Origin of the sequence: Fastidiosipila sp. (assembly GCA_012511175.1) — a bacterium.
GTDB lineage: Bacteria > Bacillota > Clostridia > Saccharofermentanales > DTU023 > UBA4923.
Map to the genome: position 1 here is coordinate 1 of JAAZGO010000004.1, position 114,927 is coordinate 114,927.

Here is a 114,927-nt window from a genome sequence, read left to right on the forward strand (position 1 = left end):
GAAGCATCGCCCATGAAGGTGACCGTGATGTCCTCTTCATCCAGCTCAACATCGGCGACTCCGCTCGCCGTGATGGCGGCCGCTTCCGCTGCCAGCTTGGCCAAAAAGTCCGCCTTGGCCTTGTCAGATAAGACTCCAACATACACAGGATCTCCCTGTTCGTCCTGAAGTCTAATATTATTATCAATGAAAACATCGTAATCAGGTAATGTGATATGCAGCTCTCCATACGGAAGACCCGATCCAACTTCACCACTTACTAAAAGCTCTCCATCTTCGTTAGTCGTTCCAACCCAATATCTCTCGGTATCGTCTCCAACCATTCCTGTTGTTAGTACAAGTTTGCTGCTAGCCCATGGCCATCCAGACGCTCCTGTCCAAATTGGCATGCCTACCCTTACTTCTTGATTGGGCCTGAGTCCACTGATTGTAAAGCTTAGTGTGTCTCCAGCAGCATAATAATTTTCATCAAGGGCACTAACAGTAATCTGTGGAATTTCAACTGTGACGGTTACAACAGTTTCGTTTCCAAATGAGTCTTTAAATGTTGCTTGTAACTTGTTTCCATCTTGTAATGTTGCTAATGCCAAAGCCTCTGGGTCACTTCCGTCTAACGCTTCGAATGGTGTCATGTCTAGCTCAAATACACCTGAAACGGAATCGTATTTTAGAGTTCCCCAATCAACTTTAGGCTGTCCGTTATAGTCCAGGCGATAAACTGTTACATCTGTTTCATCTAAATTATCGTCTGTGACTTCAATAGAAAGTCTATGAAGTATGTCACGTTGCCAAAATACTAATGTTGCTTCGTCATTTACAATATTCTCCTCAACCGTGACTAAGGAGCCATAGTTATCTCCACCGATATATGGATTGTATTGATAGTGTAATTTGGAAGCTACCGGAGGCGTGGTGTCTGCCTTGACCTCGATATCCTCCTCAAGCTCCGTGATCACTGCACCGGTATCAAGATCCTCAAGCCACACGCGGACCGTGTAGTCGCCTGCCTCGCTGAAGGTCAGGTTGAAGGTATTTGCCATCTCACCTGTGGGAATCTCCGCCGGCAGGGGGAAGCCGCTCAAGGGGCCCCAGTAACCGTCGTTGTCCTCGTCAATCACCTGTGTGATCTCATGGCCTAAGGAGTCCTTGCCAACAAAGGTCAGCGAACCAGGACCCTCAAGCGAAATCCTGTTCAGCGCACGGGCATAGCCCTGCGTACCCACCAGCACGTTCTCGGTCGCAAGGTCAAAATCAAAGCCCACCATCGCAAGGATGTCTTCATCCGGCAACTCATAGACATACTGGTAGGTCGAAACAATTAATTTAAACTCAACGGTCACTTCTACATCAGCAGCTAAATCTGCGACTGTGTAAGTGGTGCCGGCATCCCCAACTACAACCCCATCTTTCTTCCACTCTTTGACCTGGTAGCCTGGATCTGGCGTTGCTGTGAAGATAACATCCAAGCCTCCATCAACTTTATCCCCACTAGTAACGTTCTCCCAGCCAAACGGGTTTTGTATCGCAGCTTCTAATTCACCATTTCCACCCACTACGCTGAAGGTTACAGTGTATTTAGGTGCTGCTGCATCAAACTCAATCTCCAGTGTTGCTACAGCAGAGTTTGTATGTCCAGACTTAACTGCGATCGCTTTAAGCACCACAGTTCCACCGTTTGCAGGTTCATCCAAGGCAGATGAATCAACGATTATTTCATTGTCATATTTTTCGGAATCCGCTGTCGGTGTTGTTCCATCCAAGGTGTAATAAATCTCGGCACCAGTTGTTGCTGTCTCCAGTTTGACAGTAACACCTTCATTATTGGGAAGTGAATAATCCGGATTATAAGGATTTCCTGCAACCGTTGCAGTTATTGTAATAGCCTCCACTATCGGTTTCGGGACGTAGGGCGGTACCACAACCTGGGTTGCAGGGCTTGCTGCGTAACCCGGTTTGGCTTTGTAGCGAACCTCATAGGTCCCTGAAGCCAAGCCTGTGATCACAGTTCCCGTAACAGCATTCCATGGGCTGGCTGACTTCAGTTTGTACTCCATGGTGGTGTTAACACCGGTAATCTTTCCGTCGTTATTGGCTCCGGTGGTCGGCGCCACACCTGTCAAGCCTGTTGGGGCAACTTGAGTTTCAAGCCGGTAGCCATCCGCGTCCAGCCAATAACCATACTGCACAATACGGTCATCGTTGATCACTTCAACATATTTATTAGCAATCCGGCCGGCATCTGCAGTCCAGCTGTTAAGCCAAGCATAAGTTGGCTTGGCTTTTCGCCGGAGGGCCATGTACTTGTCGGCCAGCTTACGGTAGTCAACATGCTGACGGGAGATTGAACTGACATAGGAGATAATGACCTCGTCAACTTTTTTACCCGATGAGGCCGCCGACCGAAGCAAGCCCATGTAATATTTGGCTAGGCGCGCTTCATGCCTGTCCGGATTAGATCTGTAGGCAAAATAGGAATTTTTCAAGGCCTCATAGAGAATTACATTCAATTTTTCGCCATCTTTTACGACGTATGCGTAGGGCGTCGCTGTTTCAGCATCCTGGGCACGCACCAGTTGAGCAGGCATTCCCCCCCAAACAATCCCAAAGGCAAGAATGGCCACCAGTATCCTGACTCCCCACCATTTGCACCTCATCTCAATCTCCTTTCACCGTGAAACCCTATCATCAGTTACAGTCATCGTTATAAGCTGATTTTAATTCTTAGTAACCGACACCTTTGCTCTGTGCTGGCTGTCTGACAGCGGTGGACTTTCGTCTACCACCTCGTAGTAGTACTCGTTGCTGTATTGATCAAATGTCATCTGTTTCCCGGCATAATTGACGGTATAATCGCCTGCCGACTTAGGAGCGGGAGAAATCTTGACAAAAACAAAGGTTGTCCCCAAAGAAAGCCCTGGTTCCGTGTAAACGCTGTAACTGAAGAGAGTCGTCGGCGTCGCAGTCGTTGCTGCCGTAGTTGTTGTCGTGGTCGTCTTGGCCGTTGTCTGCTTGGTCGTAGTCGTCGCGGTCGTCGTGGGCGCCTCAGTGGTTGTCGGCTCCTCGGTTGTCGTCGGTTCTGCAGTCGTCGGCTCCTCAGTGGTTGTGGTTGTCGTCGTCGTCGTCGGAGGTTCCGTCGGAGCCTCGGTTACCTGAGTTGTCTCGGTCGGTTCCGGTTCTTCTTCACGCTTGCAGCACTTAGGAAGGCAAAGAATTAAAAGAAGCACCAGGATCAGTGCCAGAACAGCGGATACAGCCGCCAGGATATTTCTTTGTTTCTCGGCCTTGGTCAGAACCTTTTTCTTGTCGTCTCCGTTGCTCATCTTGTCTCCTCCAGCTTTCTATTTGGATTAATTATCTTGGCAATGTACAAAAAGGCATGAAAAAGGCGACGCCCCTCAACTTGGGTGTCGACTTCTACTCCCCTAAAACCAAACTTCTGTAACTCTTCGGCCTTGTTCGGTTTAAATCACCCAACACTTCTTCTGCATACATACTCACGCAAACATTATCACCAATTTGGGTAATGGCTGTCAACCGATGACCGGAAAATATTCAAAAAATGGCCTCTTGGATGGATGACAAGGCTTTCCGTTTTTGTTCATTCCCCAATGCGCGGGCCAATTTCGTGCGGGGAGCCCGTGCAACAGTAATCTTTCTTGAAATTGCGACTCTCCTTTCATATCACGGGCAGCTGTGTCCTCAAATTCATCATTTGAATTAATTTTGCATACTGGCCATTCTCTTTTGAAAAAAAGATTAGAGATTGCCTGTAATCCATGGAAAGGCAAGAAGCCGGATGCAGGAATTATTTTTTTCAGGAATTGAAAGATGCGGGGATCCTTGCTTTTCTCCCCTTATGGAGATCCTCTGGTGCGCTAGGAGGGATTCGAACCCCCGGCCCCTTCCTTAGGAGGGAAGTGCTCTATCCTGCTGAGCTACTAGCGCATGACGACCTTTGACAGTATACCAAAAGCGGCCCCGTTTTGGCGGGGCCGCTGGTCAGACAATCAGTCCGTGATCAGGCTGGGATTTTACTCTTCGCCTTCTTCCTTGAACTCATAGTCCTTGCCGGGAAGAATGGCATTCAGGAGGATGCCCAGGATGGCCGCGATGGCCAGGCCTGACAGGTTGATCGAAGTCGCGCCCACCGGGAAGGTCAGGCCGCCGACCACGTCGAAGCCAAGGCCGGACACCAGGATGACGGCTGCCACAATCAGGTTGCGGGTGCTGGTCAGGTCGACCCGGTTCTCAACCATGTTGCGGACACCGATGGCGGTGATCATACCATAGAGGATGAAGGACACGCCGTTGATGACCACGCCCGGAATGGTTCCGATGGCGCTGCCGACGATGGGCAGGAAGCTGGCAACAATCGCCATGACCGCCGCCACCTGCATCACCCGGGGGTCATAGACGCGGGTCAGGACCAGGACGCCGGTATTCTCACCGTAAGTGGTGTTGGCGGGTCCGCCGACGATGGAGGCCAGGCTGGTCGCCACACCATCACCGACCAGGGTTCTGTGCAGACCCGGCTTGGAGATGAAGTTTCTGCCGACCGTAGCCGAAATGGCGACGATATCGCCCACATGCTCCATCATGGTAGCCAGGGCGATGGGCACAATCGTGATGATGGCACTCACATCGAATTTCATGATCTGGGCCGCCGTGACCGGGACGCCGACGATGCCGACACCCTTGAGCGCGGAGAAGTTAACCACGCCGAAGAGTATGGAGACAACATAGCCCGTAATGACCCCCATCAGGATGGGGATGATCTTCAGCATGCCCCTGCCCCAGAGGTTGCAGACAATGATGGTCACCATTGAAACCAGGGCGATCAGCCAGTTGACGCCTGCCGGGAGTACCCCTTTCGCCGTCTCAATCGGGGCCATGATGCCGCCGATGGCGACCGGGGACAGAACCAAACCGATCAGCATGATGACCGGGCCTGTGACAACCGGCGGGAAGAAGCGCATGACGCGTTTGGGACCGACCAGCTTGATGATGCCGGCAACGATGATGTAAACGAAACCGGCGACAAAGACACCGCCGCACGCATAAGGCAGCTTGGCCGGGTCATTTTGCCCCACATGCAGGTAACCTGCGATGAAGGCAAAGGAAGAGCCGAGGAAGGCAGGAACCTTTCCTCCCGTGACCAGGTGGAAAAACAGGGTTCCGGCACCGGCTGTCAGCAGGGCTGTCGAAACAGGGAGCCCGGTGATAATGGGAACCAGGATGGTAGCGCCGAACATCGCAAACAAATGCTGCACGCCCAGGACCAGAGTTTTGGGAACCCCCAGCTCTCTTACGTCATAGACGGGCTCAATGCCCAGCTTTGATTTCTCTTTTGCCATTCGTTCATCTCCTCTCATAATAAGATTTCCTTTTTGATGCGTTCCGGACGTTTCCCCCAAAAAACTTGAAACACCTGCCGCATACGGGTTCTTATTATTTTACACAAAGCCTACCACAGGGACCCCATGAATGCATTAGCAATCTTTACAGGATCCGTGGTTCACTGCCACTGATTATAGCCTAAAAGTGTCTTTTAGCAAGAGAATTTTCACAATGCTTTGTTTACCGGACACAATTGCGCCCGCTTTCCCTGCTGTTTATCAGAGAAAAGCGCCGGCTCTCAAAAGCAGGATAAAGAAGTGCAAGGTGACAAGCGAAACCAGGGAGGTCACCGCCACTGCCTGGGAGGCCAGTTCCCCATCCCCGCCCATGTTGTAGGCCATGGCTGGCAGGGGGCTGGCGACCGGGCCGCCGAAGGCGACCAGGAAGGAAAGAAGCAGGATCTCCCGAAAACCCATCCAGATGGCCAGGGGAACAAAAAGGGCCGGGACGATCAGGGTTCGCATGGCAGTTGCCGCAAGGATGGCTTTCCGGTTGCTTCTCAAGCCCTCAAAGGTCAGGGCAGCCCCCGCGGCCATGAGGGCCAGGGGCGCGGCAGATGATGCAATCTGGCTGACCGGCAGGTAAACCATGGCAGGCAGCTTCAGGCCCGTCAGCTTGAAAAAAAGAGCCGCCAGAACAGCCAGGATGATGGGGTTGGTGATCAGCTTTTTCAGGATGGGCCGGATGCCCGTCCTATGATTCAGCATGAATTCGAAAATCAGAACGGACAGGATATTGTAAAGGGGCACCATGACCGCGATCAGGATGCTGGTCACCCCGATCCTTTCAGCCCCGAAGAGGAGGGTGCCGTAAATCAGGCCGTGCAGATTGAAATTGGAACGGTAGGCACACTGGGCCACCACCGCCGCCCGGGATCTTTGCCTGACCCATCGGAGGGCGAAAAGGACACCGCCTGCCGCCTGAACCAGGACGCAGACAATGGCAAAAAGGATGGCCTTGAGGTTGAAGGCTTCCGCCAGGTCGGTGTCATAGGTGCTGACAAAAAGAGCGGTAGCGATGAAGACAACAAAAACCAGGCGGTTGAGGGACCGGCCCATGGATTCCGGGATGATTTTGGATTTCCTGAGCAGGGCGCCCAAAGCGATAAAAAAATAAAGCGGGAAAAGGGATTCAAAGGTTTCGAGGAATACAGCCATCGGGTCTTCTTTTTTGAAAACCCCCCGCGCCGGCAAGAGCGCAGGGGGCGTCAACAAAGGAGAAAGAATGCCGCCTTGCGGCGGGATCCGTCCGTTTAGTCGACTTCTTCAAAGGCGACGCAGCGGCAGAAAGCTGACTCGCCGTACTGGAACTTCCAGGGGAAGGTCCCCAGGATCAAGCGCTTGTTGAGCACCTTGTCAATCTCGCCGCCGATGCACTCCACGTGAATGATCTCGTCGGGCTGGGGGAAGAGCTGAATGTGCATGCCCTGGTAAACATCGGGCCAGGGGTAGATCTCATTCAGACCCTTGCCGTAGCGCTTCCTCATGTAGGCATCGCAGGCCGCCGCTTCCTGGGGCTCCCAGTCGCGGATCTTGGTGTTCATGGGATGGTCGGCCGAGCCGCAGTCAACGGCGATGTACTTGATCTCCATCTCCTTCAGCCAGGGGATGAAATCCAGCGAGGGGCCCGGATGGCGGAGCATGTAGCGGCGCTCATCGGCCTCGGGCTGGTCAAAGCCGTACTTGTGGTAGCCGGTGCTGATGAAGATGATGTCTCCCTTTTTGACCTCCACGCGATCCATGATGTCCTGCGGGGTGTAGATGGACCAGTCCTCGGTGATATCCGACAGGTCAACCACCACGCCGGGTCCCACCAGCTTGTCCATCTCCAGCGAGGCGATGTCACGGCCGGCCGTGTCAAAATGCAAAGGGCCGTCCAGATGAGTGCCCACGTGGTTGGATGTGGTGATCAGCATGCCGTTGGCTCCGTTGGGGGCCAGGCGCTTGAAGAATTTGACCTGCAGGGGCTCATAGGTGGGCCAGGGCGGGGTCAGATGGCTTGTGTTAATCGAAAGGTCGTAGACTTTCACTTTATCCCAGTTCTTAATCATGATGTTCCTCCCATTTTCTTGACTGGTTCTGTCCGTAAATTATTATAGCGCTTTCAGTCCAGCAGGCCCTCATCATCGAGAAGCCCGACATAGGCCTCAAAAGCGTCTTCAAAACATTTCATGGGCGGGTGGACCACACCGGCCCCTACCTGGCCGATACCGGCCTCCTTGTGGGCGATCCCCGTATTGATGACCGGCAGGATCTGGGTCTCGATGACCAGGCGGATATCGATGCCCGTCGGCGCGCCCCGGAAATTCATGGGCGGCAGCTTGTAGCTCTCACTTTCCTCCAGGGTAATCTCATACATCTGGGTGGTGTAGTTGACCGCGTCCTGGGGGGTGCCGCCGACAAACTGGACGATGGCCGGGGCCGTCGCCATGGAAAAACCGCCGATGCCCATGGTCTCGGTGATGCAGGAGTCCCCGATGTCGGGATTGGCGTCCTCCATGCTGTAGCCGGGGAAGTAAAGGCCGTCGATAATCTCGGCCGGGGCCGTAAACCAGCGGTCGCCCAGGGCCGCCACCCGGATGCCGAAATCCGTGCCGTTGCGGGCCATGGTGTAGACCACCGAGGAATGTTTGACTTTTCCAACCGGGTCCATGGTGGCCTTGGAGGCGGGCATGGACAGGTTCAAGGCAAAGTGGTCATTGGAGTTGAGGAAGTCAAAGACTTTGGCCTGATCTTCAGGAGTGGCCCGGGTCTTGACAATGCTGGAGGCCATCTCCCGGATAAAGAGCGAGGTGGTGGCCTTGTTGCGGTTGTGGACCTCATCGCCCATCTGGACCGACTGGGCCATCAGGTTTTTCAGGTCGATGGGGCCATGGATCTCAAGCGCCTCTTTCAGGATGGGATAAAGAGTCTTTTCCATCCACCTCAGGTGCTCAATCACCTGGGGGCCGTAGGCGCCGAAGCGCAGGACCTGGCCCAGGCCCTCATTTTGGGTGCAGTAGGCAAAATTGCCCTCGGTCTTGTTCTCGATGATAAAGACCGGCATGGAGGCCGTCACCACGCCGGCCATGGGACCGACGGCATTGTGGTGGTGGCAGGGATCAAACTCAATCCGGCCGGACGCGGCCAGCTTCTCTGCCTCCTCCGGCGTTTGAGCCAGCCCCTCATAAATCAGGCCGCCGATGACAGCGCCCCGCAGGGGCCCCGACATCCGGTCCCAGGTGATGGGCGGGCCCGCGTGCAGGATCAGGTGCTTGTGCATGCCGGGGACCACCTCACCCGCGATGCCCATGCCCACCAGGGTCGGACGGGCCCCCTGGATCATCTCCAGTGCCTTCTTGTTGGCTTCTTCAATAAAGTCCATGATCTCTCCTTCTTTCTATTTCCTGTAATCCTTACTTGCTGCTTTTAAGGCGGCCCAGCAGCGATGCCATTTTCTGGTCACCGCCCGCCGCCGGTTTCCACTGGACCTGGATGGCAGGCACTCCCTGCCGGGTCAAGTCATCATAAAAGGACTCAAGGCCCAGGTTGATCACCTTCAGCTCCTGCTTGAACAAATCGTTGACAGACATCTTCCTGCTCCTTTCATCAGATGCCGGCGGCCTTCATGATCCGGTCGGCCAGGCGGACCGCCTGGGCGTTGGACGGCATGACCAGGACGCCTGCCTCCTCCAGGACCTTCTTGGATTTTTCCAGATCCTGCGGGTCCTGGTCCGTTCCCGTGATGGAGGCCACCACGGCCAGATCCCTGCCTGACGCCTGAAGCTTCCGTCGTGCCTTCTCAATTGACTCCGCCACGGCGCTGGCCGGATCCTCGTGGGAACCGTAGCCCAGGACCACGTCAACCAGGACCAGGGCCGTTGATTGATCCAGCCAGGCATCGAAAAACTCCGTCCGTGTCATGGGATCGATCATGGGATGGGGCCGGCCCCGGGTAAACTGGTCTTCACCCAGATCCAGGCAGATGTGGCCCGCCCGGCCCTCGAGTTTATCCCAGGCCCGGTCGGGGGTCAGGGGAATGTTGGAATAGATGAGGTGCTCCGCCCCCAAGTACTTGATGGCCTCATCGGCCAGGGTGCCCCCCGTGTAAAAGGCCCGCAGGTATTTTTGATCCGGCTTGAGGCGGGCAAGGGCCTCCCTGACCAGGCGGTCAATTTCCTCAGGGGGCAGATCAAAGCCGTCAAAATCGACGGGCTCCTCTTCTCGGAGAACCGCCACGGCTTTTCTGGCGGCATCCTCCAGACTCAGGCAGGGAATGGCTCCGGCTTTTTTGACCGATTCGGCCTGGCCGCCGATAAAGTCAATGACCACCGGTTTTTCCGCCCCGGCAAGCAAGCCGTAGATCTTCTTTTCAACCGAGGGGGCGGGCGGCTTGGAGACCAGGACGATGACCTCCGTCTCCGGGTCGGCCAGAAGGGCCTGGATCCCCTGGATCATCATGAGGCCGCCGATCTCTTCCTTCAGGTCGCGGCCGCCGGTGCCGATGACCTGGGAGAGCCCCTCCCCCAGCTGGTGGATGCGGACCGTGATCTCCTGGGTCCCGGTCCCGGACGCGCCGACCAGGCCGATCCTGCCCCGCCGGACCGCGTTGGCAAAGCAAAGCGGCACCCCGTTGATGATGGCGGTTCCGCAGTCAGGCCCCATCATGAGCAGACCCTTTTCCACGGCCAGTTTTTTGAGGCGGAGCTCGTCCTCCAGGGCCACATTGTCGGAAAAGAGCATGACATGCAGCCCCTTGCGGAGCGCATTTTCCGCCTCATCCGCCGCATACTGGCCCGGGATGGAAATCTGGGCCAGCCTGGCATCCGGCATCAACTTGAGTGCGGAACGCAGGGTGGGCGGCTGGTACTGACCGGCGTGGGCCTCTTTTTTGCTGTTGAGCTGCGCTTCAAAGGAAGCCAGCAGGTCATCCATGCTGACCTTGGATTCATCAAATTTGGCCGCGATAAACAAATCGTTGGGGGTTACTTTTTCCAGCTCCGGCAAAAACATGTCCAGCATTTTCACCAGATCCAGGTTCAGGTCGGTCCCCATGCCGGCAAGAACCTCCTCCACCCCCTCCAGCTTCTTCATCTCGCGCGAGATCAGCATGAGGGTGACGGAATCGTAATAGGCATTTTCCCTTATGATTGTCTTGATCATTGCTATTCTCCTTAGCCTGTCATCTTCTCCGTGAAGTCACCAGCCTGCCCCGGAAATTCCTGATTAAAAACCGGCCTGTGTACGGCCGCCAGCGGCTTGGGCAGCAGGATCTGGCCGCAATAAAGGCCGTATAAAAAGTCGGCGCCCGATGATGCCCCAAAATCCAAAAGCCGGTCAATAACCGGCCCCATCGCCGCCAGATCGCCTGCGCCCGCCGCCCGAAGCGCCTCCAGGTAAAGGAGGCCCGCATGCCCCCGCACAGCGTGGCGGATCATGTGGTAACTGATCAAGTTGGTCCGCTCCAGGGCCATCTTTTCTATCTGCCCGAAGAAACAGGCAGTCCGGTGTTCTTCGGGACCGCGGCCGGGAAGGTAGTAAAAACTCAGCAATATCCCCGTCATGAAGTCGTCACAGGAGGGGGTCAGGCCGGGGCCAAAACCGATCAGGGCCCGGGCCAGCCCGGCCGCCCGGTCCAGATCGTCTTCCTGGCAGGCCTGAAGAAAGCGGCCTAAATCCTTGAGGATAAAGGCGCTGTACATGTTGAGCGGGGCAGGCGGCAGTTTTTTCTCTTTGCCCGGCAGGACTGTCACAAGGGAGGCGATCCCCCCCTTGTCCGCGGCCGCAAGTTTGTCCCGGATCAGGGCCAGAACCTGATCCTGCCTGCCCGCCGAAAGCGGGCCCGGCAGCCTTGTGTGGCGCGCCACGGCGCCACGGGTGTCGATGACCCCCTGATTATCGGGCAGGGAAAAGACGCCTTCCGAAAAGCTGACCCGGCTCCCGCCCGGCAGCAGCAGATTGTGAAGCTTGGGAACCACGGCCCCCATGGGCGTCAGATCGCGGCCCTCCCCGACCAGGGTTACCAGGACCCGGTCGGACGTGAGGAGATTGACCGCCTTTTTGAAGGCCGAATGGACCTGGAAGACAATGTCTTGCCGGCGTGACAGGAAATCCCTTAATTCAAGGGCCATCTCCTCTGCGCGAAAGCTCTGCCCCGTCCCGGTCACTGGATCAGCTCCTTGATCTTGAGTGCCAGCTGGAAATTGAAGGCTGTTTCCGGATCCCGCAGGTCAACGCCATAGACATCGCGGATCCGGTTGATCCGGTAGATGACCGTATTGTAATGGGTGAAGAGCTGTTCGGAAACCCGTTTGAGGTTGCCGCCCGATTCAAAATAGGCGCGGATGGTCTCGATCAGGTCGCCGCGCTGGCTGGCATCGTGTTCCTCCAAAGCCGCCAGGACCTCCTCCGCGTATGCCAGGGCATCTTCGCGAAGAAGCGGGTGGCCCAGCACCCGCAGCAGACCCAGGTCGTCAAAGTAAAGGACTGAGCTTTCCCGGCCGCCCCTGCTCTGCAGGATGCGGACGGTCTGCTCAGCCTGCTGGAAGCTGGCAGGCAGCGACCGGTAGGAAGCCACACAGGAACCCACGCCGATGGAAGTATGCTGGGCGATCTCCTTCTCTTCAGCACAGGCCAAGAGAATGTCGACAAACTGCTCGCTCAGGGCCTGGCGGCCCTCAATGGGGCAGTCCTGGTCAAACTGAAGCAGGAAGACGGCCCGGTCACTCTTGCGGGTCGACAGAAAGTAGCCGCTGTAATCCCGCTTGATGCGGTTAGTCAGATTGAGCATGGTGGTATTGAGGTTTTTCACGGTATGGGAATCATCGGGGCCTGTCTGGAAACGGCCTTCATGGTTGAGCGCCATCATGATGATCTGGCTCGGCAGGTCGGGGTGGAAGAGATAAAAATCCGCGCTGTCGATGGCCTTGGCCTGTTCATGGGGATCTTCACTCAAAAGCTGCTCCAGGAAGGTGGTCTGGTGAACATTTTCCCGCTCCACCAGGGTGGTCCGGTTGAGGATGTCAAGGGCAATCAGGGAGGAGGTCGACTCAATCACAAAAAGATCCTGGGGCCGCAGGCTGCCGTCCACATCCCAGATAAAAATGCTGCCGTAGTGGGTGCTGTCAAAATAGATGGGGACGGTAAAGCGCCGCAGGCCCTTGCCGCCCGCCGTGACCTCCAGGCCCTTGTCTTTTTCCGCCCGATTCTCGCGCCGAAGGAAAGCGGCCGAGGTCAGGGCCCGGTAATCCTCTTCGATCCGGCGCTCCTTGACCGGATCCGGACAGTAATAGTAGACCTCATGAAAGATGTCGTCGCTGATGACCACCGGGGCCCCGGTGGCCAGGTAAATCTGCTCCGCGATGGCCTGCATGCCCTCATGGCGGAGCATGATCTCCCTCACCGTATGATTGAAATCGTTGATCCGGGACAGGAGGCGGGTCTGCTCCCCGATGATGTGATTGAAGATCTCCTTGATCAATTCGCCATAGGGTACGTGCTGAGGCACTTTGATAACAGGGAAATCGATCTGGTCGGCCAGGCGGAGGACAGCTTCCGGCACTTCGCTGATGTAGCGCTGGGTCTTGATGCCCAGCCCGCACACCCCCTTGGCCTTGAGTTCCGGAATCAGGCTCTCCAGGGCCGTAATGTCGTGACTGAAGGTGAAGGCCGTCGTCAGCAGGAATTCCCCGGGCCGCACCCAATCGATGATGTCGGGAACCTCCATGACATTGACCGAGACAATGCTGTTGCTGAGCCCCTTGTGGCCCGCCAGCACCTCCGCTCCCTGAAGCAAATCCACCTGGAGGATGTCCCGGAGCTGAATGGTAAGCTGTTTTTGATCCATCTTGCGCTTTCCTTCCTCTACTATTTTACACAAATCCCACTGGACTGCGCTTAGCGTCAATTGACAATATTCGCCGGATTTTTCGGATTGTACCTGTCATTTGCATACACACATCTTCCGGTTCCGACGGAACTTCTTTGCATGATTGACACAAAAACCCCTGACCGGGCCGGCAATTGTCCGGCTCCTTTGCAAGCGGCGGGGAAGCTTGGGTAAACTGACTGACCCTCCCCTTTGGTTCTTGTTGTGTCTTGCCAAATTCAACCGGCTGCTTCTTATTATATTGTAAGCAGTCACAAAGTGTTTCTGATTCAATCATGGTAAAATTAAGTTAATCTGCACAATGGGTCCAGGCGTTCTGTCTGGACCGTGGTATTAGATGCGAAAGCCATTCGCTTAATAAAAGGAGGTTATCCGTGCTAAGTCAATTTGATTATGTCAAACCGCTTGTGCTGGACCAAGCCCTGGATGCACTGTCACGCGAGGGGGACACCTACATCCTGGCGGGCGGGACGGATCTTTTGATCAGCCTGCGTCACAACCTGATTGACGCCAAACACATCGTTGACATCAAGGCCATCCCCGAACTGGACGTCTTCCATTTCGAAGAGGGAAAGGGACTGGAGATCGGCGCCAATGTGGTCGTCAACCGGCTGATCGATTCGGACCTGATCAAAACCAGGTACAAGGCGCTCCATGACGCAGCGTCTGTCCTGGCGTCCTACCAGCTTCGGAACCGCGCCACCCTGGTAGGCAATCTCTGCAACGCGTCGCCCGGGGCTGATCTGCCGCCCCCGCTCCTGATCTATGACGCCCGGGTCAAGATTGCCAGCAGCGAGGGGGAGCGGACGGTGGACCTGAAGGATTTCTTCACCGGGGTCAAAAAAACACAGCTGGCCAAAAATGAGCTGGTGGTTTCGGTCCTCCTGCCGGATCCCGGCCAAAATGACAAGAGCTGTTACCACCGTCAGACGCGGCTCAAGGGCCACGATCTGTCCACGGTCGGGGTCGCCTGCCGCATCGACGGCCAGGGAAAGGCTGCCATCGGCATCAATGCCGTCGCTGTCACCCCTCTCCGCCTGACCGCTTTGGAAAATGAGCTGAACGCCAGGGGGCTGAATGAGGAATCGATCCTTTGGGCATCGGAGGAAATCAAGAATCACATCAAGCCCATTTCCGACGTGCGGTCATCCAGGGAGTACCGGCTGCATATGGCCGGCGTCCTCTTCAGACGCTGCATGAATCAACTGATGGATAAGGAGGCATAGAGCATGACCACGCATGACGATAAAGATATTTGCGCCATGGAAACCGCCCATGTTGAATCACAGAAAAGACGTGTTATCCTGAGCTGCCGCGTCAACGGGCAGGCTGTGGTGGAAGAAATCGACCCCACCATGCTGCTGCTCCACTTCCTGCGCGACAAATTGAAGCTGTTCGGCGCCAAGGAAGCCTGCGGCGAAGGCGAATGCGGAGCCTGTACGGTCATTTTGAACGGCCAGGCGGTCGCTTCCTGCCTGGTTCTGGCTGTGGAAGCCCAGGGCGGCGAAGTCCTGACTGTTGAAGGCCTGGCCAGAGACGGCGAACTCAGCATTCTCCAACAGGAATTCGTCTTTGAAGACGCGCTCCAGTGCGGCTTTTGCACACCAGGCATGCTGATGTCAGCCCGGGCCCTGCTTGACCGCAGCCCCGACCCCACCGATGAAGAGATCATGGAGGGAATGGGGGGCAACCTCTGCCGCTGCACCGGCTACCAGCAGATTTTCAACGCAGTCAAACGCGCTGCAAAACGCGAGAGGGAGGAGTTGAAAAGGTCATGACTCATTCTGAATTAGAACATTGCACCTATCAGGCACACGGCGACTACAAGTCTTCCTACAAGCATGTCGGCCAGCCTTATGTCCGCAAGGATGCCGTTGAGAAGGTGACAGGCCAGGCGCGCTACGCCTTTGACCTGGAATTGCCCGGCATGCTCCACGCCAAGACCTTGCATTCACCCCACGCCCGGGCCCGGATCGTCTCCATCGACACCAGCCGGGCCAAGGCCCTGGTCGGCGTCAAGGCGGTCATCACCGGCGAAGACTCCGATATCACGGTAGGCCTCTACATGCAGGACAAACTGGCCATCGCCACCGGCGAGACCCGCTATCAGGGCGAGGTGGTTGCGGCTGTCACGGCGACTACGGAAGCCATCGCGGAAAAGGCCATCTCCCTGATCGAAGTCGAATACGAGGTCCTGGAACCGGTCCGCAACCTGGACGACGCCCTGGAGGCCAAAACCCTGGTCCACGAGGACATCGCCGAAATCAAGCACGTGGAAGGCGTTTTCTTCCCCCAGCCCGACTCCAATATCGCCAGCTTGAACAAGAGCCGCAAAGGCGACCTGGACAAGGGCATGGCGGAGGCTGATCTGGTGGTCGAGAACGAATTCACCCTGCCTGCGGTGGCCCATGTCCCGCTCGAAACCCACGTCTCCATTGTCCAGGCTGATCCCTACTCCAACCGGATCCGCATCTGGTCCTCGGCCCAGTCGCCCTTCGCGCTCCGCCAGCTGATGGCCCACAGTTTCGGTGTCAAGGAATCGGACATTGAAGTCCACATCCCCTTCGTCGGCGGCGCCTTTGGCGGCAAGGCCGGCATCCACCTGGAACCTCTGGTCACCCTGCTCTCCAGAGCCAGCGGCGGGGCCCCCGTCAAGCTGCGCATGACCCGGGAACAGGAATTCAACTATCTGCCGACCCGGGCCGGCATGCGGGGCCGGATCAAGACAGGCGTCAAAAAGGATGGCACCATGGTGGCTTCCGATATCGTCTATGACTGGGACAGCGGCGCTTACGCCGACTACGGCGTCAACGTGGGCAAGACGGCCGTTTACGGCGGCCTGGGCCCCTATGACGTGGACAATGTCTCCATCGTCTCCAAGACCATCTACACCAATAAAGTCTTCAGCACCGCTTACCGCGGCTTCGGACACCTGGAAACCCTGTGGACCGTTGAGCGCCAGATGGACATCCTGTCCCAGAAACTGGGCATTGATCCCTATGAATTCCGCATGAAAAACATCCTGCGGCCGGGTTCCACCACGGTTACCGGCGAACGGGTGACCCGCAGCACCGGCTGCCCGGCCGACTGCCTGTCGGCTGTGGTCAAGGAAATCGGCTGGACAGGCCGCAAGAGCGAGGAAGAGCGGGCCCGCGAGTGGAAGACCGGCAAGGTCCGCGGCAAGGGCTTCGCCATGATCCAGAAGGCGCCCGCCATGCCGCCCAACACGGCCACCGCCGTGGTCATGCAGATGGCCGGCGACGGGCATGTCAAGATCATGATCGGCGCCATCGACTACGGCCAGGGCGCCCTGACCTCCATTGCCCAGATCGCGGCCCAGGAGCTGGATCTGCCCATGGACATGATCGAGGTCATCAAGGAAACCAATACCGAGACCAACCCCTACGACTGGAACACGGTGGCTTCCAAGTACACCTTCATGGGCGGCAATGCCACTATCCAGGCCAGCCGCAGGATGCTGGACCAGATGAAGGACATCGCCGGCCAGGCCCTGCGCTGCTCGCCTGAGGTCCTGACCCACGGGGACGGCTACATCTACAACAAGCACCGGCCTGAGCGGCGGATTGCCTACAAGGACATGGCCCTGGGCTATGCCTACCCCGACGGCAATGGCATCGGCGGTCCCCTGATCGCCCACGGCATCTGCATGGCGGACGGGCTGACCAACCTGGATCCCGAAACCGGGCAGGGCCTGCCGGCCCTTGCCTGGACCTTCGGCGCCCATGCCGTCGACATCGAAGTCGACGTGGAGTCGGGCGACATCACGGTCCTGAAAGTGGCCTCCGCCTTCGACCTGGGCCAGGTCATCAACGAACGCATGGTCTACGGCCAGGTCATGGGCGGCGTCATGCAAGGCATCGGCTCGGCCATTTTGGAAGGCTACAAGTTCAGCGATGACAATGTACTCCTGAACCCTTCCTTCACCGACAACAAGATCCCCACCTTCAAGGATATGCCGGTCGAAGTGGTTCCCATCTACATCGAGAACCCGCAGCTCAACGGCCCCTACGGCGCCAGAGGTGTTGCGGAGCACACCATGATTTCCATCCCGTCGGCCATCGGCAACGCCCTTTACGACGCCCTGGGAATCAATTTCTACCACCTGCCCCTGACGCCTGAAAACGTTGCTTTGGGCATCGCCAGCGGCAAAAAAGACGTCAAGTAACGAGATCGTCCGGCCGGACGGGCCGGACAGGACACAGGAAATCCGCTCCCTGACCGGGGGCGGATTTTTTATGTCTCCAGCAAGGGGCGGATCCGGCCAGCCATCAGGAGGGCCAGGCCGGCCTTGATCAGATCACCTGGCAGGAAGACCAGCATGCCTGTCTTCAAGAGCCAGACCGGGTCAATCGAATTCATGCCGCCGGCGACATGAAGGATGACCGCCAGGTAGGGCAGGCCGATGAGATAAAGGAGCAGGGAAGCCGCCGTCACATGGATGAGGCCGGCCGCAGTCCCCGGCCCCCGCCGCTTCGTCAGCCAGGCAAGCAGGGCCGCTGACGGGATAAAGGCCAGGACGAAACCAAAGGATGGCGCCAGGAAAAGGCCGGTGCCGCCCAGGAGCAGCTTGAGGATGAGGTGCAGGCACATGGCGTAAAAGGCCTGGGCCGGAGTCAGCAAAAGACCAGCCAGCAGGACTGCCAGGGTCTGCAGGGTCACAGGGAGCGGGCCCGCCGGGAGGCGGATCAGGCCGGCGGCAAAGGTGACAACGGCCATGAGGGAAATCCGCGTGAGGGCGCGGCTGGTCATAGGAGAATGGAAACCTCCCCCGTCGCCAGTGACCGTACCTGACCCCCTTCCCGGTAAAGCAGGGCGCCTTCATCGGAGATGGCGTGGGGAATAATGATTTGGCCCGTATCCAGCCTGACCTTGTGGCCCAGAATGAAGCAGCGGTCCCGGTAAAAATCCAGCCAGGAACGGTCGGGCAGCTGCTGGATCAATTGGCCCTGCTCGTTGGCAATCAGGGCGATCAGGCGGTTCCTGTCCACCCTGGCCCCCGCTTGCAGGAGCGGGCCCGCCGTCCGGCTGAGACGGCCGGGATAGCCGCCCTCCGGTTCCGTCAGGTTGAGGCCGATCCCCGTCACAAGTGAGGTGGTAAGCCCCGACTCAAGGCCGGTGACGGCCTCCGTCAGGATGCCGCCTATCTTCTTTCCCTGCCAGTAAAGATCGTTGACCCACTTGATCCCCGCTTGGACCTCCAGCTCACGCTCCAGAACCCGGGCAACCGCGACGGCTGCCATGGTGGTGACGAGGACCGGGGGTTCCTCCCGTTCCCAGGCCATGGCCATCGAAAAATAAAGGCCTGATCCGGGCGGAGAAAAAAAAGACCGGCCCCTTCTGCCGCGGCCCGCCGTCTGTGAATTGGCGGCAAGGATCAGCTTTCCCCTCCCGGTCAGCATGCCCTTGGCCAGGGTGTTGGTGGAAGTCAATGCTTCCCGGACACGGATGTCCGCCCCCTCCCACCAGCCCGAGAGCCGGCTCCCGATGGCCGGCGCTGAAAGCCGGTCCGTTTCGCCAAGCAGGGTATAGCCCTGGTTTGGCACCCCCTGGATGTCAAAGCCCTGATCCCTCAGTGATTGGACGGCTTTCCAGACGGCAGCCCGGGTCAGGCCCAGCCGGGAGGCCATCCGGCCGCCCGAAACCGGCCCCGCTCCTTCCCGCAGCATTTTCAATATCCCGGCCGCTGTGCGCACCTTGTCTCCTCCTTGTGGTTCCCGGCCATTATGGTAGGCCCGGTCCGGATTGTCAACCAGTTTGATTTGATGTTTACATTCCTGTCCGCCCTTTATAGTATCCTTTAAAAAACAGGGACAGGGAGGGCGGGCCCCATGACCTTTCACCAGCTCAATCTCTTCCGGCATGTGGTCGACTTCGGCAGCATCACCCGGGCCAGCAGCCATCTGGGCATCCCCCAACCTGCCGTAACCCGGGCCGTGCGCTCACTGGAGCAGGAACTGGGAGTATCCTTGCTGGACCGCACCGGCCGGGGCATCCGGGTCAATGAAAACGGCCGCCTTCTCTACGACTACGCCAGGCAGGTACTCCGGCTCACGGCCAGTCTGGAAACAGCCATGACCGAACGAAAGGTGCGGGAGGAAACCACTGTTTCCATTCTGGTGGAGGCAGCCTCCCACCTCTTCCCCTCCATCTGCACTGCCTTCGCCCAAAAGTTCAGCGACGCCAAATTCCGGGCCCTCCACCAGGACGCGCCGGATGAGGCGGACCTGCCTGACTATCCCCTGCGCCTCTACTCTTCCAGGGAAGGGCCGGACAGGACCGGCAGCCTGGTTCTGGCCGAGGAGGAGATCCTGCTGGCTGTCCAGCCGGATGGCCCTTTTGGCCAGCGGGACCGGATCGCCCTGGCTGAGGTCAGTGGCATGGGCTTTGTCAGCCTCTTCAAGACCCGCGGCCTGCGCCGGATCACGGACTATTACTGCCAGCTGGCCGGTTTTGAGCCCCAGGTCATTTTTGAAACAGACAATACCTCAACGGTCATGCGCTACGTCAGTTCAGGCCACGGCATTGCCTTCATCCCCGCCCTGACCTGGCCCAGAGAGAGGGAGGACGGCACCAGGGTCCACCTGCTCTCCATCACCGAGCCCCTTTGCAGGCGCTTCATCAAGCTGGCCGTGGCGGACGGCCGGCTCAATCCTTACGAAAAACATTTCAGGGATTTCCTGGTTGACTACTTCCTTGAGCAAGCCTCCAGAGACGGGCAGGACGAGGGCGGACGCCTCAGCCCCGACACGCGCTCGAAAGCGTAGGCCATCCCGATCAGGGCCGGCTCACTGTAAGGGGGCCCCGCCATCTCCATGCCAACCGGCACGCCCAGGGGGGCGGAGGGGTCGGGAGCAAACCCCGCGGGCACCGCGATCGAGGGGAAACCCGTCGCTGAGCACAGGACTCCATTGCGCTGTTTCTGGCTCCCGCCCGTCTTGCAGACCAGCTGCTGCTGGTGAGGATAGATGAGGGCATCCAGCTCATGGCCGGCCATGATCTTCATGATCTGTGTCCCAAGGGCCAGCTGGCGGAGCCTTTTCTCGTTGTAGCGGGGCGTTCCGGGCGCAAGTTCCATGGCTGTCTTCAGGTTGTCCCCGATCCCCGGATGAAACTTGCCGCTGTCCATGATCTCCCGGACCGAACTGACGGGCGGCTGCGGCCGGGCATGGGCCAGGAAGGCGTCCAGGTGGCTGCGCAAGTCATCCAGGTGGACACTGACCTCCCGGATCATCCAGTCGGAATCCAGCCGATCTTCAATGTCGATCAGGGTGGCGCCGCCCGCTTCAAGCAGGCCCATGGCTTCCTCCATGACCCGGTTGACCGGTTGGTTGATTTTTTCCCTGCCAAAAAAACTTGTGAGGACGCCCAGCCGTTTTCCCCTCAGGCCCTCTTCATTCAGAAAAGACAGGTAGCTTTCCGGGATCCGGCCCCGGCTCCAGGCCGTGGCCTCATCATCCGGGTCGTAGCCCGCCATGACCTCCAGGGTGCGGACGCAATCCTCCACCGTCCGGCAAAGGGGCCCGGCGGTATCCTGGGTCAGGCTGTACGGGACGATGCCCGACCGGCTGACCAGGCCGACGGTGGGCCGGATGCCCACCAGATTACAGGCCGAGGCGGGGCTGCGGATGGAGTTGATGGTATCGGTTCCGATACCGATGATGCCGAAATTGCAGGCAATGGCCGCGCCGGTTCCCCCGGATGAGCCGCCCGGCGTCCGGGTCAGGTCATAGGGGTTGAGGGTCTGGCCCAGCATGGAGCTGAGGGTTTCCCCCCAGATGGCGAATTCATGGAGGTTGGTCTTGGCCAGGATCAGGGCGCCGGCCGACCGCAGCCGCTTGGTGATGAAGGCATCCTCTTGCGGGATCCAGCCTTCCAGCGACCTGGAGCCGGCCGTGGTCGGCATGTCCCGGGTGTTGACGTTGTCCTTGAGCAGGACCGGGATGCCATGAAGGGGCCCCTTGAAGCCCCCGGTCTCATCATGGAGGCGGTCCAGCTCCCGGGCCTCTTCCAGGGCCCGGGGATTGACCAGAATAATGGAGTTGATGGCAGGCCCCTGCCGGTCATAGGCCGCAATCCGGTCCAGGAAGGCCTCTGCCAGTTTTTCAGCCGTCAGCCTCTTGTCCCGGAAGGCCTGGTGGACCTCCCTGATTGTCAATTCCAAAAAATCAAAGTCCGGCATGACAAGCCTCCTTTAGCCAAAGAAGCTGAGCAAAAGGCCGGCTGCCACAGCTGAGCCGATGACCCCCGCCACATTGGGGCCCATGGCATGCATGAGCAGGAAATTGGAAGGATTGTATTTCTGTCCCTCCTTTTGGACCACCCGGGCCGCCATGGGAACCGCTGAGACTCCGGCCGCCCCGATCAGAGGATTGATTTTGCCCCGGGACAGGACGTACATGAGCTTGCCCAAAAGCACCCCGCCCGCCGTTCCGAAGGCAAAGGCGGCCAGGCCCAGGCCGATGATTTTCAGGGTGCCCGGCGTCAGGAAGACCTCAGCTGACGCCGTGGCCCCCACGGATACCCCCAGCAGGATGGAGACGATGTACATGAGCGAATCCTTGATGGCGTTGACCAGGAGGGGCACCTTGCCCGACTCTTTCAGCAGGTTGCCGAACATGAGCATGCCGATCAGGGCGCCTGCCGATGGCAAAAGGACGATGGTGAAAATGGTGACCACCACCGGGAAGAGGATCTTTTCCTGCTGCGAGACCTCCCGCAGCTGCTCCATTTTGACCTCCCGCTCCTTTTGTGTGGTCAGAAGCTTCATGATGGGGGGCTGGATAATGGGCACCAGGGCCATGTAGGAATAGGCGGCAATGGCGATGGGGCCCAGAAGCTCCGGCGCCAGCCTGCTGGTCAAAAAGAGGGCCGTCGGCCCGTCAGCGCCTCCAACAATACCGATGGAGGCGGCCTGTTTGGCAGAAAAATCCAGAGCCAGGGCCCCCAAAAAGGTGGCGAAAATGCCAAGCTGGGCGGCCGCGCCCAGCAGAAGGCTCTTGGGGTTGGCGATCAGGGGGCCGAAATCCGTCCCGGCTCCGATGCAAAGAAAGATCAGGGGCGGGTAAATCCCCAGGGCCGTCCCCTGGTAAAGATAGTAAAGCAGGCCGCCCGGCTGGGTCCCCAGGGGACCGTCCATCATGCCGGTCAGGGGCAGATTGACCAGCAGCATGCCGAAGGCGATGGGAATCAAAAGGTAGGGCTCATAGCCTTTTTTGACCGCCAGGTAGATAAAAAGGCAGGCGATGCCGATCATGATCAGCTTGCCGGGCACCGGGACGCCGAAGAGTTCCGTGTCAAGGCGGAAGAGTTCGGTCACCCCGCTGTGCTCGAGGAAGTCCAGGAGGATTTTCAGCATGTCAGGACTCCTGGCTGAAAGAAATGAGCGGGTCGCCCGCGGCGACCACATCGCCCTTGCTGACATGGATCCTGTCAATGACGGCATCCCCGGGCGCCAGGATTTCGTTTTCCATTTTCATGGCTTCGATGATCAGCAGGGTCTGGCCGGCCTTGACCTCCTGGCCCGCCTTGACGGCAAGTTCCAGCACGGTGCCCTGGAGGGGGGCCTTGAGGTCCTGGCCATCAGCCCGGGCCGCGGGCGCTGCCGGGGCCGCCGGGGGTGCCGGGACTGCGGGCCGCGGGTTTTTGGAAGTCAGAGGCTCCGGGGCCTCTTCGCCGATCTCCTCGACCTCGACCAGGTAGGCCTGGCCGTCAACGACAACACGGAATTTCTTGACTGACATGGATGGAGTTCCTTTCTATTGGGGGCGCCTTAAGCCGTCCTGCAATCCCGCTGTTTCCCAGCCGGACAACCCGCCTGCCGGGCGCCTGATTTTTCGGATGACCAGGCGGCTGCCCTCCGCCGCGTAAGCGGAAAGGGCTCCCGTAATCAGGGCAAGGGTCCTGGCGTCCAGTTGGGAACCGGTGTTCTCCGCCTCCGGGCTGCCCGACCTTTCGGGCTCTTTTTCTTTTTTCCTGGTAACAAAAGCCGTGGCATCGATCAGGTAGGAGATGATCAGGAGGACGGCAAAGACGATCAGCATGCTGAAAAGTGAAACGAGGAGGCCGTTGGCAAAAGAGAGATGATTGAAGTCCATGGCTGCGCTCCTCAAAGGGGGATGTTGCCGTGTTTTTTCGGGATGGCTTGGCTGCGCTTGCCTGCCAGGGCCGAAAAAGAAGAAATCAGACGCTGCCGCGTCTCCTCCGGCAGGATGACATCATCCAGATAGCCGCGGGCCGCGGCCAGGTAGGGATTCATCATGGCCCCGGTGTATTCCTCAATCTTTTCCCGGCGTTTGGCGTCGGGATCCTCCGCCTGGCGGATTTCCCGCGAAAAGATGATGTTGGCAGCGCCCTCGGCCCCCATGACGGCGATCTCGGCCTGGGGCCAGGCCAGCACCAGGTCGGCCCCCAGGTGCCTGGAACACATGCCGATGTAAGCGCCGCCGTAGGCCTTGCGCACGATCAGGGTCACCTTGGGAACCGTGGCCTCGCTGTAGGCGTAAAGCAGCTTGGCCCCGTGGCGGATGATGCCGCCGTATTCCTGCTGGGTACCGGGCAGAAAGCCCGGCACGTCGACCAGGGTCAGCAGCGGAATATTGAAGGCATCACAGGTCCGGACGAAGCGGGAGGCCTTGTCGGAGGCATCAATATCCAGGCAGCCTGCCATAACGCGCGGCTGGCTGGCGATGACCCCGATGCTCTGCCCGTCCAGGCGCAGGAAGCCGGTAATAATGTTGCGGGCATAGTCGGCCTGGACTTCAAAGAAATCGCCCTGGTCCGCGACCGCCGTGATCAGTTCTTTCATCTCGTAGGCCAGGCGGGGATCCTCCGGGACCAGGTGCCTGAGCGACTCCACCAGCCGGTTGGGATCCTGGTCACAGTCAAAGACCTGCGGTTTTTCGGCATTGTTCTGCGGCAGGAAACTTAAGAGCCTGCGGATCTGCAGGAGGCATTCCTCCTCATCCGCCGCCCGGAAATGGGCGACGCCGCTGATGCTGTTGTGTGTCAGGGCACCTCCCAGTGCCTGGGCCGATACCTCTTCACCTGTCACCGCCTTGATCACCTGGGGGCCTGTGATGAACATCTCGCTGGTCCCCTCGACCATGAAGACAAAATCGGTCAGGGCGGGCGAGTAAACGGCCCCGCCGGCACAGGGCCCCATGATGACGGAAAGCTGGGGGATGACCCCCGACGCCCGGGTGTTGTTGAAAAAGATCCGGCCGTAGCCTGCCAGGGAATCGACCCCTTCCTGGATGCGGGCACCCCCCGAGTCGTTGATGGCGATCATGGGCGCCCCGATCTTCATGGCCAGTTCCTGGGTGCGGACAATCTTGTCGGCATGCATCTCACCCAGCGACCCGCCCATAACGGTGAAGTCCTGGGCAGCCACACAGACCAGGCGGCCGTCAATGGTCCCGTAGCCGGTCAGCACCCCGTCGCCGGGGGCTTCCTTTTCATCCATGCCGAACTGGCTGGCCCGGTGCTTGACCAGGAGGCCCGTCTCAACAAAACTCTTGTCATCCAGCAATTTTTCGATACGTTCGCGGGCCGTCATCTTGCCGCGGGCGTGCTGGCGCCGGCCCGCTTCAGTGCCGCCCCCAGCCCGGAGCGCCTCCTTGATTTCCTTCAATTGATCTGCCTGATCCATAAGCAATGATTACCCCCCCTGCCCCTTACTTGCGGAATTTTTCCGGAATCTCATAAAGTCCCCCTGACCAGTCAACCAGCTCCTCCAGGGACCGGGCCGCCAAGAGACTCTGGTCCGCCCTGGCAGGATCGATGCCCAGATCCTCCGGCAGGGCCACCTTGCCGGCCTTGCGGAAGGCTTCGATGGCCGGTGTCTTGACCTGGTCCCCCAGGGGGATGCCCTGGGTGACGGCCGCCAGCAGCTGTGTTTTCTCCTTCAGGCTTTGTGCCAGGTAGAGGTAGGCAATGCCCTGCTCGGTCACCACATGGGTCACATCCTCCCCGTAGATCATGACGGGCGTTGTGGGCAGGCCCGCCTCCCGGCCAATCCGGACGGCATCCAGCTCGGGTACAAAATTGGCGCCGAACCTGCCCTGGCTGGCCAGCATTTGGACCACCAGTTTTTTGCCTCCGATATAGGAGGCGCCCCGGTCAGGCATCATGTCCAGCCAGGCCGGTGTGGCGTGGCGCCTGCCCCGGGTATCGTGCCCCATGTTGGGCGCGCCCCCGAACCCGGTCAGGCGGCCGCTTGTCACTGTGGATGAGTTGGCCAGATAGTCCATCTGCAAGGTGGCACCCAGGAAGAGATCAATCCCGTAAAGTCCGGCCAGCTGGGCCAGTGCCCGGTTGGAGCGCATGGTACCGTCGGGGCCGATGGGGAATAGATTGCTTCTGGCCCGGGTGTAGCGATCCATGCCCAGCTCGCCTCCGAAGGTGAACATGGTCTCCACCCAGCCGCGCTCGATGGCGGGAATCATGGTGGGATGCGGATTCAGGGCCCAGTACCTGCAGATTTTGCCCTTGAGCCCCAGTTCCTCCCCGTAGGTCGGCAGGAGCAGCTCGATGGCCGCGCCGTTGTATCCGATGCCGTGGTTGAGGGAGAGGACGCCGTGTTTGGCGTAGATGCCCTTGATGGTCATCATGGCCATGAGGATATGCTGGCCGCGGATCTTTCGGGGATCCCGGGTGAAAAGGGGTTCCACCTGGAAGGGCTGGTCGGGCTCCACCACAAAATCCACCCAGTCGCCCGGTATGTCGACCCGGGGCAGCTCGCCCCGGCCAACCATCTCATTGGCCTGGGCGATCACCAGCCCCTGCTGGAAGGCCGCCGCTTCGGCCAGGATAGGCGTGTCCTCCGTGCTGTATCCCGTGTAAAGGTTGCCGTCGGGATCGGCCTTGAGGGCCGCGATCAGGCAGACATCGGGCTTGAGATCCACAAAAAGGCGGGAATAGAGTTCCATGTAGGTATGGATGGCGCCGACCCGGAGCTTGTTTTCGGCCAGCATGTCCGCCAGGCGGACACTTTGAACCCCCGCGTAGGCGAAATTGATTTCGCTGGCAATCCCCTTGTCAAACACGTCAAGATGCTCGTCAAGGGAGACGGAGGAAATAATCATGGTCAGATCGTGCACCTTGCCGGGGTCGACCCGGGTCAGGGCCTTGGCCAGGAAGGTGGCCTGTTTTTGATTGTCCCCCTCGATGATGACCCGGTCGCCGGGCCGAAGGGCCGCTTCAAGGGCCCTGTCAATGGCGGCCGCATCAATCTGCTTGCCATCCGCGTAGGGGGCCGCGCCCGCCAGGCGCGCCTCTTTGGTCTCCCGTCTGCTCTGCCAATTCATGGAGGCCTCCTTTGATCAAAAAAACTGAAAGACGAAACAACTCTTTAACTTCGGGTGAAGGCCGGTTTCAGGGCCTGGATCTTCTTGTTCAAAGCTATCACTTGCGCCAGGGGGCGTCAAATACAAAAAGACCTGGTCAGTATAGCATTATTGTTATATAAACGGGAATATTCGGCGGGCCGGACAGCCCTTGCCTCTTGTGCTAAGGTGGAAACATGCTGACACTGGAAGAGACCGAACTGGCACTTGCCGACATGGTGGAGGCCCTCCCTCCTGAGATCTTTATTGAGCTCAACGGCGGCGTCCTCCTCAAGGAGGAGGTCAAGCTTCACCCGGCCAGGCGGGCCGACGATCTTTATATCCTGGGCGAGTACTACGCGGACCGGATCTTCGGCCGCTACATTGTTATCTACTACGGTTCCATGAGGCGGGTCTTCGGACACGTCTCCGACCGGGACTTTCACCGGGAACTTGAACAGGTCCTCAAGCACGAGCTGACCCACCATCTGGAAAACAGGGCCGGTGAACGGGAACTCGAATTCGAGGACCAAAGGCAGCTCCTCCACTATTATGCCCGCCACCGCCAAAATCAGGAATCCGGCTGAAATCGCTCCAGAGCTTTTTCGATGAAGGCCCGCTTCCGCTCACGGTAGCTGTCCCCTGCCAGCGCCTGTGACATGGCATGCCCGGCACCCTCTACGTACCAGAGTTCCTTGAGTTCCGAATGACAGGCCTGCCAGAGCTCCTCCGCCATGAAGGCCGGGACGAAAACATCCTTGCTGCCGTGGATAATCATGACCGGGACCCGGGCCCGGGCGACCCCGGTCAGGGGGGTCGGATCCTTCCTGCTGTAACCCATGAACAGAAAGAAGAAGACGGTGGCAAAAAAGAAAGCCGGGCAGCGGAGCAGGGGCTTCATGCCCCGGATCATCCATTGGCCCTGGGCCTTGAGGGAAGTATAACCGCAGTCGGCGATGACGGCGGCCACATCCCCCGGCAGGTCAGGGTCACCTGAGGCCGTCAGGACATTGGCCGCGCCCATGGACAAACCGTCCAGGACAAAGAAGGAGGGTGTCTTGTCTCCTGACCGTTTCCTGATCTCCTCCATCCAGGCGAAAAGGTCCCTGCTGTGCTTGCAGCCGATGTCAATCCGCTTGCCGCCGCTGGGCTCATGGCCGCGCAGGAAGGGCAGGAAGACATCATAGCCTTGCTCCAGATACATCTGGACATCCGGGGCACGCGACAGGCGGACATCGCGCCAGCCGTGCACCAGGAGGGCACAGCCTTTCCCGGCCGGAGAACCGGATGCCCCCTCCCGGGCGGGGAAGTAGATGCCGCGCAGGACCAGGCCATCACGGACCATCTCCCAATCCTGGTGAGGCCGCAGGAGGAGCCGCTCCCTGGCCAGGGCAGCCGTCTTGTACCATTCCAGGGTTTCCGGCGGAATGTCCGCGGGCGGGGTAAAATCCCGGCTGTCCGCCCGCCGGCTGGCATAGCGGAAAAGTGCCCAGCCCAGCTGGATGACGAAGGCTGCAAAGGCCAGCCCCAGGGCCAGCATGAGGTAGAGGGCAATGACGAGCCCCCGGGGCAGGACGGCTGCCAGGAAGACGGTACTTACAGCCACGGATCACTCCTTCCTAATGGTCAACCCGGGGGCTCTCGATCCATTTACCCCTCATATAAAGGATGACGGCATAGACGATGATAAGGATATTGGATGACAGGAACGAGATCCAGACACCAAGCGGGCCCAAATCCGTAAACCTGCGCAGGATCCAGATCATGGGAAGCCGGATGCCCCAGAGCCTCAGGATGGACATGTAGGCCGCGTACCTGGGATAGCCGGCACCGCTGAAAATGCCGGTGAAGGCGTCGAAATACCCCATGGCAGGCGTCATGAAGACACTGAAGAGGGTGTATTCGATGGCCAGCTTCCAGACCAGGTCCGCCTGGGCCCCCTTCTCCGTGATAAAAAGCGAGAGCAGCGGGAAGCGGACGAACCAGAGAACCAGGCTGCCGCCGATCGCGATCAGGGTGATGACCCGGAAAGCCGCCCGGTTGAACTGCCTGACCCGGTCCAATTTGCCGGCCCCGATGTTCTGGCCCACGATGGCAGTCAGAGACCCCCCGATGCCGCCTGTCGGCTGCATGACAAAGCTGCCGATCCGGTTGACGGCGGCGTAGGCCGCGATGGTCGCGTCTCCGTAGGCCGCAATCTCGGCATTCAGCAGGGTGAAGCCGAGCGCGGCGCTGGCCTGGCCCATGGCGGTCGGAAAGCCCATCCGTATCAGTTCCTTGAATTGGAGCCAGGTCAGCTGAACCTTGCGGATGCGAAGGCGGATCTCATTGGCCGGCGAGTATATGACGTAGGCACCCAAAATAACCCGGATCACCTGGGAGAGCACGGTCGCAAGGGCAGCCCCCGTGATACCCATCCCCAGGCCGCGGATGCCCAGGAAAGGCAGGCGGTCGAAAATAAAGAAGGGATCGAGGATGGCGTTGAGGCCGGCCGCGCAGGCGCTGATGATAGTGGTCACCTTGGTCTTTCCCTGGGCGCCCAGGATGGCAAAGAAGGTCAGGTAAAGCATCTCGAAGATGAAACCCGCCATCAGGATGCTCAGATAGAGGGAGGCGTTGCGCCCCAGTTCCCCCCTGCCACCCATCCAGCTCACGATGGAGGGTGACAGCAGGTAGCCGGCTATAGAGAAGAAGGCTCCCAGGATCAGGCAGAAATAGAAGATGTGCGAGGCGTAGGATTCGGCCCGCGGCTTGTCGCCGCTGCCGATCAGCTGTGAGATGATGGTGGTTCCCGCAATGGCAACCCCTATTCCCAGAGCGACGAAGAGGTAATGCGGCGGCCAGACAAAGCTGGTCGCTGCGAATTCAACCAGGGAAAGCTGGGCCACCCAAAGGCCGTCGGCCAGGTTGTAGAGGGAGTTGATCAAGTTGTTGATCATGAGGGGGAGGGCGACGGAAAAAAGGACCGGTGTTACGGGTCCATCGAGAATGCGCCTGTCTTTAATTGCGTGTGCTGTCAATGCCCCCTCCGTTCAGCCGGCCGCAAGCGCTTCCGATCTGCCAATCTTCAAACACAATCTCACGGCACGAAGAAAAATCATCCGCCCGGGCATCCATGCCCGGTCCTTTGGCGGAACTTTCAAGCGGCGACCCGACCGGTCACCAGGGAAAGCCTCAGGTCGAGCCCGATTTGAATCGGACGATCAGGACCGCGATCAGCAGGACGGCCAGAACCGCAATGATATACCACCAGGTATCAACCCGTTTTCTATGTGATCCGCAGCCGCTGCAGCCTGCCGGATCCTCATCACAGGCCGCACAGGGGTTTGGGGTCGGCTGTTTGGGATCCTCTTCCCCGTTTCTTTTTTCTTCTTGATCTTCCATGGTAATCCTTCCGTGCCGTCAGTCCACAAGGCCTGATCGGCACCGGGTCCTTTTCAATGCATACACTATAGCACGAAGCTTTCTTCTTTCCCCATCCGTCATTGTTCATAATTTGTTTGTGAAAAAAGGCCTGATTTGTTGTAATCTGTACTCAACAAGAACAGGGAGGTACTTTCATGATAGGAAAGCATATCGGCCCTTTTCTGATGCGGGGGGATGACCCCCTGATGATCGACGCGGAGCATTGCGCGACGGTCCGCACGGAAAACACACTCATGCACGCCATGCTGCTTCTCTCCAGTGTCGGATTTACTTCAGTACCCGTTTTAGATGAATCTTCCCGCCTTGCCGGCGTGATCAGCATGCCCGCCATCTTCAAAGGCATCCTGGGCGATGACAACTATCACTGGGAGCAGCTGGATCTCCGCAAGGTCAAGGAGGTGATGGAGCGCAACGTTTTCGTGGTCTATGACGACTCGCCCCTGGAAGATATTCTGCACCTGCTTGTCAACGCCAACTACCTCTGCGTGACTGATCATGACGGTCTTTTTCTGGGCATCATCGCCCGCAAACAGATCCTGAAACGCCTCAACCGTTTCGTCCATGAATTTGAGAGCCATTACCGGGTGACCCCCAGGGAAGGAAGCGCAGGCATCTCCTCACACGAGGCTCTGGCAGCCAAACATAATCACCGGCCCTAAACAAGCCGGGGGCGCCGTCATGCCGATGGCGCCCCCGGTTTTCCCCTGTTAATGACTCCGCTTACTCGACTTCCACTTCCGCGCCTGCTTCACGAAGCACTTTGGCGGCGTCCTCGGCGTCCTCTTTGCTGACCTTCTCCTTGACGGGCTTGGGAGCCTCGTCAACCAGCGCCTTGGCTTCCTTGAGGCCCAGACCGGTCAGTTCCCTGACCGCCTTGATGACAGCCAGTTTTGCCTGGCCCGCACCCTTCAGGATGACGTCAAATTCGGTCTTCTCAACCTCTTCGTCCCCGGCATTGTTGCCGGCAGCAGGTGCCGCAACGGCCATGGCAGCGGCCGAGACACCGAACTCTTCCTCCATGGCTTTGACCAGGTCGTTGAGTTCCAAAATAGTCAGATTTTTCACAGCCTCCAGGATGTCGGCGATTTTTTCCTTACTCATGATTTTCATCCTCCAGATTATTCTTCTTTGTTTTCTTCTGCGGTTTCTTCAAGCGCGGCCTCTTTGGCGGCTGCTTCATCTTCTGTTCCGGCTGGCTCTTCCGCGGACTTTTCGGCGATCTGCGCCGTTACCTGCGCAAAGGCAGTCAGCGGGTAGAGCATCATGAAGAGCAGTTTTCCATAAAGATTCTCACGGGACTCGACGCGCGACAGCGCCATGATGTAGTCAAGGGGATGAACTTCCCCGCCGACGATGCCGCCCTTGATTCTCATCTTGCGGAATTTTTCGGAAAATTCCCGTATCAGCCTGGGCGCCAGAACCACATCTTCATTGCTGTAGGCAATAGCGGTCGGCCCGATCAGGGTGTCGTCGAGACCCTTGATCCCGAGCTTTTCAAAAGCCCGCGACGAGATCGAATTCTTGACAACCCTGTAAGTCAGGTCCTGCTCCCGGAAGGCAGCCCGCATCTGGGTATCCTGCTCAACCGTCAGGCCTTTGTAGTCGGCAAAGACGATCGATTCGGCCTTTTCCAGCTCTTTGGCCAGGGCGTCAACCCGTTTCTTCTTCATCTCCAGTATTTTCTTACTGGGCATGTGACCTTTCCTCCTTTTAGAATGTAAACACCCCTCCGCGGAAGGCGAAGGGGCGCACCATCAAGTCCGTCCTTCCGCCTCGGCGGGACAGCGCAACCTGTTTACGTCCTGTCGGACTCCAGCTTTCTACGGCGTCGTAGGTATTTCTTTTTTCACGCCCGCCAAGGCGGGCAGCAGCTCACTTGGAGAGCCTGGGATTGGTGCGGACACCGGGGCCCATGGTACTGGTCAGGGTACAGCGCTGAATGTACTGACCCTTTGCTGCAGCAGGCTTGGCCCGTATGACAGCGTCCAGCAGGGCGTCATAGTTGTCCAGCAGTTTCTCCGGCCCGAAAGAGGCCTTGCCGATGGCACAGTGGATAATGTTCTGCTTCTCCAGCCTGTACTCGATCCTTCCGGCCTTTGCCTCCGTGACTGCCCGGCCCACATCCGTGGTGACAGTCCCGGACTTGGGGTTTGGCATGAGGCCGCGCGGGCCCAGCACTTTCCCCAGACGGCCGACCACACCCATCATGTCGGGGGTGGCGATTGCCACATCAAAGTCCAGCCATCCTTCTTTTTGAATCTTTTCCGCCAGTTCCTCGGCCCCGACAAAATCGGCGCCCGCTTCCCTGGCTTCCTCTGCAGCCGGACCTTTGGCGAACACGGCCACCCGCATGGTCTTGCCCGTTCCGTGGGGCAGTATCACCGTCCCGCGGATTTGCTGGTCGGCCCGCCGTGAGTCGACTCCCATCTTCAAATGGATTTCGATGGTTTCATCAAATTTGGCCGTCGCGCCCTGGATCACCAGATCCAGCGCTTCCTCCGGCTCGTAAATCGTGCTGGGATCGACGAGTTTGGCGGCTTCCTTATAGCGTTTACCACGTTTCATGCCGGTCCCTCCCTAATTGTCGTAATCGACTGTGATGCCCATGCTGCGGGCTGTCCCTGCGACCATCCGGGCACCGGCTTCAATGTCTGCGGCATTGATGTCATCCAGCTTGATCCCGGCGATGCGCTTGCATTCGGACCAGGTGACGGTCGCCACCTTGTCCCTGTTTGGTGTTCCTGAAGCTTTGTCCAGGTTGCAAGCTTTTTTCAAGAGCACGGACGCCGGCGGAGTTTTGGTAATAAACGAATAGGTGCGGTCCTGGTAAACCGTGATGACCACGGGGATCACCAGGCCCATGTCCTTTTGTGTCCGTTCATTAAATTCCCGGACAAACTGGGCGATATTAAGCCCGTGCTGTCCGAGAGCTGGTCCAACCGGCGGCGCCGGCGTTGCCTGGCCCGCAGGAATCTGTAACTTCACATATGCGGTTACTGGCTTGGCCATTTTGCCACCTCCCAAATTATTCGGATCTTGCGATCTTTATTTGCATGACAGTTTCCTGTCGGATGCCTAATCCTGTTTCATGACCTGGGTCAGTTCCAGCTCGACCGGCGTTTCGCGCCCGAACATGGAAACCAGCACGGTCACTTTTTTCTTTTCCAGATTGATCTCTTCAACTCTGCCTTCAAAGCCTTCCAGGGGACCGCTGATGACGCGGACATCATCGCCGGTGCCATAGTCCATGACCGGTTCCCAATCCGAATCCAGTCCCATGAGCCCAAGCTCGTCCTCGGTCAGCGGAACCGGATTGGTGCTGGAAGGGCCGACAAAACTCGTCACCCCCCGCGTGTTGCGGACGATGTACCAGATCTCGTCGGTCAGAATCATTTTAACCAGGACGTAGCCCGGATAGATCTTGCGCTCAACATTGCGCCTTTTGCCGTCCTTGATCTCAATCACCGTTTCAGTCGGTACCAGTACCTCCTGGATCATCTCCTGGAGCCCCCGGTTCTCGATGATCAGGTCAAGGGTCGCCTTGACCCGGTTTTCATAACCGGAATAAGTATGGATGACGTACCAGAGCGCCTCATTTTTATCCGGGCCTTCGCTCATCCCTCAGCCCTCAAAAACAAACCGCACACCGTGGGCCGCCAGTCTGGCAGCAGGCAGTTCACGGCCGTTCCAGGTCTCTTCCTGCCCGGTCGGCAGCGGCACTGATTCGGCCGGCTTTTCCTTGGTGGAATAGATGCCTGTGGTCCGCATGATAAAGGTGATCAGGGTGTCAAAGACAAGAATGATGACGACCGAAATCGCGATGATGAGCAGGACTGTCAGGGTGCTTTGTTTCAGTTTTTTTCTGTCGGGCCAGATCACCCGCTTCAACTCGGTGATGATGTTGACAAACCATTTCCTGAGACGGCCGCCCAGCGAGAGCCTGCCATCCTTTTTCACCGGTTTTTTGCCACGCGCGCCCGCAGTCTTTGTTTTCTTATTGGCCATTCCGTTCACTCCCGTGAATCATCAACTACTTGGTTTCGCGGTGAACCGTGTGTTTGTTGCAGAACCGGCAGAACTTTTTCAGCTCAAGTTTGTCCGGTGTATGCATCTTATTCTTTTTGGTGTCGTAATTGCGCTGTTTGCATTCCGAACACGCCAGCGTAATCCGTTCACGCGCACCTGGCTTAGCCATATCGGGACCTCCAACAATCCAGTCAAAACACTTGTCCGCGCAAAAAAAAAGACCCGCGCGTCTGACAAGCAGAAGTATAGTAGCACAGCCGGTAAGCGCTGTCAAACGCCGTACCGGTCAGCGCCGCAGCGGCACACCCACATTGTCGCGGAAAGAGCCCGTGAAGATTTTGTAGAGATCGAAGAACCAGCCGATACCGAAGAAGCCAAAAGTGAAGAGGTAGAGAACCGCCCTGCCGACTCTGCCGACATAAAAGAGATGGGCGCCCAGGGGCCCGAGAAAGAGGCAGAGCCAAAAGGCCGTCCAGCGGCTTCTGTCTGAGGAGGGAGTGACATAAAAAGTTTGCGGCGCGTGCATGTTTCTTCCTCCTTACCAGCTGACAGCCAGTTGCCGCGCCTGCTCCATGGCCCTTGCAAGAATCTCCCCAGGCGGTTCCAAGAGCAGGTCCAGGCCGTCGGCCGCGATGTAATCAAATTCAGCAATCCCAAAAAACCCGGCCAGGTTCCGCATCATGGGCAGGCCCGTCTCCAGGGGCGAATCCCGGTAGTCGCCGCCCCGGGTGGTCAAAAAGAGGAGCTTGCCGGCCCGGCAGATGCCGTAAAGCAGGTTATTGTCAGGATCGATCTCAAAGGTAATGCCCTGGACGCTGACATTTTCAATGTAGATTTTCAGAAGGGCCGGAACACTCAGATCCCAGAAGGGGGCCGCGATTACGATCCGGTCCGCCCGGGCAAAGCGGTGGGCGTAGCGGAAGCGGGGATGATGGAGATGGCCTGCTTCCAAAAGGCGCTCGCGCTGCTGGAAGAAGTCGCCTGCCAGGGGCATAAGCGGCTCTTCAGTTAAAACCAGCCGCTCAACTGAAAAGCCGCCCCTTTTGTCCAGTTGATCCAGGAAAGCCTCCGCCAGCTTGCGGGTCCGGGACTCCCCGCCCCGGATGCAGCAGTCGATGTAAAGCAGGTCCAGTTCCCTATTTCCCATAGCGCCCCATCAGGTAGAAGAACCTGGCCTTGAACTTTTCGCGGTCGACGCCGATGACCACGGTGTGGCGTCTTTCGGCCATTTTTTTATCGGAGAAGAGGTCGGTCACCGTTTTGCCATAACTCACCCCGCCTTTGGTCTCGACCCGGATCCAGGCGGGATATGCCTCGAAGATGGAGTCGTCTGCGGCGCAAAGGACCGCGGCCGGATCGTGGAGAGCCACGCCGGGCTGACCGAGGGAAAGTGAATAGCGAAGGGTATTCTGCAGGCAGTCGCGGGCGAATTTGGCCTGGGGAGATCCGAGCCGGCCCAGCTCCTCCAGCTCCTCCCGGGTCAAATAGGCCTGAAGGGTCATGTCCAGGCCGCACATGACAACCGGGATGCCGGCATTGAAGAGCATGTCAGCTGCTTCGGGATCGGCCAGGACATTGAATTCAGCTGCCGGGGTCGTGTTGCCGCCCCGGGCCCCGCCTCCCATAATGACCACGCGCCCCAGTAGCGGCGCCAGATCCTTATGTTTGGCCAGGGCCAGCCCGATATTGGTCAGAGGGCCGACAGCGATCAGCACCAGCCGGCCGGGTTGGGCTCTTGCCGCCTGGTAGAGCGCATCCCAGGCCTTTTCTTTTTCCAGCTCTTTGGAGGGTTCCGGCAGAATGACGTCCCCCAGGCCGTTCTTGCCGTGCACCTCGGGCGCCGTAATCTGGTCGCGGAAGAGTGGCTTTGCCGCCCCCTTGTATATGGGCACATCCGATCCCGCAAGCTCCAGAACACAGCGTGTATTGTAAGCAGTCTTTTCCAGGTCCACATTGCCCGCCACCGTCGAAACACCGACCAGGTCAAAGCAGGGGAGCTGGCAGAGCAGGAGGAGGGCGTTGGCGTCGTCCACGCCCGTGTCACAATCGAACCAGACCGGCGTCCGGGCGCCGCCTGAAAAACAGTTTGCCTCAAAGGAATCGCGGGAGACATGAAAAGGAGTTTTTCTTGACGGAATTTTTCTTTTCTCTATTTCAGTCTTCATACCCCTTCCCCCTTTCCGTAGCGCGACACGGCATCGACCAAGAGATCGACGAAACCCTGACGGTCAATGTCCGTGATGCACCGCACATTGGGCTCTTTCCCCGAAATCCCGTAATAGTCACCGATCGTGGCACCTCGGCAGTAGTCGCCGCCGGTCTCGACCTCAACGAAAAGGTCCCGCGTCACAAGCAGATCCGGCCGGACCAGGGCCGTCACCGCGACGGCATCATGGACGGGCGCGCCGGCATAGCCCAGTCCCCGGTGGAAGCCATAGAAAAAGTCCAGCCATTCAGCCGTCACCCGGGCCACTTCATTGCCCACCGCCCGGATCCGTTCAAAATCCCCCGGAAAGACCAGGGCCTTCTCCGTGACATCCAGGCCCGCCATGGTAAGGGGGATGCCCGAGCGGAAGACCAGGTCAGCTGCCTCGGGATCAACCAGGATGTTGAACTCGGCGGCCGGCGTCCAGTTGCCGTGGGCGATACCGCCGCCCATCAGATAGATGTGGCGGATTTTCGCTTTCAGTTCCGGGTCAAGCAGCAGGAGGGCCGCGATATTGGTCAGGGGGCCCGTGGGGATCAGGACGACCGGCTCTTCACAGCCGCGGATCAGGCGTCCCATCAGCTCAGCCGCCTCTTCGGCCACCGGCTGGCGGTCAGGCTCCGGCAGGACAGGTCCGTCCAGGCCTGTAACCCCGTGAACCGTCGGCGCGATGATGGCCTCCGCCAGGAGCGGTTTCTCCCTGCCGGCAGCCAGCGGGGCGTCCAAACCGATCAGGGTCATGATCCGGGCCGCATTGTAGGTCGTTTTCTCCAGGGTCTGGTTGCCGCAGCAGGTGGTGACCGCCAGGATATCGAGTTCCGGCCTGGCTGCTGCCAGCACCCAGGCGATGGCGTCGTCGTGACCGGGATCGCCATCCAAAATGACAGGTATCTTTTTCATGCCTGCCCCCTTTTCAGACCCTCTTGATGGAGTGCTTGCGGGCCTTGCGCTTGAGACTGATGGAATAGATGACCAGGCCCAGCAGGGTGGTTACGTAGGGAATCAGGGAGACCAGGTAGCTGGAAACCCCCTGCAGCCCTGAGACCTTGGTCCTGAGCGCCTGGGCCAGGCCGAAAAGGAGTGAGGACAGCATACCGCCAACCGGCTCCCCCCGGCCCATGGCCTGGGCGGCCAGGGCGATGAAACCGCGGCCCGCAACAAAACCCGAGTTCCAGCCCTGCGAATAGTACATGGACATGAAAGCCCCGCCAAAGCCCGCCAGAGCGCCCGACAGGCCGATGGCAACATACTTGATCTTCAGGACGCTGACTCCGACACTTGATGCCGCATCCGGATTCTCCCCCACTGCCCGGATCTTGAGGCCAACCGGGGTTTTGTAGAGGAAGAGCCAGATCAGGAAAACGAAGAAGAAGGCCAGGTAGGTGAGCACCGCGTGACCCGATATGACTTCACCCAGAACGGGAATCTTGTCGATCAGGGGAATTTTAACAGTGGGGATCAGGATGTTGGGAGTAACCAGATTTCCCGTATTCCCCCGCAAGCCCGTGAACATGTTGAGCAGGAAAATGGTTCCCCCCGCACCCAACATATTGACGGCGATACCCACCAGGATGATATCCGTTTTCAATTTCAGGGCGAAAAAACCCATCATGAGTCCCAAAAGCATCCCCACAATGACTGCCCCCAGGACTCCGACCAGCCAGTTTTGAGTCCAGTAGGCAAAGAGGAAACCGAAAAGAGCCGTGATCATCATCGTGCCCTCAAGGCCAATGTTGACCACACCTGCCTTCTCAGCGACCACCGCTCCCAGGGTCGCAAAGAGAATGGGAGCCGTGATGCGGAGAATAGCAAAAAGAAAGTCTGCCTTAAAAATCGCCTGGAAGAGTTGCTCAAACATGGTTCTTGCCTCCGCCTGCATATTTCGAAGCGTCAAGCCTCATCAAGTCTTCCTGGGTGGTTTTGACCACGATTTTCTGTCTGTAACCCGACAGGAACTGCTCGGCGGCAAAGAAAAGGAAAATGGCCGCTTGGATAATGTCGATCATTTCGACAGGGACATCACAGTAGGTGGACATGAGCAGGCAGCCCTTATTCAGGTAGGCGATGAAAAAAGCCGCCAGGGGCACATAGGCGGGATTGTTCTTGGCCAGGATGGCGATGGTGATCCCCACCCAACCGTAGCCGGGCAGATCGCGCCACAAGTAGGTCGTGTAGCGGCCCAGGACTTCAAGGCTGCCACCCATGCCAGACAATAAACCGCCGATGACCTGGGCCAGCACAATGGTTCCACCCACATTCATACCTGAATAAAGTGAAAAGGACTCGTTGATACCGATCATACGGATGGCGTAACCCCACCGCGTACGGTAGAGGAAAAAAGTCACCAGAACGGTAGCGACAAGGGCAATGATGAATCCGACCGTAAGCTTGCTGTTGCCGGGTACCAGGGAGGGAATGACGGCTGTGGGCTTGAATTCCTTGGTCATGGTCGCCCCCTTGGTCCGGTCGGCGAAATGGAAATTCAGGTAGTGCAGCACGATATAGAGGAGAATAAAGTTAAGCATCAGGCTGGTCACCATCTCACTGGCTCCCAGTTTGACCTTGAGCAGGGCCGGAATCAGCATAATCAAGCCACAAGCGATGGTTGCGATCAGAACGCTGACGACCCAGTGCCAGCCTGAATTGATATTGAGGTAAACGCCCAGGATACCGCCAATGAAGCCGCCAGCGAGCACACAGCCTTCACCCGCCAGGTTGAACTGGTTGGCTGAGAACATAATCGTGACCGCAAGTCCCGTGAAAATGATGGGAATAGTCGCGGCCAGGACCTGGTAAATATACTGAATATTGAAAATGACGGATCCTTCGTTAAAGCTGACTAGTGGTCCGATGAGAAGATACCTCATGGCCGTGAAAGGTGTCTTGGACGTTATTAAAATAAGAATCATGGCAACCAGGAGCGCGATGCTGATGGCCGCCGCACCTCGTGTCACATTAAACAGTGTCATTCGCTTGTCACGCATGGGAAGCCCTCCCGATCTCCTCCTGGCTTTGGCGTTTCAGCCCGAGCATGTATTCACCCATCATGAGGTCGTCCCATTGGCCGTCATCAAAATAGCCGGCAATCCTCCCCTCATAGAGAACAATCAAGCTGTCGGACAGCTCCATGACCTCGTTCAGATCAGCGGATACCAGCAGAACTGCGGCGCCCGCCCTCGAAAGATCAACCAGTTTCTTGCGGATCAGTTCGGTGGCCCCCACATCGATACCCCGGGTGGGCTGGTCGGCAATGATCAGGATGGGATCGCTTGAAAATTCACGGGCAACGACGACCTTCTGGATGTTACCGCCGGACAACATGCCCACTTCCTGGCTCCTGGTTTTGCAAAGCACTGAATAGTCGGCGATCAGCCGGTCGCTTTCCTTGTTCAGCTCTTTCACCCGAAAAAGAGGTCCCCGGTTGAACCGCTTCTGGCGAAACCGGTCAGAGATTACGTTCTCCTCAACGCTGGCCGACTGGGCAACACCAAAGGTCATCCGATCCTCCGGCACATAGGAGACGCCGAGTGAACGGATTCTACCCTGGGGCTGTCCTATCAGATTTTCACCTCCGACAGTGACCGTCCCCTTTTCCGGCAGCCTCAGGCCAAAAAGAATATCGACCAGTTCCCGTTGGCCGTTGCCCTCAACACCCGCGATCCCCACAATCTCACCGCTGCGCACTGAAAAAGTTACCCCATCGAGGGCGTTTTTCCCCCACTCATTGATGTAGTGGAGGCCCTCAACATGCAAAACCAATTCGCCAGGCTCCGCTTTCTCCTTGTCCATCTGCAGGATGACGTCCCGCCCTACCATGAGCCGGGAAATTTCTTTTTCACTGATGGAACCGGTCTCGTGGACGCCCATCGATTTCCCAGCCCGCATGATGGTGATACGGTCCGTCAGTTCTTTGACTTCATTCAGTTTGTGCGATATGAAGATGATGGTGAAGCCCTGCTCCCGCAAATGGTTCAATTCTTCAAATAGAGTGGCCGTTTCCTGTGTCGTCAAAACAGCTGTCGGCTCATCCAGAATGAGGACGCGGGCGCCGCGTACCAAGGCTTTCAGTATTTCAACCTTTTGCTTCATGCCAGCTGTGATATCGGCAACGCGGGCAGTCGGCTCCACATGGAGATTGTATTTTTTCGCGTTTTCCACCGTCAGGGCAACCGCCTGTTTGTAATCAATAAAAAACCCGGTTTTTTTTGGCTCCATGCCCAGTACGATGTTTTCCGCCACGGTCAGGCTGGGAACCAGCATAAAATGCTGATGAACCATGCCGATGCCCATACCGATGGCGTCCGTCGGGCTTGAAAAATGAACCTGCTCCTCCCCGACGAAAATCTCCCCGCCGGTCGGTTTCTCCAAGCCAAAAAGGATCTTCATCAGGGTGGATTTGCCCGCCCCATTTTCACCGATTAAGGCATGGATTTCACCCGCCTTAACTGAAAAATCAACCTCCCGGTTGGCGGCAATACCGTTGGGATATATTTTTGTGATCCCCTTCATCCGGACAACGAGTTGGTCCTGATCCATTCGCTTGCTTCTCCTGTCTCCCTCAAGATGCGTCCTCCGGAACGCAAATCGACAAAAGGGGGCCTGCCTTCAGGCCCCCTTCCGGTTCTGATCCGATTGCCAATGCTATCGTCAATGGTGCCCGCTAGGGCTGCATTTCGTCGCGCAACTTGACAACACTCATGGATTCATCGCCAATGGCAGAGGAAACCTTGATGGTTCCTTCCCGCACTGCCTTTTCGGCCGCGAACACCTTGTCCTGGACTTCCTGGGGCGCGTATTTGACGAAGTTCTTGTCAGAGACAAAGCCAACACCGCCCTCAACCAGGCCCAGGTTTACTTCCTTGCCCCAGTAGGTGCGGCCGGCATCCCACTCGTCGAAGATCCAGATGATGGAATCGCCAACGTTCTTGAGGCCGGAGGTCAGGGTGATTGCCGCAAGCTCGGCTGACAGGGTCAGCTCCTGGTCGGAGTCAACGCCAATGAACCAGGCCTTGCCCGTCTCGAGTGCAGCTTCCGCACCGCCATTGCCTGAAAGACCCGCGACGCCCCAGATGATATCAGCCTTGTTGTCATTGATCATGGCAAGGCCCATCTCCTTGGCTGTCGCTGTGTCAACGTAGCTGTTGACGTAGCGGGTGTCGACTTTAACCTCCGGATCAGTTGCCTTGGCGCCTTCCAGGAAGCCGAAAAGGAAGTCGTTAATGACCGGGCTGTCAATGCCGCCGATGAATCCGACAACCTTCTCAGGATTGATGTTTTCAACCGAGGTCTGCGAGGTCATGGCCGCGGCAAAAACACCGATCAGATAGCCCATGTCGTTCTGGCGATAGCTCAGGTTGACCACATTATCGTTCTCGCCGACATGGGTGGTGTCGTCGTAGATGAGAAACTTCTGGTCGGGATAGGCATCGGCCGCTTCTTTCAGGTACTCCGGCATCTGGTAGGTGCCGCAGATGACAAGATCGTACGTGCCCATGGCCGCCACGTCCGCGATTGTCTGCTGCCATTTGGGCTGGTCGGCATCCGTGCCGCCCATCTCCTTGGTTTCATAGGTGATGCGGCCGGCGTCGGCCAGTTTCTTCAGGCCGGCTTCAGCCGAGTCAAAGAAGGACTTGTCACCCAGATTACCGTTGACCAGATTGACCACCTTGTAGACTTTGCCGGCAGGCTCCGTTGCTTCCGTTTTCGCAGGCTCAGTTTTACCCGGCTCCACAGGCTTCTTGTCGCAGGCTGCCATAGAGATGGCCAGGACGGCGACCAGAAGGAAAACAAGCATTTTTTTCATGTTTTTCTCCTTAAAAAATGATCTGTCCTCATATGAATATGAGGACGCTGTCTCTCCCCCCCTTGGACAGGATCGACATTTTCGATTTGTGTTATGAACGTCTTGCAAGACGAACCGTTTGGACAGGCACTGTTATCTGGTATGCAACACCATTCGGAACGCCCCGGACGAACACCATAGTGCATTGTACACATATAAGCGACGGCGGTCAATCATTAAACGGTCACAAATTCAACAGTTTGCGGGACTCCGATCAGCTTTCAGGCGCATAGCGCCTGACTCCCTTGATCCGCTTCACAAGCTCCCGCGCGCCGGACGATTCGATGTCCAGCAGGCGCAGGGTGGATCGGCCCGGAAGTCCTATCAACAGCTGATCATCCGCTACCCTCATGCCCACAGTTACCAGGGAATCCGGATCTGATTTTGAATGGAAGAAAACCACGTCCCCTTCCTCCATGGACTTCAAATCGGGTTCCCCCTCCTCAGTTTTCGCCAGCTCCACCGGCAGGCCCTCCCCGAAGAGCGTGCCGCGGTCGCGGGACAAATTCAGGCCATTCAAAAGACCGGCTACGTGGATGGCGCCTTCGGGGCTGATGCCGCGCGCTGTCACGCCCCCGGGGATGACAGGACTGTTGTAAAAGGTCATCATGGTCGCCGCCAGGAGCTGCTGGACATTTTCTTCCGGGACCAGGGCCGACAAAGGCGGGACCAGCATGACACCCGAAGTGTTGATCCAGCCTGTCTTCAGATCAGGCAGCTTGACCCGGAGCAGGTCGCCGTTGCGGTAATCGGCGTAGAGGATGGTCCCCATGGGTGCCTCCACCAGCAGCGAACCCGAGCGGGCATGGCTCATGACCCGCTTGAAAGGCACGCGCACCATGACTCTGGCCACACTGCCCTCTGGTGAGATGGACCAGGTATCAGCTGAAAGATGGGATCGCCTGATGTAGCCCTCCACTCCGTCATCCAGGCGGACCCGGATAAAAGCCCTGTCCCGGGTATCCAGCATGGTCACGTGCTCGTTGAGGAGGGCCTCGGTCACCCGCAGGCTGGCAACGTCCGGCAAAGAGAAGACGGGCGCCGCGGATGCGCTTACCACGGCCGTATCCCTGGCGTGCAGGTATTGGTCCCAGCCTGGCGGCAGCGTTTCCTGGGCCGGGGGCGTGACATCAAAGTCGAAGGTCTTTTCAGAGATTTGCGGGACAACAAAAAACAGGCCTGCCATGATGAGGGTAAAGACCAGGCCGGCAATCAGCCAGGGAGGAATCCGCCGTTTCCTTTTGCTGAGAAAAACCTGCCGGCTTTTCTTTTTTTCCTCCAGGGGGGATTGCGACGCCCCCTGATCCGGGGGGATGCCCCGCCTGATTTCAATCTTTGGCGGCCCGGCACGCTTGTTTTCCCCGTCAGTCATCTTCCGCCTCCCCTTTCAGGCCAGGAACTGTATCCAAGATACAGAAGGCGAGGGCGTACTCATTTTCATGTGAGATGCTGAGTGACAGCGACCGGCCGCCCCTCTTTTGATAGAGCGCCCGGGCGGCGCTGTGCAGGGTTACTTCCGGTGCGCCGTCCCTGCCGCTCCGGATCTCGATATCCCGAAAGCGGACTCCTTCCCGGCCAATACCGGTTCCCAGTGCCTTGGAGACGGCTTCCTTGGCAGCAAAACGGCCCGCCAGCCTCCGCGGGTCACCACAACAGACAGCTAATTCCTCTTCCGTGAAGATGCGGCCGAGAAAGCGGCTACCATGCTTTGCCATGACCCGTTCGAAACGTTTGACCGAAATGAGATCAACTCCGGTGCGCATAAGATTCCATTAAGGTATCTGGTGTTTTTTCCGCAGCCGCAAATCATCGCCGATGAAGGCATACTTGAGGAAGTTGCCGTTGAGACGGCTGGCGATGCGGCGGTCATAAAGGCGGGAAAAATCGGCCACCTCGATGTTGGAGGCGATGATGGTGGCAAGTTTGCGGTGCTGGCGCGCGTCAAGCAGGAGGATCAGCTGGGCATAGGTGTCGGGCGTTACCGGCTCCGTTCCCAGGTCATCAATCAGCAAAAGCTCCCAGGTCTGGAGGGCCTTGAAAAGCAGGGAGGTCTCTTCCAGGAGCTCAGGGTCGGGCCGGTAGGAGGCTTTTTGCCTTTTGTGCCGGGTGATCAAATCGAAAAGATTGGGGGCTGTCATGTAGACAACCGATTTGCCCTCATCCATCAGCCGGTGGCCAATGCACTGCATGAGGAAGGTCTTGCCGGTTCCCGGCGCTCCCGAGAAGAACAGGTTCCGGTCACGCAGGCGGTTGAAATGACCCGTGTAGAGCTGGGCCATCTGCAGGTAATCCGCCATCTGTTCCCGGGCCGAAACCCGGGTATCGCCGCACTTGAGCTTCTCATTGCTGAAGAGGTTGAGGTTGAAGCTGGCGAAGGTGTGGCTTTCGTCCATGACATCGGGGAAATAGGCGGGCAGAATCTCCTGGATAATCTGCCTGCGGCACCGGCACCAGTCCCCGTCCGCCCGGCCGGTATCATTGCAGGCACGGCAGACATAAGCCGGCTGATCGTAACCGTCGGCAATGCTGTGCCGCTTTAAAAAAGAAAGCCGCTCTTTTTCGAGGAGGGCAAAAGCCTCTGCTCCCGATCCGGCCGGTCCCCGCTCCTGACCCACCACAGCCAGGAGCTGATTCAGCCCGGCCTCCCTGAGCTGCCTGTCAAGCTCCTCCAGCCGGGGAAAACGGGCATAGAGCTGCTCCACCCGCTCATCCCGTACCTTGAAAGCCTCATTGCGCCTCCGCTCATAGATACGGATCACGTCATCGTTGATTCTCTGGGTCAGGCTTTTCATGCTTCCAATCCGTCTTCCGGCTCCTCCGGGTTGATGCGGGGCATCCGCGTATCATAGCCCGCCTCGCTGCCCAAAGCGCGTTCTTCGCCCTCCCTGAAATTGCCGCGGTTATCCCTGACCGGTACCTGTTTGCTCCTGGCCCGCGCTGCATCGCTTTGCCGGTCTTTCTCATGCTTTCTGACTTCATCAAGGGTGGTCAGCCCGGACTCATGCCAATCTTTCAGGACGGCCGTCACAAAACGGATACTGGGTTTGGATGCCCCCCGCGTCTTCGAGAGCGCCTCGTCAATGATCTCCCGGTCATAGCCGAATTCATCGATCCACATATCAATGTCTTTCAGGTCGTATTCCGTCAAGAGGCGGCGCAGCTTCTTGCCCACGTAGGCCTTGATCTTGTTTTTCTCGAGAAAGCGGGCGTAGTAGACAGACAACTGGTCATAGGTGCGGACCCCTGCCGCCGCCCAGTCCTCAGCGATCCGGTTGGCATAGCCGGGACCGTCCAGCCTGTTGTTGTTGGCGGCCTCCTGAAAGAGGGCGTAGACCACTTCCGGTTCAAAGCCATAGGCCTCAAACCATCGGTCAATCTGGTCATACCACATAAAGGTCATGATCCCCTGGAAAAAGGTCATTTTGATCAGGTTAACCATCCGTTCCCGCTCCTGGTTCAGGTTCTCACGTTCAGTGATCTCACTGGGCAGGGAGGAGGCGATGGGCCGGTATCTTTTTTGCAATTCAAGCATCTTGAGATCGGTGATTGAAATATCGGTATCCCCGACAATAATCAGATGCATGCGCTGGAGTTCAAGCAGGGATTCATCAACGGCCTCTTCCGAGATCCCCAGCCGGTCGGCGATGTCAGCCCGGGTGGCATCACGCGATCCGTAGGCGGATACGCTGTTCAGAAAGAGATAGCACTTGACCGCGTTGCCGCTCAATTTCGGCATCATGTCATGAATGAATAAATCAGGGACAGGCGTGTCGCTGAACATGATCGAATGATCTTCCTTGATACGCAAAGCAGGCACCCCTCTCTTACGACCGTCGTGCCTTCTCATCTTAGCAGACTCCGGTCAAGTGACAGGGGGAGAACCTGCAGGTTCCCCCCCGACTTGCCATGAATTACGGACAGCTAGTCCGCCTCTGCCATGCGAAGATAGGCCTGGTAGCGCTCATCCGCGGCCTGGCGGGCGCGCTCGAAGATCTCATTCACCTTATCTTCAGAATACTTTTTGTAAAGTGATGTGTAGCGGACCTCCCGCTCCAGGAATTCTCTGTAATCCCGGGTCGGCGGCTTGGAGTCCAGGACGAAGGGATTCTTGACCGGATCCTCGGCCCTGAGCGCCGGGTTATAGCGCCACAGATGCCAGTATCCCGTCTCGACCGCGTCCTTTTCCCGTTGCTGTGACAGGGCCAGGCCGCCCCGGATCCCGTGATTGATGCAGGGCGAGTAGGCGATGACCAGGGAGGGGCCATTCCAGGCCTCCGCTTCGCGGAGCGCCCGCAGGGTCTGCGCCTGGCTGGCGCCCATGGCAATCTGGGCGACATAGACATAGCCGTAGGCAACGGCCATCATGCCCAGATCTTTTTTCTTGAGCGGTTTGCCGCCCGCGGCGAACTGTGCGACCGCGCCCAGCTGGGTCGCCTTGGAAGCCTGCCCGCCCGTATTGGAATAGACTTCCGTATCCAGAACCAGGACATTGACATCCTCGCCGGAAGCCAGGACATGATCCAGGCCGCCGTAGCCGATGTCGTAGGCCCAGCCGTCACCCCCGATAATCCAGGTGGAGCGCAGCATGAGATAGTCCTTGAGCTCCAGGATCCGGTCGCGAAGCGCTGCACTTTTTCCGGACAATTCGGCTTCAGTCAGGGCGAAGATCAGCTTGGCAGCAATGCCCCGGGCCCCGTCCTTGACGTCCTTATTCTCGAACCAGTCTTCCAGGGACTGGCGCAAACCCGCGGGGAGATCCTTGCTTCCCAGCAAAGTCTCCAGGTAGCCGGTCACCCGGTCGCGGATCTGCTTGACGCCCAGGTGCATGCCCATACCGTATTCCGCATTGTCCTCAAAAAGCGAGTTGGCCCAGGAGGGCCCGAAGCCCTCGTCATTGACGCAGTAGGGCATGGAGGGGGCGGAACCTCCCCATATGGAGGAACAGCCGGTCGCGTTGGCGATCATCATGCGGTCGCCGAAGAGCTGGGTTGTCAGGCGGACGTAAGGCGTCTCACCGCAGCCGGCGCAGGCGCCGGAGAACTCCAGAAGCGGCCTTTCAAACTGGCTGCCCTTGACGGTCATCTTGTTCAGGGGATTGGGCTTCCTGGAAAGTGACTGTGCGTACTCCCAGTGTTCCGCTTCCAGCATGTGCTCTTCCAGGGGTTCCATGACCAGGGCTTTTTCCTTGGCCGGGCAGACCTGGGCACAGGATCCGCAGCCGGTGCAGTCGAGTGCGGAAATCTGAATCCTGAAGCCGTACTGGTCGTAAGGCTTCATGCCTTTGACGGTTTTAAAGGTGTCCGGCGCCTTGGCCTCCTCTTCTTCCGTCAGCAGGAAGGGCCGGATGACGGCGTGGGGGCAAACGTAGGCGCACTGATTGCACTGAATGCAGTTTTCAGGAATCCAGCGGGGCACATTGATGGCAATTCCGCGTTTCTCGTATTGGGCGGTCGCCTGAGGCATGGTCCCGTCCACGTGATCCATGAAGACGGAGACAGGCAGGCTGTCGCCTTCCTGACGGTTCATGACATCGGCAATATTGAGCACGAAAGCAGGGGCCTCCCGGAACCGGACCGGGGTATCCGCCGCGTCGCGCCAATGGGCAGGAACCTTGACCTCCCGGACCTGTTCAATGCCGGCATCGACGGCCTGGTAGTTCATCCTGACCACATCCTCGCCCTTGTCGCCGTAAGACCGGACAATGGCCTCCTTCATGTGCCGGACGGCTTCTTCGACCGGGATGACCTGGCTGATCTGGAAAAAGGCCGCCTGGCAGATGGTGTTGATCCGGCTCCCAAGGCCCAGTTCCTGTGCGATGGCGACCGCATCGATGATGTAGAAGCGGATGTCATTTTGCGCCAGGTAGCGCTTGACATGACCGGGGAGGAAGCCGTCGAGTTCCTCTTCTGTCCGTGTTGTATTGAGCAGGAAGGATCCGCCCTTTTTGAGCGCCTTCAGCATGTCGTATTTATCGATATAGGCCTGGTTGTGGCAGGCGACAAAATCGGCATTTTCAACCAGGTAGGGTGCCCGGATGGGAGAGTTGCCGAAACGGAGGTCCGAGATAGTCACGCCCCCCGACTTCTTTGAGTCATAGGAGAAGTAGGCCTGGGCGTACATGGGCGTGTTGTCGCCGATGATCTTGATGGAGTTCTGGTTGGCCCCCACGGTCCCGTCTGAGCCCAGTCCCCAGAAACGCGCCGCGAAGGTTCCTTCGGGCGAAACTTCCAGCGGTTCGGTGACAGGCAGCGAAAGGTGGGTGACATCGTCCTCGATGCCGATGGTGAACTCCGTCCTGGGCGCATCTTCCGCCAGCATGTCAAAGACGGCCTTGATCTGTGAGGGCGCGGTATCCTTGGAACCCAGCCCGTAGCGGCCGCCTGAGACCAGGATGGGGCTGTTGGCGCAGGAGAGGGCCGATACCACGTCGAGATAGAGGGCCTCGCCGGGCGCCCCCGGCTCCTTGGAGCGGTCCAGGACCGCCAGTTTCTTCACGGTCGGCGGGATGGCCTCCAGCAACCTGTCAGCGCTGAAGGGCCGGAAGAGATGAACATGGATGACGCCTGTCTTTCTTCCGCGGCAGTTCAGATAATCGGCCGTTTCACAGATGGTGTCATAGACGGACCCCATGCAGATGATGATCTCCTCCGCCTCCGGATCCCCGTGGTAGACAAAAGGTTTATACGTCCGGCCCGTCAGTTTGCTGATTTCCTCCATGTAGTGCTCGACCACCTGGGGAACCTGATCGTAAAACTGGTTGGGGGCCTCCTTCATCTGGAAGAAAATGTCCGGATTCTGCGCCGTGCCCCGGATGCAGGGATCGTTGGGGGTCAGACCGCGTTTCCTGAAAGCATCCAGGGCCTCCATGTCGACCAGCCCTGCCAGGTCTTCATAGTCCAGCTGCTCGATCTTCTGGATCTCATGCGAGGTCCGGAAACCGTCGAAAAAGTGCAGGAAGGGCACCCGGCTTTTGATGGCAGAAAGGTGGGCGATGACGCCCAGATCCATGGCTGCCTGGACGCCGTGCGAGGCCAGGATGGCAAAACCTGTCTGCCTGGCGGCCATGACATCGCTGTGGTCGCCGAAGATGGAGAGGGCGTGGCCGGCGATGGCCCGGGCCGACACGTGGAAAACGGCGGGCAAAAGCTCACCGGATATCTTGTACATGTTGGGAATCATGAGAAGCAGGCCCTGGGAAGCCGTATAGGTGGTGGTCAGGGCACCGGTGGCAAGCGATCCGTGAACGAAGCCGGCAGCTCCCCCTTCGGACTGCATTTCAATCACTTTCACGGTCTGCCCGAAGATGTTCTTTCGCCCCTGCTGGGACCATTGGTCCACACTGTCCGCCATTCCGGATGAGGGCGTAATCGGGTAGATTCCGGCGACTTCAGTAAAAGCATACGACGCGTAAGCAGCCGCCGTATTTCCGTCCATTGTCACGTAGTTTTTCTTTTTAGACATTCCATTTCCCCTATCGTATTCAAAGCCTGTTAAAACCCGAACCATTATAGCACGCCAGCCGCCGGCCGCCTCCACAAGGAGCGGCCCGTCATCTCCCTGGGGATCTCAATCCCCAGAAGATCCAGCATGGTCGGCGCCAGATCCGCCAGCCGGCCGTCATCCAGCGTCCCTTGACGGAGCCCGGCCCCGATCAGCTTGACCGGGTTGGTCGTGTGGGCGGTAAAAGAACCGCCATTGACCGGATCGATCATCTCCTCCAGGTTGCCGTGGTCGGCCGTGACAAAGGCGACACCGCCCCGGTCCAGGATGGCCGGGACGATCCTCGACATACACTGGTCGACCGTCTCCAGCGCGCGGACCGCCGCTTCAAAGATCCCTGTATGACCGATCATGTCGCCGTTTGCAAAATTCAGGATGATAACGTCGGGCGCATCTTCCTCCATGGCTTCCAAAAGGCGGTCCGTTACCTCAATGGCGCTCATCTCCGGCTGCAGGTCGTAAGTGGGAACCTGGGGGGACGGCACCAGGATACGCCGTTCACCCGCGAAGGGCTCTTCCCTGCCTCCGTTGAAAAAGAAGGTCACGTGGGCGTATTTTTCCGTTTCGGCAATCCGAAGCTGGGTCAGGCCGGCATCCGAGACGGCCTGGCCGAAAATGCCCGTCAGCTTTTCGGGTGGAAAAGCCGTTTTAAAATCCTTGAAGGACTCAAAATCAGCGCTGTACTCCGCCATGCCGACATATGCCAGTCCCAGAGGTGAAGCCAGGACCGGGAATTCCTTGAAACCGGGCTGGCAGAAAGCCCGGGTCAGCTCCCTTGCCCGGTCGGGCCTGAAATTGAAGAATATGAAGCTGTCCCCGCCCCTGATGGGGGCCACCGGTTGCCCGTCCGGCTTGATCATGAGGACGGGCAGGATGAACTCATCGGTCACCCCGCGTGCGTAGGAAGCCCGGATAGCGGCCACCGGATCGGTCGCCCGCTCCCCGTCGAAATCGACAGCTGTCAGGGCCCGGTAAGCTTTTTCCACCCGGTCCCAGCGGTTGTCGCGATCCATGGCATAGTAGCGGCCGCCCAGCGTCGCCACCCGGCCCAGACCGGCCTGCCGGATATGATCCAGCAGGGCTTCCATGTAACCGGCGCCGGATTCAGGCGGGGTGTCACGGCCGTCAAAGAAAGCGTGAATGGCCAGATCGCGCACACCGTTTTCCCTGGCCATGTCAATCAGGGCAAAAAGATGTTTGATATGACTGTGGACGCCGCCGTCCGAGAGCAGGCCGGCCAGATGGAGGGTGGACCCCATCTGGACTGCCCGTCGCATGGCCCACAAAAGGGCTTCATTTTTGAAGAAACTTCCGTCATCGACGGCGTTGCTGATCCGCAGGAGATCCTGGTAGACAATCCGGCCGGCCCCGATGTTGGTGTGCCCCACTTCCGAGTTGCCCATCTGTCCTTCAGGCAGGCCGACATCACGGCCGCTTGTCTGAATCACTGACTCGGGCCATCTGGCGGACAGGCTGTCAAGATAAGGCGTTCTGGCCGCCAGGACCGCATTGCCTTCAATTTTTTGCGACAGGCCCCAGCCGTCCAGGATCAGGAGGGCAACGGGGCCTTCAGGTTTTTGGGTCATGGCCTTACCCCTTGGCGATGGCGCCGAATTCGGCAGCATCAAGGGAGGCACCCCCGACCAGCCCGCCGTCAACGTGCGGCTGGGCGAAGAGCCCGGCAGCGTTCTGGCTGTTGATGGAACCGCCATAGAGAATTTTGGCCATCGTTGCGGCCGCCTCTCCATAGAGGTCATTCAGCAGAGCCCGGATGTGGGCACAGGCCTCTTCAGCTTGCGCATCAGTCGCCGTATCCCCTGTACCAATGGCCCAGACCGGCTCATAGGCAATCATGATCTGACAGAGCGAATCAGGCGCAATCCCGTCGAAGGCGGCTTTGACCTGCCTTGAGAGTACGGTTTCCGTTTCCCCCTTCTGTCTCTCCTCTTTCAACTCGCCCACACAGATAATGGGGCGGACACCCCAGCCAAGCGCTGCCTTGACTTTGGCATTGACCGTCTGGTCGGTTTCACCAAAGTATGCGCGCCGCTCGGAATGCCCGATAACGACGTAGGACACATGCATTTCAGCCAGCATCTTCATGGATACTTCACCCGTAAAGGCGCCCTTGTCATCCTGATGACCATTTTGTGCCGCCACCCGCACCGGCGTCCCCGCGGCATGGGAAACAGCCGCATCAAGGGCTGTAAAGGGTACGGCCACGATCACTTTGGAAGGGGCCGCGGCTGCATAGGGCATGAGCTGATCGATGAAGGAAAGCGCTTCGGATGGCACACCGTAATTCATCTTCCAGTTGCCTGCGGAGACGAGTCCGCGCGGGTCGCGGTCAAGCAGGCAGTCGATCCCGGGGAGTACCTTGCCTTCCAGAAATTCCAGCGAAGCCCCCCCGCCTGTCGAAATATGGGTGACCCTGGAGGCAAAACCCAGCTGCTCCATGGCGGCGGCTGAGTCGCCGCCCCCGATGATGGAGACGATGCCCGCATCGGCGATGGCCTGGGCAACTTTTCGCGTCCCCCGGCTGAAGGCTTCAAATTCAAAGACGCCGACCGGCCCGTTCCATACAACGGTGCCGGATTTGGAAATGATGTCACCGAAGAGTTCAGCTGTTTTGGGACCGATGTCAAGCCCCATCATGTCGTCCGGAATCTGGTTGGAAGGCACAATGACGGGGGTGGCATCTGCCGCGTAGCGGTCCGAAACCGTGGTGTCAACCGGCAGAACCAGATTGACGCCCTTTTCTTCGGCAAGCGCCATCAATTCCCTGGCCAGATCGAGCTTATCGGCTTCACAGATGGAGCTGCCTACCGGCCAGCCCTTGGCGGCCTGGAAGGTATAGGCCATGCCGCCTCCGATCAGGAGATTGTCCACATTATCGATCAGGTTGCGGATGACGCCGATTTTGTCAAAGACCTTGGCCCCGCCCAAAATAGCGGTCAATGGCCGCTTGGGTTCGCTGACCGCCCGGCCCAGCATCTCGAGCTCGCGGTTGATGGTATAGCCTGCAACCGCTGGCAGGAAAGAGGCGACACCTGCTGTCGAGGCATGTGCCCGGTGCACGGCGCCAAAGGCGTCGCTGGCGTAAAGCTCGGCCATGGAGGCCAATTTTTTTGCGAATTCGGGCCTGTTTTTTGTCTCCTCTTTATGGTAGCGGACGTTTTCCAGAAGCAGAATTTCCCCTTCGCCGACTTCCTTGGCTTTGGCCATGGCATCCGGCCCGATCACGTCTTTGGCCAGGGTGACGGGAAGGCCCGTCAGTTCTGCCAGACGGGCGGCCACCGGCTCCAGGGAGAGGGCAGGGTCAAAGCCTTTGGGCCTCCCCAGGTGTGAGACAATAATCAGGCGAGCCCCGCGCTCAACAAGGGAGCGGATGGTCGGGATGGCCGCCCTGATCCTCCGGTCATCGGTGATCTTGCCCGTTTCGGGGTCCAGTGGCACGTTGAATTCGGCGCGAAGCAGAACCCGCTTGCCCTTGACGTCCACATCATCAATTGTTTTTTTGTCGTAGCTAATCATTTTTCCCTCACTTATTCTCATGCACACCGGCGGCGCCGGCCTGCCATAATAATCCCGGGCAACACGAAGCGGCCCCTGTCCAGTTTAACGCCCGCTCGAAAATTCCGCAGTTGGCATTTCTCCGAATATTTTAACCCAAATCGGGCTGGATCACGACTTCAAGACGAGTCCCGCGGGAAAAAAGAACTTTCCAGCCGGTACATGGCCGCATGCTGATCTTCCCTGCCGTGACTGTCGGAGCCGGCTATGCAGAAGAGGCCCAGCCGGGATGCAGCCGCCTGTATCATGGCGGATTCTTCCGGCCCGGCCTTGCCGTGAAAACACTCAACCCCGAGGATACCCTGGTCCCGGATCAGGGAGAAGCGGCAGTCGAGCGTCCGGCTGCCGGGGAGCGGCCGGTCACACCAGCCATATTGCTGGGGATGGGCCAGAACGGCCACCCCTCCCCCCTTCCTGATCACTTCAGCCACCTGCCCCAGCTCTCTTTTTTTTCTGGCAACGTAGGCCGGCCTTCCTTCATTCAGGAGTTTCTGAAAAGCACTGGCAATGGATGGGAAACCGGCGTGTTCCACCAGCCAGAGCGCCATATGGACCCGCCCGCGGATCTCATCATCTTCCCCAGTCCCGGCAAGGTCGGCCTCGCTGATGGCGTAACCGAGTTGGTTGAGCCGGGCGATCATGCGGCGGTTTCGCTCCTGCCGCTCTAAAACGACTTCCTCCAGGTAGTCCAGCATGGCTTGGGGCTGGTCCTCCGTGAAATAGCCCAGGACGTGGACTTCCTGTCCTTCGAAACGGCAGCTGCATTCAACACCGGGAATAAAACGGACTTGCGCGTCCAGGTCCCGGAGGGCAGCCCGGACAGGGAGAACCCCCGCCATGGAATCATGGTCTGTCAGGGAAAAAGCCCGCAACCTCTTGGCCAGGACTTCATCAACCAGTTCCCGGGGCGACTGAGCGCCGTCCGAATAGCGGGAGTGAAGGTGGAAATCGACACCTCCGAGACGGGTGGCCTCTTCCAGGTACCGGGCGAGTGGAATCTCAGTCATGGCCCATATTTTCAGCCGGATTCGCGGCCTCCGCAATTTCCGAGATGAAATAGCGGGGTCTTGCCTTGACTTCGCGGAAAAGCGAATCGATATATATCCCGATCAGGCCCAGGCTGATCAGGATAATGCTCCCGATCAGAAGCTGGAGCAGGATGACGGTGGTAAAACCGGTAGCTGCACGGCCGCGAAAATACATGACCAGGGTCTGGATGGACAGGCCCAGGAATACCAGGAGGAAGAAAGTGCCCATGCTGCTGATGAGCAGGAGAGGCCGCGATGAAAAACCGGTCAGGGCGCTGATGGACAATTTCAGCAGCTTGCGCAGGCCCCACTTGCTCTTGCCTGATGCCCGCTCTCCCACGACAAAGGGGAGGGAGACACGCTTGAAACCCATCCAGGCCGAAAGGGCCCGGAAAAAAGTGTCTTTTTCAGGCAGGGTCTTCCAGCAGTCGACGACCTTGCGGTCAATCAGCTTGAAATCCGACGCATTCTTCAGCTGGATGCCCGACATTCGCTTAAAAATTGCGTAAAAAAGGTTGGACGCCAGTCGGTTCCCCCTGCAGTTCCCGTCGGCCGTCCTGACCCCTTCGACGACTTCATAACCCTCCTGCCAGAGCCTGACCATATCGGGAATGTATTGGGGGGGGTGCTGAAGATCCCCGTCCATGACAATGACGGCCTGGCCCCTGGCCTTGTCCAGTCCTGCACAAATGGCTGCCTCTTTGCCAAAGTTGCGGGAGAGCCGAAAGGCCCTGATTTTCTGATTGAGCCGGCTCCTGGCAGCCAGCCTGTCCCAGGTCAGGTCTTTTGACCCGTCATCAACAGCGATGATTTCATAGTGTAAATCCGCAGCCTGAAGCACCTCTTCTGTTGCTTCCATGGTGCGGTCAACCTGATCCGCTTCGTTGTAAAAAGGGATGACCACGGAGATCAATGCCGGATTATCTTGCTGCATGGCCTGCATCACTTTCTTTTATCGAAAATGGACGCGATCAGCTGACGCGTCCACCTTGCCCCAAAACCCGGCCCCGGCCGGTCAGTCGACGACGCGGTTGACCCGGGCTGCCGCCACGTAGTTCTGCAGGTCGGTAATCACCACGCCCCCGTGCGAGCTGCTGGCGTGAATCATCTGATTATTGCCGATGTAAATGCCCACATGGTGGTAGCCGCTCCCCCTGCTGAAGAAGAGCAGGTCGCCCGGCAGCAGGGCGGAATAGTCTTTGCCCGAAACTTCGATCCGGGAGCCCAGCTGCCTGGCCTGGGGGTCGGCGCCGTGGGGAATGTTCTTGTAGCCGATGGCTTCGAAAGTATATTTAACCAGACCGGAACAGTCGAAGGCGCTCATGGTCCTGCCGCTGTATCGGTAAGGCACGCCAAGCGCGGACCTCGCGATGTCGACGATACGCTGCCGTGAGTCTTCGTTGGCGCTGCTGCCCGGACTGACGCTACTGCCCGGACTGTCGCTGCTACCCGGACTGCCGCTGCTGCCGGCGCTGCCGCTGGATGAATCGGGCGGAGAGGGCTTGTTCTTCGAGATCAAGTCATTCGAAATATAGCCTGCATTCCCGGCCTGGGTCTGAATCATGGTCCATGAAGGGCCTGTTGCCTTGACATCCAGCTTATCCCCGTGCCGGACCACCACAACAATGGCGCAATTGGTGTTGGGCTCCGACCGGATGTTGGCAGCCCCCGTCGTGACATAAACCGAACCGGTTGTTTTCGTGAAGCCGGCGGGCGGCGGCTCGATATGGGTCAGCAGATCACTTCGCACAAAACCGATGGTTCCGTTTGCCAGCTTGACTTTCGACCAGGTATCGTTGGCCTCAAGCTCTGTGACCGCCTGGTCCAGGGTCAAGCGGCTGAGGACCGTGGAACCGGTGGTCGGGGAGCTGCGGACATTGACAGAAGCGGAGGCAGCGTAGAGCCTGCGGTTGGTCTTGATGAAGGGATTGGCAGGCGGTTTGTCACGGAGCAGGTGGTTGAAAACATAGGCGATTACTCCGCCTTCCGTCCTGACCTTGGACCAGCCGCCATTATCTGAAATCTGGAAAATCCGGTCGTCCATGAAAGCCGCCCCGATGATTTCGGAATCGGTGGAAGGTTCCTCGCGCAGGTTGGCCACTTCCGTATCCACATACTTGTAACAGCCGGTTTCGAGCTCAGCTATTTCGTCAGCCGGTTTGTCAGGGCCGAATAATTCGTTGAACATGTAGCCGTTCAAACCGTGCTCTGTTCTGATCCTGGACCAATCATCCCCCGCCTCCAGGACCGTGAGAGTCATGCCGCGCAAGCCGAAACCCTCGATCGGATAATTGGTTCCGGGCCCCCCCCTGACATAAACCTGGCGGTTTTGCACGTAATAGGTTCCGCCTGTTTGAGGGATGAAAACAGGCGTCTCGCTGACATGGCTGCTCAAAATGAAGCCCTGGACACGCCCCTCCAGAAGAACAGACGTCCAGGCGTCCGCTTCATCGGTTTGCACCAGCCTGTCGTTGAGATGGACAGTGGCAAGGAGCTCGGAAGATTTATCGGGCGCTGAATAGACACCGGCTGACTCGATGATTACATAAAGAAAGGGGAGGGTCTCCTCGACAGGCGGTTCCTCGGTGGGTTCCGGCTGGTCGACAATCACAATGACCGGCTCAATTTCTCCCTCAGTTTCTTCAGGGCCGGTATCGGCCGGTTCAATTGGAATGGGATGATCGCGGTCAATCAGGCCCCCCGGCGGCTCCAGGTGGCCATAGTCCTCAAGAGGGACTTCGACCTGTTTTGAGGAGGCAACGGCAACAATAAAGAGGGTAATAATTAAAACAAAAGCCAGGGCGGGAAGGCTGAAAAACAACAAGCGCCCGCCTGCGCCCGCGGGGGTCTGCCGACGCCTTCCAAGATTGGGGCGGCCGCGCCCGGCAACCCTTCGGGGTTTTATTGGACAGACTTTTTCACTTCCCCGGGCCGGGGTTTCGTCGGACATGAATGGTTTCCTTCCACGACAAACAGACACCGAATCCAGATTCCGGCTCCTGGCCATTATAGCATCGCGATAAGCGTCCTTCAATCACGGTTCAATTACAGATTGATAACGCCGGACCCGGTCACTGCGCAGCTCCGGTACAAGCCCGCAGAAAGCGGTCCGCCAGCCTGCTCCCGGCCAACAGATCGGCTGCGCCTCCGCAGCTCAGTCCCTTGTCTTTAAACAAGCCGGCGGTTTCCTCCGCCAAAGAGGCAAGCCGGACAGCCGGCAGCGCCAGTGCCGCTGAAACAAGCCCTGCCGGATTGGCATCACCGCCATCAAGCCCCAAGGCCTTGCGGATTGTTTCCCTGACCTTCTCGGCCCTGGCGGCACCGCCGCGCTTGCGGAGGGTGGAGTCATCGGCGTGAGCAAGAAGGGCCAGGAGGGTCCGTATTCCCGCCGTATTTTCGTCTTCGCCTCCGGCCAGGGCGCCCGATAGGACGGGAAGCCCCAGATTAAAGAGGGAGGGAAATCCCCGCGCTGCTTCCCCCCTGATGCCCCGGACTTGGTTCTCAGTACCCAGTCGGGCCGAAAGACCATCAAAACAGGAGCTTTTCTCCAGACTTTCCTCCAGGTCCAGAGCCAGCTCCGCCGCCAGGGCCATGAGGTCCCCTGCCACCTGATCCCGTCCGGCTTTATTTTCTTTCCCCCGGGGAGAAAAGAGTGCCGCACAGTAAGTTCCGGCGACCGCAAGCAGGATACCCGAAAGATAAATCCAACCGCGGTGGGTGTTGATGCCTCCTGTCTCCTCTGCCATGGCCGCCTCGGCCCGGATCCCTTCCAGCCTGAGCCGCAGGGCCTGATCCTTGCCGGGCATCCAGCCAATCCGGAAGGCATGCCGGTAATAAGGGGCCAGGACCGCCTGACTTTTGATGAAGGTGAAACGGTCCATGTCATGGTGGGAGCCAGAGCAGAAAGGAGTCACCAATCCCGGTTTGGGTGCTACCATCAATTCGTAGGAGGAGGCCTCCAGGGCCAGGCTGGCCGTCATATCCGCCAGGGTTTCCTCGGCGTAAGCGGCCAGCAGGCTTTCTACTTGCTCCTGTAAGAGATTGGCCGGATGGGCCCCCGATGCCGCGCACAGGTAAGCTGGCTGGCCGCATATCAGGCACTGTCTGGCAGAAAGCCCCAGGGAAGGGCGTTCAAGCGGCCGTCCATCCCGGTCCATCACATCAAGGTCCAGCAGACGGCCCCAGGGGGATCCCTCCTCCAGGGCCAGGGTCAATGTCTTCAGCGCCATGGCAGAAAGTCCACATACGGCCAACAGCCATTGGTCGCCCGTATCCCCGCCGCTTGACTCTTCCGCCGCAAACTTGCCGCCCAAGGCTTCCAGGCTGGCTGTCAGCCTGGCTTTCTCACGGTCGAAAAAGAAGGCGGACAGGGCCGTCCGCTTCACGCTCCCGGGCATATTCAGGGTCATGGTAAGGACGGGGCACCGGGTTCCGGCCAGAAGTTTTTCCTGCAAAGCGGCGCGTTCATCCCGCGCTGCGAGCACCTCTTCCAGGGAAACAGGCCGGCTGGATACGGCAGGAAAATCGTGGAGAGGTCGAACGGGCATGGTCAGGCTTCATTGTCGGGTTCTGCAAAGGTCATCAGCCGAAGTGAATTCAGGTCGGATAATCTGTAGTCGGAGGGGATATTGACCAAGCCCAGGATTTGCGAGTTTTTTGTGATGGGATGAATCAGAAATTCCTGGTAGAGCTGGAAATCCTTGATTTTCCCCGTCGACTTGACATGCATGCGGGGGCCGGTGCAGTAATGACGCTGGCTGCCGATCAGGATGTGATTGGCGTCCAGGAAGGAAATGGGAAGGTCTTCGTCAATCAGCTTCTTGACATCTATTTCCAGGTCTTTGAGATTGATGTCCGGCCGGTCATGGAAGGAGAGGATGAAGCCTGAGCGGACGTCGTAGTGCTCGAAGTGGTAAACACGCCGGTCGATCAGGCAGTGTTCGACCAGATCCTCCGCTGTGTGCGCCATACGGCGGTTGTTGATTGAGGCGAAGACAACCTTCTTGATGTCATCCGGTTCAGGGCCGAAAACGCTGGGCCGGGTGACAATGATCTCCTCACCGATGCCGATCAGGAGGTGGGCATTGATCCCCAGCTGTTCGTAGATCAGGTCGAAGTGCTCGACAACCACGCGCTTTCCCCGCTCCAGGGCCAGTCGGATGGCATCGGCCAATTCGTGAAGCTGGTGAAAAGCCATTTCAAAGCGGATATCGAGATGGTAGGTGTGGGGCTCAAAAAAACCGGTATCATCCTGATTCATGATGGGCAAAGGACGAACATTGACCCCCTCATCATCATTGGTCAGCTCGAGGCCAGGGAACATGCCCTGCAATAGGATGCTCTTTCCCGATCCGCTGTCGCCGATCAGACCGATCAGTGAGTCGAAGGGTGACAGGAATTGCTGGGCAATCTGCTTACCCTGATCCACCATACGGGGCGCTCCCCGCGGGGAAAGAAGCACGCTGTAAAGATGGTTTCGCTGCATTCGATCCGAATAGGACATAGGCTAAGCTCCTTCATTGCAGGACCGGCCTGGCACGGGCGGCAGATCTTCCTGGACGCCCTCATCTTCTCATAAAAGGGATCCGCCTGTCATCATGGGGGAATCTTTTTCCCCCTCTTGTTCACAGGCCGGACTCGAAAATTCCTTTTGACGATTTCCCCTTTCAAGCTAGAATGGAAAGCAAAGATGCGAAATGAGGCTTTCCCATGCTGACAGAGTCCCATGTCCGGACAAAAGAAATTTTAACCCGGGCCGCCCTGAACCGGCCGGCCGAGCCGCCTGCCGTCGCCCAGCAGCGGCTTAGCGACTGTGCCCGCCTGCCGGCGGAAGAAGTCCTGGGGAAAATGAATACCCGGATGGAAGGGCTGTCGGACAAGGAGGTCGAGATCAGCCGCAAACAGTATGGCGACAACGTGGTCACCTCCGGTCACCGGATCAGCCTTGCCTCGCGTCTGCTGTCCGCCTTCGTCAATCCCTTTACCCTGATCCTGATCGCACTTGCGGTCATCTCCTTTTTAACCGATATCACCTTCGCACCGCCCGGAGAGCGGAGCCTGGTGACGGTCGTCATCATCAGTGCCATGGTCTTCATGTCGGGGGCCCTCCGTTTTGTCCAGGAACTGCGCTCAGGCAACGCGGCGGAGCGGCTGACCAACATGATCGTCAACACCGCCGCCATCATCCGCCTGGAGGACGGCGAAGAGGAACGGGTCATGGAGGAGGCCGTGGTCGGTGATATTGTCAGGCTGGCCGCCGGGGACATGATCCCCGCCGACATGCGAATCCTTTCGGCCAAGGATCTCTTCCTAAGTGAAAGTGCCCTGACCGGGGAGTCGGCCCACGCGGAAAAGTTCAGCCACCCCTCAACAAGTGATTCCGGCAATGTCCTGGATCATGACAACCTGGCCTTCCTGGGTACCAACGTGGTCTCGGGCAGCGGCACGGGGGTGGTCCTGGCCACAGGCCAGGATACCCTTTTCGGCCAGATCGCCAAAACCCTCAAGGAAAAGCCGGCGCCGACTTCTTTTGAAAAGGGCGTCAATCACGTTTCGGCTGTCCTGATCCGTTTCATGCTGGTCATGGTTCCCATCGTTTTCCTAATCTCCGGCCTGACCAAGGGCAACTGGCTGCAGGCAGGCCTTCTGGCCATCTCGCTGGCCGTGGGTCTGACCCCTGAGATGCTGCCCATGATCGTGACCACCAGCCTGGCCAAGGGCGCTGTCAACATGTCCAAGCACAAGGTCATCATCAAGAACCTCAATTCCATCCAGAACCTGGGCTCCATTGACATCCTTTGCACCGACAAGACGGGCACCATTACCCAGGATCGGGTGGCCCTGGAATACCACCTGGATCTGAAAGGCCAGGAAAGTGTCCGAGTTCTCAGGCATGCCTATCTCAATTCCTTTTTCCAGACGGGCCTGCGCAACCTGATGGACCGGGCCATCGTGGAAAAGACCCATGAGGAGGAGGACAGGAATCCGGACGCTCTGGGCAGGCTCAAGGACCGTTATGAGAAGATCGACGAGATTCCCTTCGACTTCGAGCGGCGGCGGATGAGTGTGGTGGTCAAGGATAAAAACCAGAAAACCCAGATGATCACCAAGGGAGCTTTAGAGGAGATGCTGTCCGTCTGCACCTACGCCCAGATTGATGAAAACCGGGTGGTCCCGCTCGACCGGGAGCTGGTCGAACACGTCCGCCTGGACGTCGACGGCTACAACGAGAAAGGGCTCCGGGTCCTCCTGGTCGCCCAGCGGACCAATCCGCCGCCGGCGGGAACCTTCTGTGTCGAGGACGAAAAAGACATGGTCCTGATCGGCTACCTGGCCTTCCTGGACCCCCCCAAACTGTCGACCCGGGACGCCATCGCCGCCCTTCATGAACATGGAGTGGAAGTGAAAATCCTGACCGGCGACAATGAAAAAGTCTCCAAAACCATCTGCAAAATGGTCGGACTCGATGTCAGCCGGGTGGTGACCGGCGATCAGGTTGAAGACATGGATGACGAAAGTCTGGCACGGACGGCGGAGACAACAACTGTTTTCGCCAGGCTGGCGCCCACCCAAAAATCCCGGATCGTTTCCCTGCTCAGGCAAAAGGGCCACAGCGTGGGCTACATGGGCGATGGCATCAATGACGTCACCGCCCTGAAGGATGCCGACGTCGGCATTTCCGTTGACACCGGAGTCGACATCGCCAAGGAGTCCGCTGACGTCATCCTCCTGGAAAAGGATCTGATGGTGCTGGAAGAAGGCATTGTCGAGGGCAGAAGAACCTACGCCAATATGATCAAGTACATCAAGATGACTGCCTCGTCCAACTTCGGCAACGTACTCTCCATGCTGATCGCCGCGGCCTTCCTCCCCTTCCTGCCCATGACGGCCATCCAGATCCTGATCCTCAACCTGATCTACGACATCTCCTGCGCCTCCCTGCCCTGGGATCATGTCGACCTCGACTACCTCAAGCAGCCCCGTACCTGGGACGCCGCCTCCATCAGCCGCTTCATGATCTGGATCGGCCCCACCTCCTCTGTCTTTGACATCATCTCCTACGCGCCCCTCTTCTTCTGGATCGCCCCGGCTGTGGCGGGAGCCCCTTTCAACCAGCTGACCGACCCCGGTCAAACCGCGCTTTTTATCGCTGTCTTCCAGGCCGGCTGGATGGTCATCTCCATGTGGACCCAGACCCTGGTCATCCACATGATACGGACCGCCAAAGTTCCCTTCATCGAGTCGAGGGCCTCGGCCCCGGTCATGCTGCTGACCGCCCTGGGCATCGCCATCCTGACCGCCCTCCCCTTTTCACCCCTGGCGGGAATCCTGAACCTGGCCCCCCTCCCGGGCCGCTTCTTCCTGCTGCTGGGCGCTGTGGTCGTAGCCTACATGCTCCTGGTGTCAGTTGCCAAATACGCTTTCATCAAGCGGTACAAGGTCTGGCTCTAGCCGGCTTGCGTGTAAACCGCCACATAATCGCTCAATTATTTTCACATGCTGTCGGAAATTCGCTGTTCATAAATTGTTAATATAAATGGGGATGGGGGCTCTTCCCCCGAAAAACTGACAGGAAGCAGTGATTATGACGGCAAGGAAAACGGAAAAGGAAAGAATCTGGCTGGTCACCGGTGCCTCGGGGCATCTGGGCAACACCGTGGTGCGCAAGCTGCTTAGCCAGGGCGAAGAGGTCCGCGCCTTCATTTTGGAAAAAGAGCGGCCTGTGGCTCTGCAAGGCCTCAAATGTGAAGTGGTCTCGGGCGATGTGACAGATGCGGCCAGCATCGAACCTCTGTTTGCCGGCCTGGAAGACAGGGAAATCTATCTCCTCCACCTGGCCAGCCTGATTACCATTTACGCCAAGGCCGGCCCCTGGGTCTACCGGGTCAATCCCGGCGGCACCCGGCATATGCTGGAAGCAGCAAAACGGCATGGAGTCAAACGCTTCCTCTATTGCGGAACAGTCCATACCCTGCCACTGCCCGAAGATTTTAATCAGGAAATCAGGGAAGTGGACCACTATGACCCTGACCTGGTCCACGGTGACTACGCCAAATCGAAAGCCATGGCCTCCCAGCTGGTTCTGGATGCAGCCAGGGACGGTCTGGATGCGGTCATCGTTCAGCCTTCAGGCATCATCGGTCCCAACGATTACCTGGACGGCAACTTCACCAGGCTTTTCGAAAAACTGGTCGACAGAAAACTCCCCGCCATGATCCAGGGATCCTACAACTTTGTCGACGTCAACGATGTGGCCGAAGGCCTGATCGCGGCTGCCAAACACGGAAGGACAGGCGAAAGCTACAATCTGACCGGCCATAATGTCAGTGTTTTGGAAATCATGAACAGGGCTGCAGAAATGACAGGCCGCAAACCCTTCAAGTCAACGGCTCCCCTTTGGCTGGCCAAACTGGCAGCCCTCCCCGCTGAATGGTGGTCAAAAAGGACAGGCAAAACGCCGGTCCTCACCGGCTACTCTCTCTTCACCATGAGCAGCCCTCACCGTTTTTCCCATGAAAAGGCATCAAGGGAACTTGGCTACACCATCCGGCCCCTGGACGAGACCATCGGCAATACCCTCCGTTTCATGATTGAACAGAAACGTTTCAAAAAAGCGGTCGATCTCCGCTACGCGCCGGACAGCTTGTAATCTTTGCAGTTTCCTGTGCGAAAGCCCCGGCGTGCCGGGGTTTTTATTTGAAGCGATCCGCTCAGGAAACTGCCCGGATCAGGTCGAGCAACTCCCCGTCACGGCTGATGACCCGGGCCACCGTCCGGCCCTCCGTCTTTCTTCTGGCCGGAACCCCCGTCAGTGATTCAGCCTTCTTTTTCAGATCCCCCATGGTGTGGACCGGCAGGCCTGCTTCGTTCAGGCGATCTTTCAGTTCGGCATTTTTCGGGTTGCAGGCCAGGCCGTACGGGGTCACCAGCAGGTCGACATCCCGGCCCGGTGTGCTGATGGTTCCGACACGGTCTACAATCAGGGGCAGCCTGGCCCGGATCAGGGGGGCCACCATAACTGCCAGCCTGGCGCCCGCCGCCGTATCGCTGTGACCGCCGGAGCCGCCCATAATCAGGCCGTTTGAATCGGTATGGACGTTGACATTAAAATCAAGATCGATTTCCGTCGCCCCAAGGATGACCGCATCCAGATGGTCAACAACCGCGCTTCTGGCAAAGGGGCTGGCATAGGTTGAGGCGCTGATCTCCCGGTGCCTTTCGTTTGCAATCATGGAGCGGACCGCCTCCCGGTCAAAACACTGGACGTCCAAAAGTGAATGAAAAAGACCCTCCTCGAAGAGACCGACCAGCGTGCCGGTGATGCCGCCGGAGGCAAAACTTCCCCTGATTCCTTTTTGGCGCATGATGTCGCCCAGGAAGCGGGCCACCGCCAAAGAGGCCCCGCCCGCGCCTGTCTGGAAAGAAAAACCGTCCCGGACCAGGCCCGAGGCCATCAGGGCATCCGCCGCGTATTCTGCCATGAGCAGGCCGATGAGGTCGCGGGTCACCCGGGTGGTTCCCGAAATGATCTTGTCAGGATCACCGATGGAGTCCACCAGGACTACTGCGTCAACCAGCCGCTCATCGATGGAGGCCGGCGTGGCCGGGTAATCTTCCAGCTGATCCGCAATGACGATGACGTAACCGGCATGCAGCGCATCCGGCATGGCATAGCCGATGGAACCGAAAGCCGACCGGCCGCCCTGCCCATTGCAGTTGCCCGCCCGGTCAACAGCTGAGGCCGCAATAAAAGCCACGTCGATGTGGGCCTCCCCCCGCTCCAGAGCGGCGGGCCGGCCCCCGTGACTGCGGAAAACAACCGGCTTTTCCAGGACGCCCCGGGAGATGGCGTGGCCGACTGCGGGATGCATGTAATTGCACTCGATGCCTGTGACCGTTCCCGCCCGGATATGGTCAAGAATAGGCTGGTGACAGGCCATGACAGCCGCCGTATTGACGGTCAGACCGCGAAGCCCCTGCCTGGCGCATTCAGCCAGGACCAGGTTCTGCACCCGGTCACCCTCCCTGAGATGATGGTGAAAGGAAAGGGTCATGCCGTCCTTCAAGCCTGAAGCACGGATGGCATCGGCCAGGGATGCCAGAATTTTATCGTCCCGGTTCATGATCTGCCTCCTCATCCCGCAGGAGCCCTGCGGCACCGGCAAGTGCCAGAATCCGTTGCGCCTGCCTCAGGACCGGCAGGTCAATCATCCTGCCCCGAAGGGAAACAGCTCCCTGACCGCTCCTTTGACCCTCTTCCATGGCTTCTGCCACTTCTCTGGCATAAAGGATTTCTTCGCGGCTGGGCGTGAAGGCCCGGTGGATGGCTTTCAGGTGAGAGGGGGAAATGCAAAGCTTGCCGGTGAATCCCAGGTCTTTGACAAAACGTGCCTCCTGCTCACAACCCTCAGCATCATGGACATCAGTGAAGGGCGTATCCAGGGCATCAATCCCTGTGGCCTTGGCCGCCATGACCAGGCGGGACCTGCTGTAAAAAATTTCCCAGCCTTCCCTGGTTCTGGGGCAGCCCAGGTCAGCCGACAGATCCTCCCCCCCCAGAGCCAGGCCCGTCATCCGGGGTGAAGCCAGGGCAGCGTCCAGGGCGTGTTCAATGCCCAGGGCCGTTTCGAGCAGGGCTACCAGACCCGTGCTGCCCTCTTGTCTCCCCTCTTCTCTTTCGGCCCGGGAGAGCAGGGAATCCGCCTCCTTGACCGTCCCGGCCCCTCCAACCTTGGGCAGCAGAATGGTCTGGACACCGGCCGCCACCATGGCCCTCAGGTCAGCTTTGGCTTCAACCGAGCCCAGGTCATTGATGCGAACCATCCGCTCGCGCGGCCCGAAATCCAGAAAACGGAGCGCGCGGGCCACCAGATCCCGTGCTGCGTCTTTTTCACCGGCCGGGACCGAATCCTCCAGGTCGAAGATAATGGCGTCAGCCGGGAGCACCTCGCTGTTTTGGATCATGTTGGGCCGGTTTCCCGGAATAAATAAAAGCGACCGTCTCATGTCTTCTCCTCCTGGCTTGCCCGCCGGAGCACCGTTGTGAGCCGGGCCTCCAGGGTGCAGTTGAGCGCGCCCCGGTCGGTCAGATCGATCCGGCCGGACGTGATATCAAATTCCCGGAGAATTTCATGGACTGTCTGGAGAATAACCTCCCCATACTGCTCCTTGACCGGGGACTCCAGGCTGATCTCCAGGCGATCGGCCGGCTCTGCCGTGATAAAAACATCACCTGACTCCAGGGTTCCCGCCCGTGCTTTTCTCAAGAGCTTCATGGCCTGCCTCCTTCCGTCCGCCGCCAGGCGCGAAGCGCCAGGATGCGCTGCATCTCGTTATAGACAATCATGTAACCTTCATCCACTCCCATGCCGGGCTTGGCCAGGATCTGGCCGGGCCCCGCGGCCATGGCAACGTGGACGCAGACCTGGGATGAACGGTCCGTCTCATTGCAGGTCCCTCCCTGATAGGCCTTGACCCCCTTCTTGCGGCAATAGAGAATTGATTCCACTGTTTTGTGAAGGCTGCCCAGGTCGGGTGTCTTGATCTGGATCATGTGGCCGGCACCGGCATCCGCGAATGCCCTGACGTCCTCATAGGTGTTGCACCATTCGTCCGCCACCAGCTCGACCGGGATGGCACGCCTTTCAACTTCCCGGGTCAGGCGGGCCAGCCATTCGATCTGGCTTTGCCTGGAGCCGGCGTCGAGCGGCCCTTCAATCCGGAGTGCAAAGGGGTGGGCCAGGGAAACCAGTTTTGCCAGATAATCGCTGATGGCGTCAATCCGGCTGTAGCCGAACAAGTGGCCGATCATGCCGTAGACGTCAATGTGGAAAACGGGGTGGTAGCCGGGATTCTGCCGGAAGGAGATAACCCGGTCGCGAAGCCAGGCGACATAGTCTGCCAGGCCCTGGCCCATGGGGCCGATCTTGTCCGGATTGTTGATCAGGGCATGGGGGAGGACGTCCACCTCCTTGATGATCATCTTGTCGGCATTGTCGTGGCGTTCGTCACCGGTCTGCGAAAAGATGGGAATCATCCGGTCACTCACCTGGGTGCCGTACTCGTCCGCCACCACCTCGCACATGAGTCGGCCGGTCGTCCGGGCGACAGCGTCCAGGACGGCTTGGGACAGGCCGTAGCGGATGGCGCTGTGGAGGGGCCTGCCCTGCCGGTCCCTGTACATTTCAAAAGCTTCCATAGTGTCACAAAACGAAGTCAGGGTCCTGCCGGTCAAAAGCGGCGCCAGCTCGCTTTCGATCAGGGGCATGAAATCCGACGCCAGAAAGAGCGGGTCACGCCCGCCCGTTCCGGAGTATTGAACGGCGGCGCAATCGCCTAGGGCCAGCTGGCCATCTTCCAGGATCAGCATGAGGGAGATGGCTTCCCCCGCTTGGCGGATGCTGGAAAAACCGGGGGTGGCGGGCTGGCCGACATAAAAGTTGCCGTCACTCAATGCGCCGGCCTTGATGGCCTGCTGGTCGTCGAAATAAAAGCCTGTCCGTCCGGGCGCGCAAATCACTTTTTCGATTCTCATGCCTGCCCCCTATGTTCTCGGCCGGCCTACCAGCCGTCCTTTGCTGATGGCATAGACGTCGTCGATTACCATCTGGAAGGATGCCTGCCGGTTTTCATACTTGGCCCGCTCCTCCATTTTTTCCCGGTGCAGATCGATCAGTTCCTGAGTCAGCGGGATGTTGCCGACATGGAAGAGCCGGATGGCGCCGTCATTGTCGCGGGCCGGCAGCATCTTGCCTGCGTTATAGCGGCTGGGCGCGAAGGGAATATCGAGAACACCGGAGCGGATCGCCAGGATGGCACCCTGGGCGATGTCGCCCTTGCCCAGCTCCAGACAGCGATCCAGGACACAGCGGGTCTCCGAGGCGATGATGACCTTCTCGTCTTTGAGGCTGTACGTATTAAGGCTCTGCTCCCCCAGCATATTAATCATCTGATGGGTGCAAAGCATGCCCGCCGCATTGGCTTCCCGGGTCGGCACCCCCACGGCCTCGTGAGGAGTCTTGACAATGACCTTGGTGGCGTGCGACAGGGCGGCCACCGCACTCCCCCAGGAAATGACTGCGTAGGCCTTGGCCTCTTCATGGGGGAAGCCCCCCATCCATTGGTGAAGAACAGTGGTTACCCTGACATCGCCATAGCCAAACTTGCGAAGATACTCATCGGTCAGGCTCTGCAGAACCTGGATGGCTGCCACGTCCTGGACCAGGTTGCCGCATTGACCGTAACCGACTGTGATGTTTTTCACCCCCTGCTCGGCCGCAAGCAGGCTTTCGATGATGGCCACACTATGTGAAATGAAAGGCGGGACCAGGGTACCGGTCAATGGGCCGTAAGGTTCCCGGTTGATGGGACAGCCCGCCTCCTCATAAAGACCGGTCAGGCGGTCGACGTACTGCCAGTCCCGGATAGTTGTCTCCAGGGAAACATTTTTCGCGTAGGGGATGTTGTAGGAAATGCCCCCGCCCTCGTAGCTGGTGTAGCCCCCCGCATAAGCGATTTCGGTCAGGAGCCTGGCATCCGGCGTGCCATGCCTGATCTGCAGGGGCGTATCGAGCGCGCTGATCAGCTGGCGGCAGCCGCTGACGCCATGGTTGACAGCCGGAAAGCCGTTCAGCATGGCCTTTTGTGTCCGGACCGATTCAGCGATCCCGATTTCCGCCTCCTGGTAGCGGTTTTGCCTGGTATAGCTGTCGATGGTCGTCGGCAGAAGATCCGCCTCACCCACATCCTGCAGGTAGGTCAAAAGATTGATCATGTCCTGGATGAGCGGAACGCCGGCCCGGGGCTGGACCAGGGTCCTGCCCTCTTCCTGTGCCCGGTTGAGCTTACGGCTGAAGATCTTGTGCCCGGGAAGCTGTCGATGGAAGCCGAAAGCCTCCTCAAGATCAACCTCCTTGCCGGTCGGCCATTGCGTCAGAACCTCCTTGCGCTCCTTCTCCAATTGATCGCGCGTCCACCTTTTGTTTTTCAGTTCATCCATACCCTTCTCCTGATCCTTAATCCTGATGCAGGGTTTGCCCGCACCGGCCGATCAAGCGCAGCTCGCGCTTCATGACCCGCAGGGCAATCTCCGGCTGGCTTTCCGCCAAAACACCCATGGCGGACAAAATATAGGACTGATCCAGGAATGCTTCAGCCTGGCGGGGCCGCAGCGATTCCGGATGCAGGCTGCTGTGAAGTGCCTGGCCGGCAATGGCCAGCGGATCACCTGCATAAACCAGGGGACCACCCGTCAGGATGATGCGCTCCATAAGCCTTAAGTTTTTGCCGGTCTGCATGTAGGCAATCCCCATGGGCGTGTAAACCCGGGTGAGGGTTCCCGCATGGCGCCGCGAGGCGATCTCAACGGCTCCTGCAGCCAGTGCGTCATCCAATTTTCTCAGCCGGCCGGCTGCGGAGGGAACCGTTGAAGGCCTGGCAGCCAGCTGACCGATCAGGGCGCTGACCTGATCGGCAGGAAGTTCCGCCCGGCAGGCGATCCAGTCAAGGCCCTTCTCCCCCGCAATCCCCTGGATGCTGTATCGAACCCCGATATCCCCCTCGACGGTCCGCTTGGCGTAGGGTTCCTCCAGCCCCTTGAAAATGATTTGCAGGTCGTCCGGTTCTCCCCGCCCAATCGAATAGACATCGGTGGTGGCACCGCCTACATCGATGGCCATCAGCTCCCCGATTCCCGGTTCCCCGCCGCATCCGTCAGCCAGAAGCCTGACGGCAGACAGGATGGCGGAAGGTGTCGGCATCAGGATGCCCGACAAAAGCTCCCGGGTCCTGGATAAGCCCCGGGCAGTGACGATCCTGGACAGGAAGAGGGCCCGTATTTCCTTTTGAACCGGCTCGATATTGAGTTCGCCGAAGCGGGGCATGACATTGGGACAGAGGGTCAGGGGAAAATCGGAAAGGATCCGCTCGCAGTCGTCAAGGGCGCTCCGGTTGCCGGCATAAATGATGGGAAAGCGGACTGACAGGGAGGCAAGCTTTTCGGCATTGCCCGTGATGCATTCGCGGTTGCCGCCGTCCGTTCCTCCGGTCAGAAGAAAAATATCGGGCGGGTCATCTTCGATGGCGGTCAGGTCACGGCTGCTCAATTCATGGCTGAAAAGCCGGCAAATCCGGGCTCCCGCCCCCAGGGCAGCCTGCCGGGCCGCCTCAGCCGTCAACTCAGGCACCAGGCCTGAAACCATCATGCGGAGGCCGCCTGCCGCCGACGAACAGGCAAGCCGCATCCGGTAATCCAGATCCCCCGTCTGCACCTCAAGTAATGCAAGTGCCTTGTCAAGGCCTTTCATGATGTCGTCAGCTGAAGTCGTGCAGGCGGAAGAAGTGCCCAGGATCCGCTCCTGGTCGAGATCAAGGGCAGTCAGCTTGGTGTAGGTGCTGCCGAAGTCGATCAGAAGGGCCGGGTGCATCTCATTTCACTCCCAGGTCCTTATCCAGGCAGGCGATGGCTTCCTCGGGAGTCGTGCCCGGAGGGAAGACGCGGTCAAAACCCATGGCCCGGAAACGTTTTTCCACATCGGAAAAATCCTGCTTGCCGACAACGATATTGCCGCCTACATATAGAAGAATTTCGCCCAGGCCGGCTTCTTCACACTTTTCCCGAAGGCCGCGGCAGTCGAGTTCACCGTGACCGTACAGGGACGACACAATGATGGCGTCCGCCCCGGTTTCCAGAGCAGCTCCAATAAACTCCTCCTGGGAAACCATGACCCCCAGATTGGTAACCTGGTAGCCGGCTTCGCGAAAGGCGAATTCGAGAATCCTGATACCGACCGCGTGGACGTCGGCCCCGATCACGCCAATCACCAGCATCCTGCCCTCTCCCTGCTCCATAGCCTGAGTCCTTTCTGGAATAGCCCGCCGGTCAGCCGGTCAGCCATTCGCGCAGTTCACCATATTTTTTTTCAATGGCCCTCGTCAAATACAATAGTGATCCCTGATCGCAGTTGAAGGCCGTTCGTATCAGGGTCCGGCCCCTTGCCAGCTCTCCGCGGAAAAGTGCCGCTTCAGCCGATCCCACCAGGCTGATGTAATCAGGGGGCAGGATGATGACTTCATGACGCTCAACAAAGCGGCGCGTCTTCTCCAGGTTTCCGAACAAAGCAAAATCCAGCTGAAAACTTTCATTCAGCACCTGGCCGCACGCCTGCTTCAGGATGTTGGAAAAATCACGGCTGACCGTCAGCACCCCGATACGGGCCCCTTTGGGGAGTTTCTGACAGGCCAGCAGGGTTTCAGGGCTGACAGCAAGGACAACCGGCATGATGGTCACCTGCGGCAGGGCAAGTGATTCCAGTTCCGTGCAGAGCCCGGCAGGCGCGACCAGAAGATCATAGCCTTCTGCCAGTCTTTCCGGCTGGGCAGTCACATCGCTGTAGGGAATGCGGTCGATCTGAATCTGACGGAAATCCGTGAGCGGCCGGTGGATGATGGACCGCTCCTCCGCTGTCGCAGCGACAATGGCCAGGCGCAGGGCCCGGGTTGATTCTTCTTTTTGCCGCAGACGCAGTTCAAAAAAAATGGCCATTTCCCGGGCTGTGAATCCCAGACCCGAAAGGAGATGAATGGCACGATCGATGACGGTCAGTGCCTTGTCTTTACGGCCGGCCGGGTCGGGCGCTTGCTCAGGTTCCGCGACAAAAGTCCCCCGGCCTCTTTGCATCCGGATCAGGCCATCGCGCTCCAGGAGGCCGTAGACGTGGCGCATGGTGCCCACCGAAACCCCATAACTGGCAGCCGCATCGCGGATGGATGGCAGCTGCTGGCCAGGCTCCCGCTTGCCCGATTGAATTTCCTGCCGGATCAGGTCAACCAGCTTCCGGTAGAGCAGACCGCTTGGTTGGCCTCCGTGGTCAGTCATTGCCGCCGTGCTCCATGCGCCAGGCCCGGGGGCCGTCTTCATAAAGGTTGCTGCCCTGGCTGTCGATGATAACCGTCAGGGGCATGTCCTTGATGGTCAGTCTTCGCAGGGCTTCCGTTCCAAGCTCCTCCCAGGCCAGAAGCTCCGCCCGGAGAACGGTCTTGGACAAAAGGGCTCCCGCACCGCCGGTTGCGGCAAAATAGACCGCGCCGCATTTCTTCATGGCCTCAATGACGGCAAGATCCCGGCAGCCTTTGCCGATCATGCCCCGCAATCCCCTTTCAATCAAATAAGGGGTATAGGGGTCCATGCGGGATGAAGTCGTGGGCCCGGCTGAACCGATGGCCCGGCCGCCTGTCGCCGGCGTCGGCCCCACATAATAGATGACGGCATCCCTGAGCGGAAAGGGTGGCTCACCGCCCTCTTTCAAGAGCTCAACCAGACGCTGATGACCTGCGTCACGCAGGGTATAAACCGTCCCCGACAGGAGAACACGGTCACCGGATCGCAGCCTTGCAGCTGTCTGTTCATCCAGGGGAGCCTGAACCGGGATCCGGGAAGCGCCGTCCATCAGAGCACCGCTTTCATGTGGCGCGCCACATGGCAGTTGATGTTGCAGGCGACGGGAAGGCCGGCAATATGGGTCGGCAACACTTCAATAGCGACCGACAGGGCGGTCGTGCGGCCGCCAAGGCCCTGGGGGCCGACGCCCGACTGGTTGATCTCCGTCAGCAGAGACTGCTCCAGTTCAGCGTAAAAGGGATCGGGGTGTGGCTGGCCGGTCGCCCTGGCAAGGGCCCGCTTGGCCGCCAGGGCAACCTGATCGAAACTGCCCCCGATCCCCACCCCGATGACCAGGGGCGGACAGGCGTTGGGTCCTGCCTGGCGGGCCGTTTCGATGACGAAATTCCGGACACCCTCAATGCCGTCCGCAGGCCGGAGCATGGCCAGGCGGCTCATGTTTTCACTCCCGAAACCCTTGGCAAGAAAGGTCACCGTGACCCGGTCACCCGCAACCAGGCGGGTGGTCACCAAGGCGGGAGTGTTGTCGCCGGTATTGACCCTGCGCAGGGGGTCACGGACCACAGACATCCTGAGCGCTGCCTTCTGGTAACCCCTCCGTACGCCCTCATTAATGGCCTCGTAGGGATCCCCGATCAGATGGACATCACGGCCCAGATCCAGAAAAACGACGACCAGGCCGGTATCCTGGCAGATGGGGATCCGTTCTCCGGCCGCAATGTCGTAGTTGTTCAAGAGCTCCTGGAGGACCGACCGGGCATTGGCCCCATCCTCATGCCGCAAGGCCCCTTCCACGGCAGCCCGGACATCAGCCGGCAGGTCACAGGCCGCCGGGCCGCACATTTTTTCAACTGCATCGCGCAGAAGGTCGGTATGGAATTGGCGCAAGGCCACAATTGATCCCTCCCTTGCTACTGTGCTTACACAATACGTCATCCTGTGCTGACATGCAACAGGCTGCCATGAATTCTGACGGCTGCCCTGCATCAATGAAAAAATGCTTACAAAAGAGAGGGCGGATGGCGTATGATAAACACAAGAGCAACCGGTTGGGAGGTGCCTGCAAATTCAGCTGGAACCAACCGGGAAAATGGAGGTAGTGCATGTACGTTGATGCCATCGTCGGGGGAAAAGGTTCTGGAAAAACACCGCAGATGCTGGAAGAAATGGCAAGTGAAGCGGTTGATGAAAACGCCAACATCATTTTTATCGAATATGGCCATGGGGACCATTTGGTGCCGCATGCTGTGAGACGCATCGATATCAAAGAGTACCCCGTCCGCGGCCTCGACCAGCTGATTGCTTTCCTGGCCGGCATGAACGCCAAGGATTATGACATCAGCCATATCTACCTTGACTGCATTTACCAGGTGGCCGGTCAAAGCACTCCCGCTGAATTATCCGCCTTCATGAAAAAACTTGAAATCCTGGCCAGGCAGGCCGACTGCAAGATCACGGCGGCACTGAGTTATGACCCGGCCGACCTGCCGGAGGAAATCAGGCCTTTCGCCCGCTGACCAATCCGGTGCGCCGGTGATATTTGCTCCTTTTCAGAATGATTTATTTTGCTATACTTGTCCCAATAAAAAGGCTTTATGAATCCATATCGTGGGAGTGACAAGAAAGATGTTTAAAGAATTCAAGGAATTTATCACACATGGAAACGTCATGGACGCTGCCATCGGCTTTGTCATCGGCCTTGCCTTCAAGGCTATCGTTGACAGTGTCGTCAATGATATCCTCATGCCCATTGTCGGTTTCCTGACGGCCGGCATCGACTTCACCAACCTGAAAATTGTTCTCAAGGAGGCGGTTGCGGGTGTGTCGGAAGAGGTCGCCATTACTTACGGCCAATTAATCCAATCCATTCTCAGCTTCCTCATCATCGCCTTCTTCCTTTTCCTGGTCATGAAAGGCTTGAATAAAATGCGCAGGAAAAAGACCGAAGAAGAGGCAGCGACCGAAGAGGAGACCGCGGAGGAGACTGAAATCGGCCTGCTGAAAGACATTCGCCAGCTTCTCTCCGACAAGGAGAAATAGGTGTGACTGCCGTGCCTGCGACTTTGTGCCAATGAATGCCTGTCACGGCCGCAATAAAAAAGACACTTTTGCGCAGGCCGACCGCCTGGCGCAAACCTGTGGCTCCACGGTGAGTCACCGCCCGTCCTGAAGGAGGAAAAAGCATGTATTGTACGAATTGTGGAGCCCCTAACGCGGATAACGCAGCATTCTGCACGTCCTGTGGCTCACCCTTGAAGGCCCAGGAGTCCGGAAAACCCGCACCGCCGCAGCAGCCGGCCTATGCGCCGCCGCAGCAGCCGGCTTATGCGCCGCCGCCAGCGCCACCAGCTCAGCAAGCGCCCTACCCGCCCCAGCCACCGCAACCGCAACAGGCGCCCTACCCGCCGCATCCGCCGCAACAGGTGCCCTACCCGCCCCAGCAGCCTTATCCGCAGCAGCATCCCGGCTATGGCTATCCGCAACAGGCACCGCCGAAGAAGAAGAAAACCGGGCTGATCATCGGCATCGCAGCCGGTGTGGCTGTCATCGTGATCGCCGTCGTCCTTATCCTGGTCCTTGGCGGAGGTGGAGGCGGAGGTATCTCTGGCAAATGGGTCGTCACAGACACCGAGGGCTGGAGCGACTACGAGGAAGGACTCATATTCAACTTCAAGGGCGGCACCCTGACCTTCGAAGCGCCCAAGGGAACACCTGATGAACTCAAGGGCATGTATGAGTTGATGAACATGATCAAGACCAAATACAAGACTTCGGGTGATACGCTGACGCTGACGGTCGAGTTTTTCGGCCAGAAAGAGGAGACCGTTATGCATTATGTGCTGGAAGGCGATACCTTGAAACTGTTCGATGAAGACAATGATGTGACGGTTTTGAAACGGACCAAATAGCCTGCTTGTCACTTCTCGCAGCAAGACCGGCGCGCCGCGCCGGTCTTTTCTTTCAGCCCTGAGGCCAAGTCGGCCGCATGCTCAACTTAGCCTTGCGAAGGCGGTATCTCCTCAGTCATGAAGACAAATTGAACGCTGGCAACCTTTTTGTTTTGATCCGACACAAATGAAACCGTTTCAAAGCCTTCATTGCTGAATTCATCCAGTTTTTCACGTATGGCCTCTTCAAAGAGTGCCCGCAGGCCGGAGGTTTCATCCCGCATCCGGGAGGCCCCCGAATCAAGCTGCCCCAAACCCTTTCCGAAAGGGACCAGTCCATCACTGTAGTACTGATCCAGGCCGTCTTTCAGCTGGGAGACCCCGCCGACGTATTCAGCCGTTCCTGAGGACAGGCCCGGCTGTCCCTGACTTCCTTCAATACCCTCCACCAGTCCCCCGACTCCCTCATCGATGTAACGGGTCAGGCCGCGGTGAAGCTCCGCGTAACCTCGCTGCAGCTCAAATAATCCATCGATCAGGTCTCCCACCTGTCCGATCATGGGGCCGGCCGTCTCGATCATGGCCAGGATTTCTTCTGCCTTGTCAAGCAGTATTTTGATTTCTTCGATCATCTCCGAAGCGGACATGTCAAGATCCGGCAGACTCTCCATAAGGTCTGACAGGATCTCAAGCAGGTCTTTGAGCAGGCCAAGCTGGTTGGCGATCCGGCCCAGCCTCGCGAGCTGGTCGTACACTTCTTCCGGGAGGGGAACGACAAGATCGAATTTTTCTTCCAGATAGCTTTTCCAGCCATCAGCGGTCTCCGGAAGCTCTTCAGCCTCAGGCAAATCCAGCTCCCGGATCAACTCAATCAGTTCCTGCAGGACGTTACGGAGTTCCTCGAGTTCCGATTCATAACCGGCAAGCATTTCGAGAACCCTGCCCAAGGCCTCGATGTATTCTCTGGCTTCATTAAGCCGTTCCAGATCTTCCTCGCCGAATTCAGGGAGGTCAAGCGAATCAATCTGGTCGCGGGCGGGCAGATTGTCTGTGATCATGGTCAATCCATCAAGAATCTGTTTGGATCCTTTTTTCAGCTTATTGCCTTCATCCAGCAGGGTTCGGGCACCCTTGCCGAGCTCTCCCACCCCCTCCTGAAGTTTGCGGCCTCCGTCAGCCAATTCACCGGCGCCAGATTTGATTTCGCGAAAAGCCGCCAGGAGATCACTGTAGCCCTTTTTGAGCTGGGCTGTTCCCTTGGCAAATTCAGCGATGCCATCGGAGAGCTGGTCCAGCGGTTCGAGCTCTTCTTCCATGTCAGACAGGTCGACATCAAAGGCCAGAAGTACACCAGCCAGGGTAATCTGACCCATGGCAAAATCCCTGACCTCCATGACAAGCCTGATCATGGTCTCCTGACCGGGCAGAACGATGTAGTTGATTTCCTGTTCAATTCCGGCAGAAGAGACGAGGAAACCCTCGCTTGCCGCTCGCATGAGGACACGGTCAGGATCGATCGGGATACTGATCTGGAGAGCATAGTGTTCGAAAAAAGAGGGGTCCACCGCCTGGTTCCGCGTGATCGCCAGCTCCATCTCCAGATGACCGGATATGCCGGACAAGGTTTCGGGCTGAACCTCGGCTCCGTCAAGCCGGTAGCTGATCCGGAAATTCCAGGGCAGTTGTTTTGTTCTCATATTTCCCTGGTAGTAATAGTGGCCTTCGACCCCCTCCATGGTGACAACTGATCCCTGCTGGACGGGCGGCACGCTCCCCGTCAGCTGCACGACGCTCTCGTAATCGCCGTAATCAGTGAGCGTCATTTTGGATTGCGGATAAAAGTGGTTGACCACATAGATTTGGGCAACCTTGCCCGAGGCATCCAATTTGGCATAGACAACTTCCCGCTTGCTCCCGTCGCCGTCATTGAAGATGACCAGCTCTTTCTCCTTGTCAGCGCGAACAAGGCCGGGAACCAGAGACAAAAAGACCGCCATCAGCAGAAAACCAGCCAGCGGCTTCAACCAACTCCCGCGGTTTTTCCGCCTTCTTTTTCTTACACGCTTTTTGATCATGGCCTACCTCGCAGCAGAAGGGAATTTCCCTGAATTTTTCTTCTTGTCCCCGTTTTCTTTGTGGCCCGCCGGTAAGAAAACCGGTCCGGGATCATGGCCAGTCTCCATGTCGTCTTTTCGATGAAGCGGTCAAAGAGTCTGAGCAGATTGGGGAGCAGGAAGAGGACCATCAGAAGCGATGTCAAGGCCCCCCTGCCCAGGACACTCCCCAGTTCCGAGACAACTGAAATGCTTGAAACAAAACGCAGGGTGAAGCCGGCCGCCGCCAGGATCAGGGCCGGCGGAATAATGGAACCGGCGACGGTCTGCACTGTTTTCATGGCCGCTTCCTTCCGGTTCAGCAGCTGGCGGTGATCAATGTAGTGCTGGGCCATCAGGATGCCGTAGTCAACTGTCGCGCCGAGCTGGACGGTGCTGATGACCAGGTAACCGATGAAATTGAGCGGAGTGCCTGTAAGATAAGGCACGGCCAGATTGACCCAGACCGAGAGCTCGATGGTGAGCACCAGCAGCACCGGCAGGGCAAGCGAACGGAAAGCCATCATGATAACCAATGCAATGGCCAAAATGGCCAGGCCGTTGACAATAACCAGATCCTGGTTGATGGTGGTCTTCATGTCCAAAAGCACAAAATTGGCACCGGCAAGGTGGGTTCCTCCCTGCGGATAAGCCTGGTCGGCCATGTCCCTGATCCGCTCGGCCAGCTCATAAGTCTCAGGGCTCTCAGCCGGCGACTCGGCAATCAGAATCAGGCGGCTGTAGTGGTCTGAGATCAGGGCTGAAATGATCCTGTCAGGCAGCAGATCAGGCGGGATACCTGTTCCGACCTGGGTGACATAGCCGACGACTGATTTCATCTCGGGCAGGGCCAGCAGGTCTTCAGCCAATTTTTCCTCCGTAGCCCACTGACCTTTGGGAACCAGCAGAACCATCTGCATATTCTCTCCAAAGTGCTGGTTCAAGCGCTCCTCATCCCGCGCTTCCCGCGACCCTTGCGGAAAACTCCTGGCTCCGTACAGGAAGTGGTTGGACCGCTGTCCGATATAGGCCGGGAGAATGATCAGGGCGGCGGCTATCATGACCGGAACGCCGATACGGACAACCAGGCGGCTGAACCCCTTAAAAGACGGCAAGAGCGTCCTGTGCGTCGTCTTGTCGATGATCTTATAGGTGTAGACAGCCAGAACCGGCAAGAGCAAAAAGACACTCAGGAGACTCAGAAGAACGCCTTTGGCCAAGACAATGCCCAGATCGGGGCCGATACGGAAGCGCATGAAGACCAGGGTCAGGAAACCAAAGAAGGTGGTCAGGGCCGAGGACAGAATGGGGGCAAAGCTCTTGACAATGGCCAGCCGCATGGCCTCCTCAATCGAATGCCCCTCCTCCCTGTAATCACTGAAACGGTGCAGGAGGAAGATGGCGTAGTCCATGGAAACAGCCAGTTGCAGAATCGAGGCCACTGCCTGGGTGATAAAGGATACATCTTTGAAAATGATGTTGGATCCCATGTTGAGGAGTACACCTGCGAAGATCACGATCATAAACAGAACCGGTTCAAACCAGGATTTGGTCGCAATCATCAGAATCAAGAGGGCAACGGGCACCGCGATCATGATGATCCGGGTGATCTCCAGGGTAATGGCCTGCTGCATGTTGGCCATCTCAACCACCTGGCCCCGCACCGCCCCTTCAGGGCCCGCCAGCTCTTGCAGCTCCCCGAGAACATCCTGAGCCTTGGCCTCCTCGTCAACGGTCAGGTGGTAAAGAGCCATGCCGTCCTTGTAGAAACCCTCGACTATTTTGCGGTCAAGCAGCTCGATAGGAGTCGCAAGGTCAACCTGATCGTTCAGCCAGAGGACTTCTTTGACGTAGGGAAGGGCGGCGAGCTTTTCCTTGAAATTCAGGGCCTGTGAAATGGACAGATCCGGCACACCGATTTCCACGTTGGGGATATCCTGATCGTATTCATCCGCCATGGTCTCGATGGCGATGGTTGAGGCGGCTTTTTTGGGAACATAGGAGAAAAGATCAAAATTGGTTTTTACCCGGGTAGCATAGAAAGCACTGACAGCCGACAGCGCGATAAAGAGCACCAGGATGGCGCCCTTGCATTTGATAATGAGTTCCGCAAGTTTTCCCATGCTCTTCCAATTGCCTGAAAGGCCGTTTGCTCCAATGTTACGGCCCCTCTTTTCCGCAGTATAATAAGCACAAATGCCGGACTGCAAGTAACGGATTTACAACATCTGTCTTTTAGTCGACACATGTCGTATTATTGTTAAGATTGTGTTACGATTGTCACAAGAAAACACAATCTTTCAGGATTCAGCGGGTCCAAAGGAAATCAAATCATGACGGACAACAAACACAAACGGCCTCCCCCCGCCGGCGAAATCGTGATCCAGCCTTCAGGCGGCGACCGAAGGAGCCGGCGGACAGCTTTGGCTCTGCAGCAGGGCCTGGTTGAACTATTGCTCAAGAAGCCGCTTCAGGAAATCACCATCTCCGAACTGACCGGGACGGCAGATGTCAGCCGGACCACTTTCTATCTTCACTATCGGAATATCGGTGATCTTTTTCAGCAAATGGAAGACAACATCTACCTCCAGTTCGAACAGCTCATCCATCAGAGCATGACAGATGAGCAGAGCCTGCTTTACATTGAACCGGATGAAAAAGGCGCCCCGACCATGCCGGTGCTCAAGGAGGTCTTCCTCTTCATCAAAAGCAATCCCGAACTCAGCGTCGTGCTCCTCAATAATCCCGACAGCACTTTTCTCAACAAAATCTGGTCGACCGGGCATGATGTGCTGATTGAACGGCTGGCGTCCTTCGAACCGCATATGGACGTCAATCAAATCGAATACTATTACCTCTTTGTCATCAATGGCATCCGGGGATTAATCGAACACTGGATTGCCTCCGACATGCGGGAGCCAGTCCAGGAGCTGGTGGAGATCGCCACGGGCTTTGTCCTGCGCAACATGGGCTTTCTGCTCTGGGGTGACGGGGAAAGGCCGCAAGCGGCCACAAAACATTCAGAAGGAGACAGCCAATGGATGCAGAAGTCATCGAACTGAAAGAGATCAGGCGGCAAGTGGAGAAGGCCGCAGAAGAACTGATCAGAGAGGCCCGTTACAGCAAAGAGGGCGATCTTTTCGTCCTGGGCTGCAGCACCAGCGAGGTGGCCGGCCAGATGATCGGCAAGGCCTCCAACCAGGATGTGGGAAAAGCAATCATTGAGACCCTTCTCCCGCTCCTGCGCCGTCACGGCCTCCATCTGGCGGTCCAGGGCTGTGAACACATCAACCGGGCCCTGGCAGTGGAGCGTGAAGTCATGCTTGATTACGACCTGGAGGAAGTCAATGTAGTCCCGCAGCTCCACGCTGGCGGTGCATGTTCCATGGCAGCCTATGCAGCCTTCAGTGATCCTGTCATGGTGGAGCACTTGGAGGCTTCGTTGGGCATGGATATCGGTGACACGGAAATCGGCATGCATGTCCGTTTCGTCCAGCGGCCGGTCAGACTCTCCGTCACCCATATCGGCAAGGCCCGGCTGACTGCGCTCATGTACAGGCCCAAGCTGGTGGGTGGTGAACGGGCGGCCCATAAACCCTAGGTTGATCAGGTGCAAAAAGAATCTGGCTGGACATGACATTCTCGAAGTTCGACCTGGTTTCCGCCCATCCAAGAGTCTCCGTCATAAGCAGGCAACCGATCACAAGCCGCCTTGATGGCCGGGGAGAAAAACCGGTACCTCGTTCCGGTTTGCCGCTGCAGGGGATTTCACCCAGGATCCTGTCCGGGTAACAATGCAAAAACCCCGCCGGGAGGGTATCCGCGGCGGAGTTTTTCTGGAGCCTGCGGACAGATTCGAACTCCCGACCTGCCGCTTACAAGGCGGCTGCTCTACCAGCTGAGCTACGCAGGCGCAGCCTGTATGGTACCCGATGAGGTCTTTTCTGTCAATCCAGCTATTGCCTTGCGGCTTCGGGTTTCCATCCCGGGCGGGTCAGGCGGATCTTCTTTTCACCCGGCAAATCTTTATTCTTTCCGTTAGAATGGGGAAGACTTGAATTTGAGGAGCATCCATGGGAACCTTCAACGAGAAAATCAAAGAGGTACTGGCATCCGTCCTTCCGGTCACTTTATTCGTGGTCATTCTCCATTACACCGTCACCCCCTTGTCAGGCCTCCAGATGGGCAGGTTTTTATTTGGCGCTTTGCTGATCCTTGCCGGCCTCTCCATCTTTCTTGTCGGGGTTGATCTTGGCGCCACCCCGATCGGCCGGTACAGCGGCCGTTTCCTGGTCGGCATGGGCAAACTGCCCCTCCTGCTGGCCGGCGGACTCTTTTTGGGATTCCTGATCTCCATCGCCGAGCCCGACCTCCAGATCCTGGCTGCCCAGGTCCAGCAGCTGACCAGTCACTCGATCACCAAATGGCAGATGGTGATCGTGGTATCCGCCGGCGTAGGACTCCTGGTCATGATCGGGTTCTGGCGGATCATCAAGCGCATCCGCCTGCGCTACATCCTCTGGGGCACCTACGCGGTCATCCTGATCCTGGCCATCCTGAACCGGCCGCTCTTTCACGACTTTGCCTTTGACGCGTCGGGAGCCACCACCGGAGCCATCACCACCCCCTTCGTCCTGGCACTGGCGGCCGGCGTCTCCCAGATTACGGCGGCCCACCGGGAGGACGCGCGGGATCAGTTCGGCCTGGTCGGTCTGGCGTCAGCCGGAGCCATCCTGGCGGTCCTGGCCCAGGGCGCCCTGCTCAAGTCATTCAATCCTGTTGCGCCTCCCGGAACAGGGGAACAGCTGCCTCCTGCTTTTTTCACCCCTTTTCAGCAGGCTGCAGGGCTTTCAATCCGCGATTCCCTGCTCAGCATGGCCCCGCTGGCCGTCATCTTCTTCCTGCTCCATATCAGCGTGCTGACCCTTCGCAGGAGGGAAAAAACCCGCATTTACATCGGCATGTTCTTTTGTTACCTGGGACTGGTCCTCTTCATGGTGGGTGTCATGGGCGGTTTTATGTCGGCCGGACATCTGGTGGGAACCGGCCTGGTCGCGAGGAATCAGCCGGCACTCACCGTCATGGCTGGCTTCTTCCTGGGCATGGCGACTGTCATCGCTGAACCGGCGGTCCACGTGCTGACCCTGTCGGTCGAAGAGGAAACAGACGGCGTCATTCCGCGCAGGGTTGTCCTGGCTTTCCTGGCGGTCGGTGTGGCCTTTTCCGTGGCTCTTGCCGTCATCCGGATCTACGTCGAAGGACTGGAACTGTGGCATATCCTGCTGCCCGGCTACACCCTGATCATGATCATGAGTTATTTCACCCCCGATCTCTTTTTGGGCGTGGCCTTCGACGCGGGCGGGGTCGCCTCGGGACCCATGACGGCAACCTTCATCCTGGCTTTCACCCAGGGAATCGCCGCGGGAGTCCCCCAGGCCGACCTCCTGCTTGACGGTTTCGGCGTAGTCGCTTTGGTCGCCATGGCGCCACTGATCACTTTGCAAATTCTCGGACTTATCTCGATTTGGCGCGGAAAAAGACAAAGAATCCGCGACGCTGCCGCCCAGGCAGAAGAGGAGGCCCCCCATGTTGATTAATGAAGGACAAAAGCACGAGCCGCTCTGCCTGCTCACTGTCATATCAGATCCCGGAAAAGCGGATGCCATGGCCAGATTCGCACTCCAGAACGGTGCCCGGACGGCCTATCATTTTTACGCCCATGGAACGGTTCCGGGCCATCTGCTCGCTTTCCTGGGCCTTTCAAGCGTCCGTCGCGAGATGATCTGCCTCACTGCCCCCAAGGACCTGGGGCCGGAGATCATGGACAGGCTTTGCGGACAGTTTCACATCGGCAAAGCCACGAACGGCATCGCCTTCCTGCAGATGATGGATCAGGATGACCGGGAGGAGGCAGTGCCGTGTGACTATGTCATGATCGCTGCTGTAGTCAATGAGGGAGACGGCGAGTACGTAGTCGAAAGTGCCCGCCGAAGCCAGCCTGTCGGAGCTACCATCCTCAAGGCTTTTGGCACGGCCGATCACAGCAGGAAGACCTTTGATTTTGAAATCATCCCCCAGAAAGAACTGGTCCTGATCGTGGCTCGAATCTGCCACGTCGACGCCATCTACTGTGCCATCTATCATGAGATGCGCACGGAAAGCCCCGGGCGCGGCATCCTCTTTTGCCTGGCGCTTGACCGGGTGGCCGGCCTCTTGGACATGCCTGCCTGCCAGCCGCCGGCTGATATCACCCGGGATGTCCTGGAGCCCGCCCTTGAAGAGGATCGGGTCGCCTTGTTTGCTGTCTCCGACCGGGGTCATACAGCGCCGGTTTTGGCGACCGTTGAGCAACTGGGCGGAACAGGCGCCACCATCCTCCACTGCCGGCTCGCGGGGCCTGAATCGGGAGGCTGGTACAGCAGGCTGGGCGACCCTGAAAAAGAAATCGTTCTCGCCATCACGCAGACTGCCCAGGCGGAGCAAATCCGAAAAGAACTGCTGATGGCGAACCAGGAATCAGCTCAGGGACCCTTCCAGGCAGGCCTGCTGAAAGTGACCCGCTTTCGGAAACTGTCGAAACTTAAGGATTCTCAGTGAGATAATACTCCAGGACGGCCCGGGCGATGGCCTGGCCGATGGCACGCCGGCCTTCCTGTGATGTCATGACCCTGCGGTCGCTGTCATTGGACAGAAAACCAGGTGCCAGTGAAGCTGAAACATAGTTGGACAGGCGCAGGACCGCCATATCTTTTTCCGCACCGGTACTGGAGTGATCCTCAGGCTGAAGCAAAGGCACTGCTTGAGCCAGGGACGATTTGAGAAGAAAGGCCAGCCGGGCCCTCCCGTCGCTGTCGATATTGGAATAATTGGGCGGCAGGCTTTGCGGGTCCTGGCCGACTGCATAGCCGTTGTTCACTTCATGGACAAAAGGCGCTGACATGAAATAGGCCTGGGATCCCTGCCGGGAAGTATCGTTGATATCGAAGGCCAGGGCAAGATTGATGAAGAGGACGTCGGTGAACTGCGACTCAATGTCATAAAGAACGCGAAGCTGAGGCGGCGTCCCGATCGAACCGAAAAGGCCGCGCCCTCCCGAGGAGGGGCTGTTCTGATTGATCCGGATGATGTCACCCATGAGAAGGCGGAGATTGTCGGGGATCTCGCGCTCATACCCGTTTGCCACGGCGGCGTCACCGTAGCGGAGCAGGGCCAGGTCAGCCGCCTTGGCCACCGTACGGAATAAAGAAAATTCCTCATCGGTGGTCCGCGTCATCACTACCGTCGCGCCATAAGCCGCCAGGGCTTTTTCAGCCTCCAGGGCCATGTCAAGAACCAGTGTTTTCTCCATGACGGCATCGGGACCTGAACCCCATACGGCCCCCGCGTCGGCTCCGCCGCGCGAGGCATCCAAAATAACCGTGATGCCCCGGAGCGGCTCAGGCGACGCTGTCTGCCCCAGGTAAGACTTCAAGTCGGGTTCGTGCAGGATAGGAACAGACAGTTCCTCCGGCCATACCCGAAGGGAGTTGCCCCCGGCTGGCAGAGAATCGGGGTCATTGCCGTACAGGGGAAGCTCCATGAGCAGAATTTCAGTCTCTTCTGTTTCATCCTGACTGTCGCCGGGTGCTTGAGGGTTCCCGCTCTCAGAGGGTTGGGCGGCCGCAGGGCCGGTGGTCCGGTCCGGGTCCAGTTGGAACCGCTTGGCACCGCGAACGGGATTGGGCAAGACGCCGAAAGCTGAAAGCAGCAGAAAAAAGCTGCTCAAAAGCACCATGACAAAGACAAAACGGCTGCCTTTCTTTCCGGCCATAGGTCACCCTTTAGGATGTTCGGTGCCCAGCTGGCCGACAAGTTCCTGAAGGCGGGCGGCGTAATCGCTGATTTCTTCAAAATCCCGGCCTTCAATCATGATCCGGATCAGCGGCTCGGTTCCCGATTTACGAATCAGCAGCCTCCCGGAACCGTCCAGTTTCTCTTCGGTCAAACGGACTGCTTCCGTGAAGCGCGGATCCTCCATCACGGCATCTGCCCTGCCCTGGTCCAGCCGGACATTGACCAGGACCTGGGGGAAGAGTTCGATAAACTGCCGCATTTCGCTCAGGCGGACATCCCGGCCCTGGCCGGCAAGCACCCGCAAAAAGCGGAGGGCTGTCAGCTGGCCGTCCCCCGTCGTTGCGTCGTCCAGCAGGATCACATGACCGCTTTGTTCGCCCCCCAGGGACAATTTTTCCCTCAGCATGTGTTCCAGGACGTAACGGTCGCCCACCGCCGTGCGGACAAGTTTATACCCCTCCCGCTCCGCCATCTTTTCCAGCCCCAGGTTGCTCATGACGGTCGCGACAATGGTTTTTTGCGCCAGTCGGCCCCGCCGGTCCATATCCCGCGCCAGCAGGGCCATCATGACATCGCCGTCACACAGGCTGCCCTTATCATCAACCGCAATCAGGCGGTCAGCGTCACCGTCAAAGGCAAGTCCCAGATGAGCGCCGGTCCCCACCACCTGATCCGCCAGCTTATCCGCGTAAGTCGATCCACAGCCCCTGTTAATATTGAAACCGTCCGGCTCAACGCCAAAGGCGATGACTTCGGCTCCCAGTTCCCTGAACAGGGACGGTGCCGTCCGGTAGCTGGCCCCGTTGGCGCAGTCGATCACAAGCCGCATGCCGGAGAGATCCAGGCCGGCGATTGAGATCAGATGGTTTTTGTACTCTTCCGGCCCCCTGTCGTATCGCGTCAGCTTGCCCACGCCGTCACCAACCGGCCGCGTCATCCCGCCGAAACCGGCTGAAATCATGGCTTCAATCGCTTCCTCGGTTTCATCAGGCAACTTGAATCCGCCCTCGGAAAAAAACTTGATCCCATTGAATTCATAAGAGTTATGTGAAGCGGAAATCATGGCGCCCGCGTCAGCGCCCAGCTCATGAGTCAGCCACGCTACGCCGGGAGTCGCGATCACGCCCGTGTCGATTACGTCGGCACCGGCAGATGTAATCCCCGCAATCAGAGCCGATCCCAGCATCCCGCTCGAAACCCGTGTATCAGCACCGATAACAAAGGTCGGCTTGTGATGACTCGTCCCCGTCAGAACCAGGGCGCCAGCATATCCCAGCGAGAAGGCCAGATCAGGCGTCAACTCCTGGTTCGCCACGCCGCGTACACCGTCTGTTCCAAACAGTTTGGCCATTATCTACCTCGAATGATCTTTCTTCTTTTCATACAAAAAGCGGCTGCCCGGCTGCCTGTTTGGCAGCAAAGTCAGTGCCGCTCAATCCAGCTCAAAAATATTGACTGTCACCGACGCGGGGAAGAGCAATTCGGTCTTGGTATAAAGCAGGGTCCGCGTATCGACCTTGACCGGCAGCTGGACCGGCCCTGTCCTGCTGACGTCACCGACGTCAATGTAAGCGGTGATCCTGGCCGGGGTAATGCCCTCCAGCACCTGCTGTCTGCCGCGCAGGGTGATCTGGACATTGGTGACCGGATAGCTCTGAATGCCGAAACCCTTTTCCCCCGCAAGGTCAACACCGAAATGTGCCAGCGGAACAGTCAACGTTTTGGTCGTCACCGGATTGACGGTTACCTGGACGTAAAGCCACATGAAGCAGGCCAGTACCAGCGCAATGATGGCCAGGGTAATCCGCTGTTTGCGTGACAGAAGGGAACCGGTCTGCCTCCGGCCCGGAATGCCTTTGGGGCGCTTTTTGCCCTGAGCCGGAACAGGGACGGCAGCCTGACCGCCGTCATCTTCCTGTTCGCGGTAATCGTGCGTCGAAATAATCTCATCATGCGTCGGCTGATTCAAGGTTTTCCGGCCTTTGGTCCATTGGCGGAACCTGACCCGGAGCGTACGGGCTTCCCCGGCCTGCTCCATGCCGAGAAGGCGGTGAAGCTGGGTGCGGAGCGCATCGCTGTTGCCCAGTACATGCAGAACACCCCCGACAGCGATGCTGATGGAACCTCTTTCTTCCGAGACGACGATGGCGATGGCATCGCCCATCTCGGAGGCTCCTACAGCCGCGCGGTGCCGCAGGCCAAAATCACGGCGGAGATGGTAATTATCCGACAAAGGGACGTGAACACGCGCCGCGGCGACTCTGCCGTCACGGATCAGGACCGCGCCGTCATGAAGCGGTGATCCGGGGTAAAAGATCTGCCTCAGCAGGGCCGCTGTGACATTGGCGTCAATCCTGACGGCGTTTTCCTGTTCGTGAAACTCGCCCAGCCGGGTATCGCGCTCGACGATGATCAGGGCGCCTGTCCTTGTCTCCGACATCCACTCACAGGCGTTGACGATGGCTTCGATCATCTGATGGGAGCTGATCCCGCCTGCAAAGACATCCCAGTTGACATAGGATAAACGGTTGCGGCCAACCGCCTCCAGGGTCCTGCGAAGTTCGGGCTGAAAAATCACAATGATGGCGATGGCCAGAATGGAGATGGTCCGGCTCAGCATGAAGCCCATGGTGCTGAGACCGACCGCACTTGCGACCAGGGCAAAGATGACAATCAGCAAAATACCGCGCAAGAGCTGCCAGGCTCTCGAATCACGGAGCAGCAAGAGAACAAAGTAAAGTACCAAGGCTGTAATGGCTATATCCAAGAGCGCGATGACAATGTCGAGGGGGCCGCCCAGAAAGAGCAGGCCATCCGAGAGACTGTATCGCAATTCTTTGAAGAATTCACCGATTTTTGAAAACAGGCTGGACGGCAAAGGCGCTTCTCCGCTCCTTTCAATGGGTCAAAATCTCTTTTCCATCTTATCACATGGGGAGATCATTAACGGTTTGACAACAAGGACTCTCCGCTGGTATCATTCCTCATGTCGCGTCATGACATTGCCGATTAGTGTAACGGTAGCACACCTGACTCTGACTCAGTTTGTCCGGGTTCAAATCCTGGATCGGCAGCCAAAACCCCGGAACAAGATGAACCGGGGTTTTTCATTGGGCCTCCCTCCGGCTGATGAAGTCATCGCGCCAGGCTGCAAGGAAGGCCGGAAAAGGCAGGCCGGCAAGGCTCTCTACACTGACCGGCAACAGGCTACCCTGCGGGGCATCAGGTCCGTCACGCGGGATCAATCCGGCCCCGCCCGAAACTTCCGCTTCCCAAAAAGCCATCTCCCATATGCGGTGAGAGAAGACGGCGCGGTTTTCGCCAACATAGTCCAGTTTGATCACTTTCGCACCCAAATGCGCTTCAATTGCCGGCCGGACATGGCCTTCTTCCTGTTTCCCATACTTGCCGGACAAGGAAAAAAACTCAAAGAGTCCGGACAGGAGCCCTTTGGAGCGGCGCCGGCAGTAAACCAGTTCACCCTCACGGATCAAGACGTAGGTGAGCTGGCTTGCGGGTTTGGGGAGGTCCTTGCGCCGCCTGGGGTAATCCATCACAGCAGAAAGCGAGAAAGCCAGGCAGTAACGATTGATGGGACAGGCTTGGCAGGCGGGTGCAGAGGGTGTACAGACAGCCGCGCCCAGCTCTATCAAGGCCTCACTGAAATCACCGGCCCGGCAGGGGGGAAAAAGTGCCGCCACACGCTCCCTTACCGCGCGCTGGCTTTTAGGGTCACCCTGCAGGTGCGGGATGGCATCAAGCCTTGACAGGACGCGGACCACATTGCCGTCCACCGCGGGCTCGGGAAGATCATAGGCGAATGAGAGGATGGCGCCGGCGGTGTAGGGGCCAATGCCCGGCAACTTGAGCAGCTCTTTTTTTTCACAAGGCAGGACCCCCTGGTACCGGCTGACGACCATGACGGCCAATGCCAGGAGATTTTTCGCGCGGCGGTAATAGCCGAGTCCCTCCCAGTATTTCAGTACTTCTGTTTCGCTTGCTGCCGCCAGGGACTCAAAATCCGGAAAGCGCGCCATGAACCGCTCATAGTAGGGGATGACCGTGGCAACCTGGGTTTGCTGGAGCATCAATTCAGACACGATGACCGCATAGGGATCGCGCCGATAGCCGGACCCCGCTGCCTCCCGCCAGGGCAAGGGCCTGGCAGACCGGTCAAACCAGCCAAGAAGCGCTTCTGAAAAACCGGGCTTCAAGACGATTCCGACTCCAGGAATACAGCGGCTGACTGGCCCGCCAGCCAGCCTGAAGCCATGGCCCACATGAGATTGAAGCCGCCCGTATCTCCGTCGATGTCAAGGACTTCACCGCAGGCGAAGAGACCCGGAACGAGCCTTGACATCAGGGTATCAGGATCGAAATCATCCGTCGCGATTCCCCCCGAGGCCACCTGGGCAAAAGAGAAACCGCGCGTACCGGTTACACCGACCTGGAGATGCTTGAGCTGGCGGGATAACTCCCTGATCATGCCCGACCGGCTGGAAACCGCCTGGCCATGGGACGCCGCACAGCCCACCAGGGCACGGGCGATCTTATCAGGGACCAGACCCGCCAGGGCAATCCGCCAGTCATCATGTGCCACATCCGAGGCAGCCAGGATTTCGCCGATGGCCTCCTCTTCCAGCTCGGGCAGGAAATCAATTTCGATCACACCGGCCGTGGCCGCCGACGAGACCGAGTGTCCGACCGCTCCGCCCAGTTCCATGGCCGCAATGCCGGACAAGCCGTATTTGGTGATCAGGTATTCGCCGCTGGTCCGCGCCGCCGCACCCCTTGTACCTTTGAAGGAGACTGAACCGCGGAAACGGACGCCTTCCGCGTATTGGATCAGGGGATGCGGGGACAGGGTCAGGGGGACGAGTGAAGGGACCGGTTCATTCAGCCGGTGACCCAGACCCTGGAGAATTTCATAGCCTGAGCGCGACCCGCCCAGGTCGGGAGAGGCACAGCTGCCCGCCGCCACAAGGACTGACCGGGCCGTGGCGCTTGTGCCATCATCGGCCAGGGCAAGAAAATGATTCTTTTGCTTTTTGACTTGCTCGATTTTCAAGGGCTGGATCAAGGCGACCTGCCTGTTCTGGAGGGCGTTGAGAAGCAGGAGTGTGACGGACCGAGCCTGCAGGGAGCGCGGATAGACACGCCTCTCTCTTTCCTCCATGGTCATCAGGCCTAGATCCCGGAGGATGGCCAGGATTTTTTCAGCCGGCAGCCGCTGGAATACAGGCCTGACAAAGTCCGGGTCGCCGCCCCGGTAATGACCTTCCACCGGTTCAAGGCTGGCGATGTTGCAGCGGCCGTTTCCGCTCGCCAGCACCTTGCGCAGGGCCTGTGATTCCTTTTCAACAATGGCAAGGGCCCCCCTCAGGCCGGCTTCCCGCGCCCCCAGCGCAGCCAGTACTCCGGAGGCTCCCCCCCCGACAATGATCAAATCATAATGTTGATCCAAGAACACCCTCCTATCGCACTGTCACAATGACCGCTTCTTTCTCGTCAATCACCAGGAAGTGCTGGCTGCTCAATGCCAGAATACGTTTAACCGGACCACCGGCAGCCCGGCGGGCCACGACTTGCCCCGTATCCATCCGGCAGGTCATAAGCTCACTGCCGGCGGCAGCCAGGATCAGGGTCCCGTCCGGGGTCAAGGCGAAAGTGGAAATCCCCTCCCCTGCCTCCAGCGCCTGAAATAGTTGACCATCGCCCAAACGATCCGGTGAGGCCGCATAAAGCCTCAAGCTCCCTTCATTTTCCGCCAAAAGCACAAAACGGCCGCCGCCCTCCGCGGCCTGGACCGGCATTCCCGGCAAGGAGCCGGTCTGGATCATCCCCGTCCGGGGGTCGAAGCACACCCACTCAGCCTCATTGTAAAAGAGTACCTCACCGCCGCCAAGACAGACTCGCAAGGGGAAAACATCATCCGCCGATATCAGGGCATCCGAGAGCCGTTTCCCCTCAAAATCGAAGCGCAGATAGCGGGTGGCTGTTTTCCCCTGCGAAAGGTCCAGCATGAGGACATCAAACTGGTCAGCTCCAGGGACAAAAGCAAGGCTGACCGGCCACTCCAGGGATGAGAAGGTCAAAACAGCGCAGTAGCCGCCTGTCCTGGCGTCAAAGAGCGATGCCGCCAGCCTTCCTTTGATTGAAGTTCCGAAAGTTAAAAGCAGCGGTTCCCGGAGATCCCCGCCGTAAATGATCTCCCGGGTATCCGACTCATGGCTGGAAAGATCGGCAAAAACTGCCATGTAGCCGGCTCTGTCAACCGGAGTCACCAGCAATCCCTCACCCATGGCCCTGACCTGTGACCGGCGGTAGGGAAAGGATGTAAAATCCAGTTCCCTGCCCGAGGCATCAAGCGCAGCCAGGCCCTCCTCCTCGATGCGGACCAGGGTCGATCCGACCAGGGCAAAAGACTCAGCCGGGGCCCCGCGCAGAGGGAAGGGCTTGCCGATAAGAAGTGAATCACCTGGCTGGACCGGCCTTTCAGGCACGCGGGAAATGAAAAGGATCAGGGCGATCACAATGAAAATAAGCGCCCAAAAAAAAGAGAGCACAGCGATCAGCCGGGAACCCGATTCTTTAGAATCTGAACTTTGCCTTGCCATGCGGGGCGGGCAGCTCCTCTCCGCTTCCTTCGGTGAATTGATTTTACTATAGCACGCGGCTGGACGGCCTAAAAAAGGGGCTGCCCCGCCATGGGACAGCCCCTGATTACTCTTCCGGGCAGTCGTTTAGTACATGCCGCCCATGCCTCCGCCCGCCGGCATCGGGGGCTCGGGCTCGGGAATATTGGCCACGACCGCTTCAGTCGTCAGGAGAATGGAGGCGATGGAGGCCGCGTTCTGGAGCGCGGACCGCGTCACCTTGGCCGGGTCGACGATTCCGGCGCCGACCATGTCGGTGTATTTCTCCTGCAGGACATCAAAACCGACGCCCTTGCCTTCCGATTTAACTTTTTCGCAGACGACGCTGCCGTCAAAACCGCTGTTCACTGCGATCTGACGAACCGGCTCCTCCAGGGCCCGCAGGACGATAGTCACGCCTGTGCGTTCGTCGCCCTCCAGCTCGTCGAGCAGCTGGCTGATGTCATCCAGGACATCGATGTAGGCAGTTCCGCCGCCCGGGACAATTCCCTCCTCGACGGCTGCGCGTGTCGCCGACAGGGCGTCTTCGATGCGGAGCTTGCGTTCCTTCATCTCAACCTCAGTCGCGGCCCCGACCTTGATGACTGCCACACCGCCAGAAAGCTTGGCCAGACGTTCCTGGAGTTTTTCCCGGTCAAAGTCCGAAGTGGTTTCCTCGATCTGGGACCGGATGGCCGTAATACGGGCCTGGAGTTCATCGGGGGAACCGGCGCCGTCGACAATGACCGTGTTGTCCTTGTCGATCTTGACCTGACGGGCCTGGCCCAGGTCGGACAATTCAACATCCTTGAGCTCCATGCCGAGGTCGGATGAAATCACCTTGCCGCCCGTCAGGATGGCGATATCCTGCAGCATCTCTTTCCTGCGGTCGCCAAAGCCGGGCGCCTTGACCGCCGCGCACTGGAAGGTGCCGCGGAGCTTATTGAGAATCAGGGTGGAGAGGGCTTCGCCTTCGACGTCTTCCGCGATGATGAGAAGCCGCTTGCCGTTCTGAACGATCTTTTCAAGCAGGGGGAGAAGATCCTGGATATTGGAGATCTTCTTGTCGGTCACCAGAATGTAGGGCTCTTCGAAGACGACTTCCATCTTGGTTGTATCGGTAACCATGTAGGCAGAAATGTAACCGCGGTCAAACTGCATGCCCTCAACGATTTCAAGTTCGGTGCCCATGGTCTGGGATTCCTCGACCGTGATGACGCCGTCATTGGAAACAGATTCCATGGCGTTGGCGATCTCCATGCCGATGGCGTCATCATTGGCTGAAATCGCGGCAACCCGTGAGATGTCATTTTTGCCTTCCACCGCCTTGCTGTTGCGTCCGATGGCAGCAACGGCCTTCTCGACGGCCTGGTCGATACCGCGCTTCAAGATAATGGGGTTGGCACCGGCGGCGACATTGCGAAGTCCCTCACGGATGATGGCCTGGGCCAGCAGGGTGGCGGTGGTAGTGCCGTCTCCGGCCACATCATTGGTCTTGGTGGCCACTTCCTTGACCAGTTGCGCACCCATATTTTCAAAACGGTCTTCCACCTCGATCTCACGGGCGATGGTAACGCCGTCGTTGGTAACGACGGGGGAACCGTATGTCTTGTCAAGAACTACGTTGCGGCCCTTGGGGCCCAAGGTGATACGGATGGTATCAGCCAGCTTGTTGACGCCGATTTCCAGCGATTTACGGGCGTCTTCCGCGTATTTCAAATCTTTAGCCATTTTTATAACTCCTTCTTTTCCAGTGAATCAGTCGACAATGGCGAGAATATCGCTCTGCCTCAGGATGGTGTATTCAAGGTCGTCGATCTTGACTTCCGTCCCCGCATACTTGCTGATCAGGACGCGATCGCCGACTTCAACTTCCATGATAACGTCTTTGCCGTCGACCACCCCCCCGGGGCCAACTGCAACAACTTCAACAATCTGCGGTTTTTCCTTGGCAGATCCGGGAAGCACAATGCCGCCCTTGGTTGTCTCTTCTGCTTCAAGTCTCTTGATGACTACGCGGTCACCCAACGGTTTAATGTTCATGTTCATACCTCCAACCGGTTTTTTATTGACGGAAGTTGGCACTCGTACTAACCGAGTGCCAGCCAAGTAATAATATAATCAGGGCTGCCTTTTTTGTCAACCGCCTCCGATTAAAAGATCGTGTCCAAAAGTGAACGAAAGATGTCTTTTTCTGAAAGGAAGGCCAGAATACGTGAGTTTTCAGTGAAACTGCGAACCAGGGGGCTGGTAAGGCTGAAGGAAATCAGCACCATGACAAGGAGCCAGACCATGAAGGCGCCCCAAACCAGACCCAGCACCAAACCGCCCGTTTTGTTGAGCCATCCGACGACCGGGATCCCATTCAGGACGGGAGTCAGCAGGCGGGCGGCCAGACCCAGAACCAGACGCACAATAAGAAAAATCACGACCAGGGCCAGGGCACCCAGCACCAGCTGCCAGACGGACTGAACGGCCGAGTCGGCAACGGAATTGCCGGCCGCGTCCGGAGCCTGCAGGATCCGCCGCGTCCAGTTTTCGGGCATGCCCAGAATATGCAGGACCGAGGGAAGGCCCGAAGAAGCGGCTCCAGCCCCTTCATGGACCAAGTCGGACACCTCTTCCATGGATCCGCTGAAAAGGCCCAATTTGAGCATCCAGCCGGACAGGGGCCGTACCATAAGAAACGCAATGGCGATTGAAATCAGGGAACTGATGAAACCGACCGCGGTCAGAAGCAGGCCGCGCCGGTGGCCGACCCAGACAAAAAGAGCAACAAGAATCAGTGCGGAAATGTCAAATCTCATAATTACCTTCCAGCTTCCTGCAATCCAGGCCCGGACTGCCCCGGAGCCCGCAGCAACCGCATTATCTCACAGTCGCCGGCCTTTTGCGAGCAGAACCCTTATGCTAAAATCATGCCGGAGGACGCGTCATGCCAAACGAAGCCATTCCGGTCCACAAACTGATACTCCTTTACATTGCCGGACAGGCTCCCGGTATTCGCCTTTCGCGCCTGCGCGATGCCGGCCTGGCCACCTTGTCCATGGATTATTTGGACCTGGCGGGGGCTTTGGAAGACTTGACCGCAAGCGGCCTGATCCAGGTGACTGTCCGTGACGACAAGCTTTTGCGTGACGCGGAAGACCGTGAAATTGAGATCTGCCAGCTGACCGTCGCAGGCCGGTCTACCCTCCAGGCTCTGGAAAATCAGATTCCTGCCCCCACCAGGCGCTTTCTTTCGGCCTATCTCGATGAAACCCACCTGCAGCGGACAGCAGCTGATACCATTACCTCCACGGTGGAGACGGCCAGCGATGGACGCTACCGCCTTACCTGCCGGCAAATGGAGGGAGATGACGGCAGTTTTTCCTTCTCCATCCTCTTCCCCACCGAGGCCATGGCCCGCAAGGCTGCACTGACCTGGCGCGAAAAACCGGCCTCCGTCTTCTCCTCCCTGCTCCAATCGCTTCTGGGCGATGACAAAAAAACACCTTGACCGGAACCGGCCAAGGTGCTTTCTTTCAAGTTCAGCCGACTCATTCGTTTTCCAGGACTTCCTCAGCCGGCAGGGCCTTCATGCGGGCTGCAAGTTCAGCCGCGTAGACCTTGATGGCTTCCCGGTCGTCCCCGGTCGGCAGGCCGCGCACCAGAAACGGTTCAATCCGCTCGGCCTTGTGGCTGCCCAAAAGACCTTCGAGTTGTTTGACCATTTGCGAGCCCCAGCCGTAGGAGCCGACAATCCCGATGTATTTGACGGGCGGGTTGATGCCGCCGATCAGCATGGTCATGGCGGCGACAAGCGGATGGGCACCGCCCAGCACCGCCGGGGATGCCAGGATCAGGGCGCCGGCAAAAATGGATTCCGTCAGAACCCGGCCGATGGGGACGCGCAGGTCCTGCTTGGCGCTGCCCAGATCCACCAGCTTGACGCCGATGCCCAGATCACTCAGGGCTCTGGCCAGCAGGCGGACCATGATGCCGGTGCTGCCATGCATGGAAACATAGGCAATCAGTACATCACGGCTGGTCTTGTCCGATACCATGCGCTCATACTCGGAAAGGATGGTGTCGGGCTCAAACCAGACCGGTCCGTGCGCCGCACAGATGATGGCCGGGTCAAGGGCTCTGGCCTTTTCCACATAACGCTTGACATGGGTCCTGAAGGGCATCATGATTTCAGAAAAGTAGGTGCGGGACTGCTGGATGCGTATCTCCTCATCCGGCTTGTCCGGAACGTCCGGCGCGTAGTGGCTGCCAAACAGATCCGAGGGGAAAAGTATGCGCTCCTCAGGCATCCAGAACATGGTGTTGTCGGGCCAGTGGGCAAAGGGGATGGGCATGCACTCCAACGTCACGCCTCCCAGATCCACCACATCGCCCTCGGCGACAACCATCAGGTCCTCTTGCGGGATATGCAGGAGCACGCCCAGAAATTCCGCCACCTTGGCGCTGGCCACGATTTTGGCCTCCGGATAGCGGTCGAGCAGGATGCGGGCGGCACCCGAATGATCCTGTTCCGCGTGGAGCGAAAAGATGTAGTCGAGCCGCTTGACTCCCATTTCCTGAAGATTATGAAGCAGCTGGTCAACGGTGTTTTCCTGCACCGGATCGATCAGGGCTGTTTTCTCATCACCCTGGATCAGAAAACTGTTGTAGGTTGTGCCATAGGGGGTTGGCATCAGGCAGTCAAAGAACTGCAGGCCCGGGTCAATGGATCCGACCTGGGTCACCCGTCCGGTCACCTTCTGTATGGACATAAACACTCCTCTCCCGGCACTTGCCTTCCGTGCCGCGCATCATTAAGCGGATAAGCATACCCGCATCAAAACCGGAGAGCCGGCAGGCCGGCTCCCTGATTGTCTCAATTCGTAAGGATTAATCCTCGAGCGGTGAAAAATCTTCTTTTGGCACGCCGCAGACCGGGCATACCCAATCGTCCGGCAAATCTTCAAAGGCGACTCCCGGATCAATGCCCCCGTCGGGATCACCGAGTTCAGGATCATAGACGTAGCCGCACACATCGCAAACATATTTCTGCATAGTCAACCTCACTTCGCTGAAACGCCTGTGGCCCATCACAGCCCTGCGCCTCAGACTTTATTTGGGACATTATACACGACCCTCTTTTGGATTGGCGGTACCTAAAGTGAAAATTCGAAAGACGATCCATCCAGCAAAACCTCGTCACCCTCTTCAACGCCGGCATCCAGCAAGGCATCCTGGATGCCGCTTTCGATGATGCGCTTTTGGAAATGCCGGAAGGACTCCGTGTCAGAAAAATTGGTCGACAGCATGAGCTCGCGGATAAAAGGCCCCTCGACCGAAACCAGGCCTTTTTGCCTTTTGATCTCAAAATCATATTTCTTCTCGAAGCGGTAGATTTTCCGCTGCTCCGCCTCTTCGAGCTCAGGCAAGGGCAGGGTCAGGACCACGGCCGCCAGAGCCCGGACAAAATCCTTCACACCGGCCGTGGTGGCAGCTGACAGGGCAAAGACCCGGTAACCTTCCCGCTCGATCCTGTTTTTGAGTTTGTCGACTTCTTCTTCTTCAACCAGGTCGATTTTGTTGATGACCACCCACATAGGCCGCCGGCCGATCAGGTTCTTGTATTTTTCCAGTTCGGCATTGAGGGCATGAAAGCGGTCGATGGGATCAGTTCCGTCGAAGGAGGAAGCGTCAAGGACCTGGATAAGGATACGGGCCCGTTCAATATGGCGCAAAAAGTCATGTCCCATTCCCGCTCCCTCGGAGGCGCCCTCGATCAGGCCGGGCACATCGACCAGGACAAAACGGGCACCGCCGACTTCAACCAGGCCCAGAACCGGTTCCAGTGTGGTGAAGGGATAGGAGGCGATCTTGGGCTTGGCCGCTGACACAACTGAAAGCAGGGTTGACTTGCCCGCATTCGGAAAACCCACCAGGGCCGCGTCCGCCAGGAGCCTGAGCTCCAGATCAATGCGGAGTTTTTCGCCTGTTTTCCCCGCCGTTGCAAAACGGGGTGCCTGCCGGACAGAGTTGGCAAAATTCACATTGCCGCGCCCGCCGGCTCCGCCCCTGGCGACCGTAATCTCGTTGCCGTCCTCACGCAGGTCGGCAATCATCTCACGTGTTTCTGAATGCAGGATCAGGGTTCCGGGAGGAACTTTCAAAACAAGATCGGCGCCGCTGGCCCCGGTCATCTTGTTGCCTCTTCCGGGCTGGCCGTCGCCGGCCGAAAAATGATGTTTGAAACGGTAATCCTGGAGGGTATTCAGGCTGCGGTCAGCCCGGATAATGATATGGCCGCCCCTGCCTCCATTCCCGCCGTCGGGTCCGCCGTTGGGGATGTATTTTTCACGCCTGAAAGAAACGGCGCCATTTCCGCCATTGCCCGATCTGACCTCGATGCTTGCGTGATCGTAAAACACGGCTATAAGGGAAGAGCGGCTCCCGCCGCTCCCTGTCTACTCTCCGACCGGATAAACGCTGGCCTGTTTGCGTTTTCGCGAAATACGCTCGTAGCGAACCAGGCCGTCAATCTTGGCAAAGAGGGTATCATCCTTGCCGATGCCTACATTGATGCCCGGATGGACTTTGGTTCCCCGCTGGCGGTAGATGATGCTGCCCGCTGTGCAGAATTCCCCATCCGAAAGCTTGGCACCCAGACGCTTGGACTTGGAGTCGCGCCCATTGCGCGAACTGCCCATGCCCATCTTATGGGCCAAAAGCTGAAGATTTACTTTAATCATGGTTTCCCCCTTTATTATCTGTCAAATCCTGATCGGCGACGGTCACGAAACGTGTTCCATAACTGTCTTCGATCTGCATGCATCCAATCCTGGCTGACTCCATCAAGGTCGAAACGGCAGCTGCCTTTCCGGCATCTTCCGGGTAGCCGACCGAGCAAGAGATGAACCCCGGCTCAAGCGTGTAGTCAGGCTGGACACCGGCAATATCCTGCAAACTGCCGATCACGGTCTGGGCAATGGCTGACAGGCCCGCGCAGATCGCATCCGGCCAAGGCCTCCATCCTCTGGCGTGCCCCTCCAACCGAAAGGAAACAATCCGTCCCTCGCAGTCACGTGAAAAGGCCGCCCGGATCATGTCAGCCCCTGATCGACTTGATCAGGACCCGTGTATAGGGCTGGCGGTGACCCTGCTTGCGGCGGTAGCCTTTCTTGGCCTTGTACTTGAAGACGACAATCTTCTTGCCGCGGCCCTGTTTGACAATCTCACCCGTTACGGCAGCCCCTTCCAGCAAGGGCGTTCCGACACGAAGCAGGCCGCCCTCTGAAATGGCCAGAACTTCCTCGAAAACCACCGGGTCTTCGGCTTCCCCTTCAATGCTTTCGATGAAGATCTCGTCGCCTTCCGCGACGCGGTATTGCTTGCCGCCTGTCCTGATGATGGCGTAGCTCATATGCGGTCACTCCTTTTTCAAGTCTCGCCCAGCCAGGGTTGCCGCTTTCAAGCAACATTAAAAAACCCCGCCGGAGCGGTCGCCGGATCATGATACGACAGGGGGGGCCTGCCTGTCAAACGACCTGTACGGAAGCCGGATCCCGGCCCGCCTGTTACCGGAAGCCCCGCTCCCTAGCTTTCCCCTGCCCTCTCTTCCAGATCGACATAGCGCTGATAGAGGCCTTCCAGTTCCGCCAAAAGCTCCGCATAGCGCTCGTAATCCTCCGGCCTGTGCCCTGAGGCGTCCGCCTCCTCAAAAAGACGGCAGGCCCGTTCCCGCACTTCAATCTCTTTCTGGATCCGGCCCAGGGCCTGGCGCCATTTCGCCCTCTGCCTTCTCACCTCAGCCGCATTGGCAGGCGCACCAGCCCCCGGCCCGGCCTTTCCCTCCTCCTTTTCCCGCCAAAGGCTGTATTGCCGATACCAATCTTCATAGCTGTCAAAAGGCAAAACTTCTGTCCCCACAAAACCCAGGACTGATCGGGCCGCCGTCCTGATAAAGTAGCGGTCATGGCTGACCACCAGAACTGCGCCATGATAATCGGCCAGGGTCTGCTCCAAAAGTTCTCTCGACTCAATGTCCAGATGGTTGGTCGGTTCGTCCAGGACCAGCAGGTCCGCCTTTTGTTCCAGCAGGGCGCAGAGGTAAAGGCGGTGGCGTTCCCCGCCCGAGAGGGCAGTCAGCTGCTTGATCAAGGCCTCATCGCCAAAACCGAACCGGGCCAGCCGGCCCCGTATCTGTGTTTCTGAAGCCGGAAAGGTACTTTTCAGATACTGGTAGACCGTCTGGGCTTGATCAGGGAAGTCGACGCTCTGCCCCATGAAAGCCGTGCCGGGGTCGCCATAGAGGGAAATCCGGCCTGAAACAGCTTCCATACGGCCCAAAAGGATATGGAGCAGGGTGGTTTTGCCACAGCCATTGGGTCCTGCCAGGGCGATCCGGTCGGAGGCCTTGACGGTGAAGGAAAGGTCTTCGAAAAGCGGCCGGTCAAAAGCCATGGAGAGATTTTCGGCCTTGATCAGCAGCCGGTTCCGGTCTTTTTTTGTGTCAGCCGGCAGGAAGGAGAAGGTCATGTGCCGGTCCGGGTTCACCTGGCTTTGAACCTGGCTCAGCTGGTCTTTCAGCTTGCGCACCACTTTTTCCCGTGAGTGATAGGACTTCATCTTGCGATGTGACCGCATGGTTTGGGCCACACCCTCCTGGCGTTTGATCTCGCCTGACAGCCGGTCCATGGTCAAACCCAACAATTTTTTCCGCTCCCGCTTTTGTTCCATGGCCTGGGAATAATTGCCGCGGTAAGTATGAAGGCCATGGTTTTCCAGTTCAAAAATTCTGCCCGCGACATGGTCAAGAAACCAGCGGTCGTGAGAGACCACAACCAGGGCTGTCTTTTTTGACAGCAGATACTCCTGCAGCCAATCCAAACCGTCATAGTCCAGGTGATTGGTCGGTTCGTCAAGCAGGAGCAGGTCGCAGGGCTCAAGGAGAAGGCGCCCCAAGGATACCCGCATCTGCTCGCCCCCTGACAGGGTGTGATAGGGCTGATTCATCTGTTTCTCGGTCAGGCCGAGGCCTGCCAGGTTCCTGGCCAGGCGGGCCCTGTAATCGTAGGCGCCCCCGTCCTCCATGGCCTGCTGGAGCCGGCCGAATTCTGCGACCAGGCCGTCAAGGGCCGGCCCGGACGTCCTTTCCATCTCTTTGCGGAGGATCTGCATCCGCTCTTCCATACGGATGAAACGGGGATTGTCCAGGATGTCGAGACCCTGATGATCGTAAGCCAGGGGCCGCTGGCCCAGCTTGGAGACGGCCGTGTAAAAGGACCGCCGGATGGTCCCCGAGTCGGGCAGCAGGGTGCCGGAAATCAGATTGAGCAGGGTGGTCTTGCCTGTACCGTTCTGCCCGATCAGGCCGATCTTGTCGGAGGCGTCGATGGCAAAGGAAAGACCCTCCAGGACAGGCCGTCCCAAAAAGCCCTTGGATAGATCACTTGCCTGAACAATACTCATGGATCACCCGCCTCAAAACCTCCGCCATTCTATCACCTTTCTTTTGTATCGTGCTAAACTTAGTGGCATGAATGGCAAACCAGATGACCTGACAAAGCAACCTTTGCCTGACCGAATCCCCGCCTTTGATGACCCGGCCCTGGAAGCGGCGCCCTTTCAAGTGATTGAATCGGTAACCGGCAGCCAGCCTGCCGGCTATACGGCGGCGGCCTCGGCCATTGCCCCCGGCAAGAAGATTTTTTTCATCGGCATCGGTGGCATCAGCATGTCCGGCCTGGCCGAAATCGCCCAGGCCGAAGGCGCTGTCTGTGCCGGTTCTGATCCTCACCCCAATGCAAGGACCTCCTACCTGGAAAAGCTGGGCCTTGCCATCTTTGATCACCATGACGGCTGTTTCATCGATCAGTTTGAGCCCGACCTGGTCGTCTACTCAAGGGCGGTCTTCGACGACAACCCCGAACGCCTGCGGGCGGCCGAACTCAAAATTCCCTGTGTGGAGCGGGCTGTCTTCCTGGGCGCCATCAACCGGCTCTTCCGAAAAGTCATCAACATCAGCGGAACCAACGGCAAATCAACCTGCACGGCCATGTGCGCGCTCATGCTGATCGAGGCGGGTTTGGATCCGTCGGTCCATCTGGGCGCTGAACTCATCGATTTCCAGACAACCGTCCGCCTCTCAAAAACCAGGCCCCGGGAGCTCTTCCTCTCCGAGGCCTGTGAATTCAAACAGGGCTTTTTCCACTACCGGGGAACGGCAACGGTCATTCTCAACCTGGTCCACGACCACATTGACAGCTACAGGACACCCGGGGATCTGATCCGCGCCTTTGCCCAGTACGTAGCCATTCAGCCGTCCGGATCGATTTTGATCCTGCCTGCCTACGATCCCGGCATTGAAAAAATGCTGGCCGTCATCAAGGAGATCCGGCCCAGCCTTGCCGGTCAGCTCCCGCTTGTTTGGTTCGGTTCAGAAAAAGACCGGACCCCTGGCGGCCGGAAGCCGGATTACTACTACAGCAATCTTCATTACAGTCAGCAGGGGCAGCCCCGCTTTGACCTTTTTAAAAGAGACGTTTTTCTGACTGCCGTTTCTCTGGCGGTTCCCGGTGAATTCAATGTGCAAAACGCCATGGGGGCCATCGCAGCTGCCGATCTGGCCGGTGCAGGCCCGCAAGCCATCAAGCGGGCGCTCGGGAGCTTCCAGGGGGCCGAAGGCCGCTTTACCCGGGCCGGCCAATATAATGGCGCCCAGGTTATCATTGACTACGCCCATCATCCCTCTGCCGTCCGGGCCACCATCGAGGCTGCCCGCCACCTGCCGGCCAAACGCCTTTGGGTCTGTTTCCAGCCCCTGACACACAGCCGGGTCCGGGGCTTTTTTGATGATTTCGTCCAGTCCATGCTGGATGTGAAGCCCATCATGATGTCTGAAATCTATGACGACCGTGAAAAAGACCAGTCCATCAGTTCCCGGGATTTATGTGACCGGATTAACCAGCTGGGCGGTCAGGCGGAATTCTACCCCACCAATGAGGCGCTAGAGGCACAGCTTCGGAAAATTGTCCAGCCCGGGGACCTGGTCCTGATCATGGGCGTCGATCTGCGAAATACAGGCGACCGCCTGACAGGCCGGACCGACCACATGAAACGTTGACGTAAAAATCGCCCGCGAGGGCGGGCGATTGCATGACAAAAAGATCGATCGCATTTCTATCCGGGCGTCGATTCCGTCCCTGCCTCCGCGACCGGAACAGCCACCTCACCCGGCGATACCGAGACCTCTTTGGCGCCTTCGCCGGGCAGGGGTTTGGGATCGACCGCAAACTCCTGATAGATGGACTCGAATTCAGCAGACTCCACTTTCTCCTTCTCCAGCAGGCGGGTGGCCAGTTCGTCGAGCAGACGGCGGTTTTCGGTCAGCACCTCCTTGGTCTCGGAATAGGCTTCGTCCAGAATCCGGGCGATTTCTTCATCGATGGCCGCCTGGAGCGCTTCACTATGGTTCATCACATGGCCGTAGTCGCGGCCGATGAAGACTTCCTCCTCCTCGGCTGTCACCACATTGCCCAGCCTGCTGCTCATGCCGTATTTGGTTACCATGGCGCGGGCAATCCGGTTGACTTCCTTCAGATCGGCCCCGGCACCGGTGCTGATCTCGCCGAAAACCAAATCTTCAGCCGCCCTGCCTCCCAGGGCCATCTTGATCTCAGCAACAAGCTGGGCCCGGGTCTTGAAGTAGATGTCTTCGCTGGGCTTGAAAGCCGTATAGCCGCCGGCACCGCCGGCTGGAATAATGGAGACCCGCTCGACCCGGTCGGTTGTCGATACCTCCCGCAAGACGATGGCGTGCCCTGATTCGTGGTAGGCCGTCAGCTTCTTTTCCTCGGCACTGATCACCCTGCTCTTCTTTTCAGGCCCGATGGTCACTTTGAAGACAGCCTCGGCGACATCGGAATAGTGGATTTTATCGTCGTTGCGCCTGGCAGCCAGAAGAGCTGCCTCATTCAAAAGGTTGGCCAGATCCGCTCCGGTGAAGCCAGGTGTAATTTTGGCAATTTCAGCCAGATCCACATCGTCCGCCAGGGGCTTGTCCTTGGCGTGGACGTGAAGGATGGCTTCCCGCCCCTTCAGGTCGGGCCGCATGACCACGATGCGGCGGTCAAAGCGGCCGGGGCGCAGGAGGGCGCCGTCCAGGATGTCAGGCCGGTTGGTTGCAGCCAGAACGATGACCCCCTCATTGGGTCCGAAACCATCCATCTCGACCAGGAGCTGGTTGAGGGTTTGCTCGCGCTCATCATGGCCGCCGCCCAGCCCCGCTCCGCGATGACGTCCGACCGCGTCAATTTCATCGATGAAGACGATGCAGGGTGCCTTCTTTTTCGCATTCAGGAAAAGGTTGCGGACCCGGGACGCGCCGACGCCGACAAACATTTCAACGAAGTCAGACCCGCTGATGGAGAAAAAGGGTACCTGGGCTTCGCCCGCGACAGCCCGGGCCAGCAGCGTTTTACCTGTACCGGGCGGGCCGACCAGCAAAATCCCTTTGGGGATCTTGGCACCCAGGCTGACGTATTTTTTGGGATTCTTGAGAAAATCGACCACTTCCTGCAGTTCATCTTTTTCCTCTTCCGCTCCGGCCACGTCATCGAAGGTCACGCGTATCTGGCTTGGGTCGGCCAGGGTCGCCCGGCTTTTGCCAAAGGACAGGGCCGTCTTGCCCTCGCTGTCCCTCCTGGCATAGGAGATAAAGACGAAGGCGCCCAGGGAGACCAGCATGAGAAGCATGATGATGCCGTTCAGGATGCTGCCGAAATCGGTCGGCCGGTTGTAGTCAAATGAGGCTATATGACCCTCTTCCTTGGCCAGCCGGAGGATCTCAAGGTAGCTGTCGATGGAGTCGGCGGGAATGTCTTTTTTGACACTGGCGGGGCTTCCTTCCGAAACCGCCTTGTCCGTCATCTTCAAATTGAGCGTGGCCCCGTCGATGGTAACCGATTCGACCGTGCCGCTCTTGATCATCTGCTCGACATCAAAAAGCGTGGCATCTTTCGAGCGGTCGCCGCGCGACATCATGAAGGTAACCGCCATGATCACAATCATGAGAATGATGTAGAAAGAAAAACCGCCAAATTTTCGTTGTTCCGGAGCCTTCATGCCGTTTCATCGTTTCCTGTCAATGGTGTTTTCAATATGCTTAACCTCACCCTAGTCAGCAGCCAATACTTCAACGTCGGGCAGGTTTCTGTAGTAGCCGTCCAGATCCAGGCCATAGCCCACAATGAATTCATTCGGGATTTCCAGCCCGATGTAATGGACATCTATGTCGATCTTGCGCCGCGACGGCTTGTCAAAAGCGGTGACGATGCGGAGGCTGGCAGGATTTCTCGTCGATAAAAGATTCATCAGGTGGTTCAAGGTAATGCCTGTGTCGACGATGTCCTCAACGATCAGAACATGCCGGCCGGAGATGTTCTTGTCCAGGTCCTTATTGATCTTAACAATGCCGGTGCTCTTTTCCCCGGCGTAGCTTGAAACCGACATAAAATCGACCTCGCAAGGGACATCAATGTGGCGGATCAGGTCAGCCAGAAACATGAAGGAACCCTTGAGGACACAGATGAGATAAATCTCTTTCCCCTTGTAGTCCTCCGAAATCTGTTTTCCAAGGCGCGTCACGAAGGTATCGATTTCTTCGCGGGACACCAGCCTGTGATCAACCTTTTTCTCAACAAACGCCATCTTTTCTCCCCTCCATTTTTTCAAGCCGAGAGACTGGCAAATTTCCGGCAGGGCCGGAAAGTCTGCGGGGAGGACAATAGCCTCCCCCCGATCCACTAGCATTCTAACACAGCCAGGGGCCGAATCAGTAGCATAAGCGACACCGCTGATGGCCTAGAATGCCCACTCGCCATCCCGTAATACAGGCAGGGCTGTGCCGTCCTTTTTGTAGCCGGTAATTGAGAGCTCGGGGCCGCCCACCATGAAATCGATGTGGATCATGGATTTATTGGATCCCAACGCCCCGCGCTCCTCCTCGGTCATCCCGCTGCCACCCCTGATGGCCTCAGCGTAGGCCTGGCCGAGCGCAAAGTGACAGGAGGCATTCTCGTCAAAGAGGGTGGTCTTGAAAAGCAGCCCCGACCGGGAAACAGGCGATGAATCGGGTACGATGGCGACTTCGCCCAGCCTGCGAGCCCCTTCATCCATGCCCAGCAGCGTCTCAAGCACTTCCGCGTTCTTGCCGGCATGGTAATCGACAACCTGGCCCTCCTTGAAAGTGAAACCGAAATCCTCAACAATCTTGCCCATGACTGAGAGCGGCATGGTCGAACGGATCCTGCCGTCCACCTTCATGGCATGGGGCGTTGTAAAGAGCTCTTCGGTCGGAATATTGGCCATGTAATCGACCCCGTCCGGCGTCGTCGATGAACCCCCGATCCACTTATGCCGGTCCGCCAGCCGGCAGGTCAGGTCCGTTCCCGGCCCCTGGTAGTGAAGGTAGCTGAAATCCTGGCTGTCCAGCCAGCTCTCGCGCGCCTTGAGGTTTTTGTCATGTTCCTGCCAGGCAGCAACCGGATCTTCCCGGTCAACGCGGCAAATCCTCAAAACCACTTCCCATAGCTTGTTCAGAGCACTTTCTTCATCGAGGCCGGGGAAAAGTTCCCTGGCCCAGCGCAAGGAGGGACAGGCGGCTGCCGTCCACTTGATATCGCCGGGATGCATGTGCTTCTCCAGGTGCTCTGTTGCTGACAGGGCGGCCTTCTGGGCTGTCTGAATCTTCTTCTGGTCGATGTGGGCAAAAAGATCCAGCGAGGGTGCGCTGAGGTGAATCCGGTGGTATTTGGCCTTGAGCATTTCCTCAAGGTAATCGGCGCGAAAACCGGGAAAGTAATCCAGATAAGCCTCCCCGGCTTCCTCAAACTTGGACAGCCGGATCCTGTCATCGGCAATCTCGGTAATCACATCCCTGGCGCCGGCTTTCCAGCAGGACCTGGCAATCTCGCGCAAAAGCGGCAGTGATTCGGTATCGCCGTTCAACTGAATCAAGTCCCCCTCTTTCACATTGACCCCGACTTTGACCAGTACCTCAGCATACTTTTTCAGCATTTCCCGGCTCATACTTCCTCCTGACTTTTCGAGGGCTTCCCCCCGTCTTTCTCCTCATACGATTCAGCTTCGAGCCACAGCCGGCCATGGCACATGATTGCGGTGACCCCGCCCCCAAGCGACAGGCGTGCTTTCTCTTTGTTGCCGGATGTCACGGAGACCATCAATCCGGCCAGGGTCGCAACCTGGTTCTGGCTCAGGCTTTGGGAGCCGTCCTCACCCTCTTTCACCTGTCCACAGTACTGCTGTAAAACCCTTGAGGTCAAGGCCTCCGGCAGGCTGGCAAGGTCTGTCAGGGACAGGCTGCCGTCCGGCAAACGCAAGGAATCGAGACTCTCCGAGGCCATGGCGGACAGGGCATCATGATCCATTTTTGCCAAATCCCCCAGGCGGGCCAGCATGGGCACCGGATCGTAGCCAAGTGTTTTTTCCCAGGCCGGGATCAAGTCCAGGCGAATCCTGTTTCTCAAAAATTCGAAAGAAAGGTTGGACGCGTCTTCTCTCCAAGGCAAATTCAAGGCCTGTGCCGCCTCGACCACCTGATCCCTCCGGATATCCAGCAGCGGACGGATCAGGGGCCCGTCCAGATAGCGGATCCCGACCAGCCCCCGGAGCCCTGCGCCCCGCCCCATGTGCATCAGGATGCTTTCTGCCCGGTCATCCTGATGATGGGCCAGGGCGATGCGGCAGCCTCCGGGGTAATCTTTTTTCTCCCCGTAATCCGCCGCGACTTTTTCAAAGGACCGGCGCCTTACGATCCGGCCCGCTTCCTCCAGCCCCAGTCCGGCTTTTTGGGCGTAGGCAGGAAGGTCTTCATAGAGGGCGACAAAGGGAATTGAATGCTTTTCGCAGTAGTCCTTGACAAGTGCCTGGTCAAGATCGGCCTCGCTCCCGCGGATTCCGTGATTCAGATGGCAGGCTACCAGGTCAAAGGGAATTTTTTGGAGGTAATGGAGCAAAAAGGCGAGAAGCAGCATGGAATCGGCGCCGCCCGAGACACCGGCAACCAGGAGGCTTTGGGGAAGGATGAGTTTTTCACGCTCACAGGTCGCTGAGATTTGCTGAAAAACCCAAAAAGCAGGAGCCGGGAGCTTCATGATCCCTGGGGAGGCGGCGGGGGCGGTTCGGGCGTCCCGCCATAATAGCTTTCCGTAAAGGTCAAGATCCGGGGATTCCAGTCCAGGGTCACGGTCATTCTTTCGCCCTGCCGGTTCTTTTCGATGATCAGGTCGATTTCACTCACTTCCTGCATGTAGGAAGCTTCCTCCTCCTGGCGGTTGGGGTCGTGGAGAAACATGACCACATCGGCGTCCTGCTCAATGGCCCCTGATTCCCTGAGATCGGCGAGCCGGGGCCGGCGCCCTGCCCGGTCAACTTCGCGGGAAAGCTGCGAAAGAGCAAGGACCGGGACTTCCAGATCCCTGGCCATGACCTTCAGCATGCGGGAGATCTCGGCAATCTGCTGCTGCCTGTTTTCAGCCCGCGACCGGCTGGTCGCCGTTCCCATCAGCTGGAGGTAGTCAACAACGACCAGATCCAGCTGCTGCTTTTGCAGCTGGAGCTGACGGCAGCGGGCGTGGATCTCAACCACATTGATGGAAGAGTGGTCATCAATGTAAATGGGGATGCTGTACAGGTCACCCAGCCCCTTGCCAATCATCTCCCAGGCTTCCTTGTCTTTCACATCGAGCGATTCCAGCTGTTGGAAAGACATCATGGTTTTGGAGGACAGAAGGCGCATGGCGACCTCTTCCTTGCTCATTTCGAGTGAAAAGATGGCGACCACAGCACCTCGGTGGTAGGCAGCATTGTGGGCGATATTGAGTGAAAGCGCCGATTTGCCGACGCCGGGCCTTGAGGCGAGAATATAAAGACCGCCCTTGCGCAATCCACCCAGGACGCGATTCAGGCTGGGAAAGCCGATTTGGATGGGCTGAGGCCGCTCGCCGCGGGAAATGGCGCCCAGCTCATTGATTCTGGCTCCAAGCACACCGCCGATGGGAAGCAGTCCTGAGCTTTCCCCTTCTTCCCGGATGTTCATGATCCGCTGGGCTGCCAGTTCAATCAGCTCTTCTGCCTCATGGTCGGAGTTGAAGCAAAGATCAATGACGCCGTCGAGCGACAGAATCATCCGGCGCTTGACAGACAGATCGCGCACCAACCCGATATAGACCGGGTAATTGGAGGCGAAAGGCACGGATCCGGGAAGCGCCGCCACGTATTCGCGCCCTCCCGCCCGGCCGATATTCCCATTGGCGATCAGCTGATTGGTCACGGTCAGGATATCGCAGGGCTTCTGATCTTCATTCAGGGCTGCCATGGCATCAAAAATCAGCTGATGTTTGGGGTCGTAAAAATCCTCTTTCCGCAAATCAGCCATCATGGCCGCCAGCGATTCAAGTTTCATCATGGCGCAGCCCAGGACGGATTGTTCCGCACTGGCATTGTGAGGCAGTGTCCTGCCTCTCAGCCGGTCGGATAAAGAGTCCGAACCGGACAATGGTTCGGGGAAGGTGGCCATCAGAGCTCTGCCTTCACGTCCAGTTTGAAAGTGACCGACACTTCGGGATGCAGACGGATGGTCACCTGATGGCTCCCCACCGTCTTGACCGGTTCGCTCACCGTCACCTCACGCTTGTCCACCGGGTAGCCGGCCTCTGACAGCAGGTCGGCAATATTCTGGTTGGTCACTGTCCCGTAAAGGCGGCCTGCGGCGCCGGCCTTGGCTGTATAGGTGAAGTGCTGTCCATCAAGGGATTCAGCCATTTTCCTGGCCCGGTCCAGCTCCTCCCCTTCAGATTTCTCCCTGGCTGCCCTTTGCATCTCAACCAGATTCATCTTGTCTTTGGTGACCTGGGTGGCCAAATTGCGTTTGAACAAGTAATTACGGGCGTAACCGGGTTTTACCTCGACCACATCTCCCGCCTGGCCAAGTCCCTTGATACCCTCAAGAAGCAGTACCTTCATTCGTATTCTCCAATCCTACGAGGTGTGCTTGTTATTTTAGCATATCCCCTGTGCCCCGGCTGCGCCGGAAGCGATAAAAAAACCTCCCGTTCCTTCAAATAGAGGGAGCGGGAGGCAGGTGATTCCGTCTGCGCAGGCGCCTGTTATTCCGCCTTATAGGGGATCAGAGCAACCTGGCGTGACCGCAGGATGGCCCTGGTCAGCGCTCGCTGATGGCGGGCGCAGGTACCTGTCATGCGGCGGGGAAGAATCTTGTAATTTTCTGCCAAATAACGCTGAAGCGTATTGACATCCTTATAGTCGATCACATCGACATGATCGGCGCAAAACACGCAATATTTTTTGCGGCCATACCGTTTCTGGCTCTGGTAACTTCCGCGTTTTTTTGTATCTGCCATTTTCCTACTCCTTTGCGGGATCAATTCATTTAAAAGTCGAAGGGGAGTGCCGTATCTTCGTCGTCGGGGGTTGTCAGGAAATCGTCTCCTCCGCTTTCAACCGGTGTCGAGGCGGTATAGTCCCTCGGGCCCTCGTCCACGTCAACTTGCCTGTCGCCGCGCCGCGATTCACAGAATTCGACTTCATCCACGATCACTTCGGTCGTGTAGCGCCTCTGGCCCGCCTGATCCTCCCAGCTTCTGGGCTGGATGGTTCCCGTGATCAGGATCCGGTCACCCTTGTAAAAATACTTGTTTATGAATTCCGCCTGCTGCCGCCAGGCGACGCAGGGAATAAAATCGGCAGTACTTTGTCTTGTTCCTTCGGCCGAGCGCGACCGGCGGTCGCAGGCTACGGTGAAATTGCACACGGAGACGCCGCTTTGTGTCGTCCGGATTTCCGGATCACGCACCAGCCTCCCCATCAGGATTGCCTTGTTCATTCTTCACTCCTTTCCGGCTCCTCCGGGGTCTCATCGACTTCTGCCGGCGGAGTCCCGTCAACAGCTTCGGGCTCGGGCGGCTCTGCCGGCCCGGCGTCCTCTGCCTCCTTCACTTCAGGAGCGGTTTCTTCCTCTTCCGTTTCAGCCGGGACGGATTCCTCCAGCTCTTCCTCATCCGGGCTTGTCCCTTCTTCCGCTTCAGCAGGAACAGAATCTTCCGCTTCCGCTTGATCCGAAACCATCTCCTCTTCTGCTCCCTCCTCGGACAGGCGCCGTACAGTCGGCATGAAGGAACCTTCGGCCACAACAATCAGATAACGCAGGACATAGTCGGCAATGCGCATCAGGCGCTCAATTTCACGCGGAGCTTCGGCTTCGGCATTGAAATGGACGATGACATAGTAGCCTTCACGGAGATCCTGGATCTCGTAGGCCAGACGGCGCCGCCCCCATTCAGTCACCTGGACAATTTCCGCCGACGCTTCGACGATCGCCCTGACCCGGTCCATCTGCACGCGCAGTTCATCGGCGGGCAGGGTGCCGTTCAGGACATAAAGCAATTCATATTTCTTAGCCATGGATCGTATTAAACCCTCCTCCTGGACTAATGGCTCTGTCTTCACAACAGAGCGAGGACCTGTGCCTGTACGAACAGGCGATTGACAATGTAGCATGACACCGCGCAGCCGTCAAGCACCAGACTCCTCTCCCGTCCGGGATGCCAGTCTACCCTCTTAAGGCATGCTGCGTTTCGGTCAGATCAAAATCAGGCGGTCGAAAATTTTCTGCATGGCAGATCCCAACTGTTCTCGCACGCGCCGGTAGGCGTGAAGCGGCTGGCCGAAGGGATCGCCGATGTCCTCGCCTTCAAGGAAATCGGACATGGCAAAGATCTTGTCTGCGCCATCCGGGAAAAAATGTTTCAGCCGTTCCCTTTGGCTGGCTGTCATGGCCACGATCAGATCGGCTTCCCGGACGGCTCTCACCCGGATTTGACGCGAGGGGCGCTGGTCCGGCTCAAGGCCCCATTCCGCCAGGGCTTCCAACGCCTGCTCCGTCATCTTTTGGCCGGCCATGGCCGATAGCCCCGCTGACGAGGCGCGGGCTCCCCTGTCATAGTAACGGTCATTGAAAATGGCCTCCGCCATGGGGCTCCTGCAGGTGTTGCCCTCGCAGACAAAAAGGATCCGCCGAAAATTCTCTTCCTCTGACGCCGCCTTGGTCAGCCGGTCCATGTAGGCTGAGGCCTCTTCCCCTGCAAATCCTTCCGCGATAATCTCCTTGACCCCCATTTGATCCAGTGTTCGCAAGGCATCAAAGAGGGCGTGCATGGCGGCCGCAAGATCTCTTCCTCCCTGGTAGGTGTAAACTTTCACGCCTGGCAAATCTCCCCGTAATTTTTCCCAGGTCGCTTCGCTCAGGAAAAGGCCGGCTGGCTGAACAGATCTTTCCAGCATGCTCAAAAAACTGCCTTCAATGGTTTGACCCGGCTCGGGCAGGGCGATGCGGACGCGGGCGCCGGGGGCGTAATGCCGGTATTTCATGCCGGGAGAGGGAGGTGCGTCAAGACCGTCCGGCAAAAGAGAACCCGTCCAGATGCTTACCTGGATTCCGGTCGCTTCCCTGATCCCGGCCGCAGTAATCTTTCCCGGCCGCAGAATCATGGGCGGATCAGCCGTCAGATCGATGACAGTGGACTCAAGTCCGACTTCGCACGGACCGTCATCAATGAGGTAGGGGATGCGCCCCGCAAAATCGTCCAGGACATGGCGGGCCCGGGTCGGGCTCGGCCTGCCCGAAAGATTGGCAGATGGCGCGACAACGGGCACGCCGGCTGCCTGGAGCAGGGCCCGCGCTGCCACCTGGGAGGGGAAACGGACGGCAACGGTAGAAAGTCCCGCCGTCACACTGTCGGGGATTCGGCTGTGCCGGGGCATGACGAAAGTCAGGGGTCCCGGCGAGAAGGCTTCATAGAGAGGCCAAAACAGGGGCGGAATAGCTGCTGTCACCTGATCCAGCCAGTCTGCCGAAAGAAGATGGACGATCAGGGGATTGTCCGCAGGCCGGCCTTTCAGAAGGAAGATCTGGTCGACCGCCTCAGGCAGGAGAGCTGACGCCCCCAAACCGTAAACGGTTTCGGTCGGGAAGGCGACGATGGCGCCCTTGGCAAGCGCCTGGCCCGGGACGCACAGATCATCAGGACTCACAGGATGCTGGACGGTAATGACCTTGGTTTTCATGGGATTTTGCCCTCAGGATTGAAGCGCCGCCTCATGCTCGGCAACCTGCAGGGCATCAATGATTTCATCCAGGTCGCCGGCCAGAATCCGGTCCAGCTTGTAAAGGGTCAGCCCAATCCGGTGATCGGTCACCCGTGACTGGGGGAAATTGTAGGTCCGGATCCGCTCGCTGCGGTCACCGGTCCCCACCTGGCTTTTTCTTTCACTGGCAATGGCATCCGCCTGTTCGCGTTCGGCCCGGTCGAGCAGAATGGCGCGCAGATGCGCCATGGCCTTGTCCTTATTCTTATACTGGGACCGCTGGTCCTGGCAGGTAACGACAACACCCGTGGGCAAATGAGTAATGCGGATGGCCGAGCTGGTCTTATTGACATGCTGGCCGCCCGCGCCCGAGGCCCGGTAAGTATCGATCTGAAGATCTTTGGGGTCGATCTCAAAATCGACTTCATCCGCTTCGGGCAGGACCGCCACCGTCACGGCTGACGTATGGATCCGGCCGCCGGCTTCAGTCACCGGAACGCGCTGGACACGGTGGGCCCCGCTTTCGTATTTAAGCCGGCTATAAGCTCCCTCTCCTTCAATAGTGAAGATGATTTCCTTGAAACCACCGATCTCTGTTTCATTCATATCGACGATTTCGGTCTCCCAGCCGCGCGCTTCCGCGTAGGCGGCGTACATGCGGTAAAGGTCAGCTGCGAAGAGCGCCGCCTCCTCACCCCCGGTGCCTGCCCGGATCTCAACGATGACATCCCGCTGGTCTTTTTCGTCTTTGGGTTCAATAGCTTCCCGGATGGCCCCATCCAGTACCTCTGCCCTCGTTTCCAGTTCCGCGATCTCTTCGCGGGCCAGCTCGCGAAGCTCCGCGTCATCCGTTTCATTCATCAGCTGGCGATTTTCCTCAATCGCCTCCTTGACCGACCGGAGCTCCCGGATCAGGTTGACCAGCGGCTGCAGGTCGGCGTGCTCCTTTGCAAGCTTGATGTAGGCTTTTTGATCCCGCATCAAATCCGTGTCGGCCAGCATGCCCGACAGCTCTTCGTAGCGGGCCTCGCTGGCAGTCAGTTTAGAATATTGATCAATCTCCATGTCAGGAACTCCAACTGTCTTATCCTTATATTACATGAGACCGGGCCGAAAAGAGGAGGACGCGCACGTGTCCCAGCAGGTCTTTGTCCCGGCCGCGGGGCAGCCAGCCGCAAGTGCGAAAAATGGCTGTAACCGGATCGGCCTGACCCGCCCCGACTTCGAGCATGAGCAGGCCACCTGGGGCCAGATGCTGTTTTCCTTCTCCCGCCAGCCTCCGGTAAAAGGCAAGGCCGTCCGCACCGCCATCCAGGGCTTCAACCGGCTCATGGACCGCCACTTCCGGCATCAGGCGGCCGATCGCTTCCGTCACAATGTAGGGAGGGTTGGCCAGGATCAGGTCAAAAGGCTCAAGGCCCTGGGGCCAGATATCGGCCCGGACCAGCCGGACCGGATCTCCCGGCAGGATGGATCCGGCGTTGGCGGCAGCGGTTTCAAGCGCTTTTCCCGAGCTGTCCGCCAGGGTAAGGTCAAAGGCTATCCCCTCTTTTTTCAGATGGAAGGCCAGGCTGAGTCCGACAGCGCCCGTTCCGGCAAAAGTATCCAGAATACGTAAGGGTTCGCCCCGGTCAGGCCAGCTTCCAAGCAGGCGGATGGCAGCCTCAACCAGATGCTCGGTTTCCGGCCTGGGCGTCAGGGTCCACTCC

At 58.2% G+C, this 114,927-nt stretch carries 104 protein-coding genes, 3 tRNA genes and 1 pseudogene (1 of these 108 only partly in view); 19 read left to right on the forward strand and 89 right to left on the reverse strand.

Going from position 1 to position 114,927, the window contains the following annotated elements; all coding sequences use genetic code 11:
- Positions 1-2,621 (reverse strand): hypothetical protein (locus tag GX839_00545; GenBank protein NLB03962.1); only part of this gene is annotated, 2,621 nt, incomplete at its 3' end.
- A 316-nt stretch (positions 2,622-2,937) separates the two neighbouring features.
- Between GX839_00545 and GX839_00550 the strand changes: the two genes are divergently transcribed.
- The gene (locus GX839_00550; GenBank protein ID NLB03963.1) at positions 2,938-3,153 is read left to right on the forward strand and encodes a hypothetical protein; all 216 of its coding nucleotides are present in this window, start codon (positions 2,938-2,940) and stop codon (positions 3,151-3,153) included.
- 715 nt (positions 3,154-3,868) lie between these two features.
- Here GX839_00550 and GX839_00555 read toward each other — a convergent pair.
- The 9 genes from GX839_00555 to GX839_00595 all read right to left on the reverse strand — a co-directional run bounded on the left by GX839_00555 (position 3,869) and on the right by GX839_00595 (position 13,221).
- Positions 3,869-3,945 (reverse strand) — tRNA-Arg (locus tag GX839_00555).
- An 86-nt stretch (positions 3,946-4,031) separates the two neighbouring features.
- On the reverse strand, positions 4,032-5,354 hold the full coding sequence (locus GX839_00560; GenBank protein NLB03964.1) for a uracil-xanthine permease: 1,323 nt from the start codon (positions 5,352-5,354) through the stop codon (positions 4,032-4,034).
- Positions 5,355-5,615: 261 nt separating this feature from the next.
- On the reverse strand, positions 5,616-6,554 hold the full coding sequence (locus GX839_00565; protein NLB03965.1) for a hypothetical protein: 939 nt from the start codon (positions 6,552-6,554) through the stop codon (positions 5,616-5,618).
- 95 nt (positions 6,555-6,649) lie between these two features.
- Positions 6,650-7,450 (reverse strand): cyclase family protein, encoded by an 801-nt coding sequence (locus tag GX839_00570; protein NLB03966.1) that lies wholly within the window; start codon positions 7,448-7,450, stop codon positions 6,650-6,652.
- A 50-nt stretch (positions 7,451-7,500) separates the two neighbouring features.
- Positions 7,501-8,760 carry a DUF1116 domain-containing protein gene (locus GX839_00575; GenBank protein ID NLB03967.1) on the reverse strand — a complete coding sequence of 420 codons (1,260 nt, stop codon included), beginning with the start codon at positions 8,758-8,760 and terminating at the stop codon, positions 7,501-7,503.
- 31 nt (positions 8,761-8,791) lie between these two features.
- The gene (locus GX839_00580) at positions 8,792-8,968 is read right to left on the reverse strand and encodes a fdrA domain protein (protein NLB03968.1); all 177 of its coding nucleotides are present in this window, start codon (positions 8,966-8,968) and stop codon (positions 8,792-8,794) included.
- Between the two features lie 16 nt (positions 8,969-8,984).
- Positions 8,985-10,538, reverse strand: a complete 1,554-nt coding sequence (gene fdrA / locus GX839_00585; GenBank protein NLB03969.1) for an acyl-CoA synthetase FdrA — start codon at positions 10,536-10,538, stop codon at positions 8,985-8,987.
- A gap of 11 nt (positions 10,539-10,549) precedes the next feature.
- Positions 10,550-11,542 carry a DUF2877 domain-containing protein gene (locus tag GX839_00590; protein NLB03970.1) on the reverse strand — a complete coding sequence of 331 codons (993 nt, stop codon included), beginning with the start codon at positions 11,540-11,542 and terminating at the stop codon, positions 10,550-10,552.
- On the reverse strand, positions 11,539-13,221 hold the full coding sequence (locus tag GX839_00595; protein NLB03971.1) for a PucR family transcriptional regulator: 1,683 nt from the start codon (positions 13,219-13,221) through the stop codon (positions 11,539-11,541). Before GX839_00595 ends, GX839_00590 begins: the two co-directional genes overlap by 4 nt.
- A gap of 416 nt (positions 13,222-13,637) precedes the next feature.
- On the opposite strand from GX839_00595, the gene GX839_00600 reads away from it, so the two are divergent.
- Genes GX839_00600 through GX839_00610 form a run of 3 tightly spaced genes read left to right on the forward strand, consistent with a single transcriptional unit; the run spans position 13,638 to position 17,449 of the window.
- Complete coding sequence (locus GX839_00600; GenBank protein ID NLB03972.1) at positions 13,638-14,489, forward strand: xanthine dehydrogenase family protein subunit M; 852 nt, start codon at positions 13,638-13,640, stop codon at positions 14,487-14,489.
- A gap of 36 nt (positions 14,490-14,525) precedes the next feature.
- Positions 14,526-15,041, forward strand: coding sequence for a (2Fe-2S)-binding protein (locus GX839_00605; GenBank protein NLB03973.1), 516 nt, complete (start codon positions 14,526-14,528; stop codon positions 15,039-15,041).
- Complete coding sequence (locus GX839_00610) at positions 15,038-17,449, forward strand: xanthine dehydrogenase family protein molybdopterin-binding subunit (GenBank protein ID NLB03974.1); 2,412 nt, start codon at positions 15,038-15,040, stop codon at positions 17,447-17,449. Before GX839_00605 ends, GX839_00610 begins: the two co-directional genes overlap by 4 nt.
- Positions 17,450-17,517: 68 nt before the next feature.
- Here the strand turns inward: GX839_00610 and GX839_00615 are convergent, their stop codons facing one another.
- Both GX839_00615 and GX839_00620 read right to left on the reverse strand, forming a co-directional pair.
- Positions 17,518-18,033 carry a biotin transporter BioY gene (locus GX839_00615; protein ID NLB03975.1) on the reverse strand — a complete coding sequence of 172 codons (516 nt, stop codon included), beginning with the start codon at positions 18,031-18,033 and terminating at the stop codon, positions 17,518-17,520.
- Entirely contained in the window at positions 18,030-18,977 is a 948-nt protein-coding gene (locus tag GX839_00620) for a biotin--[acetyl-CoA-carboxylase] ligase (GenBank protein ID NLB03976.1), read from the reverse strand. The genes GX839_00615 and GX839_00620 overlap by 4 nt, the downstream gene beginning before the upstream one ends.
- Positions 18,978-19,112: 135 nt before the next feature.
- Here GX839_00620 and GX839_00625 point away from each other — a divergent pair, with 135 nt between their 5' ends.
- Entirely contained in the window at positions 19,113-20,048 is a 936-nt protein-coding gene (locus GX839_00625; GenBank protein ID NLB03977.1) for a LysR family transcriptional regulator, read from the forward strand.
- Here the strand turns inward: GX839_00625 and GX839_00630 are convergent.
- From GX839_00630 to mdcA, 6 genes are read right to left on the reverse strand one after another with little or no spacing between them, the layout of a single operon-like run.
- Positions 19,970-21,463, reverse strand: a complete 1,494-nt coding sequence (locus GX839_00630) for an amidase (protein NLB03978.1) — start codon at positions 21,461-21,463, stop codon at positions 19,970-19,972. The two genes, GX839_00625 and GX839_00630, sit on opposite strands and share 79 nt — an antisense overlap.
- 12 nt (positions 21,464-21,475) lie before the next feature.
- Positions 21,476-22,639 (reverse strand): sodium ion-translocating decarboxylase subunit beta, encoded by a 1,164-nt coding sequence (locus tag GX839_00635; protein NLB03979.1) that lies wholly within the window; start codon positions 22,637-22,639, stop codon positions 21,476-21,478.
- 1 nt (position 22,640) lies between these two features.
- A complete protein-coding gene (locus GX839_00640; protein NLB03980.1) occupies positions 22,641-23,024 on the reverse strand; it encodes a biotin/lipoyl-binding protein in 384 nt (127 codons plus the stop codon).
- Positions 23,025-23,039: 15 nt separating this feature from the next.
- Positions 23,040-23,378 carry an OadG family protein gene (locus GX839_00645; protein ID NLB03981.1) on the reverse strand — a complete coding sequence of 113 codons (339 nt, stop codon included), beginning with the start codon at positions 23,376-23,378 and terminating at the stop codon, positions 23,040-23,042.
- An 11-nt stretch (positions 23,379-23,389) separates the two neighbouring features.
- A complete protein-coding gene (locus GX839_00650; GenBank protein ID NLB03982.1) occupies positions 23,390-24,931 on the reverse strand; it encodes a methylmalonyl-CoA carboxyltransferase in 1,542 nt (513 codons plus the stop codon).
- A gap of 25 nt (positions 24,932-24,956) precedes the next feature.
- Positions 24,957-26,588, reverse strand: a complete 1,632-nt coding sequence (mdcA, locus tag GX839_00655; GenBank protein NLB03983.1) for a malonate decarboxylase subunit alpha — start codon at positions 26,586-26,588, stop codon at positions 24,957-24,959.
- A gap of 215 nt (positions 26,589-26,803) precedes the next feature.
- On the opposite strand from mdcA, the gene GX839_00660 reads away from it, so the two are divergent.
- Positions 26,804-27,193 carry a hypothetical protein gene (locus GX839_00660; protein ID NLB03984.1) on the forward strand — a complete coding sequence of 130 codons (390 nt, stop codon included), beginning with the start codon at positions 26,804-26,806 and terminating at the stop codon, positions 27,191-27,193.
- Here GX839_00660 and GX839_00665 read toward each other — a convergent pair.
- The 3 genes from GX839_00665 to GX839_00675 form a co-directional block, all read right to left on the reverse strand.
- On the reverse strand, positions 27,178-28,212 hold the full coding sequence (locus tag GX839_00665; protein ID NLB03985.1) for an alpha/beta hydrolase: 1,035 nt from the start codon (positions 28,210-28,212) through the stop codon (positions 27,178-27,180). The two genes, GX839_00660 and GX839_00665, sit on opposite strands and share 16 nt — an antisense overlap.
- 13 nt (positions 28,213-28,225) lie before the next feature.
- A complete protein-coding gene (locus GX839_00670) occupies positions 28,226-29,626 on the reverse strand; it encodes an MATE family efflux transporter (protein ID NLB03986.1) in 1,401 nt (466 codons plus the stop codon).
- Positions 29,627-29,780: 154 nt separating this feature from the next.
- Positions 29,781-29,990 carry a hypothetical protein gene (locus tag GX839_00675; protein ID NLB03987.1) on the reverse strand — a complete coding sequence of 70 codons (210 nt, stop codon included), beginning with the start codon at positions 29,988-29,990 and terminating at the stop codon, positions 29,781-29,783.
- 176 nt (positions 29,991-30,166) lie between these two features.
- On the opposite strand from GX839_00675, the gene GX839_00680 reads away from it, so the two are divergent.
- A complete protein-coding gene (locus GX839_00680) occupies positions 30,167-30,691 on the forward strand; it encodes a CBS domain-containing protein (protein NLB03988.1) in 525 nt (174 codons plus the stop codon).
- Between the two features lie 61 nt (positions 30,692-30,752).
- Here the strand turns inward: GX839_00680 and rplL are convergent, their stop codons facing one another.
- From rplL to GX839_00815, 27 genes and pseudogenes are all read right to left on the reverse strand, one after another.
- Positions 30,753-31,133, reverse strand: a complete 381-nt coding sequence (gene rplL, locus GX839_00685; protein NLB03989.1) for a 50S ribosomal protein L7/L12 — start codon at positions 31,131-31,133, stop codon at positions 30,753-30,755.
- A gap of 17 nt (positions 31,134-31,150) precedes the next feature.
- The gene (locus GX839_00690; protein ID NLB03990.1) at positions 31,151-31,726 is read right to left on the reverse strand and encodes a 50S ribosomal protein L10; all 576 of its coding nucleotides are present in this window, start codon (positions 31,724-31,726) and stop codon (positions 31,151-31,153) included.
- A gap of 178 nt (positions 31,727-31,904) precedes the next feature.
- On the reverse strand, positions 31,905-32,597 hold the full coding sequence (gene rplA / locus GX839_00695) for a 50S ribosomal protein L1 (protein NLB03991.1): 693 nt from the start codon (positions 32,595-32,597) through the stop codon (positions 31,905-31,907).
- 12 nt (positions 32,598-32,609) lie between these two features.
- Complete coding sequence (gene rplK, locus GX839_00700) at positions 32,610-33,041, reverse strand: 50S ribosomal protein L11 (protein NLB03992.1); 432 nt, start codon at positions 33,039-33,041, stop codon at positions 32,610-32,612.
- Positions 33,042-33,107: 66 nt separating this feature from the next.
- Positions 33,108-33,650, reverse strand: coding sequence for a transcription termination/antitermination factor NusG (gene nusG, locus GX839_00705; GenBank protein ID NLB03993.1), 543 nt, complete (start codon positions 33,648-33,650; stop codon positions 33,108-33,110).
- 3 nt (positions 33,651-33,653) lie between these two features.
- A complete protein-coding gene (secE, locus tag GX839_00710; GenBank protein NLB03994.1) occupies positions 33,654-34,037 on the reverse strand; it encodes a preprotein translocase subunit SecE in 384 nt (127 codons plus the stop codon).
- A gap of 25 nt (positions 34,038-34,062) precedes the next feature.
- Positions 34,063-34,227, reverse strand: coding sequence for a 50S ribosomal protein L33 (gene rpmG, locus GX839_00715; GenBank protein NLB03995.1), 165 nt, complete (start codon positions 34,225-34,227; stop codon positions 34,063-34,065).
- Positions 34,228-34,344: 117 nt separating this feature from the next.
- The gene (locus GX839_00720) at positions 34,345-34,584 is read right to left on the reverse strand and encodes a TM2 domain-containing protein (protein ID NLB03996.1); all 240 of its coding nucleotides are present in this window, start codon (positions 34,582-34,584) and stop codon (positions 34,345-34,347) included.
- Between the two features lie 12 nt (positions 34,585-34,596).
- Complete coding sequence (locus tag GX839_00725) at positions 34,597-35,205, reverse strand: flavodoxin (protein NLB03997.1); 609 nt, start codon at positions 35,203-35,205, stop codon at positions 34,597-34,599.
- The gene (locus GX839_00730) at positions 35,195-36,223 is read right to left on the reverse strand and encodes a nucleoside hydrolase (GenBank protein ID NLB03998.1); all 1,029 of its coding nucleotides are present in this window, start codon (positions 36,221-36,223) and stop codon (positions 35,195-35,197) included. Before GX839_00730 ends, GX839_00725 begins: the two co-directional genes overlap by 11 nt.
- Positions 36,220-37,164 (reverse strand): pyrimidine-specific ribonucleoside hydrolase RihA, encoded by a 945-nt coding sequence (locus tag GX839_00735; GenBank protein NLB03999.1) that lies wholly within the window; start codon positions 37,162-37,164, stop codon positions 36,220-36,222. The genes GX839_00730 and GX839_00735 overlap by 4 nt, the downstream gene beginning before the upstream one ends.
- A 13-nt stretch (positions 37,165-37,177) precedes the next feature.
- Entirely contained in the window at positions 37,178-38,122 is a 945-nt protein-coding gene (locus tag GX839_00740) for an ABC transporter permease (GenBank protein ID NLB04000.1), read from the reverse strand.
- Complete coding sequence (locus GX839_00745) at positions 38,115-39,248, reverse strand: ABC transporter permease (GenBank protein ID NLB04001.1); 1,134 nt, start codon at positions 39,246-39,248, stop codon at positions 38,115-38,117. Before GX839_00745 ends, GX839_00740 begins: the two co-directional genes overlap by 8 nt.
- Entirely contained in the window at positions 39,241-40,800 is a 1,560-nt protein-coding gene (locus tag GX839_00750; protein ID NLB04002.1) for an ABC transporter ATP-binding protein, read from the reverse strand. Before GX839_00750 ends, GX839_00745 begins: the two co-directional genes overlap by 8 nt.
- Before the next feature lie 124 nt (positions 40,801-40,924).
- Positions 40,925-42,067, reverse strand: a complete 1,143-nt coding sequence (locus tag GX839_00755) for a BMP family ABC transporter substrate-binding protein (protein NLB04003.1) — start codon at positions 42,065-42,067, stop codon at positions 40,925-40,927.
- 253 nt (positions 42,068-42,320) lie between these two features.
- Positions 42,321-43,478: an SH3 domain-containing protein gene (locus GX839_00760; GenBank protein NLB04004.1), complete on the reverse strand. Its 1,158-nt coding sequence runs from the start codon at positions 43,476-43,478 to the stop codon at positions 42,321-42,323.
- Positions 43,471-43,869 carry a holo-ACP synthase gene (gene acpS, locus GX839_00765; GenBank protein NLB04005.1) on the reverse strand — a complete coding sequence of 133 codons (399 nt, stop codon included), beginning with the start codon at positions 43,867-43,869 and terminating at the stop codon, positions 43,471-43,473. The genes GX839_00760 and acpS overlap by 8 nt, the downstream gene beginning before the upstream one ends.
- Before the next feature lie 9 nt (positions 43,870-43,878).
- Complete coding sequence (locus GX839_00770; protein NLB04006.1) at positions 43,879-44,898, reverse strand: ATP-binding protein; 1,020 nt, start codon at positions 44,896-44,898, stop codon at positions 43,879-43,881.
- Positions 44,895-45,953 carry a DnaD domain protein gene (locus GX839_00775; GenBank protein NLB04007.1) on the reverse strand — a complete coding sequence of 353 codons (1,059 nt, stop codon included), beginning with the start codon at positions 45,951-45,953 and terminating at the stop codon, positions 44,895-44,897. Before GX839_00775 ends, GX839_00770 begins: the two co-directional genes overlap by 4 nt.
- A gap of 74 nt (positions 45,954-46,027) precedes the next feature.
- Positions 46,028-49,567 carry a pyruvate:ferredoxin (flavodoxin) oxidoreductase gene (gene nifJ, locus GX839_00780; GenBank protein NLB04008.1) on the reverse strand — a complete coding sequence of 1,180 codons (3,540 nt, stop codon included), beginning with the start codon at positions 49,565-49,567 and terminating at the stop codon, positions 46,028-46,030.
- A 44-nt stretch (positions 49,568-49,611) separates the two neighbouring features.
- Entirely contained in the window at positions 49,612-51,192 is a 1,581-nt protein-coding gene (locus GX839_00785) for a 2,3-bisphosphoglycerate-independent phosphoglycerate mutase (GenBank protein ID NLB04009.1), read from the reverse strand.
- A 4-nt stretch (positions 51,193-51,196) separates the two neighbouring features.
- Positions 51,197-53,140, reverse strand: coding sequence for a triose-phosphate isomerase (locus tag GX839_00790; GenBank protein NLB04010.1), 1,944 nt, complete (start codon positions 53,138-53,140; stop codon positions 51,197-51,199).
- A gap of 158 nt (positions 53,141-53,298) precedes the next feature.
- Positions 53,299-54,186 (reverse strand): PHP domain-containing protein, encoded by an 888-nt coding sequence (locus tag GX839_00795; GenBank protein NLB04011.1) that lies wholly within the window; start codon positions 54,184-54,186, stop codon positions 53,299-53,301.
- A complete protein-coding gene (locus GX839_00800) occupies positions 54,179-55,120 on the reverse strand; it encodes a glycosyltransferase family 2 protein (protein ID NLB04012.1) in 942 nt (313 codons plus the stop codon). Before GX839_00800 ends, GX839_00795 begins: the two co-directional genes overlap by 8 nt.
- Positions 55,121-55,222: 102 nt before the next feature.
- Positions 55,223-57,157, reverse strand: coding sequence for an SH3 domain-containing protein (locus tag GX839_00805; protein NLB04013.1), 1,935 nt, complete (start codon positions 57,155-57,157; stop codon positions 55,223-55,225).
- 121 nt (positions 57,158-57,278) lie between these two features.
- Positions 57,279-58,754, reverse strand: a complete 1,476-nt coding sequence (gene citX, locus GX839_00810; GenBank protein ID NLB04014.1) for a citrate lyase holo-[acyl-carrier protein] synthase — start codon at positions 58,752-58,754, stop codon at positions 57,279-57,281.
- 83 nt (positions 58,755-58,837) lie between these two features.
- Positions 58,838-59,710: pseudogene (locus tag GX839_00815) on the reverse strand (alanine-tRNA synthetase second additional domain-containing protein).
- Between the two features lie 206 nt (positions 59,711-59,916).
- Here GX839_00815 and mgtA point away from each other — a divergent pair.
- Both mgtA and GX839_00825 read left to right on the forward strand, forming a co-directional pair.
- Entirely contained in the window at positions 59,917-62,658 is a 2,742-nt protein-coding gene (gene mgtA / locus GX839_00820; GenBank protein NLB04015.1) for a magnesium-translocating P-type ATPase, read from the forward strand.
- 133 nt (positions 62,659-62,791) lie between these two features.
- Positions 62,792-63,856: an NAD-dependent epimerase/dehydratase family protein gene (locus tag GX839_00825; protein NLB04016.1), complete on the forward strand. Its 1,065-nt coding sequence runs from the start codon at positions 62,792-62,794 to the stop codon at positions 63,854-63,856.
- A 61-nt stretch (positions 63,857-63,917) separates the two neighbouring features.
- Here the strand turns inward: GX839_00825 and citF are convergent, their stop codons facing one another.
- Genes citF through GX839_00875 form a run of 10 tightly spaced genes read right to left on the reverse strand, consistent with a single transcriptional unit; the run spans position 63,918 to position 73,540 of the window.
- Complete coding sequence (gene citF, locus GX839_00830) at positions 63,918-65,330, reverse strand: citrate lyase subunit alpha (GenBank protein NLB04017.1); 1,413 nt, start codon at positions 65,328-65,330, stop codon at positions 63,918-63,920.
- On the reverse strand, positions 65,314-66,213 hold the full coding sequence (locus tag GX839_00835) for a CoA ester lyase (GenBank protein ID NLB04018.1): 900 nt from the start codon (positions 66,211-66,213) through the stop codon (positions 65,314-65,316). The genes citF and GX839_00835 overlap by 17 nt, the downstream gene beginning before the upstream one ends.
- Positions 66,210-66,482 carry a citrate lyase acyl carrier protein gene (gene citD, locus GX839_00840; GenBank protein ID NLB04019.1) on the reverse strand — a complete coding sequence of 91 codons (273 nt, stop codon included), beginning with the start codon at positions 66,480-66,482 and terminating at the stop codon, positions 66,210-66,212. The genes GX839_00835 and citD overlap by 4 nt, the downstream gene beginning before the upstream one ends.
- A complete protein-coding gene (locus GX839_00845) occupies positions 66,479-67,741 on the reverse strand; it encodes a methylaspartate ammonia-lyase (protein ID NLB04020.1) in 1,263 nt (420 codons plus the stop codon). The genes citD and GX839_00845 overlap by 4 nt, the downstream gene beginning before the upstream one ends.
- Positions 67,742-67,750: 9 nt before the next feature.
- Complete coding sequence (locus GX839_00850) at positions 67,751-69,205, reverse strand: methylaspartate mutase subunit E (GenBank protein ID NLB04021.1); 1,455 nt, start codon at positions 69,203-69,205, stop codon at positions 67,751-67,753.
- 16 nt (positions 69,206-69,221) lie between these two features.
- Positions 69,222-70,631 (reverse strand): MutL protein, encoded by a 1,410-nt coding sequence (locus GX839_00855; protein NLB04022.1) that lies wholly within the window; start codon positions 70,629-70,631, stop codon positions 69,222-69,224.
- Between the two features lies 1 nt (position 70,632).
- The gene (locus GX839_00860; GenBank protein NLB04023.1) at positions 70,633-71,055 is read right to left on the reverse strand and encodes a methylaspartate mutase subunit S; all 423 of its coding nucleotides are present in this window, start codon (positions 71,053-71,055) and stop codon (positions 70,633-70,635) included.
- A gap of 31 nt (positions 71,056-71,086) precedes the next feature.
- Complete coding sequence (locus tag GX839_00865) at positions 71,087-72,082, reverse strand: GntR family transcriptional regulator (protein NLB04024.1); 996 nt, start codon at positions 72,080-72,082, stop codon at positions 71,087-71,089.
- Positions 72,075-72,653, reverse strand: a complete 579-nt coding sequence (locus GX839_00870; protein ID NLB04025.1) for a Fe-S-containing hydro-lyase — start codon at positions 72,651-72,653, stop codon at positions 72,075-72,077. The genes GX839_00865 and GX839_00870 overlap by 8 nt, the downstream gene beginning before the upstream one ends.
- A complete protein-coding gene (locus GX839_00875; GenBank protein ID NLB04026.1) occupies positions 72,653-73,540 on the reverse strand; it encodes a fumarate hydratase in 888 nt (295 codons plus the stop codon). Before GX839_00875 ends, GX839_00870 begins: the two co-directional genes overlap by 1 nt.
- A gap of 167 nt (positions 73,541-73,707) precedes the next feature.
- On the opposite strand from GX839_00875, the gene GX839_00880 reads away from it, so the two are divergent.
- The 3 genes from GX839_00880 to GX839_00890 all read left to right on the forward strand — a co-directional run bounded on the left by GX839_00880 (position 73,708) and on the right by GX839_00890 (position 75,513).
- Positions 73,708-74,121 carry a hypothetical protein gene (locus GX839_00880; GenBank protein ID NLB04027.1) on the forward strand — a complete coding sequence of 138 codons (414 nt, stop codon included), beginning with the start codon at positions 73,708-73,710 and terminating at the stop codon, positions 74,119-74,121.
- Positions 74,122-74,230: 109 nt separating this feature from the next.
- A complete protein-coding gene (gene mscL, locus GX839_00885; GenBank protein ID NLB04028.1) occupies positions 74,231-74,644 on the forward strand; it encodes a large-conductance mechanosensitive channel protein MscL in 414 nt (137 codons plus the stop codon).
- Between the two features lie 143 nt (positions 74,645-74,787).
- Positions 74,788-75,513, forward strand: a complete 726-nt coding sequence (locus GX839_00890) for a zinc ribbon domain-containing protein (protein NLB04029.1) — start codon at positions 74,788-74,790, stop codon at positions 75,511-75,513.
- An 86-nt stretch (positions 75,514-75,599) separates the two neighbouring features.
- On the opposite strand, the gene GX839_00895 is transcribed toward GX839_00890, so the two are convergent.
- Both GX839_00895 and GX839_00900 read right to left on the reverse strand, forming a co-directional pair.
- Complete coding sequence (locus tag GX839_00895; GenBank protein NLB04030.1) at positions 75,600-77,567, reverse strand: hypothetical protein; 1,968 nt, start codon at positions 77,565-77,567, stop codon at positions 75,600-75,602.
- Complete coding sequence (locus GX839_00900) at positions 77,564-79,708, reverse strand: MMPL family transporter (GenBank protein NLB04031.1); 2,145 nt, start codon at positions 79,706-79,708, stop codon at positions 77,564-77,566. The genes GX839_00895 and GX839_00900 overlap by 4 nt, the downstream gene beginning before the upstream one ends.
- Before the next feature lie 210 nt (positions 79,709-79,918).
- Here GX839_00900 and GX839_00905 point away from each other — a divergent pair, with 210 nt between their 5' ends.
- Together GX839_00905 and GX839_00910 are read left to right on the forward strand one after the other, a co-directional pair.
- Positions 79,919-80,647: a TetR/AcrR family transcriptional regulator gene (locus tag GX839_00905; protein ID NLB04032.1), complete on the forward strand. Its 729-nt coding sequence runs from the start codon at positions 79,919-79,921 to the stop codon at positions 80,645-80,647.
- On the forward strand, positions 80,623-81,186 hold the full coding sequence (locus tag GX839_00910; protein NLB04033.1) for a TIGR01440 family protein: 564 nt from the start codon (positions 80,623-80,625) through the stop codon (positions 81,184-81,186). Before GX839_00905 ends, GX839_00910 begins: the two co-directional genes overlap by 25 nt.
- A 236-nt stretch (positions 81,187-81,422) precedes the next feature.
- Here GX839_00910 and GX839_00915 read toward each other — a convergent pair.
- A tRNA-Thr gene (locus GX839_00915) sits at positions 81,423-81,498 on the reverse strand.
- A gap of 160 nt (positions 81,499-81,658) precedes the next feature.
- On the opposite strand from GX839_00915, the gene GX839_00920 reads away from it, so the two are divergent.
- Positions 81,659-83,182 (forward strand): DUF1538 domain-containing protein, encoded by a 1,524-nt coding sequence (locus GX839_00920; protein ID NLB04034.1) that lies wholly within the window; start codon positions 81,659-81,661, stop codon positions 83,180-83,182.
- Positions 83,172-84,182 (forward strand): hypothetical protein, encoded by a 1,011-nt coding sequence (locus GX839_00925; protein NLB04035.1) that lies wholly within the window; start codon positions 83,172-83,174, stop codon positions 84,180-84,182. The genes GX839_00920 and GX839_00925 overlap by 11 nt, the downstream gene beginning before the upstream one ends.
- On the opposite strand, the gene GX839_00930 is transcribed toward GX839_00925, so the two are convergent.
- From GX839_00930 to GX839_00940, 3 genes are all read right to left on the reverse strand, one after another.
- On the reverse strand, positions 84,166-85,395 hold the full coding sequence (locus tag GX839_00930; protein NLB04036.1) for a hypothetical protein: 1,230 nt from the start codon (positions 85,393-85,395) through the stop codon (positions 84,166-84,168). The two genes, GX839_00925 and GX839_00930, sit on opposite strands and share 17 nt — an antisense overlap.
- 3 nt (positions 85,396-85,398) lie before the next feature.
- The gene (locus tag GX839_00935) at positions 85,399-86,769 is read right to left on the reverse strand and encodes a phosphoglucosamine mutase (protein ID NLB04037.1); all 1,371 of its coding nucleotides are present in this window, start codon (positions 86,767-86,769) and stop codon (positions 85,399-85,401) included.
- A gap of 81 nt (positions 86,770-86,850) precedes the next feature.
- Positions 86,851-88,296: a TIGR00159 family protein gene (locus GX839_00940; GenBank protein ID NLB04038.1), complete on the reverse strand. Its 1,446-nt coding sequence runs from the start codon at positions 88,294-88,296 to the stop codon at positions 86,851-86,853.
- Between the two features lie 125 nt (positions 88,297-88,421).
- Here GX839_00940 and GX839_00945 point away from each other — a divergent pair.
- A tRNA-Gln gene (locus GX839_00945) sits at positions 88,422-88,495 on the forward strand.
- Positions 88,496-88,525: 30 nt separating this feature from the next.
- Here GX839_00945 and mutY read toward each other — a convergent pair.
- From mutY to GX839_00975, 6 genes are all read right to left on the reverse strand, one after another.
- The gene (gene mutY, locus GX839_00950) at positions 88,526-89,632 is read right to left on the reverse strand and encodes an A/G-specific adenine glycosylase (GenBank protein ID NLB04039.1); all 1,107 of its coding nucleotides are present in this window, start codon (positions 89,630-89,632) and stop codon (positions 88,526-88,528) included.
- Positions 89,629-90,882, reverse strand: coding sequence for an aminoacetone oxidase family FAD-binding enzyme (locus GX839_00955; GenBank protein ID NLB04040.1), 1,254 nt, complete (start codon positions 90,880-90,882; stop codon positions 89,629-89,631). The genes mutY and GX839_00955 overlap by 4 nt, the downstream gene beginning before the upstream one ends.
- 10 nt (positions 90,883-90,892) lie before the next feature.
- The gene (locus GX839_00960; GenBank protein ID NLB04041.1) at positions 90,893-92,035 is read right to left on the reverse strand and encodes a hypothetical protein; all 1,143 of its coding nucleotides are present in this window, start codon (positions 92,033-92,035) and stop codon (positions 90,893-90,895) included.
- A gap of 126 nt (positions 92,036-92,161) precedes the next feature.
- Positions 92,162-93,784 (reverse strand): chaperonin GroEL, encoded by a 1,623-nt coding sequence (gene groL / locus GX839_00965; GenBank protein ID NLB04042.1) that lies wholly within the window; start codon positions 93,782-93,784, stop codon positions 92,162-92,164.
- Positions 93,785-93,811: 27 nt separating this feature from the next.
- Complete coding sequence (locus tag GX839_00970; GenBank protein NLB04043.1) at positions 93,812-94,096, reverse strand: co-chaperone GroES; 285 nt, start codon at positions 94,094-94,096, stop codon at positions 93,812-93,814.
- A 110-nt stretch (positions 94,097-94,206) separates the two neighbouring features.
- Positions 94,207-94,860 carry a hypothetical protein gene (locus GX839_00975; GenBank protein NLB04044.1) on the reverse strand — a complete coding sequence of 218 codons (654 nt, stop codon included), beginning with the start codon at positions 94,858-94,860 and terminating at the stop codon, positions 94,207-94,209.
- 128 nt (positions 94,861-94,988) lie between these two features.
- On the opposite strand from GX839_00975, the gene GX839_00980 reads away from it, so the two are divergent.
- Positions 94,989-95,552 (forward strand): DUF4364 family protein, encoded by a 564-nt coding sequence (locus GX839_00980; GenBank protein ID NLB04045.1) that lies wholly within the window; start codon positions 94,989-94,991, stop codon positions 95,550-95,552.
- A gap of 40 nt (positions 95,553-95,592) precedes the next feature.
- On the opposite strand, the gene GX839_00985 is transcribed toward GX839_00980, so the two are convergent.
- The 7 genes from GX839_00985 to GX839_01015 all read right to left on the reverse strand — a co-directional run bounded on the left by GX839_00985 (position 95,593) and on the right by GX839_01015 (position 101,503).
- Complete coding sequence (locus GX839_00985) at positions 95,593-96,813, reverse strand: FprA family A-type flavoprotein (protein NLB04046.1); 1,221 nt, start codon at positions 96,811-96,813, stop codon at positions 95,593-95,595.
- 118 nt (positions 96,814-96,931) lie between these two features.
- Positions 96,932-97,096: a rubredoxin gene (locus tag GX839_00990; GenBank protein ID NLB04047.1), complete on the reverse strand. Its 165-nt coding sequence runs from the start codon at positions 97,094-97,096 to the stop codon at positions 96,932-96,934.
- 101 nt (positions 97,097-97,197) lie between these two features.
- The gene (gene obgE, locus GX839_00995) at positions 97,198-98,463 is read right to left on the reverse strand and encodes a GTPase ObgE (GenBank protein ID NLB04048.1); all 1,266 of its coding nucleotides are present in this window, start codon (positions 98,461-98,463) and stop codon (positions 97,198-97,200) included.
- Positions 98,464-98,499: 36 nt separating this feature from the next.
- Positions 98,500-98,784, reverse strand: coding sequence for a 50S ribosomal protein L27 (rpmA, locus tag GX839_01000; protein ID NLB04049.1), 285 nt, complete (start codon positions 98,782-98,784; stop codon positions 98,500-98,502).
- The gene (locus GX839_01005; protein NLB04050.1) at positions 98,777-99,139 is read right to left on the reverse strand and encodes a ribosomal-processing cysteine protease Prp; all 363 of its coding nucleotides are present in this window, start codon (positions 99,137-99,139) and stop codon (positions 98,777-98,779) included. Before GX839_01005 ends, rpmA begins: the two co-directional genes overlap by 8 nt.
- Position 99,140: 1 nt before the next feature.
- Positions 99,141-99,455, reverse strand: coding sequence for a 50S ribosomal protein L21 (gene rplU, locus GX839_01010; GenBank protein ID NLB04051.1), 315 nt, complete (start codon positions 99,453-99,455; stop codon positions 99,141-99,143).
- Positions 99,456-99,628: 173 nt separating this feature from the next.
- Positions 99,629-101,503, reverse strand: a complete 1,875-nt coding sequence (locus GX839_01015) for an ABC-F family ATP-binding cassette domain-containing protein (GenBank protein NLB04052.1) — start codon at positions 101,501-101,503, stop codon at positions 99,629-99,631.
- 103 nt (positions 101,504-101,606) lie between these two features.
- Between GX839_01015 and GX839_01020 the strand changes: the two genes are divergently transcribed.
- Positions 101,607-103,157: a hypothetical protein gene (locus tag GX839_01020; protein ID NLB04053.1), complete on the forward strand. Its 1,551-nt coding sequence runs from the start codon at positions 101,607-101,609 to the stop codon at positions 103,155-103,157.
- A gap of 56 nt (positions 103,158-103,213) precedes the next feature.
- Here the strand turns inward: GX839_01020 and hflB are convergent, their stop codons facing one another.
- From hflB to prmC, 12 genes are all read right to left on the reverse strand, one after another.
- A complete protein-coding gene (gene hflB, locus GX839_01025; GenBank protein NLB04054.1) occupies positions 103,214-105,103 on the reverse strand; it encodes an ATP-dependent zinc metalloprotease FtsH in 1,890 nt (629 codons plus the stop codon).
- Between the two features lie 105 nt (positions 105,104-105,208).
- A complete protein-coding gene (gene hpt, locus GX839_01030; GenBank protein NLB04055.1) occupies positions 105,209-105,742 on the reverse strand; it encodes a hypoxanthine phosphoribosyltransferase in 534 nt (177 codons plus the stop codon).
- A gap of 153 nt (positions 105,743-105,895) precedes the next feature.
- Entirely contained in the window at positions 105,896-107,122 is a 1,227-nt protein-coding gene (locus tag GX839_01035) for an aminopeptidase (GenBank protein NLB04056.1), read from the reverse strand.
- A complete protein-coding gene (gene tilS / locus GX839_01040; protein ID NLB04057.1) occupies positions 107,119-108,207 on the reverse strand; it encodes a tRNA lysidine(34) synthetase TilS in 1,089 nt (362 codons plus the stop codon). The genes GX839_01035 and tilS overlap by 4 nt, the downstream gene beginning before the upstream one ends.
- On the reverse strand, positions 108,204-109,631 hold the full coding sequence (gene dnaB, locus GX839_01045) for a replicative DNA helicase (GenBank protein ID NLB04058.1): 1,428 nt from the start codon (positions 109,629-109,631) through the stop codon (positions 108,204-108,206). Before dnaB ends, tilS begins: the two co-directional genes overlap by 4 nt.
- The gene (locus GX839_01050; protein ID NLB04059.1) at positions 109,631-110,077 is read right to left on the reverse strand and encodes a 50S ribosomal protein L9; all 447 of its coding nucleotides are present in this window, start codon (positions 110,075-110,077) and stop codon (positions 109,631-109,633) included. The genes dnaB and GX839_01050 overlap by 1 nt, the downstream gene beginning before the upstream one ends.
- A 143-nt stretch (positions 110,078-110,220) precedes the next feature.
- Positions 110,221-110,475 carry a 30S ribosomal protein S18 gene (locus GX839_01055; GenBank protein NLB04060.1) on the reverse strand — a complete coding sequence of 85 codons (255 nt, stop codon included), beginning with the start codon at positions 110,473-110,475 and terminating at the stop codon, positions 110,221-110,223.
- A 29-nt stretch (positions 110,476-110,504) separates the two neighbouring features.
- Complete coding sequence (locus tag GX839_01060; GenBank protein NLB04061.1) at positions 110,505-110,957, reverse strand: single-stranded DNA-binding protein; 453 nt, start codon at positions 110,955-110,957, stop codon at positions 110,505-110,507.
- Positions 110,954-111,535, reverse strand: coding sequence for a 30S ribosomal protein S6 (gene rpsF, locus GX839_01065; GenBank protein NLB04062.1), 582 nt, complete (start codon positions 111,533-111,535; stop codon positions 110,954-110,956). Before rpsF ends, GX839_01060 begins: the two co-directional genes overlap by 4 nt.
- A 177-nt stretch (positions 111,536-111,712) precedes the next feature.
- Positions 111,713-113,197: a threonylcarbamoyl-AMP synthase gene (locus tag GX839_01070; protein NLB04063.1), complete on the reverse strand. Its 1,485-nt coding sequence runs from the start codon at positions 113,195-113,197 to the stop codon at positions 111,713-111,715.
- Between the two features lie 12 nt (positions 113,198-113,209).
- The gene (prfA, locus tag GX839_01075) at positions 113,210-114,283 is read right to left on the reverse strand and encodes a peptide chain release factor 1 (GenBank protein NLB04064.1); all 1,074 of its coding nucleotides are present in this window, start codon (positions 114,281-114,283) and stop codon (positions 113,210-113,212) included.
- Positions 114,284-114,308: 25 nt separating this feature from the next.
- Positions 114,309-114,927 carry the 3' portion of a peptide chain release factor N(5)-glutamine methyltransferase gene (gene prmC / locus GX839_01080; GenBank protein NLB04065.1) on the reverse strand. 230 nt of this gene lie beyond the right edge of the window, so 619 of the gene's 849 nt are visible here — the last part of the coding sequence; its start codon lies off the right edge, out of view; it ends in the stop codon at positions 114,309-114,311.

Excerpts from the sequence above, each read along its gene's own strand:
- GX839_00560 (NLB03964.1), bottom strand. The coding sequence starts at position 5,354 with ATGGCAAAAGAGAAATCAAAGCTGGGCATTGAGCCCGTCTATGACGTA.
- GX839_00565 (NLB03965.1), bottom strand. The coding sequence starts at position 6,554 with ATGGCTGTATTCCTCGAAACCTTTGAATCCCTTTTCCCGCTTTATTTT.
- GX839_00575 (NLB03967.1), bottom strand. The coding sequence starts at position 8,760 with ATGGACTTTATTGAAGAAGCCAACAAGAAGGCACTGGAGATGATCCAG.
- GX839_00580 (NLB03968.1), bottom strand. The coding sequence starts at position 8,968 with ATGTCTGTCAACGATTTGTTCAAGCAGGAGCTGAAGGTGATCAACCTG.
- fdrA (NLB03969.1), bottom strand. The coding sequence starts at position 10,538 with ATGATCAAGACAATCATAAGGGAAAATGCCTATTACGATTCCGTCACC.
- GX839_00595 (NLB03971.1), bottom strand. The coding sequence starts at position 13,221 with ATGGATCAAAAACAGCTTACCATTCAGCTCCGGGACATCCTCCAGGTG.
- GX839_00605 (NLB03973.1), top strand. The coding sequence starts at position 14,526 with ATGGAAACCGCCCATGTTGAATCACAGAAAAGACGTGTTATCCTGAGC.
- GX839_00610 (NLB03974.1), top strand. The coding sequence starts at position 15,038 with ATGACTCATTCTGAATTAGAACATTGCACCTATCAGGCACACGGCGAC.
- GX839_00615 (NLB03975.1), bottom strand. The coding sequence starts at position 18,033 with ATGACCAGCCGCGCCCTCACGCGGATTTCCCTCATGGCCGTTGTCACC.
- GX839_00625 (NLB03977.1), top strand. The coding sequence starts at position 19,113 with ATGACCTTTCACCAGCTCAATCTCTTCCGGCATGTGGTCGACTTCGGC.
- GX839_00630 (NLB03978.1), bottom strand. The coding sequence starts at position 21,463 with ATGCCGGACTTTGATTTTTTGGAATTGACAATCAGGGAGGTCCACCAG.
- GX839_00635 (NLB03979.1), bottom strand. The coding sequence starts at position 22,639 with ATGCTGAAAATCCTCCTGGACTTCCTCGAGCACAGCGGGGTGACCGAA.
- GX839_00640 (NLB03980.1), bottom strand. The coding sequence starts at position 23,024 with ATGTCAGTCAAGAAATTCCGTGTTGTCGTTGACGGCCAGGCCTACCTG.
- GX839_00645 (NLB03981.1), bottom strand. The coding sequence starts at position 23,378 with ATGGACTTCAATCATCTCTCTTTTGCCAACGGCCTCCTCGTTTCACTT.
- GX839_00650 (NLB03982.1), bottom strand. The coding sequence starts at position 24,931 with ATGGATCAGGCAGATCAATTGAAGGAAATCAAGGAGGCGCTCCGGGCT.
- mdcA (NLB03983.1), bottom strand. The coding sequence starts at position 26,588 with ATGAATTGGCAGAGCAGACGGGAGACCAAAGAGGCGCGCCTGGCGGGC.
- GX839_00660 (NLB03984.1), top strand. The coding sequence starts at position 26,804 with ATGCTGACACTGGAAGAGACCGAACTGGCACTTGCCGACATGGTGGAG.
- GX839_00675 (NLB03987.1), bottom strand. The coding sequence starts at position 29,990 with ATGGAAGATCAAGAAGAAAAAAGAAACGGGGAAGAGGATCCCAAACAG.
- GX839_00680 (NLB03988.1), top strand. The coding sequence starts at position 30,167 with ATGATAGGAAAGCATATCGGCCCTTTTCTGATGCGGGGGGATGACCCC.
- rplL (NLB03989.1), bottom strand. The coding sequence starts at position 31,133 with ATGAGTAAGGAAAAAATCGCCGACATCCTGGAGGCTGTGAAAAATCTG.
- GX839_00690 (NLB03990.1), bottom strand. The coding sequence starts at position 31,726 with ATGCCCAGTAAGAAAATACTGGAGATGAAGAAGAAACGGGTTGACGCC.
- rplA (NLB03991.1), bottom strand. The coding sequence starts at position 32,597 with ATGAAACGTGGTAAACGCTATAAGGAAGCCGCCAAACTCGTCGATCCC.
- rplK (NLB03992.1), bottom strand. The coding sequence starts at position 33,041 with ATGGCCAAGCCAGTAACCGCATATGTGAAGTTACAGATTCCTGCGGGC.
- nusG (NLB03993.1), bottom strand. The coding sequence starts at position 33,650 with ATGAGCGAAGGCCCGGATAAAAATGAGGCGCTCTGGTACGTCATCCAT.
- secE (NLB03994.1), bottom strand. The coding sequence starts at position 34,037 with ATGGCCAATAAGAAAACAAAGACTGCGGGCGCGCGTGGCAAAAAACCG.
- rpmG (NLB03995.1), bottom strand. The coding sequence starts at position 34,227 with ATGGCTAAGCCAGGTGCGCGTGAACGGATTACGCTGGCGTGTTCGGAA.
- GX839_00720 (NLB03996.1), bottom strand. The coding sequence starts at position 34,584 with ATGCACGCGCCGCAAACTTTTTATGTCACTCCCTCCTCAGACAGAAGC.
- GX839_00725 (NLB03997.1), bottom strand. The coding sequence starts at position 35,205 with ATGGGAAATAGGGAACTGGACCTGCTTTACATCGACTGCTGCATCCGG.
- GX839_00730 (NLB03998.1), bottom strand. The coding sequence starts at position 36,223 with ATGAAGACTGAAATAGAGAAAAGAAAAATTCCGTCAAGAAAAACTCCT.
- GX839_00735 (NLB03999.1), bottom strand. The coding sequence starts at position 37,164 with ATGAAAAAGATACCTGTCATTTTGGATGGCGATCCCGGTCACGACGAC.
- GX839_00740 (NLB04000.1), bottom strand. The coding sequence starts at position 38,122 with ATGTTTGAGCAACTCTTCCAGGCGATTTTTAAGGCAGACTTTCTTTTT.
- GX839_00745 (NLB04001.1), bottom strand. The coding sequence starts at position 39,248 with ATGCGTGACAAGCGAATGACACTGTTTAATGTGACACGAGGTGCGGCG.
- GX839_00750 (NLB04002.1), bottom strand. The coding sequence starts at position 40,800 with ATGGATCAGGACCAACTCGTTGTCCGGATGAAGGGGATCACAAAAATA.
- GX839_00755 (NLB04003.1), bottom strand. The coding sequence starts at position 42,067 with ATGAAAAAAATGCTTGTTTTCCTTCTGGTCGCCGTCCTGGCCATCTCT.
- GX839_00760 (NLB04004.1), bottom strand. The coding sequence starts at position 43,478 with ATGACTGACGGGGAAAACAAGCGTGCCGGGCCGCCAAAGATTGAAATC.
- acpS (NLB04005.1), bottom strand. The coding sequence starts at position 43,869 with ATGCGCACCGGAGTTGATCTCATTTCGGTCAAACGTTTCGAACGGGTC.
- GX839_00770 (NLB04006.1), bottom strand. The coding sequence starts at position 44,898 with ATGAAAAGCCTGACCCAGAGAATCAACGATGACGTGATCCGTATCTAT.
- GX839_00775 (NLB04007.1), bottom strand. The coding sequence starts at position 45,953 with ATGAGAAGGCACGACGGTCGTAAGAGAGGGGTGCCTGCTTTGCGTATC.
- nifJ (NLB04008.1), bottom strand. The coding sequence starts at position 49,567 with ATGTCTAAAAAGAAAAACTACGTGACAATGGACGGAAATACGGCGGCT.
- GX839_00785 (NLB04009.1), bottom strand. The coding sequence starts at position 51,192 with ATGACCCAAAAACCTGAAGGCCCCGTTGCCCTCCTGATCCTGGACGGC.
- GX839_00790 (NLB04010.1), bottom strand. The coding sequence starts at position 53,140 with ATGATTAGCTACGACAAAAAAACAATTGATGATGTGGACGTCAAGGGC.
- GX839_00795 (NLB04011.1), bottom strand. The coding sequence starts at position 54,186 with ATGACTGAGATTCCACTCGCCCGGTACCTGGAAGAGGCCACCCGTCTC.
- GX839_00805 (NLB04013.1), bottom strand. The coding sequence starts at position 57,157 with ATGTCCGACGAAACCCCGGCCCGGGGAAGTGAAAAAGTCTGTCCAATA.
- citX (NLB04014.1), bottom strand. The coding sequence starts at position 58,754 with ATGCCCGTTCGACCTCTCCACGATTTTCCTGCCGTATCCAGCCGGCCT.
- mgtA (NLB04015.1), top strand. The coding sequence starts at position 59,917 with ATGCTGACAGAGTCCCATGTCCGGACAAAAGAAATTTTAACCCGGGCC.
- GX839_00825 (NLB04016.1), top strand. The coding sequence starts at position 62,792 with ATGACGGCAAGGAAAACGGAAAAGGAAAGAATCTGGCTGGTCACCGGT.
- citF (NLB04017.1), bottom strand. The coding sequence starts at position 65,330 with ATGAACCGGGACGATAAAATTCTGGCATCCCTGGCCGATGCCATCCGT.
- GX839_00835 (NLB04018.1), bottom strand. The coding sequence starts at position 66,213 with ATGAGACGGTCGCTTTTATTTATTCCGGGAAACCGGCCCAACATGATC.
- citD (NLB04019.1), bottom strand. The coding sequence starts at position 66,482 with ATGAAGCTCTTGAGAAAAGCACGGGCGGGAACCCTGGAGTCAGGTGAT.
- GX839_00845 (NLB04020.1), bottom strand. The coding sequence starts at position 67,741 with ATGAGAATCGAAAAAGTGATTTGCGCGCCCGGACGGACAGGCTTTTAT.
- GX839_00850 (NLB04021.1), bottom strand. The coding sequence starts at position 69,205 with ATGGATGAACTGAAAAACAAAAGGTGGACGCGCGATCAATTGGAGAAG.
- GX839_00855 (NLB04022.1), bottom strand. The coding sequence starts at position 70,631 with ATGCACCCGGCCCTTCTGATCGACTTCGGCAGCACCTACACCAAGCTG.
- GX839_00860 (NLB04023.1), bottom strand. The coding sequence starts at position 71,055 with ATGGAGCAGGGAGAGGGCAGGATGCTGGTGATTGGCGTGATCGGGGCC.
- GX839_00865 (NLB04024.1), bottom strand. The coding sequence starts at position 72,082 with ATGACTGACCACGGAGGCCAACCAAGCGGTCTGCTCTACCGGAAGCTG.
- GX839_00870 (NLB04025.1), bottom strand. The coding sequence starts at position 72,653 with ATGGACGGCGCTTCCCGGATCCCGGTTCAGGCTCCCCTGGATGAACAG.
- GX839_00875 (NLB04026.1), bottom strand. The coding sequence starts at position 73,540 with ATGACGTATTGTGTAAGCACAGTAGCAAGGGAGGGATCAATTGTGGCC.
- GX839_00880 (NLB04027.1), top strand. The coding sequence starts at position 73,708 with ATGTACGTTGATGCCATCGTCGGGGGAAAAGGTTCTGGAAAAACACCG.
- mscL (NLB04028.1), top strand. The coding sequence starts at position 74,231 with ATGTTTAAAGAATTCAAGGAATTTATCACACATGGAAACGTCATGGAC.
- GX839_00890 (NLB04029.1), top strand. The coding sequence starts at position 74,788 with ATGTATTGTACGAATTGTGGAGCCCCTAACGCGGATAACGCAGCATTC.
- GX839_00895 (NLB04030.1), bottom strand. The coding sequence starts at position 77,567 with ATGATCAAAAAGCGTGTAAGAAAAAGAAGGCGGAAAAACCGCGGGAGT.
- GX839_00900 (NLB04031.1), bottom strand. The coding sequence starts at position 79,708 with ATGGGAAAACTTGCGGAACTCATTATCAAATGCAAGGGCGCCATCCTG.
- GX839_00905 (NLB04032.1), top strand. The coding sequence starts at position 79,919 with ATGACGGACAACAAACACAAACGGCCTCCCCCCGCCGGCGAAATCGTG.
- GX839_00910 (NLB04033.1), top strand. The coding sequence starts at position 80,623 with ATGGATGCAGAAGTCATCGAACTGAAAGAGATCAGGCGGCAAGTGGAG.
- GX839_00920 (NLB04034.1), top strand. The coding sequence starts at position 81,659 with ATGGGAACCTTCAACGAGAAAATCAAAGAGGTACTGGCATCCGTCCTT.
- GX839_00925 (NLB04035.1), top strand. The coding sequence starts at position 83,172 with ATGTTGATTAATGAAGGACAAAAGCACGAGCCGCTCTGCCTGCTCACT.
- GX839_00930 (NLB04036.1), bottom strand. The coding sequence starts at position 85,395 with ATGGCCGGAAAGAAAGGCAGCCGTTTTGTCTTTGTCATGGTGCTTTTG.
- GX839_00935 (NLB04037.1), bottom strand. The coding sequence starts at position 86,769 with ATGGCCAAACTGTTTGGAACAGACGGTGTACGCGGCGTGGCGAACCAG.
- GX839_00960 (NLB04041.1), bottom strand. The coding sequence starts at position 92,035 with ATGGCAAGGCAAAGTTCAGATTCTAAAGAATCGGGTTCCCGGCTGATC.
- groL (NLB04042.1), bottom strand. The coding sequence starts at position 93,784 with ATGGCTAAAGATTTGAAATACGCGGAAGACGCCCGTAAATCGCTGGAA.
- GX839_00970 (NLB04043.1), bottom strand. The coding sequence starts at position 94,096 with ATGAACATTAAACCGTTGGGTGACCGCGTAGTCATCAAGAGACTTGAA.
- GX839_00975 (NLB04044.1), bottom strand. The coding sequence starts at position 94,860 with ATGAGATTTGACATTTCCGCACTGATTCTTGTTGCTCTTTTTGTCTGG.
- GX839_00980 (NLB04045.1), top strand. The coding sequence starts at position 94,989 with ATGCCAAACGAAGCCATTCCGGTCCACAAACTGATACTCCTTTACATT.
- GX839_00985 (NLB04046.1), bottom strand. The coding sequence starts at position 96,813 with ATGTCCATACAGAAGGTGACCGGACGGGTGACCCAGGTCGGATCCATT.
- GX839_00990 (NLB04047.1), bottom strand. The coding sequence starts at position 97,096 with ATGCAGAAATATGTTTGCGATGTGTGCGGCTACGTCTATGATCCTGAA.
- rpmA (NLB04049.1), bottom strand. The coding sequence starts at position 98,784 with ATGATTAAAGTAAATCTTCAGCTTTTGGCCCATAAGATGGGCATGGGC.
- GX839_01005 (NLB04050.1), bottom strand. The coding sequence starts at position 99,139 with ATGATCCGGGCGGCCTTTTCACGTGACTGCGAGGGACGGATTGTTTCC.
- rplU (NLB04051.1), bottom strand. The coding sequence starts at position 99,455 with ATGAGCTACGCCATCATCAGGACAGGCGGCAAGCAATACCGCGTCGCG.
- GX839_01015 (NLB04052.1), bottom strand. The coding sequence starts at position 101,503 with ATGAGTATTGTTCAGGCAAGTGATCTATCCAAGGGCTTTTTGGGACGG.
- hflB (NLB04054.1), bottom strand. The coding sequence starts at position 105,103 with ATGATTGTGATCATGGCGGTTACCTTCATGATGTCGCGCGGCGACCGC.
- hpt (NLB04055.1), bottom strand. The coding sequence starts at position 105,742 with ATGGCGTTTGTTGAGAAAAAGGTTGATCACAGGCTGGTGTCCCGCGAA.
- GX839_01035 (NLB04056.1), bottom strand. The coding sequence starts at position 107,122 with ATGAGCCGGGAAATGCTGAAAAAGTATGCTGAGGTACTGGTCAAAGTC.
- tilS (NLB04057.1), bottom strand. The coding sequence starts at position 108,207 with ATGAAGCTCCCGGCTCCTGCTTTTTGGGTTTTTCAGCAAATCTCAGCG.
- dnaB (NLB04058.1), bottom strand. The coding sequence starts at position 109,631 with ATGGCCACCTTCCCCGAACCATTGTCCGGTTCGGACTCTTTATCCGAC.
- GX839_01050 (NLB04059.1), bottom strand. The coding sequence starts at position 110,077 with ATGAAGGTACTGCTTCTTGAGGGTATCAAGGGACTTGGCCAGGCGGGA.
- GX839_01055 (NLB04060.1), bottom strand. The coding sequence starts at position 110,475 with ATGGCAGATACAAAAAAACGCGGAAGTTACCAGAGCCAGAAACGGTAT.
- GX839_01060 (NLB04061.1), bottom strand. The coding sequence starts at position 110,957 with ATGAACAAGGCAATCCTGATGGGGAGGCTGGTGCGTGATCCGGAAATC.
- rpsF (NLB04062.1), bottom strand. The coding sequence starts at position 111,535 with ATGGCTAAGAAATATGAATTGCTTTATGTCCTGAACGGCACCCTGCCC.
- GX839_01070 (NLB04063.1), bottom strand. The coding sequence starts at position 113,197 with ATGAAAACCAAGGTCATTACCGTCCAGCATCCTGTGAGTCCTGATGAT.
- prfA (NLB04064.1), bottom strand. The coding sequence starts at position 114,283 with ATGGAGATTGATCAATATTCTAAACTGACTGCCAGCGAGGCCCGCTAC.